At 67.7% G+C, this 115,343-nt stretch carries 92 protein-coding genes, 1 pseudogene and 1 riboswitch (2 of these 94 only partly in view); of the genes and pseudogenes, 55 read left to right on the top strand and 38 right to left on the bottom strand.

What is annotated here, in order from left to right:
* The 6 genes from F4558_RS15075 to F4558_RS15050 form a co-directional block, all read left to right on the top strand.
* Positions 1-619 carry the 3' portion of a PrgI family protein gene (locus F4558_RS15075; protein ID WP_167944815.1) on the top strand. Its footprint begins 314 nt before the window's first position, so the window shows 619 of its 933 coding nt (coding positions 315-933); its start codon lies beyond the left edge, outside the window; its stop codon occupies positions 617-619.
* The gene (locus tag F4558_RS15070) at positions 616-2,433 is read left to right on the top strand and encodes a VirB4 family type IV secretion system protein (protein ID WP_376767520.1); all 1,818 of its coding nucleotides are present in this window, start codon (positions 616-618) and stop codon (positions 2,431-2,433) included. The genes F4558_RS15075 and F4558_RS15070 overlap by 4 nt, the downstream gene beginning before the upstream one ends.
* Positions 2,430-4,922, top strand: coding sequence for a type IV secretory system conjugative DNA transfer family protein (locus F4558_RS15065; RefSeq protein ID WP_167944813.1), 2,493 nt, complete (start codon positions 2,430-2,432; stop codon positions 4,920-4,922). The genes F4558_RS15070 and F4558_RS15065 overlap by 4 nt, the downstream gene beginning before the upstream one ends.
* Positions 4,923-5,116: 194 nt before the next feature.
* The gene (locus tag F4558_RS15060; RefSeq protein ID WP_167944811.1) at positions 5,117-6,058 is read left to right on the top strand and encodes a replication-relaxation family protein; all 942 of its coding nucleotides are present in this window, start codon (positions 5,117-5,119) and stop codon (positions 6,056-6,058) included.
* Between the two features lie 75 nt (positions 6,059-6,133).
* Positions 6,134-6,814, top strand: coding sequence for a hypothetical protein (locus F4558_RS15055; protein WP_167944810.1), 681 nt, complete (start codon positions 6,134-6,136; stop codon positions 6,812-6,814).
* Between the two features lie 139 nt (positions 6,815-6,953).
* Positions 6,954-8,069: an EcsC family protein gene (locus F4558_RS15050; RefSeq protein ID WP_209273306.1), complete on the top strand. Its 1,116-nt coding sequence runs from the start codon at positions 6,954-6,956 to the stop codon at positions 8,067-8,069.
* 1,130 nt (positions 8,070-9,199) lie between these two features.
* Here the strand turns inward: F4558_RS15050 and F4558_RS15045 are convergent.
* Positions 9,200-12,499: a hypothetical protein gene (locus F4558_RS15045; protein WP_167944808.1), complete on the bottom strand. Its 3,300-nt coding sequence runs from the start codon at positions 12,497-12,499 to the stop codon at positions 9,200-9,202.
* On the bottom strand, positions 12,500-12,850 hold the full coding sequence (locus F4558_RS15040) for a hypothetical protein (RefSeq protein ID WP_167944806.1): 351 nt from the start codon (positions 12,848-12,850) through the stop codon (positions 12,500-12,502). It lies immediately after the preceding gene.
* An 887-nt stretch (positions 12,851-13,737) separates the two neighbouring features.
* Here F4558_RS15040 and F4558_RS15035 point away from each other — a divergent pair.
* The 15 genes from F4558_RS15035 to F4558_RS14965 all read left to right on the top strand — a co-directional run bounded on the left by F4558_RS15035 (position 13,738) and on the right by F4558_RS14965 (position 27,246).
* Positions 13,738-14,412, top strand: a complete 675-nt coding sequence (locus F4558_RS15035; RefSeq protein WP_167944804.1) for a hypothetical protein — start codon at positions 13,738-13,740, stop codon at positions 14,410-14,412.
* 225 nt (positions 14,413-14,637) lie between these two features.
* Positions 14,638-15,063: a hypothetical protein gene (locus F4558_RS15030; protein WP_167944802.1), complete on the top strand. Its 426-nt coding sequence runs from the start codon at positions 14,638-14,640 to the stop codon at positions 15,061-15,063.
* Between the two features lie 124 nt (positions 15,064-15,187).
* The gene (locus F4558_RS15025) at positions 15,188-16,228 is read left to right on the top strand and encodes a hypothetical protein (RefSeq protein ID WP_167944800.1); all 1,041 of its coding nucleotides are present in this window, start codon (positions 15,188-15,190) and stop codon (positions 16,226-16,228) included.
* A complete protein-coding gene (locus F4558_RS15020; RefSeq protein WP_167944799.1) occupies positions 16,225-16,794 on the top strand; it encodes a hypothetical protein in 570 nt (189 codons plus the stop codon). The genes F4558_RS15025 and F4558_RS15020 overlap by 4 nt, the downstream gene beginning before the upstream one ends.
* A gap of 90 nt (positions 16,795-16,884) precedes the next feature.
* The gene (locus tag F4558_RS15015) at positions 16,885-17,526 is read left to right on the top strand and encodes a hypothetical protein (RefSeq protein ID WP_167944797.1); all 642 of its coding nucleotides are present in this window, start codon (positions 16,885-16,887) and stop codon (positions 17,524-17,526) included.
* A 230-nt stretch (positions 17,527-17,756) separates the two neighbouring features.
* Entirely contained in the window at positions 17,757-18,905 is a 1,149-nt protein-coding gene (locus tag F4558_RS15010) for a GGDEF domain-containing protein (protein WP_167944795.1), read from the top strand.
* A gap of 188 nt (positions 18,906-19,093) precedes the next feature.
* Complete coding sequence (locus F4558_RS15005) at positions 19,094-19,255, top strand: hypothetical protein (protein ID WP_167944793.1); 162 nt, start codon at positions 19,094-19,096, stop codon at positions 19,253-19,255.
* Positions 19,256-19,573: 318 nt separating this feature from the next.
* Positions 19,574-20,518: a DNA-processing protein DprA gene (locus F4558_RS15000; RefSeq protein WP_167944792.1), complete on the top strand. Its 945-nt coding sequence runs from the start codon at positions 19,574-19,576 to the stop codon at positions 20,516-20,518.
* Positions 20,515-21,141 (top strand): hypothetical protein, encoded by a 627-nt coding sequence (locus F4558_RS14995; protein WP_167944791.1) that lies wholly within the window; start codon positions 20,515-20,517, stop codon positions 21,139-21,141. The genes F4558_RS15000 and F4558_RS14995 overlap by 4 nt, the downstream gene beginning before the upstream one ends.
* Positions 21,134-21,637, top strand: a complete 504-nt coding sequence (locus F4558_RS14990) for a hypothetical protein (protein WP_167944790.1) — start codon at positions 21,134-21,136, stop codon at positions 21,635-21,637. The genes F4558_RS14995 and F4558_RS14990 overlap by 8 nt, the downstream gene beginning before the upstream one ends.
* A 146-nt stretch (positions 21,638-21,783) precedes the next feature.
* Positions 21,784-22,284 carry a hypothetical protein gene (locus tag F4558_RS14985; protein ID WP_167944789.1) on the top strand — a complete coding sequence of 167 codons (501 nt, stop codon included), beginning with the start codon at positions 21,784-21,786 and terminating at the stop codon, positions 22,282-22,284.
* 254 nt (positions 22,285-22,538) lie between these two features.
* Positions 22,539-23,522 carry a DUF4192 domain-containing protein gene (locus tag F4558_RS14980; protein WP_167944788.1) on the top strand — a complete coding sequence of 328 codons (984 nt, stop codon included), beginning with the start codon at positions 22,539-22,541 and terminating at the stop codon, positions 23,520-23,522.
* Between the two features lie 29 nt (positions 23,523-23,551).
* On the top strand, positions 23,552-24,355 hold the full coding sequence (locus tag F4558_RS14975) for a hypothetical protein (protein ID WP_167944787.1): 804 nt from the start codon (positions 23,552-23,554) through the stop codon (positions 24,353-24,355).
* A 381-nt stretch (positions 24,356-24,736) separates the two neighbouring features.
* A complete protein-coding gene (locus F4558_RS14970) occupies positions 24,737-25,714 on the top strand; it encodes a DUF2637 domain-containing protein (RefSeq protein WP_167944786.1) in 978 nt (325 codons plus the stop codon).
* Between the two features lie 470 nt (positions 25,715-26,184).
* Entirely contained in the window at positions 26,185-27,246 is a 1,062-nt protein-coding gene (locus tag F4558_RS14965) for a M23 family metallopeptidase (protein ID WP_167944785.1), read from the top strand.
* A gap of 169 nt (positions 27,247-27,415) precedes the next feature.
* On the opposite strand, the gene F4558_RS14960 is transcribed toward F4558_RS14965, so the two are convergent.
* From F4558_RS14960 to F4558_RS14940, 5 genes and pseudogenes are all read right to left on the bottom strand, one after another.
* Positions 27,416-28,582, bottom strand: coding sequence for an outer membrane protein assembly factor BamB family protein (locus F4558_RS14960; protein WP_167944784.1), 1,167 nt, complete (start codon positions 28,580-28,582; stop codon positions 27,416-27,418).
* A 330-nt stretch (positions 28,583-28,912) separates the two neighbouring features.
* Positions 28,913-29,113, bottom strand: coding sequence for a hypothetical protein (locus tag F4558_RS14955; RefSeq protein WP_167944783.1), 201 nt, complete (start codon positions 29,111-29,113; stop codon positions 28,913-28,915).
* A gap of 97 nt (positions 29,114-29,210) precedes the next feature.
* On the bottom strand, positions 29,211-30,122 hold the full coding sequence (locus tag F4558_RS14950; RefSeq protein WP_167944782.1) for a 5'-methylthioadenosine/S-adenosylhomocysteine nucleosidase family protein: 912 nt from the start codon (positions 30,120-30,122) through the stop codon (positions 29,211-29,213).
* A gap of 563 nt (positions 30,123-30,685) precedes the next feature.
* A complete protein-coding gene (locus tag F4558_RS14945) occupies positions 30,686-31,399 on the bottom strand; it encodes an NUDIX domain-containing protein (RefSeq protein ID WP_167944781.1) in 714 nt (237 codons plus the stop codon).
* Between the two features lie 27 nt (positions 31,400-31,426).
* A pseudogene (locus tag F4558_RS14940) lies at positions 31,427-31,662 on the bottom strand (IS5/IS1182 family transposase); the annotation flags it as partial.
* Positions 31,663-31,898: 236 nt separating this feature from the next.
* Between F4558_RS14940 and F4558_RS14935 the strand changes: the two are divergent.
* Positions 31,899-32,741: a DUF8453 domain-containing protein gene (locus tag F4558_RS14935; protein ID WP_167944780.1), complete on the top strand. Its 843-nt coding sequence runs from the start codon at positions 31,899-31,901 to the stop codon at positions 32,739-32,741.
* Positions 32,742-33,132: 391 nt separating this feature from the next.
* Here the strand turns inward: F4558_RS14935 and F4558_RS14930 are convergent, their stop codons facing one another.
* The 12 genes from F4558_RS14930 to F4558_RS14875 all read right to left on the bottom strand — a co-directional run bounded on the left by F4558_RS14930 (position 33,133) and on the right by F4558_RS14875 (position 43,534).
* Positions 33,133-35,958, bottom strand: a complete 2,826-nt coding sequence (locus F4558_RS14930) for an AfsR/SARP family transcriptional regulator (RefSeq protein ID WP_167944779.1) — start codon at positions 35,956-35,958, stop codon at positions 33,133-33,135.
* A 20-nt stretch (positions 35,959-35,978) separates the two neighbouring features.
* Positions 35,979-36,407 carry a pilus assembly protein TadG-related protein gene (locus F4558_RS14925; protein ID WP_167944778.1) on the bottom strand — a complete coding sequence of 143 codons (429 nt, stop codon included), beginning with the start codon at positions 36,405-36,407 and terminating at the stop codon, positions 35,979-35,981.
* Positions 36,404-36,856 (bottom strand): hypothetical protein, encoded by a 453-nt coding sequence (locus tag F4558_RS14920; RefSeq protein ID WP_167944777.1) that lies wholly within the window; start codon positions 36,854-36,856, stop codon positions 36,404-36,406. The genes F4558_RS14925 and F4558_RS14920 overlap by 4 nt, the downstream gene beginning before the upstream one ends.
* A 26-nt stretch (positions 36,857-36,882) precedes the next feature.
* Positions 36,883-37,305, bottom strand: coding sequence for a TadE/TadG family type IV pilus assembly protein (locus F4558_RS14915; RefSeq protein WP_167944776.1), 423 nt, complete (start codon positions 37,303-37,305; stop codon positions 36,883-36,885).
* A gap of 11 nt (positions 37,306-37,316) precedes the next feature.
* Positions 37,317-37,511, bottom strand: a complete 195-nt coding sequence (locus F4558_RS14910; RefSeq protein ID WP_167944775.1) for a hypothetical protein — start codon at positions 37,509-37,511, stop codon at positions 37,317-37,319.
* Positions 37,512-37,548: 37 nt separating this feature from the next.
* Entirely contained in the window at positions 37,549-38,409 is an 861-nt protein-coding gene (locus F4558_RS14905; protein WP_167944774.1) for a type II secretion system F family protein, read from the bottom strand.
* Positions 38,406-39,275: a type II secretion system F family protein gene (locus tag F4558_RS14900; RefSeq protein WP_245241331.1), complete on the bottom strand. Its 870-nt coding sequence runs from the start codon at positions 39,273-39,275 to the stop codon at positions 38,406-38,408. Before F4558_RS14900 ends, F4558_RS14905 begins: the two co-directional genes overlap by 4 nt.
* Before the next feature lie 5 nt (positions 39,276-39,280).
* Positions 39,281-40,612, bottom strand: a complete 1,332-nt coding sequence (locus F4558_RS14895; RefSeq protein ID WP_167944773.1) for a TadA family conjugal transfer-associated ATPase — start codon at positions 40,610-40,612, stop codon at positions 39,281-39,283.
* Positions 40,609-41,139, bottom strand: a complete 531-nt coding sequence (locus F4558_RS14890; protein WP_167944772.1) for a hypothetical protein — start codon at positions 41,137-41,139, stop codon at positions 40,609-40,611. The genes F4558_RS14895 and F4558_RS14890 overlap by 4 nt, the downstream gene beginning before the upstream one ends.
* A gap of 335 nt (positions 41,140-41,474) precedes the next feature.
* The gene (locus F4558_RS14885; RefSeq protein WP_167944771.1) at positions 41,475-42,035 is read right to left on the bottom strand and encodes an SAF domain-containing protein; all 561 of its coding nucleotides are present in this window, start codon (positions 42,033-42,035) and stop codon (positions 41,475-41,477) included.
* A 102-nt stretch (positions 42,036-42,137) separates the two neighbouring features.
* Positions 42,138-42,347: a hypothetical protein gene (locus F4558_RS31670; protein WP_245241330.1), complete on the bottom strand. Its 210-nt coding sequence runs from the start codon at positions 42,345-42,347 to the stop codon at positions 42,138-42,140.
* Between the two features lie 656 nt (positions 42,348-43,003).
* The gene (locus F4558_RS14875) at positions 43,004-43,534 is read right to left on the bottom strand and encodes a hypothetical protein (RefSeq protein WP_312877341.1); all 531 of its coding nucleotides are present in this window, start codon (positions 43,532-43,534) and stop codon (positions 43,004-43,006) included.
* Positions 43,535-43,958: 424 nt separating this feature from the next.
* On the opposite strand from F4558_RS14875, the gene F4558_RS14870 reads away from it, so the two are divergent.
* Positions 43,959-44,282, top strand: a complete 324-nt coding sequence (locus tag F4558_RS14870) for a helix-turn-helix domain-containing protein (protein ID WP_167944769.1) — start codon at positions 43,959-43,961, stop codon at positions 44,280-44,282.
* A 249-nt stretch (positions 44,283-44,531) separates the two neighbouring features.
* Here the strand turns inward: F4558_RS14870 and F4558_RS14865 are convergent, their stop codons facing one another.
* From F4558_RS14865 to F4558_RS14840, 6 genes are all read right to left on the bottom strand, one after another.
* Positions 44,532-44,942: a hypothetical protein gene (locus F4558_RS14865; protein ID WP_167944768.1), complete on the bottom strand. Its 411-nt coding sequence runs from the start codon at positions 44,940-44,942 to the stop codon at positions 44,532-44,534.
* Positions 44,943-45,683: 741 nt separating this feature from the next.
* Positions 45,684-46,286 (bottom strand): N-acetyltransferase, encoded by a 603-nt coding sequence (locus F4558_RS14860; protein WP_167944766.1) that lies wholly within the window; start codon positions 46,284-46,286, stop codon positions 45,684-45,686.
* A 36-nt stretch (positions 46,287-46,322) separates the two neighbouring features.
* On the bottom strand, positions 46,323-46,970 hold the full coding sequence (locus F4558_RS14855) for a hypothetical protein (RefSeq protein ID WP_167944765.1): 648 nt from the start codon (positions 46,968-46,970) through the stop codon (positions 46,323-46,325).
* 352 nt (positions 46,971-47,322) lie between these two features.
* On the bottom strand, positions 47,323-48,000 hold the full coding sequence (locus tag F4558_RS14850; RefSeq protein WP_167944763.1) for a GOLPH3/VPS74 family protein: 678 nt from the start codon (positions 47,998-48,000) through the stop codon (positions 47,323-47,325).
* A gap of 10 nt (positions 48,001-48,010) precedes the next feature.
* The gene (locus tag F4558_RS14845) at positions 48,011-49,024 is read right to left on the bottom strand and encodes an acetamidase/formamidase family protein (protein WP_167944761.1); all 1,014 of its coding nucleotides are present in this window, start codon (positions 49,022-49,024) and stop codon (positions 48,011-48,013) included.
* Complete coding sequence (locus F4558_RS14840) at positions 49,021-50,427, bottom strand: APC family permease (RefSeq protein ID WP_167944759.1); 1,407 nt, start codon at positions 50,425-50,427, stop codon at positions 49,021-49,023. Before F4558_RS14840 ends, F4558_RS14845 begins: the two co-directional genes overlap by 4 nt.
* 267 nt (positions 50,428-50,694) lie before the next feature.
* Here F4558_RS14840 and F4558_RS14835 point away from each other — a divergent pair, with 267 nt between their 5' ends.
* The 10 genes from F4558_RS14835 (at position 50,695) to F4558_RS14790 (ending at position 58,030) form a co-directional block, all read left to right on the top strand.
* A complete protein-coding gene (locus F4558_RS14835; protein WP_167944758.1) occupies positions 50,695-51,927 on the top strand; it encodes a helix-turn-helix domain-containing protein in 1,233 nt (410 codons plus the stop codon).
* 3 nt (positions 51,928-51,930) lie between these two features.
* Positions 51,931-52,647, top strand: coding sequence for a creatininase family protein (locus F4558_RS14830; protein ID WP_167944756.1), 717 nt, complete (start codon positions 51,931-51,933; stop codon positions 52,645-52,647).
* Between the two features lie 274 nt (positions 52,648-52,921).
* Positions 52,922-53,356 carry an NUDIX hydrolase gene (locus tag F4558_RS14825; RefSeq protein ID WP_167944754.1) on the top strand — a complete coding sequence of 145 codons (435 nt, stop codon included), beginning with the start codon at positions 52,922-52,924 and terminating at the stop codon, positions 53,354-53,356.
* A 166-nt stretch (positions 53,357-53,522) separates the two neighbouring features.
* On the top strand, positions 53,523-54,131 hold the full coding sequence (folE, locus tag F4558_RS14820) for a GTP cyclohydrolase I (RefSeq protein WP_167944752.1): 609 nt from the start codon (positions 53,523-53,525) through the stop codon (positions 54,129-54,131).
* Positions 54,128-54,850 carry a 7-cyano-7-deazaguanine synthase QueC gene (queC, locus tag F4558_RS14815; protein WP_312877340.1) on the top strand — a complete coding sequence of 241 codons (723 nt, stop codon included), beginning with the start codon at positions 54,128-54,130 and terminating at the stop codon, positions 54,848-54,850. The genes folE and queC overlap by 4 nt, the downstream gene beginning before the upstream one ends.
* A complete protein-coding gene (locus F4558_RS14810; RefSeq protein WP_167944743.1) occupies positions 54,851-55,231 on the top strand; it encodes a 6-pyruvoyl trahydropterin synthase family protein in 381 nt (126 codons plus the stop codon). It begins immediately after the preceding gene.
* Positions 55,228-55,983, top strand: a complete 756-nt coding sequence (locus F4558_RS14805) for a 7-carboxy-7-deazaguanine synthase QueE (RefSeq protein ID WP_245241329.1) — start codon at positions 55,228-55,230, stop codon at positions 55,981-55,983. Before F4558_RS14810 ends, F4558_RS14805 begins: the two co-directional genes overlap by 4 nt.
* Before the next feature lie 178 nt (positions 55,984-56,161).
* Entirely contained in the window at positions 56,162-56,950 is a 789-nt protein-coding gene (locus F4558_RS14800) for a reverse transcriptase family protein (protein ID WP_167944742.1), read from the top strand.
* Positions 56,951-56,960: 10 nt separating this feature from the next.
* Entirely contained in the window at positions 56,961-57,548 is a 588-nt protein-coding gene (locus F4558_RS14795) for a formylglycine-generating enzyme family protein (protein ID WP_167944740.1), read from the top strand.
* Entirely contained in the window at positions 57,545-58,030 is a 486-nt protein-coding gene (locus tag F4558_RS14790) for a DUF6884 domain-containing protein (protein ID WP_167944739.1), read from the top strand. The genes F4558_RS14795 and F4558_RS14790 overlap by 4 nt, the downstream gene beginning before the upstream one ends.
* A 37-nt stretch (positions 58,031-58,067) precedes the next feature.
* On the opposite strand, the gene F4558_RS14785 is transcribed toward F4558_RS14790, so the two are convergent.
* A complete protein-coding gene (locus F4558_RS14785; RefSeq protein WP_312877276.1) occupies positions 58,068-59,159 on the bottom strand; it encodes an IS630 family transposase in 1,092 nt (363 codons plus the stop codon).
* 65 nt (positions 59,160-59,224) lie between these two features.
* On the opposite strand from F4558_RS14785, the gene F4558_RS14780 reads away from it, so the two are divergent.
* The 7 genes from F4558_RS14780 (at position 59,225) to F4558_RS14750 (ending at position 65,887) form a co-directional block, all read left to right on the top strand.
* Entirely contained in the window at positions 59,225-60,265 is a 1,041-nt protein-coding gene (locus F4558_RS14780) for a glycosyltransferase (RefSeq protein ID WP_167947486.1), read from the top strand.
* Positions 60,262-61,194: a radical SAM protein gene (locus tag F4558_RS14775; protein WP_167944737.1), complete on the top strand. Its 933-nt coding sequence runs from the start codon at positions 60,262-60,264 to the stop codon at positions 61,192-61,194. The genes F4558_RS14780 and F4558_RS14775 overlap by 4 nt, the downstream gene beginning before the upstream one ends.
* The gene (locus tag F4558_RS14770; RefSeq protein ID WP_167944735.1) at positions 61,191-61,778 is read left to right on the top strand and encodes a phosphoribosyltransferase; all 588 of its coding nucleotides are present in this window, start codon (positions 61,191-61,193) and stop codon (positions 61,776-61,778) included. Before F4558_RS14775 ends, F4558_RS14770 begins: the two co-directional genes overlap by 4 nt.
* Complete coding sequence (locus tag F4558_RS14765) at positions 61,775-62,872, top strand: glycosyltransferase family 4 protein (protein ID WP_167944733.1); 1,098 nt, start codon at positions 61,775-61,777, stop codon at positions 62,870-62,872. The genes F4558_RS14770 and F4558_RS14765 overlap by 4 nt, the downstream gene beginning before the upstream one ends.
* Positions 62,872-63,744: a 5'-3' exonuclease gene (locus tag F4558_RS31950; protein WP_167944731.1), complete on the top strand. Its 873-nt coding sequence runs from the start codon at positions 62,872-62,874 to the stop codon at positions 63,742-63,744. Before F4558_RS14765 ends, F4558_RS31950 begins: the two co-directional genes overlap by 1 nt.
* Complete coding sequence (locus F4558_RS14755; RefSeq protein ID WP_312877339.1) at positions 63,738-64,358, top strand: PIG-L deacetylase family protein; 621 nt, start codon at positions 63,738-63,740, stop codon at positions 64,356-64,358. Before F4558_RS31950 ends, F4558_RS14755 begins: the two co-directional genes overlap by 7 nt.
* A gap of 155 nt (positions 64,359-64,513) precedes the next feature.
* Entirely contained in the window at positions 64,514-65,887 is a 1,374-nt protein-coding gene (locus F4558_RS14750; RefSeq protein WP_167944729.1) for a helix-turn-helix domain-containing protein, read from the top strand.
* On the opposite strand, the gene F4558_RS14745 is transcribed toward F4558_RS14750, so the two are convergent.
* Positions 65,815-67,494 carry a S9 family peptidase gene (locus F4558_RS14745; RefSeq protein WP_312877338.1) on the bottom strand — a complete coding sequence of 560 codons (1,680 nt, stop codon included), beginning with the start codon at positions 67,492-67,494 and terminating at the stop codon, positions 65,815-65,817. The genes F4558_RS14750 and F4558_RS14745 overlap by 73 nt on opposite strands.
* Positions 67,495-68,046: 552 nt before the next feature.
* Here F4558_RS14745 and F4558_RS14740 point away from each other — a divergent pair.
* Entirely contained in the window at positions 68,047-68,766 is a 720-nt protein-coding gene (locus tag F4558_RS14740; protein WP_312877337.1) for a GIY-YIG nuclease family protein, read from the top strand.
* Here F4558_RS14740 and F4558_RS14735 read toward each other — a convergent pair.
* From F4558_RS14735 to F4558_RS14705, 7 genes are all read right to left on the bottom strand, one after another.
* A complete protein-coding gene (locus F4558_RS14735) occupies positions 68,726-69,703 on the bottom strand; it encodes a hypothetical protein (protein WP_167944727.1) in 978 nt (325 codons plus the stop codon). The two genes, F4558_RS14740 and F4558_RS14735, sit on opposite strands and share 41 nt — an antisense overlap.
* Before the next feature lie 174 nt (positions 69,704-69,877).
* Positions 69,878-70,480 (bottom strand): hypothetical protein, encoded by a 603-nt coding sequence (locus F4558_RS14730; protein ID WP_167944725.1) that lies wholly within the window; start codon positions 70,478-70,480, stop codon positions 69,878-69,880.
* Between the two features lie 29 nt (positions 70,481-70,509).
* A riboswitch (SAM riboswitch) is annotated at positions 70,510-70,630 on the bottom strand.
* 78 nt (positions 70,631-70,708) lie between these two features.
* Positions 70,709-72,283 (bottom strand): serine/threonine-protein kinase, encoded by a 1,575-nt coding sequence (locus F4558_RS14725; protein ID WP_167944723.1) that lies wholly within the window; start codon positions 72,281-72,283, stop codon positions 70,709-70,711.
* 117 nt (positions 72,284-72,400) lie between these two features.
* Positions 72,401-75,580, bottom strand: a complete 3,180-nt coding sequence (locus tag F4558_RS14720; RefSeq protein ID WP_167944721.1) for a type I restriction endonuclease subunit R — start codon at positions 75,578-75,580, stop codon at positions 72,401-72,403.
* A 6-nt stretch (positions 75,581-75,586) separates the two neighbouring features.
* Positions 75,587-76,780 carry a restriction endonuclease subunit S gene (locus F4558_RS14715; RefSeq protein ID WP_167944719.1) on the bottom strand — a complete coding sequence of 398 codons (1,194 nt, stop codon included), beginning with the start codon at positions 76,778-76,780 and terminating at the stop codon, positions 75,587-75,589.
* On the bottom strand, positions 76,777-78,825 hold the full coding sequence (locus F4558_RS14710) for a type I restriction-modification system subunit M (protein WP_167944717.1): 2,049 nt from the start codon (positions 78,823-78,825) through the stop codon (positions 76,777-76,779). The genes F4558_RS14715 and F4558_RS14710 overlap by 4 nt, the downstream gene beginning before the upstream one ends.
* Before the next feature lie 65 nt (positions 78,826-78,890).
* Entirely contained in the window at positions 78,891-81,011 is a 2,121-nt protein-coding gene (locus tag F4558_RS14705) for an N-6 DNA methylase (RefSeq protein WP_209273303.1), read from the bottom strand.
* 298 nt (positions 81,012-81,309) lie between these two features.
* Here F4558_RS14705 and F4558_RS14700 point away from each other — a divergent pair, with 298 nt between their 5' ends.
* The 4 genes from F4558_RS14700 to F4558_RS14685 all read left to right on the top strand — a co-directional run bounded on the left by F4558_RS14700 (position 81,310) and on the right by F4558_RS14685 (position 92,669).
* Positions 81,310-83,775: an AAA family ATPase gene (locus tag F4558_RS14700; protein WP_167944715.1), complete on the top strand. Its 2,466-nt coding sequence runs from the start codon at positions 81,310-81,312 to the stop codon at positions 83,773-83,775.
* Positions 83,772-84,176 (top strand): hypothetical protein, encoded by a 405-nt coding sequence (locus F4558_RS14695; protein ID WP_167944713.1) that lies wholly within the window; start codon positions 83,772-83,774, stop codon positions 84,174-84,176. Before F4558_RS14700 ends, F4558_RS14695 begins: the two co-directional genes overlap by 4 nt.
* 451 nt (positions 84,177-84,627) lie before the next feature.
* Positions 84,628-87,744, top strand: a complete 3,117-nt coding sequence (locus F4558_RS14690) for a hypothetical protein (protein WP_167944712.1) — start codon at positions 84,628-84,630, stop codon at positions 87,742-87,744.
* Positions 87,741-92,669 (top strand): DEAD/DEAH box helicase, encoded by a 4,929-nt coding sequence (locus F4558_RS14685; protein WP_167944711.1) that lies wholly within the window; start codon positions 87,741-87,743, stop codon positions 92,667-92,669. Before F4558_RS14690 ends, F4558_RS14685 begins: the two co-directional genes overlap by 4 nt.
* A gap of 260 nt (positions 92,670-92,929) precedes the next feature.
* On the opposite strand, the gene F4558_RS14680 is transcribed toward F4558_RS14685, so the two are convergent.
* A complete protein-coding gene (locus F4558_RS14680; protein ID WP_167944710.1) occupies positions 92,930-97,171 on the bottom strand; it encodes an ATP-binding response regulator in 4,242 nt (1,413 codons plus the stop codon).
* Between the two features lie 682 nt (positions 97,172-97,853).
* Between F4558_RS14680 and F4558_RS31295 the strand changes: the two genes are divergently transcribed.
* The 3 genes from F4558_RS31295 (at position 97,854) to F4558_RS14665 (ending at position 101,143) form a co-directional block, all read left to right on the top strand.
* Positions 97,854-98,336 (top strand): hypothetical protein, encoded by a 483-nt coding sequence (locus F4558_RS31295; RefSeq protein ID WP_209273302.1) that lies wholly within the window; start codon positions 97,854-97,856, stop codon positions 98,334-98,336.
* A gap of 264 nt (positions 98,337-98,600) precedes the next feature.
* Positions 98,601-98,876: a transposase gene (locus tag F4558_RS14670; RefSeq protein ID WP_167944708.1), complete on the top strand. Its 276-nt coding sequence runs from the start codon at positions 98,601-98,603 to the stop codon at positions 98,874-98,876.
* Positions 98,837-101,143, top strand: a complete 2,307-nt coding sequence (locus F4558_RS14665) for a vWA domain-containing protein (protein ID WP_167944706.1) — start codon at positions 98,837-98,839, stop codon at positions 101,141-101,143. The genes F4558_RS14670 and F4558_RS14665 overlap by 40 nt, the downstream gene beginning before the upstream one ends.
* A 354-nt stretch (positions 101,144-101,497) precedes the next feature.
* Here the strand turns inward: F4558_RS14665 and F4558_RS14660 are convergent, their stop codons facing one another.
* Positions 101,498-103,597 carry a DUF262 and DUF1524 domain-containing protein gene (locus F4558_RS14660; protein ID WP_167944705.1) on the bottom strand — a complete coding sequence of 700 codons (2,100 nt, stop codon included), beginning with the start codon at positions 103,595-103,597 and terminating at the stop codon, positions 101,498-101,500.
* 1,484 nt (positions 103,598-105,081) lie between these two features.
* On the opposite strand from F4558_RS14660, the gene F4558_RS14655 reads away from it, so the two are divergent.
* Positions 105,082-105,846 carry an AAA family ATPase gene (locus tag F4558_RS14655; protein WP_167944703.1) on the top strand — a complete coding sequence of 255 codons (765 nt, stop codon included), beginning with the start codon at positions 105,082-105,084 and terminating at the stop codon, positions 105,844-105,846.
* 526 nt (positions 105,847-106,372) lie between these two features.
* Here the strand turns inward: F4558_RS14655 and F4558_RS14650 are convergent.
* Positions 106,373-107,527, bottom strand: coding sequence for a reverse transcriptase family protein (locus F4558_RS14650; protein ID WP_167944701.1), 1,155 nt, complete (start codon positions 107,525-107,527; stop codon positions 106,373-106,375).
* Positions 107,528-107,718: 191 nt separating this feature from the next.
* The gene (locus F4558_RS14645; protein WP_167944699.1) at positions 107,719-108,948 is read right to left on the bottom strand and encodes a phosphoribosyltransferase-like protein; all 1,230 of its coding nucleotides are present in this window, start codon (positions 108,946-108,948) and stop codon (positions 107,719-107,721) included.
* A 411-nt stretch (positions 108,949-109,359) separates the two neighbouring features.
* Here F4558_RS14645 and F4558_RS31945 point away from each other — a divergent pair, with 411 nt between their 5' ends.
* The 6 genes from F4558_RS31945 to F4558_RS14620 form a co-directional block, all read left to right on the top strand.
* Positions 109,360-109,494 (top strand): hypothetical protein, encoded by a 135-nt coding sequence (locus F4558_RS31945; protein WP_280844890.1) that lies wholly within the window; start codon positions 109,360-109,362, stop codon positions 109,492-109,494.
* 410 nt (positions 109,495-109,904) lie between these two features.
* Complete coding sequence (locus tag F4558_RS14640) at positions 109,905-111,176, top strand: hypothetical protein (RefSeq protein WP_167944697.1); 1,272 nt, start codon at positions 109,905-109,907, stop codon at positions 111,174-111,176.
* 578 nt (positions 111,177-111,754) lie between these two features.
* Positions 111,755-112,456 carry a Crp/Fnr family transcriptional regulator gene (locus tag F4558_RS14635; RefSeq protein WP_167944695.1) on the top strand — a complete coding sequence of 234 codons (702 nt, stop codon included), beginning with the start codon at positions 111,755-111,757 and terminating at the stop codon, positions 112,454-112,456.
* A 35-nt stretch (positions 112,457-112,491) separates the two neighbouring features.
* On the top strand, positions 112,492-113,283 hold the full coding sequence (locus F4558_RS14630) for a hypothetical protein (protein WP_167944694.1): 792 nt from the start codon (positions 112,492-112,494) through the stop codon (positions 113,281-113,283).
* A gap of 23 nt (positions 113,284-113,306) precedes the next feature.
* Positions 113,307-115,316, top strand: coding sequence for a hypothetical protein (locus F4558_RS14625; RefSeq protein WP_167944692.1), 2,010 nt, complete (start codon positions 113,307-113,309; stop codon positions 115,314-115,316).
* Positions 115,313-115,343: the beginning of a hypothetical protein gene (locus tag F4558_RS14620; RefSeq protein WP_167944690.1), read on the top strand. 644 nt of this gene lie beyond the right edge of the window; the window shows 31 of its 675 coding nt (coding positions 1-31); the start codon lies at positions 115,313-115,315; the stop codon falls past the right edge of the window. Before F4558_RS14625 ends, F4558_RS14620 begins: the two co-directional genes overlap by 4 nt.

Below are 115,343 nucleotides of genomic sequence, written 5' to 3'. Positions count from 1 at the left end.
GGCGCCGCGGTGGGCGCCGGTCCCCAGCAGCGCCGAGGGTGAGCTGACCCCGCCGACGCCACTGCGCCTACCGGCGCGGTCGATCGCCACCAACGGGGTGGTCGACCTCGGCGGTACCAGCGCTGCGCTGGTCGCCGTGAGCACCGTCAACCTCGGACTCCGCACCCCAGCGGAGCAGGCCGCGCTGGTCGGCGCCTACGCGCGGTGGCTCAACAGCCTGACGGCCCCGGTGCAGATCGTGGTCTCCACCCAACGCGTCGACCTGGCCGGGCACGCGCAGCGCATCGCCGACGCCGCGGACCTGCTGCCCAACGCCGCGCTCGCCGACGCCGCTGCGGACTACGCCGAGTTCCTCCTCGACCTGGAGGACGAGCGGCAGCCGCTGTGGCGCACCGTCACCATCGTCCATACGGCTACCGGCACCCGCCGCGACCAGGACGTATTGCGCGCCGCCGAGCACACCGCTGGTGCCTTGCAGAGCCTGGGCGCCAGCACCCGCGTACTGGATGGCCCTGCCGTCTGCGCGGTGCTGGCCGCCGCTGTCGACCCCTACACCCTGCCCGTGCCCGGCGAACGGGCCCTACCTAACGAGCCCATCACCGCCGAGGAGCCGTCGTGAACCTGCTGCGACTGCTTCGTCCTCGTCGGCCTGCCCGCCCGGCGATACCGCCGACGGCGGAGGCCGACACCCTCGCCGCGCTGATCGGCCCGGCCAGCGTGGAGGTCACCCCTCGCTACCTCAAGATCGGTGAGGGGTACGCCTCGACGTTGATCGTCAACGGCTACCCGGCGGAGGTCGGGGCCGGTTGGCTGCTCCCACTGACCGGCTGGCCCGGTCGTGCCGACGTCGTCATTCACATCGAGCCGCTCGCCCCGCAGGTCGCCGCGTCCCGGTTGCGCCGCCAACGCGCCCGACTGGAATCCTCCCGGCGCGCCGACGCCCAACACGGACGCCTCGACGACCCCAGCACCGAGGCCGCCGCCGCGGACGCCGCCGAGCTCGCCGACCGGGTCGCCCGCGGCGCGAGCCGCCTGTTTCGGGTCGGCCACTACGTCACCGTGCACGCCCCCAACCTGGACGAGTTGACCGAGTCCGTCGCCCACGTACGGGCCACCGCCGCCTCGGTCATGCTCGACACCGTCCCGGCCACCTGGCGGCAACTGCCGGCCTGGACGTCGACCCTGCCGATGGGCGTAGACAGCATCGGCATGCGGCGGGTCTTCGACACCGATGCCCTCGCTGCAGCGATGCCCCTGGCCTCCGGGGATCTGCCCGCCCCGTTGCCAGGCGACCCGCCCAGCGCCTCCGGGGTGCTCTACGGGGTCAACACCGCCACCAACGGCATCATCTGGCACGACCGCTGGGCCGCCGACAACCACAACAGCGTCGTACTCGCCCGATCCGGCGCCGGTAAGTCGTACTTCATCAAGCTCGAAACGCTGCGCTCCCTCTATGACGGAGTGCAGGTCAACGTCATCGACCCCGAAGACGAATACCTGCGACTGGCCGAAGCGGTCGGTGGCACCGTCATCCAACTCGGCGCACCCGACGTCCGACTCAACCCGCTGGACGTCGCCGCCGATGACAACCGACCCGACGCCCGCAACCGGCGAGCCCTGTTCGTGCACACACTGATCAACGTCCTGCTCGGCGCCGGCGGCCACGACGGTGCGATGGCACCCACCGAGCGCGCCGCCCTCGACCGGGCGGTCAACGCCGCGTACCTTGCTGCCGGCATCACCAACGAACCGACCACCTGGGCCCGCCCGGCTCCGCTGCTGCGCGACGTCGCCGCGGCACTGGAGGGCGACGCCACACCGCCGGCGCTCACCCTTGCCGCCCGCCTCTCCCCGTGGACCACCGGCAGCTTCAACCACCTCTTCGACGGACCCACCACCACCGGCCCCACCGGGCACCTGGTGGTCTGGTCCACCCGACAGCTCGCCGATGAACTCCGCGCCCCCGGGATGCTCCTCGCCCTCGACGCGATCTGGCGCACAGTCGACGCCCCACCCGCCGACGGCCCGACCGCCGACCCACGCCGCCTCGTCATCGTCGACGAGGCCTGGACCCTGCTGCGCGACGGCGAAGGCGTCCGATTCCTCAACCGGCTGGCGAAGGCCGCCCGCAAGCGGCGAGCCGGGGTGTCCGTGGTGACACAGGACGCCGCTGACCTGCTGGGCTCCGAACTCGGGCAGGCCGTCGTCGCGAACTCGGCGACCCAGCTCCTCATGCGCCAGGCCCCGCAGGCCATCGCCGCCGTCGCCGACAGCTTCAACCTGACCGGGGGAGAGGCACGGATGTTGCTGTCAGCGCAACGCGGGGAGAGCCTCCTCCTCGCGGGCGCCAACCGGGTAGGCGCCCACGCCGTGTCCTCCCACCGGGAACACGATCTCTGCGTCACGGGCGACCTCGACGGGCAGACACCGTGACAGCGCTCGCCTCATCGACACCGCCGCCGTTGCCCTTCGTTCCTCCGCCGGTGCCGTCCAACCCGATCGCGGACGCCATCGTGAACGCTTTCCGGTGGGTGACCGACCGTCCGTGGCTCGCCATCGTCATCGCCGCCCTCGGGCTGGTCGTACTTATCGCGCGAGGACAACTGCACAGTTGGCGGCATCGGCGGCTACTGCGTCACGCCCACCAGGTCGTCATCACCCCACCACCGGACGTCGACCCAGACAGCGCCGCCCGCTGGTGGGCGACCTGCGCCGAGATCCTCCGCCCCGCCGGATGGCGACGCCTGATCCACGGCACCCCACACGTCGGTTTCGAATACCGATGGGCGGGCCGGCAGTTGACCATCAACATCTGGTTGCCCGGCACAGTGCCCACCGGACCCGTCCTCGCCGCCATCACCGGCGCCTGGCCGGGGGCCACCGCCGCCGTCACTGACGCCACCGCGCCGATACCCCTGGCGACCCTCGACGAGGGCGGCGCCCTGCTTCCCACCCTCGCGGCCTGGTACCCGATCGTCACCGACCACGACAGCGACCCCCTGCGACCGCTGATCTCCGCGCTGTCCGGGCTGCAGGATCCCGAGTACGCCTGCGTGCAGGTACTCACCCGCCCAGCCACACCCCGGCAGATCCGTCGGCTCCGCGCAGGGACCGGGGCCCTCCGCAGTGGCCAGCCCGCACGAGGGCTACTCGACCCCACAGCCTGGCTCCGCGGACTGCTCGAACTGATCGTGCCCGGGCCCGGCCGGGCCCCCGCGGCCACTCGGGCCGCCGCCACCCGGTCGGTACCGACAGATCCGGAACGCGATCGCGACGCCCGCGCTGCGGTCGACAAACTCGCAGCCGGGCAGCTGTGGGAGACCTCGATCCGCTACGGCGTCGCCCACACCAACCCCCGAAAGGTGGCAGAAGAGAATCTGCGGGCCCGACTGAAGACCCTCGCCCACGGCGTCGCTTCCGCCTACGGCGTCTACACCGCCCGCCAACGACTGCGCCGCGTCCGGCTCAAGCAGCCCGCCGCGGTGTTGTCCGCACGACCACTGCGCTCCGGGTACCTGCTGGGAGCCGGTGAGCTCGCCGCCGTCGCGGCCCTACCGACCGACCTGGCCGTGCCCGGCCTCCGACGCGCTCGCGCGAAGCCCATGCCAGCGCCGGTCGAGGTTCCCGCCGGCGGACGCGGCGTCAAACAACTCGGACACGCCGAGATCGGCGGTCACGCCGTCGGGCTACCCGTCGTCGATGCCCGCCAGCACCTGCACGTCCTCGGCTCCACCGGCGTCGGCAAATCGACCTTCCTGGTCAACATGATCCTCGACGACGTGGCCGCCCGCCGCGGCGTCGTGGTCATCGACCCCAAGGGAGACCTCGTCACCGATGTCCTGGACCGGCTGCCGGAGACCGTCGCCGACCGGGTCGTCCTCATCGACCCCGACCAGGACCAGGGCGGCTACTTCAACCCGCTCTCCGGAGACGACCACGACCTCGCCGTCGACAACGTCGTCTCCATTTTCAGCAAGATCTTCCAACGCCACTGGGGACCGCGCATCGACGACACCCTGCGGGTCGCCTGCCTCACCCTGATGCGAAAGGCGCACGCCACGCTCGCGCTGGTGCCACCCCTGCTCAACGACCGCCAGTTCCGGATGGCCTTCACCGACGGCCTCGACGACCCAGAAGGCCTGCTCGGCTACTGGAGTTGGTATGAGTCGATGCCGCCGCCGGTGCGAGCGCAGGTCATCGGACCCGTCATGGCCCGGCTGAGAGCATTCCTGCTGCGGGACTTCCCACGCCGAACCCTCGGCACGCCCCGCTCTTCATTCGACATGGGGCAACTGCTCGACAACGGCGGCATCCTGCTCGCCCGCCTCCCCAAAGGCCAACTCGGCGAGGACACCTCCCGACTGATGGGCTCCTTCGTGTTGGCCCGCGCCTGGCAAGCTGCCACCGCCCGCGCGAGACTGCCCGAAGACAAACGACGCGACTGCACGGTATTCGTCGACGAGTGCCACAACTTCCTGAACCTGCCCGGCTCGGTGGACGACATGCTCGCCGAAGCCCGCGGCTACCGCATGAGCCTGGTGCTGGCCCACCAGGACCTTGCTCAACTGCCACGACCCACCCAGCTCGCCCTGAGCGCGAACGCCCGCAACAAGATCACCTTCAACGTGGCGCCCGAGGATGCGCACCAGATGGCCCGGCACATGTTCCCCGAACTGTCCGAACACGATCTGAGCCATCTGGACGCCTACCAGGCAGCCGCGAGGCTGGTCATCGGCAATCGGGAGACCGCGGCGTTCACCCTGCACACCCGGCCACCCCGCCCCGTGGTCGGCGCCGCCACACACATCCGGGCCGCCTGTGCCGCTGCCAGCGGCAACGCGACAGACCCGACCGCCATCGAGCAGCTCGCCAAGCGCCTCGCCGGCAGCGATCGAGGCAAGACATCCCGTCGCAGCGACTGACGCCGGAACATGCCACTCCATACACCGGAGTGGGTTCGCAGCCTGGTCGGCGGTCCGGCCCGGACACGGTCGTTGCGAACAGCCCGCAATCCGTCGCTGCTGACCCAACAGCGCAGCTAGGAGACGTACATGAGTCATGATCAGCCGTCCCGACAGTCCCACCGGGGGGACATCCTCCGATCGGGGGGTGCCCCGTGACCCCCCGATCCCGATCCACCCTCCGTCGCTCCACGACCACGCTCTCCGACGTCTCGGCCCGCCTTCGCCCTCGCGATCGGGTGATCGCCTTCCTGCTCTCCGACCACACCTCCCTCACCACCGACCAGATCACCTCAGTCTTGTTCGACTCGCCGGTCACCTGCGCCCATCGCCTCTACACCCTGCGACGGCTCGACTTCATCGACCGTGTCCTGCGCTACCCCGGTCAACCCGCACAGGTCTACTGGGTACCCGGCCGGCTCTCCGCCCGCTTCGTGGCCCTCGCCCGCGGTAACACCCCGCCCACCCCGAAAGCCGTCGCACTCGCCGCGGACTCGGTGCTGTCCAACCGGATCCGGCAGCACACCATCGAGACCAACCAGTTCTTCATCGACCTCATTGCCCACGGGCGCCGTCATCCCGAGGCGAGGCTGACCCGCTGGTGGTCCGAGCAGCAGACAGCCGCCGCCTTCGGACAACGGGTACGCCCCGACGCACACGGCGTGTGGACCAACGGCCGCAGCAGCGTCGGCTTCTGGCTCGAGTACGACCGTGCCACCGAAGACCACCCGCGCCTACGCGACAAGCTGGACCCCTACCGGCGCCTACGGATGGACGGCGGACCCGGCCACATCCTGCTGTTCTCCCTGCCGAGCCGGGAACGCGAACGCAACTTCCACACCAAGCTCGCCGACGCCGCCCGTCACGATCACCGTGTCGCCGACGCCCTGGCCACACTCACCATCGCCACCTGCGCCCGGGACCGGATCAACGGACACAGCCCGGCCGGACCGGTATGGCGGCTCGTGGGCAACGGGGGACACCGGCTGAGCCTGGCCGACCTACCCACCAACGACGACGAACCTGGCCCGCTCAATCCCGGCCCACCACGTCCGGCCGAGGATCCGCTCCACGAGCTGCGCGGCGCAGCAGAGTGAACCGTCGTGGGCGTCGATACCTGGCAGCTCGGGACCTGCCGAGTCGCTGTCTGGCCGCCCCAGTAGGGTCACCCGGTGACCGCGTACGACATCGCCGCCAGACTGCCTTCCATCGACCGGCTGCGGCAGCGGTGTAAGGCATTGGCCGCGCTGGAATGCATCATCGACGGCGGGGCCGCGTACTACGCCTACACCCGAGCCTGGGGCCCGGATGAGGCGGCGCTGATGAGCAACGGCAGCGGCGACGAGTGGGCCGTCGTGTTCACCCCCGACGGCGTGTTCATCCGGGTCTTCGATCACGAGTCGGCGATGTCGCCCTACGGCGATCCAGACTACGAGCTGTGGCCGGGCCTGCTGGACGGGCTGCCCGTGGAGCTGCGTCCGCAGATCGAGGAGCCTGCTTTCTGCGACGAGGCCGGGCAGTTCATCGCTACTGCCGTGCTATGGCGGCTGGTCGGGGACGACCGCTGGCATGCTGGTGACGGCATCGTCTTCCCGCCACTTCGTGGACCTTACGACGACACCGGGCCGGACGGGTCCAGCATGCTCGAGATCCTGCTCGACGACATCGTCGATCGTTTTGCCGAGTTCGCCAGCGACTACTACGAGATCGAGGTGGATCGGGCGGCGGTCGAGCACGTTGTCGCCAACCGGCCGCTCACCGACAGCGTGTTGCAGGCGCTGAACCCTCAACTCACCGTTGCCGAACTGCGGCAAGACATCGCCACGATTGGCTACCCGATCGCCGCGGTGTAGCGGCAGTTAAGGCGTCCACCCGCCCTCGGTATCTAGGCGTCGGCGGGCGAACGCGAGCGTGTCGAATAATCAGCCGGATTCGCCAACGCTGCAGGCCCACGGGGCGCTGCGTGTAGCTCTTTGCCCCTAAAATCGCGGCATGGGAGACCCCTCGGACTACGAGCTCGACGCCTGGCGCCGCATCCAGAGGTTCAAAGGCCGCCCCCTGTCACGAGTGATGAGAAACGCGAACGAGCAGGTTGCCATCCGCGCTACGGAGATCGGTAAGCGTGCGACAAAGTACCTGGAGAACAACCCGGGAGCCCAGGCGGCCGTCTCGCGTGGACAGAAAATCGCCGCCAAGGGCGCTCATGCAGTCAGCACCGGAGCTCGTAAAGCTGCCAAGGCCCTCCCAGACGGCATCGTAGACTGGAGAGGCACTGCTCTTGGATCTATGCGACGAATGGTGGCACGAGCCTCGCGAGTGGGACTTTCCCCCAAGCGGGTGGTGGCGCTCCACCAGAAACGAGGGCACGATGTCGCATCTCTCTTCGATCTACGTCGCCTCGACCTTGAGCAGATCGACGCTGTCCGTGGACGAGGAGCCAGCCTGTACTACCCGGCTGCGGCGGCAGTCTCAGGGGCTGGTGCAGGGCTTGTAATCTCCGGGGGAGAGTTCGTTACCGCCGCTTCCGCTGGGGCCTCGGCGGCGCCCTCGGGGGCTGCAATCGCCGGGTCTCTCCTCGCCGACGCCGCGGCCGTTCTCGGACTCGCGTCTCGCGCCGTTGGTCATGTGTCCCTGCTTTACGGTTACGATCCCGAAGAGCCTAGCGAGAAATTCTTCGTGATGTCTGTCGTCAACGCCGGGACGGCGATGTCAGTTAGCGCGAAGACCGCCGCCATGGCCGACATCTCGCGGCTCACCCAAGCACTCGTCCGAGGAAAGACCTGGACCGTCCTGGACAAGTCCCTGGTCACTCAGGTCTACAAGCAAGTCGCGAAGGCAATCGGCAAACGCTATACCAAGCAGTCGCTAGGCAAGGTCGTACCCGCAGTCGGCATCGTCCTTGGCATGTCGTTCAATTGGGCCACTCTGGAGGCGATCGTTGACGCCGCCGACACCGCGTACCGGCGGCGTTTCCTCCTTGAGAAGTACCCGCACCTCACAGAGGACGAAGCGCCCGCAACGTTCCCTGACGTGGTCCCGGAGGACGCCGACGAGGTGATCAGCGTGCTCGGCGAAATCACCGAAGCGGGCGGACCTGACCTTCGCTGAACACAGAGAGTCTAGACCGGACTATGGTGCATGTCTTTGTTCGGAGGAGTTTGAGGACAACGGTCGTTAAGCTCATGCTCATGAATGCGTGCCGGCGTGTGGCCGTTGCCTGCCTGGCCTTGCTGGTCACATCGGGTTGTGGCTACTGGCGGTCCTCAACCGCAGCAGGTACCCCGACGACCTACACGTGTTGCGATGGCGAGGACGTCAATACGGTCTACCAGCCTGGCCAGGAGATGACGATTCACTGGATCGTCAGGCCGGGGACCGATCCCGCCGCAAAGCCGGCAGAGGTCGAGCTAACCGCGCGTCTGACTGGCCCGTACGGGAGTGCCAGCGAACTGAAGAGCGCTGGAGGGGGTAGGGCTCGGCCCGCTTTGGGAGAGGTGACGTTCGACGCCCAGCCGGTGCGGCCATCCGGTGCGGCGGGCGACCGACCGGTCAGCGTCATCCCAATCGCGGAGGACGCGCTGCCTGGCTATTACAACCTGATCTTTGCCGTCCATCAGGGTGGTGGAGGTGTGAGCGGAGCGAGCGTCGTCCGGGTGGCACCCAAAGCTTGAGCCTTTTAGATGTTCAGTCCGAATACGGCGTGGTTCTGTTCGGTGGCAGGTGCGCCGCAGGCCGATGCGAACGTAGCGCCTGCCGCGGCGGGTTACGTCGCCGCCGGATGCGCGTCGGTGGTCTTATCACCTGGCTGCTGTTGCTTTACCGCTACTTCGCGATGCAATAGAGTTGATGATCGAGCGGCCGGATCCGCCACGCCGTGTCGCGCTGACGGCAGGGTATCCGGGATGGCTGCTCGGTTTTGAGGTCGGCAGCGAGTCCCGAGTTGACCTAAGTCCTCATTGCGCTCAGGGCCTTCACCGGTCAGCTCCTGGACGGCACTACAACGGCAGAATCGGGCAGGTCAACCAACCCGGGCACGGGCTCCAGCGACTTTCGCAAAACGGCAACCCGCTCTGCGGGCCAATCCGTACTGTGCCGGGCTTGAGACCGTGACTGGCCGCACTGCTGTGACAGTTTTATACGCGGCGTGGTGTCGCTGCGGGAATGTGAACTCCGGGCCACACGCCATGCGGCGGTTGGCAGGCATTCCGTTAGGGTGGACGCCGGCCTACCGGATCGAATTACCGCTGTGCCCTGATTTCCACGTGTCTTGTTGTCTCCTGCAGTGCGGATTCCGCCATGTCCAGCGCCTCAGGATGAAGGCGGTGAAGAGCAACGACGCATCCTATCCACGAACCATGAAGCAACGCATGGGCCAGAAGGCGTTTGCCCGCGCGCTCGCTGCGAGACATGGCTGCGGTAGTGAAGGATTCGGTTATCAGGCCAGGGTTGGTGACCTGGCCAGCTGCCACGGCTGACCTCTCCAGATTCCCCGCCTCCGCCTCCGCGACCGCCAGGGCGGCCATGGCGCGGTTCCGCATCGCGGTGCCTTCCACAGCCGCGGCCACCCGCTCGGCGTCGGCGATCCTGCCGGCTCCGGCGAGGCCGACTACCACCGCCCCTCGCGCCTGCTCTTGGAGCGTCTGAGGGCTCACGTCGGCGACGATCGACAGCGCACGACCCAGGTCACCCGTGCGTGCTGCTGCCTCAGCCAAGGCGCGCCGGGCACGATTTAATGGCCCACGCGCCTGGATGGTGCTACAGAGCGCCTCGACACGAGCCAGTTGCCCCTGTGCCGCCGCAGCATTAGCCACCGCAGCGAGAACGGCGTCGTTGTTGCGGATGGTCTGCGCCAGGGCGGTCGCCTCGTCGAGTTCGCCCCGGATGGCCACCGCCTCGGCAATCACGATCATCGCCCGCCGCCGCTGAGTCTCGTTGGGTATGTCCATCGCCATCTTTACTGCGAGATCTGTTGCCCCGGCGGAAGCGGCCTCCTCAATGAGAGCAAGGCGTACCCGCCGAAAGTCGGGCACGTTCAGGGAGGGGTCTGCCAGGAAGTCGATGGGCCAGTGCATCACATGTGTGCCAGCCGCGTGGGCCACTGCGACGAAAGCCTTGCCCCGGTTGGCCGCCGACGTGATCGAGTTGGCGATCCTGGTCGCTGCGCGAAGATTTCCCCGCGCCGCCGAGATCAACGCCGCGCTAGCCTTCGTGCGATCTACCCGATCCGGGCCGAAGGCAAATCGAGATATTTTCTCGGATAGCTGCAGTAGTTCGAGGGCAAGCGCCTCTTCTCCCGTCGAGGCGGCGCTCCCAGCGAGCGCTACGAGGGACTCGCTCCGCAAGAACGACTCCTCCAGCGAGTCCGCGAACTTCCGCGCCTCCTCCAGACCGCCGATTTCTACGTAGGCGTCAGTGATAGCAGCGACAAGGCGGAGCCGTGTTTGGGCGTCAGCACGGGATTTGAGGAGCAGGCCTACGGCTTCGTCAAGGAGGATCCGTGCCCGGTCCGCAGAACCCAGCGCGAAAGCCGCATGCGCTGCAGAGACCATGGCCTCTGCTCTGGTGCTGGCCTTCTGCAGGTTGCGGGACCCCGTCTCCAAATCGTCGAGTAGCTTGTCAACTCGATCACGTTGTTGCTTCCGCATCAATGCCTTTAACAGAAGCATGCCGGCGCGGATCTTGGGCTCCCCTGCTGCCATCGATTCATGGGCAGCCAGAGCCCTGTCGAGGTAACCAGAGGCGTCGTCGGGACTATCTGCGTCGGCGGTCGCGATTAAGGCCGTTACCTTTTGGAACGGTGCCGTGATGAGGGGAATGAGCCGCTCGCAACGGGCGATGTCGGACGCCCGTGCAGCTTCCTGCACCACCATTCGGATTACACGACTGTGGCCGCTGGTGTCCGCAGCGTCCGACAGAGCAAGCCTTTCAGCGTCGTCGAGCCGACCGGTGGTTGCGAGCGCGAACACCACCGCACTCCGAGTCCAGTTGCGCCGTTGAGCGTCGGGAAAGGAGGCGGACGCCGCCGAGGCCTCCTTGAGCAGTGCCTCAGCTCGATCCACCTGGCCGCGGTGGTGCAGCTCTCCGCTGAGTAGGGCGAGCGCGAAGCATGCGGTTTCCGGCTGGATCATCGATCGGATCAGACGCTCTGCCCTGGAGAAGTTCCCGATCTTTGCCCAGGCAAGCGGTAGCTTGATCGTCATTGCACTGTTTCGGTCGAGCAGGTGATCCCGATGCACGGCGAGCTTCGTGGCCATGGGCAGGTTCTGTCCGTCGACGGTCGCGGCTCGCAACGCACTGTTGATCTGGCTAAGCGCGTCGACGTCGCTGCCGGACCGGTCGAGCATGCGATTGTAACGGTTCGGATCCGTAACTAGGTTGGTTGCCGCTGCCAGGTCCCCTTCAGCTAACAGTAGGCTGTGGTAGCCGAAAAGAAGGTAGTCGGGAACGGGTTCCGGCCAGCCCTTGTTAGCTTGGTCGCCGGCCCATTCGGCAAGCCGATTCCGATAGGGCCGTAGACCCGCGGCGCCCAGCGTCCGCCTTGCGGTCTCCTGTAGCTCCTCGTGGGCAAGGATGAATACATCAGGCGCAGGCACGTTCGGATAGTGGCTGTCTCGGCGCGAGAAGCTCCGCCCGCTGACAACGCTCAGCTGCCGTTCCACCTTCGCTTCCGGGAGCCCAGTCAACGACGACAGGTCGCGCGCAGTCAGGCCTCCCCCGGCCGCGACGAGTGTCCCGAGGAGGTCCCTCTCCTCGGGCGAGCCGAGCAGGAGACTGTCCAGCTCGCGCTCCATGTCGCCGCGGACGATCTGCGCGGCTGGCGATGGCTCGAGCACCCGCACCGTCGCTGGATTGCGTAGCGGATGGCGCCAGCCGACATCCGCTGGGGTCGGCGGGTTCGGCCTCCGCGACACGATGGCTTTCATGGTGGCGGGCAGCCGTTCCGGCAACAATGCTGCGATGCTGTGTGCCTCGGCGCCGACGGTTACACCTCGATCTTCGTCGAGGCCGTCCACAACCAGCACCAGCGACTCGCCGCGTTCCTGGCAGGCGTCGGCTGCGTCGTCGAGCAGACCCAAGAGATGCGCATCCTGGGTAGTGTCGTTGAGCAGCGGAGGTAGATCTTCGCCCAACAACGCCAGGAGCTGCTCCAAGACGTTCGCTACGAACGCGTTGCGGTTACTCTGCGCCGCATGACGAGCCGTTACAAAGAAGGAGACGATCCGGACCGACTCCGGCGGGTGCAGAACGAACCAGGACAGCAGGGCGGATTTCCCGGACCATGGTCCGGCCTCCCAGCACCAGTATTGACCCGCGGTGTCCGCACTGCGAGCGAACTCGGCCATCATCGCGATCTCTGCGTCCCGCCCGATGAGTGCGTCGGGCACGAACCGCTGGACCTGATGCCGATAGCGGGTCTTGACCGATGCTCCGGTCCGGAGGTTGACATCGCCGATGTGTACACCTGAATTCGCGTACCCGCGGTGCGCTGTTGCGGTGCCCGTGTCTGACAAGTCGATGGATGTAGCTGGCTTGGACATTTACAGACCCAAGTGCAGGCCGGTGTTGGAGTTTCCGTCCTTTGATTCGGCGTCGCCGCTGTTTCTGATCTTGACCGAGAGTGCCGCGGAGTCTGCCTTGCCTCTTACTCCTGTGTTGGCGTCGCCGGAGGAACTCGACGCATTCCCGCTGTTCTTGACGGTGTACTTGGAGGATGTCGCGGTGCCGCGAAGTGCCGCCCACACCGCGACACCAACGGCCGCGATGCCAGCCATAGCCGAGAGCGCAGAGGCGATCTTGCTCGCGTCATCCCATCGCGCCACGGAGAACCAGAACCCAAGGCCGGCGACCGCGAGGAGCGTGATCACCAAGATCCATCGACCCAGCTTCATCCAACAACGATGCCACAGTCCCGTGGGCGTGCGCGTCCATCGGCGCGTCGACATGCAATTGATTGGCGTACCCGGTTGTAGTCGCCCCGTGCTCCGGCAGCACAAGACGTCCGGCGGGAAGTCGCCGCATCGAACGGAGCCAAGCAGCACCGCGCGGCAACTCGGCCCGGATGGAGTGTGCGCTCGCCGCAGTCGGGACCGTTCGCGCCGCCGCTGCTGTCGACGGCGCGTGAGACCTTCAGCCGGCGATGACAGTCGCCCGGCGAGGGCTGCCATGAGGAGGTAGATCAACGCCTCATGAGTTCGGTAAGGCTGTTGTCATCGTCGCCTCACTCGAGGGGAACAGTCGTCCAGGCGGGTCACGGTCGTCCGCCAACACCAGGTAGCTGCGAAACCAACACCTTTGCCGCGGCACCCAACGACCTTGGCCCACCATGGATGTCGGTCGTCGAGCACCCAACACACCTGCTCAATAGTCGGCCGTCGAAGCGGTTTGCCATGATCGTTACCTGTTGGGTCGGCAGGATAGAGTGAACTCTCTTCTATAGCACTCCCCAACACTGCACCACCTCGGGCCCTGGCTCGCCACGGCAGGAGCCGCACCCGCCCACCCGCCATTTTGGCCGGTCGGCCGCGACACATCCTCCCCGGCACCCACGCCCACCCGCACCACCCAGGCACCACCGCGCCAGCCCTGCCGTACGGGCAGCATCGCCTCGACGCGCTCGCGTCATCACGCTCGGGATCCCCGCCCGCCGCAGCTTCCACCGGCGCCAGCCCCGCGATCCCCGCACCCGACCTCCCTGTCCGTCGACGCTGTCGCCTGCCCGCGCGCTCTCGCGCGATCGCACCTCGGTCGTGTCTCCGCACCCTGCCTGGAGGAGCCCATGCCCGCACGTCCTGCCGTGCACACCATCGTGGTCTGCCTGTCCACCGACGCAACACCCCAGTCCATGCCCGCCCTCGCGGCGACCCGCCTCGTTGCACAACAGCTCCGTCCCGCCGGCCCTGTTGGCCACTTCGCCGCCCATCACCGACTCACCCGACAACTGCTGCATCGCTACCAGGGCTACGCCGCCGGCGGCCCGGTCCGTCACCTTGACCTGGCCGGCATGCGTGCCCGCGCCGCCACCAGCGCTGTCTGGCTGTGGCACCGATGGCGAGACGTCGTTGACGGCACGCGCGACGCCCAACCGCTCTCGGCCTTCGTCGACCGCCACCGCGACGACCCGGCACGCTGGCCGCTCAGCCGCGCCCAACAGGCATACCTCGCCCAACCTCGGGTGCTCGCGATGACCACCTACAACGCCGCCTACCGGCAGCAACCTATTCCTACCGCGGACATCGAAGCCCTTCAAGCCGGCCTCAACAGCTACCGCACCCTCGCGGCACTCGCGGCCGTGCCCGGCGATGCCCTGGCCGCCGACGCCGCTAACTGGCTCACGCCCAGATCGGGCCGGCTGGCCGACCAGCTGGACTATCTGTACGCCGCCAACGACCACATCGACCGGCTGCGCCCGAACGAGCAACTGGTCGCCATGGCCGCTTGGCCCCTCGCCTAGAAACCGTCCAGCCTGCGGCGCAACCTCCCGGGCCGGGCGTACCAGCGACACCCACGACATGCCGCTATCGACTCGGACCGGTGCAGCGACGGGAGAGCCCACCCTGCCAACTGGCCCGGCTGACTTGCCAACCGCCGTACCTCGCGGCCGGACCAGGCATTCGCCTGACCGGCCGTTTTTCGTGCCCAGGGGTCACCGACCCCACGACAGCAGAGGAGAAGGAAGATGACCATCACCGCGATGCGGCCGCCGCTCGACATCCGTAAGTCGGCGCCCGCTCCGGCACAACAGGCCACCTACCTGATGGTCGGACCGTCCGGACGGCTGACCGTCCTGGAGGCCCCTGCCGATGGCGGCGGGGTTCGGCTCGGCCGACCCATCACCACCGGCGCCGCCTACCGAGTCCAGCTCGATGAATGCACCGTCATGTGGCTCGAGGACGACCAGCAGGGCAGGGGAGTCCCCAACTGGACGGCCACCCAGATGGCCCTCGAGACCACCGGCCGTCCATACCTCGGCCCGTGGGACGCGCCCTACCTGTGCGGGCCGGTCATCTTCACTGGCGCCGGTCGTGGCGCGGAACCGGTCGGGCTCACTGACCTGCAGTTCTCGCTGCTCGTGGACGCCCACGCCGCAACGGAGCTGTGGTGATGAGGTCGACGACGGCGCTCTTCGACGAGTTCACTGCGCGTCGGTCCGGCGATCTCTCACCACGACCTGGCGTCAGTCTGGCTGCCGACAGCCGCCTCGGCACCCCGGTCGGACGGGGGAGAGCATGAGGCGAAGCACCGTTGCGGACGCGGTCCGAGCATTCCAACGACTGCGTAGCGTCAACGCCGGAAGTCTGGTCGGGGTCGCCCTGGCGGACCGGTACCGCACCTCACCACCACTCAAGGTCGACACACTGCCACCGGCGCAGGCTGCGGTGCTGGGCGCCCCGATAAAGGCTCGGACCGCTGGGGTCACCGACGGGGAAACCCCTGCCTATCTGGTCTACTCCGGCGACCTTCCGGTGGCCTGGTGCACGGTCCGGGCCACCGTCGTCACGCCTGATCTCGTACTCGACGGAACACCGGCCCGGCACCAGCGGATGGCGGTGCAGGCGTTGTCCAGCCTTGCCCGATGGGTGCTGGTCGCGCTCGCCGATGCAAGGGCTGGGGATGAGGCCGCCGTCGTTCGGTCGGCGATGAGCCAGGAGGGGGCCGTCCGTATCGCGCCTGCCAACGACCTGACCTCGTCCGCAGCCGTCCTCCTCGACGGCGACCTCACCGCAGCTCGGGCCAGCATCGCGAAACTGCTTCCGGCCGAAGCCGCAGCGGAGGTGGTGGTCATCGACGCGCACGGGTTTGGCCGGTATGGCCGCGACTCACACCGACTGCCGCTGCCGGTGCTGTGCGCGATGCGCCGGATCGCCTCAACCCATCAGCTGCCGTTGGCTGCGGTCGGCGACTGGCTCGCGGCGAGTGGCGGCGTCGACGCGGACGTCCCCGCCGATGACCTGCCGGCGATTTTCGCTGCCGACTTCGTCGGCCTCTTCCCGCACCGCTCGGACTACGCCGAGAAGCACCTGGTCGAGCGCGGCTGGGCCACGGCGCTGGAACGCCTCGGAATGCCCGGGCGCTACATCGACCTCGAAGCCCTGGAGCGAGACCTCTTCGACAACGAGGTCCATGCCGTCGCCACCACCGTTGCGACCGGTGGGCAGGCCGTCGCCGTGTTCCGTCGTCCGGTCCTGTCCTGGCCTGAGACACCCACTTCCACCTCCACTCCTGTCCGTACACCAGCGCGGGCGTCAACGAAGGGAAGGCACCCATGACCGAAGCGTTCTCCGGGGACATCGGGCGGCTCAGCTGCACGGCCGCCCAGGCTTGGCGGGAGGTTACCGGCGAGCCGATGCCCGACGACCTGCTGACCGCATTCCTCGCCGCCGCCAGCAGCCCCGCCAGTGAACTACCCGCCGCCGCTTGCGAGCACGACCACACCAACGGCGATGACCGCAGCGTCTGTCATGCCCGGTTGATCGAGGATCTGCTTCAGGCCCGAGCAAGGGCCAACCGCGCACGCCACGAGGCAGCCGAGCACCGCACCAGCCTGCGCCGGCTGCAACTCGGCGTACGCACAGCTGGGCTCGGCACGCTCGACGAGAACCCCGACTTCGAGGAGAGCCTCAGCGAGGCGCTGGCCGACTGGGGTCTGCCGCCGATCCCCTCGGACCACGTGGTCACCCTTCGCGTGCCGATCACCATTTGCATCTCCGCAGTCGACGACGACGAGGCAGTCCGCCTGGCCGTCAGCGAACTCAGCGACGAGTTGCCCCGGCTGCCCCGCCGGCCGCTCTTCCGCGCTGACGAGGTGGAGGTCGTCTCCGTCACCAACGAGTGACCACGATCGTCGTCCCCGACCAACCGAACGATCCACGCCGTCCCAACAGGGGCGGCGTTCTTCGTCTCAGCCAGAGGAGGTAACACGATCATGACCGACACCGTCGAGCTGCTCGACGCCCAGAACCACGCAACCCCGGATGCTGCAGATCCGGAGAACGGGCCGGCCGCCAGCGACCTGACGATCCACACCGCCGTTACCGAGGAGATGCTCGTTGCGGCCTGGCAAGCCACGAATGGATCTGGTGACACACCGGCGTGGCTGAGCAGGGTCGCGACCCTGCTCGCCGCCGGCTACGGGCCGATGCCCGTCACGCCCACCGACGAGACGGCCCACCACCTACTCACTGCGGCGGTCGCCACCGCCAAGGCGACTGCGGAGGCCGCCGCGGCCGAGGCTATCGCCAGGCAACTCGCTCACGACGAGTTCAGCAATGACGTACGCCGTAGGGCGGCCTGTGCCGTCAATAACCGTGAGATCTGCCTGTCGGGCACGAACTACGCCCTGGAGCGGCTGGGGATCACCACTCTCCCCGTGGAATACAGCGTCGAGCTACTCGTCCCGGTCACCGTCCGGGTGCGCGCGACCGACGAGGAGGACGCCTACGACCGTGCCGCGGACGAGGTGCGCGACATGCTGTGTGGCGGAGACCTGGACTTCGACGAGTACGACCTGCGCCGCGAAGGTGCCCAGGTCAGCGACGAGGAAATCGACCTCGACGACCTGGACTGACAGCGGCGGCCGACATCCGGTCACGAGACTGCCCAATGCTGTCGCACCTGCACCGGCGGGCCGCAGGTGCGGGCATGCCGCGCGCGGCACCCTGAGCGGCGGCTCTTCCGAGCTGGCTCCCGTCAGGCAATAGGCCCATCAAGGGCCGGTACCCACCCCAAAGGCCCGGGGGCGGGCCTCGCCTACCACAGCGGCCCGCCCCCGGAGCTCCTCCATGAAGGAGCCCATACATGTCTAAATCCGATGCGCGATCCACCGACAGAGGTGATCTGCTTCGCACGACCGCCACGATCGTCATCGTCGCGATCCTCGCGACCGCGCCAGTTGCCTTCCTGACGTCCTACGGCCATCCCGCGGCGGGGGTACTTGTTGCCGTCATCGCCATGCAGAGCTGGATCCCTGTTGGCATCATCGCGAAGACCCGGCACATCCGGCAACAACGGAGACTCGCTGCGGCCCAAACCCGCGAGGAAGAACTGGAAGGTCGAGTTGCCGCCGGTGCCGCCCTTGAGGAGCAGCTGCGGCGAGAACTCCTAGCGGCCCAAACCGATCCGCTCACTGGACTACCCAACCGGACCCTCGCTGAGCGGGCCATCGCCGCCGCCAGTGCGGTGGCTGCACCGCTGACCATCGCCTTCGCCGACGCCGACGGCCTTCACACGGTCAACGCCAATGGCGGACACGCCGCAGGCGACCAATACCTGAAGGCCATCGCCGTCCGACTGCTCCACGCCGCCGCCTCCGTCAGCGCTGGGGCGCAGGTTTCTCGTACCGGAGGCGATGAATTCATGATCCTCGTGCCTCGCGCGGACGCCACGGCCCTGCGCGACGCGATCCGCGTGGCCCTTGTTAGACCAGTGATCGTCGCAGGACGGCGGATGCAACTTCGGGTCAGCGTCGGCATCGCCCTTAGCAGCGGTGGTAACGCCCGGTACGCCTTAGCCCAGGCCGACGCTGCCATGTTCACCGCCAAGCGTGCGGGCAACCAGACGCTCATCTACAACGCCAACCGTGACGGCGTGCCGGAGCTCGACGGCACCCGACCTCGGGTGCGCCGCCGGGATGTCGAACCCGACCGTGACACGGCGGCCCGGGCGACCGACGGCACTACCCCGACGACGAGGCTGGTCTGCTCGCTGGACGAGGCGGCCACCATCGCGAACGCCCTTTGGCTCGCCTACGACCGGTGGGCGGCCGTGCTCCAGGCCGAGCCGAACGATTCCGCGGCATCCACTGCACCGGTCGAGACGATCGACGTAACACCCACCGCCGAAGGACTCGACCGTACGGCTGCTTTCGCGGAAGCAGAGATGGCCAAGTACGCGGGACTGGCTCGGCGCATATCAGCGGCCATCGACGCCGCCAGCGAGCACTCGTGAACGGACAGGAGAGCCCGGCACTCCCATGTCTCCGAGTGCCAAGGGAGCCAGCTCCGGAGCTGGATCGCCGCCCGCCCCGTCAACGAACCGAACTACGGACCGTCCCGTTGCGGACGCAGGTGTCCGTGACCCCGACCTTCCCAGTCGCGTTTCGTCCGCAAGCGCGGCCAGCTGAGAGGAATTTGTTGATGCCCAAGCACGTCGCCCCCGAGACCAAGAGCGGCTTCCTGCGGCGTTGTCTGCGCCGTGGATTGCATCCCGCGGTCCACGTCCTTGCCCTGGTCAGCCTCCACGTCGTTGCCCTGGTCGTCATCTCCGCGACCGGTCTCGGCTCGCTCGGGGGCCACTGACACCGACCAGTTCGCGCAGGGCGACCGTGTCACTCGCGCCGATAGCCGTACAGGGGCGTCGCCGCCACACTCCCGCGACCGAGCGCCCTCGAAGGGCACCCGCTTCCGCAGGTTGAGCTCGCGCTGATTCGCCTGCCGCCTCTGACGATGCTGCGCACTTCGACCCAGACCTCCGCCGGCCGTACCCCGGCGATCCCGACATGACTGCGCCTGGGCGCGGCGAAGTGCCGCGCCCAGGCCCAACAACTTTCCCAAGGGACGCATTGCCTGGCGTCGCCAGCCCTGCATCCCCTGATTCGGAAGGAGACAGAAGCTGACATGAGCACCATCGACGACCCAAGAATCGCCCGCGCTGTCCTGGCCCGGCTGACCATTGTCGGTGACCGACTCGTCCACACGATGATTCACGATGAGGGCCCGGAAGCGGTCCTCCACCGGTTGATCGCCGGCCACCTCCCGCAGGCCGAGGCACGTTCCGCAGCTGCCGAACAGTTGGGTGCAGCCGGTCTGCGGCAGGTCGCCATCAGGATCGTTGTCGACACCGAACGGATCGGTGCTCGGATCGTCATCCCGCAGGACGCGGAGTGGCCCACGGCGCTGGAGGACCTGAACCAGCACGGCGACGCCACCGACGACGATGTCCGGCTGCCCGCCCCACCGCCGTGCCTGTGGGTTCGCGGCGCACAGCCCCTCGTAGAAACCCTGCACCGGTCTGTTGCGGTAGTCGGAGCCCGCGCGGCCACCAGTTACGGGCAGCATGTCGCCGCGGAACTTGGCCACGGTCTCGCCGAGAACGGGTGGACCATCTTCAACACCGGCGGGTACGGCGTCGACGCCGCAGCGCTTCGCGGCGCACTGACGGCTGGACAGCTGGCCGTCGCGATCAATCCCGCTGGACTCGACCGTCCCCATCCGCAGGGCAATTCAGCGCTGTTCGAGCGGCTCTCTCTCATCAGCGCCTGGCCGCCCGGCAGCGCGCCGTACCGAAGCCGCATCGCCGTCAACGGGGCCTACCTGGCGGCGATGACCGGCGGATGTGTGCTCGTGGAGGCCGCCCTCCGCAGCGGCGCCCGGGCCGTCCTGGCGCAGGCCGATGCCCTCGGCCGACCTGTGATGGCGGTGCCCGGTCCGGTGACCTCCGCCCTTTCCGTCGGCTGTCACGAGGCGCTGCGCGAGACGCCGCGGGTGCGTCTGGTCCGTGACGTCACCGACGTCGTCGGACACCTGGCCGAGCGACGCTCACCCGAGCGAACGACGACATGAACGCCTTCCCGAACTGGCTCGACCTGCTCGAGCTCGTCAGGGCAGCGGGTGAAATCAATGCTAGAAACGGCACCCCGCTGCCCACCGACGACGAACTGTGGGCGGCCGCCCGACGTAGCCAGAGTGTCGTGCTGCCGGAGCAGATCGACGACGGCCTGCTTGCCGAACTGCGCGACGCCTTCAACGACGGGCAGCAGCCCACCCGCTTCGACATGCAGGCCGTGGTCGTCGAGATCGTCAGACATGGCCATCACGCACACATCGACAACTCGGGTGGGAATACCGCCACCATCTACGCCGGAAGCCAACACACCGAACAGAACGGGGACGCCCGCTGGGCGGTCACCGCCGGCCCCGGCTGGTTCGCAAGACCCGATCATCGGGAGCCGGTCGCCGACACGAGCGAGTTCCATATTGGCCCGGACGACGGCGTCTGGACCATTGCGGTGCCGGACCACACCAGCCCGACGGAGGTCGCTGCCCTGATCATCGCGGCCATCGAGCAGGTCGCCGAAGGGCACGGACGCCTCAGCAATTTCCCACCCCTACCAGTCCACGTCCATGGCCACGATCAGTCGGATGCTGCGGAGGAGGAGCCAGCGCGGGGTCAGGTTCATGACTGACATCGTCTGCTCGCGGTGCCAGACCCTCAGCAGACTGCGGCGCCACGGCCTGCCGTGGTGTGAAGCCTGCGAAACGTACCTCGTCATCGATGCCGGGTCCGGCACGTGGGTCAGCTTCGCCGATCACGAACATCGTCGGTGCGCGGCGGAGAACGAGCGGGACATTGCCCACTCCGTCGACCTCGTTGACGAGCATCTGCCTGAGGCGCAACGGCTGGTCCCGGAGGGGTGGGCCGCCCGCCGCCACCAGACCGACGGTGCCCGGTGCGTCGTCGCCATCGATGCACCGGCTGTCAACGCCACCAGCTACCTGTCCCCACCCGACGGCAAATTCGGCTGGTACGTACGCGTCCACAACCGCGCCACCGGGGTCGACTTCCCGCTCTACATCGACGGCGGGGCGCGCGCAGCATCGTTCGACACGATCGAGGCTGCAGTCGTCGCCGCGGTTGAAGCGCTCCGCGTAGAGGGCGCCAAGGAAGCATGGCGTCGCTGACGGCCTGCAACAAGCAGTAGCAGGTGCCGTGAGCCGAACGCCCAGACCTACGGGGTACCTCGCACCCCCTCCACTGGCCCAAGCGAATGCCGCCCCGCTGTGCAATCGCAGGACCAGGCGCTGCGTCCCGGCCGTGGCTGCGGGCGGTGCCGGCCAGCACACAAAAGCCGACCTTGCAGCCCGGGATCGCCGCTCGCGGTCCCGGGCTGCTCGCTCTGAAGGGACCAACCTCGATGACTGACGACGCCTCTGGCCGTAACGAGGACTACCCGTACATCCGTGCCTGGGGCCGCATGCGCGGCTCTGCCCCCGACTACCTGGCCTATCTGCTCGACCTGGCCCGGGCACAGAACGCGCCCGCCGACGCTGTGGAGTTCCGACACCGCGACGGTCACTGGATCACTACCGACGAAATCTGGGCCGCCGACAGCCGCCGTCACCTGGGTCTGGATCCGATTCCGCCGATCGCGCCAGACCTCGATCTGGTCGTCGCGGAAATCGGCAATGCCATGCGCTGCTCACGCTGGATGACCGACCGCAACGGACTTCGAGAAATTCAGCGCCTGGACATGAACCGACTCCGGATGACCTTCGCCACCGGGTTCACCGGGGACCTGCACGTGGAGATCACCCCGCCCCGGCCGTGATTCCGCTCGCGCCGACGGCAGTGCGTCGGGGGCGTGCTCGCCTGGCTTCGTCCGGCGACAAGGCATCCCTCTGCGCGCAGCCGTCGACGCGCACCTCCATGCGTACCCGGACCGGGAACACACGCTCGCGCTCGGGCGCGCTCCCGGCGGAGCCATACGCGTCCGCCAACACCTGACCGAACTCGATCAGGCCGCGCAGTCCCACTCCAGTCCACCCGCTCTCGCGTGGTGGATCCGAATCGGAAGGAAACACAATGACCAGCCCCGACAACTCCATCCTGCCGGTGCGTTCGGCCGCAGAGATGCTCGCTGCCGTGCCGCACCTGGTCGGATTCCACCCGACAAACAGCATCGTCCTGATCGCGATCGCCGGGGCGAAGGTCGCCCTTGTCACCCGGGGAGATCTGCCCGCTGGACTGGACGACATCGCACAGGCGTTGCCGGCCCTCGACCAGGTCCAAGCGACCCACGTGGTGATCGCCGCCTACGGGCCGGAAGATCTCGCCACACCGGCGGTCGACGCTGCCCGTGCGGTACTCACCGTCGCCGGCCTGCAGGTTTACGACGCGCTACGCGTCACCGATGGCAGGTACTGGTCCTACCTGTGCGACAACCCGACGTGCTGCTCACCCGAGGGCACCCGCTACGACGCGGTCGCCAGCCCACTGTCGGTACGGGCCGTGGTATCCGGATCCAGTCCGTTCGCGGACCGCGCAAGCCTCGCGGCCTCCATCGCACCCGCAGGCGGTGCCCTCCGTGCCGCCATGACCGAAGCAACCGACCGCGCCCGCCGACGGCTGGCGGACCTACCGGCCAGTCTCAGCGCCATCGAGGCCGAAGGACAGGCAGCGTTGACGGAGGCGGCCAACCGGTACCGGAGCGGCCAGCAGTGCACGGATGACGAGGTCGCCTGGCTCACCACGCTACTCAGCACCATCACCGTGCGGGACCATGCCTGGCTGACCGCCAGCCGCGAGGAGTGGCACCTCGAACTGTGGCGGGACCTAACCCGGCGTGCCGACCCGGACCTGGTCGCGGCGCCAGCCAGCCTGCTGGCCTTCACCGCCTGGCTGCAGGGGAATGGTGCGCTGGCCGACATCGCGGCGCATCGCGCGCTGACCGCCGATCCGAACTACGGGATGGCACTGCTCGTCCTAGACGGGCTCCGCGCGGGCATCCCCCCATCCGTCCTTCAGGACTGGCAGACCTGGGTTGCCCAGCACACCGACCGCCCATGATCCGCCGCGATCAGGAGGGGAGCAGCACCGTGATCAACCCACCCACTGACTCGGCCGCCGCCACCGTGGTGCAGCAGGCCCGTTGGGGCGCCGAGGAGATCCTCGACCTGCTGTATGCCGGCTTCCAGCACTCCCGCACCGTCGCCCCCGACGTGGACGCTGTCCGCGTCGCCGCCGACCTCGTCGCCCAACAGATGGTCCTCGTCCGGCAAGCCGACACCGATCTGATCGCCGCGCTTCGCGGCGCACTCACCTTGGCCGATCACGAGATCCGCGACAGCAGCGCGGCCATCGAGGAACGCTACCGGCAGTTCGTCGACCTGGTTCGACGCTGGATCATCTTCGCGGTCAACACCGGAGCATTGACCGTTCCGGACGCGAACGACGCCCTGCGCTACCTGACCATGCCCCCGCCACTGCGGACCCACTTCGAAGCCACCGTCCACACCCCGCTTGCCATCGAGACGGACGCGGCCAGCAGCGACGAGGCCGTAACCGCCGCAGAGCGCCTCCTCCGCGTCGAACTTCGTTGCCTACGGGACGCATCCGTCCACCCGACCAAACAGTGGCAGCTGCGGCTGCGCGCGCCCGGCGAGACGCCGCCGACCAGCAACGTCAGCGGAGAGCGAGGTTCCCACTATCGGATCGTCTTCGTGGTGCCACTCGTCGTCGAAGTCAAGGCCCTCGACCCACGAGGCGCCATCTCCGTCGCGGTCGACGTCGTAGCGAACGACCTGGACCGCCTCGAGGTCGCACGCGCCCACATCGACAAGATCCGCGGGGTCGACGTGGTGCCCGTCCACCACCGCGAGTACGACTTAAGCACCGACTGACGACCGCGTTCTCCACGCCCGCACCCGGGGTGACGCACCACCAGGTGCGCCCCTGGGCGCCGGATCACACCGATGTGCGGTGCCGGCGCCCTGGAGGCGCCGGCACCGCCCTTCTGGAAGGCGCAACCTGATGCGATTGAACACCCGAACGCGTGGCCAACTCGTCACCATCGCGCCCGGCCTGCTTACCTCCGCGACCCCGTATGGACAGGCCGCCGGTACAACTTCGGGCCGCCAGGAGGACAGCGGCCCCGCGGTGGACGTCGTCGCTTGGACGATCGCCCGACAGGGGTATGTCACGACACTCGACACTTCACGCAGCCTCACCCGACCGACCCGTGACATCGGGGCCGCACCGTCGCGACGACGGGCGGGTCGCTGATGGACATCCGACTCGTCCTCGTGGGCATCGCCGTCGCCATCGCCGTCACGGCAATCGACGTCGTACTTCGGCGAACCGCCCGCCCGGTCGGACCGGGACGGTCCCTGACTGACCTCGTCATCACCACTGCAGCCACCCTGACCACCCTCGGACTGGCGGGTGTCGCCGGTGCGGTCAGCTACGACCACCTCCGCGAACTCGCCGAATCGCGCGGGGAGCACGGCTGGAAGGCACACGCCTTCCCGCTGACGGTCGACGGCATCGAGGTCGTCGCCACCTTGGCGATCCTCGCCGACCGGCGGGCCGGCCGCCCCTCGGGCGCGTTCCCGTGGATCGCCCTCGCCGCCGGCGGTGTCGTCAGCCTCGGTGCGAACATCCTCATCGCTGAGGACGACGTCATCGCCCGGATCATCGCCGGCTGGCCCGCTGTCGCGCTCATCGCCGCGATCAAAATGCTGTCGCGGATGCTCGAACACCCCGTTGACGACTCGTTGCGACGTGATGACACGGCTGAGCCGCAGGCGAGCGGCGAGCGACACCACACCGAGCCCGAGATCGCAGGGCGAGCGCCGGACGACGACAACCGGCCGGACGACGTTTCGCGACACGCTCCCGACGTGTCGCGGGATGACCCTGACGTGTCGCGGCCCGACGGCGATGACCACGGGCCCGGCGAAGACCTCGAGCAGCCGTGGCCGATCGACCTGATCCGCCGCATCCCCGTGAATGCCGACCGCTACCGTCGTTGGCAGGCCGTCTGGGCGGACATGAAGGACGGCGAGACCGACCTCCGTGCCCTCGGGCAGCGACACGACTTCGATGTGCGCTCAGTCCAGGCGATCCGGCGCGCCGGCCAGGTCGGCATGCTCGACCACCCCGTCCCGATCGCCCGCCGGCTGGCCGAACTGGCCTCCCACAACGGGAGCCACGACAGTTCGCCCGAAGCGTCAGCGGCACCCTCGACCCCTGGGTCCTGAGTCTCAAGAAGCGCTGGCTCCGCATGTCGGTCCCGGCCGGTACCCCTCTGTCCCGGTTGTGGGGCGTCTGCCTCACTTCTGCAGAGGGGCAGAGGGAGCCGGCGCGGGGCCACACCTTGGACGGACTCATTTCTCGAGGTCGAAGGGCGACCCGCCTGGTCCCCGCGCCCATGGACTCCCGCCGAGGCCTGATCCGCCGAACCAATCCTGCTCAGCCTGCCCGGGATCTGCGTCCGGCCTGTCCCCCGCTGTCGATGCCCGCCCGATCGAACCCGATTTGTACCTCCTGGTGCCGCATATGCGGCCCTATTTGCGTTTGTAGACCTGCTCGTCGCAGCGCCAGACCCCTTCGACTCACCGGACGCGCCGGGTCAGCCCCTTGGCGCGCGGCGACTGCTCACCAGTGGAGGAAACATGACCATCAAGACACGTCTCCGCACCACCAGGCGACCTGAGCGCTGGAGCCGGCGGTGAGTCGTCGAATGCTCGCCACCCTGCTCGCTGCCGTCGTCACGGTGGTATTCGTCTGCCTCGCGGGCACCAGCCTCCTGCTGGGAGGCTCTGCTGCCGGCTGCGGCTCTGGTGCGGCACCCGGCCGAACGCTCGCCCCAGCGCCGCCCGGTGGGTGGCCCGCTGTCGGCCAATGGGATCGCAATCAGGTAGCCAACGCTGCCGTCATCGCCGCCGCCGGAACCAGCAAGGGCGTGCCCAGTCGGGGGTGGGTGATCGCCGTCGCCACCGCGATGCAGGAATCGACGCTACGCAACCTTCCCGGCGGCGACCGGGATTCCGTCGGACTGTTCCAGCAACGACCCAGCCAAGGATGGGGAACCGTCGCGCAACTCCTCGACCCCACCTACGCCGCCGGTAGGTTCTACGCCAAGTTGTTGACGATCCCCGGCTGGCAGACCATGCCGCTTACCGAGGCAGCCCAACGTGTGCAGGTCAGTGCCTATCCCGACGCGTACGCCAAGTGGGAGCCGGAAGCGACTCAGCTCGTCGGCACGATCACCAGCGGCGAGAGTTCACTGCCAACTGGGCGGCTGGCCAGCTGCGGCGCCAGCGGGCCCTGGACCCAGCCAGTCCTCGCGCCTGTCGGCTCGGGCTTTCGTACCGCTGGCCGGCCCGGTCACGACGGCGTGGACCTCAGCGCACCACGCGGTACCGTCATTCGAGCCGCATCCGCGGGCATCGTCAGCCGGGTACGCTGCAACGCCATCGACAACCGCGACGGCAGCAACTGGGGCTGCGATCGTGACGGGGACCCGGGCCTTACCAGCGGCTGCGGCTGGTACGTAGACATCGATCACGACGGCGGGATCATCACCCGGTACTGCCACATGGACAAACCACCGCGGGTCGAGGTCGGCGACCACGTCGTGGTCGGCCAGCCCATCGGTGTCGTCGGCTCGACCGGCCATTCGTCAGGGCCGCACCTGCACTTCGAGGTCCACGTCAACGGTGATACCAGTGCGGAAGCGGCCATAGATCCGGTTCCATTCATGATGAACCTAGGCGCATCGTTGGGATAGCTGGGTCTGTTCTGCAGCGCCTCGGCCTCAAACTGGGCCACAGAACAGTGTGGGCCGCTGGCAAGGCGCCTCACCGCCGATCCTCGAGGCACCTGCCATGCGGGCTGTCGGCTCGAGCGAATTGGCCTGGCTGGGTGGTGCCGCCGCCGTTACAGCGGGGATCCCACTGTCAAGGACTCATGAGTTGCACAACGTCCATCTCGTCGCGGCCAACGCCGGTGAGGCCGGGCGCGACGATGTCAGGACAGCTGCTAGCTCCGTCCTGATATGACAGCTGTTTGCCAGTAGCCGCGTCCAGGGTCGCGAACTGTCCGTTTACCCGGATCAGGATCTGGCGAGCCGTTAGGAGGCAGGTCGACAGGCCGGCTATCTTCTGCGACCACACAACCTTGCCCGTCCTCACATCGACGGCCATGTACTCTACGCTGTCGTTGGCTGCTCCGGTCCGAGCCCGGTTGACTAGGACGATTGACGAGTTGATCGCATGGATGGAGTCGGTGAAGTACTTCGGAGTCTTGAGGGCCCATAGCGGCTGAGCGGATGGGAGCCGGTATGCCTTGATCGCGTCCGGCACTCCCTTGGATGAATTTCCCACGAGGCTAACGATGGTCGTACCGTCGGGCGTCGACAACGTACGCTGCCCCGATGAACCGGTGTACGACGAACCAGTACTTGCCATGCTTCCGGTTCGGGCGAGGTCAAGCGTGCCGAGCTCGGAGTTCCCGGCCTTGAAGGTGCCGAGTATTTTCCACTCGCCCGGGATAGTCATATTCACCGTGTTCGGCTTACCGTCGTAGACCGTGTGGTCGGTTCCCACAGTGACGTAGTTGCCGATCGTGCCGAGCAAGTCGTCGCGTGGGTACAGCTGACCATTGCGGAGGTCGATGGCGAACCTTTGGGGCGGCCACAGCATGACGCCCCAACTGCCGTCCAGCGTGGTCGAGACGCCCTGCAGGTTTCCGTCGTACGCCTGGCATGACAGCGACTCCGGCGACGGTTCCACTGGCGTGGCAGACCATACCTGCGCTCCCGACGTGGCGTCCCAGGCGTTCATTTCGAGCGAGTGGGTCGCCTGGGTGATACCGGCGGCAGGAACCGTCTTGATGAGCAGGGTAATGATCAGCCGTCGGCCGTGGGTGATGACATCCGCAGCGCCGCATTCGCCGGTGAAGGAGCCGGGAGAGAGCTTGCCCATCGGTGTGCCGTCTACATCGTGCGCCTGAAGCGTCGACATGTCGTTGCCGCCTTGGAGCACACTGCTGACGACGTCGAATCCGCGCCCTTGCACGTTCGCGATCACGTTCAGTCGGCCAGGCCCGTTCACGTGGGCCAGCACGGTCCCAGGCGGTGGCGCTGCGGCCGACGGCGCGGGCAGCGACGTACTGGTGGCCGGTGCAGGCGCACCGGAGGCGGGAGCGCTTCCCGTGTTCGCGGGGGGTTCCGGCTCGGTCGCCGGTGAGCTGCCACAGCCGGCCAGTGCAAGAGTAATGCTGAGGACTGCGGCCCGCGACGAGACTCTTGACAGCAAGCGCGCTTCCGGACCCGTATGGGCACCCGTTGCTAACGCATCCATTGGCGTCCTCCTTGATGAGGGGTGGAAGGCATCCGTTCGGCTTCACGGACCGCTCGGCCCGTCTTGCATTGATCGCCAATCGGGTCGGGCAGATCAGACGCGCCGCCGCAACCACCGGCGAACTATGCCCGCAGTGGCGAGCAGAAGCGCCAAGAAGATCACGGCACGCCATGTGTCGCCTGCGGTGTTCTCGCCCGTGTACGTCAGCATTCCAAAGAAGAAGTACACGACGTCGGCCGCCAGGATCACAAGAAGCGCCTTCGTGTCCATGCCGGAGCGGTGCTTTCGTGGCACCGTGTTAATGATCTGGGGCCCGGTGCCCTGATTGGCATACACGGTCCCACGTCGCCGGGGCGAATTCTTCTGCACATAACTCGTTTGACCGTCCCGTTCAGTGCCTTTGGACGGATCCATGCCGCTCCTCAGAACGTGCCTCAGGATGAATGATCTGGTTGCCGATGCCCTGGTTCGCGTAGACGGTCCCGCCCGCCGGGCTGTTTTTCTGGACGAACAGATTTGCTGACGGCTGGCTGTCCACCCCGACTAGGCGAGTCCGGTCGGGTTCGATGCCGGCGTCGAGAACCTCGAAGGCGAACGCAGCGGCATTGCGAGCCGCGGGAATCTGCCAGCGCGCGTCGTTCCCGGCTGTCTTGTCGCTCAGCAAGTCGGATATCCCGCGCACAACCAGGGCGGAAACGCCCTCGTTGACGTAGGCCCCACGAAGAAAACCATGGCTCTCCATGTCGACCGCCAGTGCGTCCCCGCAGTAAGCGGTGAGGAGCCGTGCGGTACTCGATCGATCATTCGCAACCACCTTGCCGCCGGCGGCGATCGGCTTCACGAACGCCGCTGGACGGTGCGCGGGCGGTCGAGGCAGGATCCGTTCCTGCCACCGGGCTCGGCGAACAACGGCCTGCGCGCGCTGCACCAGGCCGAAGGATGGAGCGGAAGTCTTGACGCGCGGCAGGTAGAGGTGCTCCTCGTCCTTGCCGGACTCGTAGTCGTACACCGCGTCGGCCACGACGACATCGCCGTGCCGGACATCCTTTCGGCCGCCCGCGATACCGACGAACATTGCCACGTCGGGAGAGAAGGTCGTCACGGCGCGATCGAGCAGAATGCCTGCCGTTGCGTTGCCAGGACCAGCCTGTGCTACTGCGACATGCCACAACGCTTTTCCCTGGAACACGCCGGTGTCGAAGACCATGCCACGTTCCCAGCGCTCGGTGGTCGGCTGCGTCAGATGCTCGACAACAGCGGCGTGCTCCAGATCCAATGCGGTTAGGAAAACCACCGTCGGCATTGATCACTTCTCCAGTCTCAACACGGACTGATTCCGCAGTCCTGGAAGTTCTTCCTAAGCTGTGGCGAACGTGCCGTGAGCGGTGACGAACGTGCCGCACGCCAGCCTCTTCTGCGACGTATCGTTGCGTTGGCATCGACAACGTCGCCATCGGTCGACCGCTGTCAACTCACGGGACAGTAAGCCTGTTGCGGACTACTGAGCAGCCACTATCATCAGGCAGTCGGTTGTCCCAATTCAGACGTTGGGTGGTTTTCGGCTCCGGACGGCTTGCTGTCGTGTGCAGCCCGTCGAGGCCGTTCGGCAGCACGCTGAGATCTGGAGGTGAGTTTCCCAGGCCCTAGTTGACGGCGTGCGAGCAATGGCAGTCCGCTTGGTGCTCGCGTCGGTACAACAAGGCGTCCGCCAATAGACGAATGTGCACACGCGACCTATAGAAATGATCGATTGCGTACCACGTGGACTCCGCAAGGCGATCCGGCAGCAAGGGTTACTTCACGACCGCACAGGGTCGATCGCGCCCACCACGCTACGGCGATAACGAGTTATTGTCAATATGACATCTACGGGTGGATCGGCGGACCCAGGTCGGCTCGAAGCATCGCTGGATGGAGCCTGGTGGCCGGTCCTCGTCGGTACAGGGCGGCAGGTCGGCCTGTACCGACGAGACGCTTCTCGCCGGTCGCAACCACAAACCCCTCGGTCTTGATCACTTTCCGGCTGAAGTTGCGCGGATCGAGCTGGCCGCCCCAGACCGCCTCGTAGACGCCACGAAGCTGGCCGATCGTGAACGGCTCAGCGCAGAATGCGGCAGCAAGAGTCGTGTGCTCCAGCTGTATCCGGGCACGCTCGATCGCCACCTGCAGGATTTCGTCGTGGTCGAATGCCAGGTGGCCGTCTTCCTCAAGGCTGTCCAACGGCCTCCAACGTGCACCACTCGCATCGGATCCGGCAATCGGCATCGGTAGATTCGGCGCTATCGCGAGATACGGCACACTGACCACCCGTCCGCGCGGATCGCGGTCAGGGGCACCAGCCACCGGCAGTTGTTCGAGGTGCAGGCCCGACGCGTTGAGGCCGGTCTCTTCGCGCAGTTCGCGATGAGCGGCAGCTAGAGGGTCCTCTGTCCCGCGCAGGAATCCACCCGGCAAGGCCGGTCGGCCGGCGAACGGAGGGTTTCCTCGCTCGATGATGAGAATCTGCAGCTGATCCTCACGGACGGTAAGGATGACGAGGTCCACAGCGAGCCGCAGCACCGCATGATCACGTGTCCCCATGCTCAGAGCGTAGTCAATGAGCCCCTTTCATCCTGCGTAGCGGTTGGCTTCAACGTGGCGCAGGACGGGGACGGCTGCACGATCGCGGTGGCGCGGCGCCGGCAGCAGCGCAGCTCGGTCTGGATCTTCCAGGTCTTAAGCGTGGCGACGGCTGGTTCGCCGCGAGTGCGGATTCTCGCGCGCGCCCGGTTGACTGCCTTCTGCCGGCGTGACAGCTTCGGATGGAAGCGGCGCCGCTTGAACGGGGTGCCCCCCGCTGCCCTGAGGGCGCCGACTGAATGCGTGTGGGTCGTCTTCTCAGCGAGACCGCAGCAACGATGAGAGGCGAGGCGGCCGCGGTCGGCAGCCTTCCGCACAGGTGCAGCACCAGCCACATAAGTAAAGCCGCCGACCATGCGGGCCACCCCGGTTCAGCCATCACGGCCACGCTCAGTGCCTGATCATCGGTGGGTCGCACCGCCTTCAAGTGCGTGGCGACGCCTGCCTACAGTGTCGGAACATGGATGTGTTCGTCGACCTACTCGGCTGGTTCAACACCGAGCGTACAACCGCCGTAGTCGCTGTCCTCGCCTTGGCTGGCATCGCCTACTCGGCACAGTCCGCCTCAGCAGCTAGAAAGCAAGCCAAGAGCGCCAAAGACCAGGCAGAGCGCGCAGAAGAGCAAGTTGAGCTCGGAAAGCAACAGGTCGACTTGTTGATGCGGCAGGTCAGGCAGGCGGAGGCTGTCGAAGCAGCAACTCAGCAGGCCAGGCGGGAGTCGCTTCAGCCCAACGTCCTCGTCGACATCGCTCCCGGCGCCAACGACCCCGGCGTGTTCGTCTTGTCGATCTCGAACATCGGCGCTTCGGTTGCAAGGAACGTCCGTGTCAAGGCGCTGGATGAGATGGTTCGGTCTGATGGATTGAAGCTGCATGAGCTGACGGTCTTCACCGAGCCGATCTCCGTGATGCCGCCAGGACAGACGCGTCAATTTTTCTACGACGTCAGCTTTCAACCGTTCAAGGGAAATTCTCCGGTGCGGTGCCGCTTCGAGGTTGACTGTGACGGGCCGTTCGGGCCGGTCGAGACCGCCAGTTACGACCTGGACCTGACGCCGTACCAGGGTGGTTGGGCCGCCCCGACCACACTCTATTCGGTAATTCAGCAAATTAGGAAAGCAGTGTCATCGCTCGACTCAATCGGCCAAGCCATCCGAGACGACGGTGGCGTTGCACGAGACAAAATTGAATGCAAGATCGTTCAGTCGACGCAGTTGGAGGATGCTGCGACGACTTGGCGGCCGGCTGACGAGGGTCGAAGCGAAACTCGATCGAACGCAATGGACGACAAAGAGGCGGGTTAATCTTTCAGGTACGCCTGGGCATGGCATGTTCGCGCAGGAAGCCGTGCCGTTCATCTTGATCGGACGCGCTCATTCGCCGCCGAGCTTCCGCGCTGGCCAACGCGGCAGCACCGGGCACCGCCTACTGTGGTGTCTCCGCCCGATAAACCGTCTGTCATGACGGGCAACGTCGAGATCCACATTCCGCTTACATCGACTCGGGATGTTGCGCCCGGCATCCATCCGTTCCCTGGGTCGACCAGGTCGAGGACTTTCTTGGCGAGTTGGAGGACGAAGGCGCGGTCGAGGTCTACGACGAGGGGAGAAGAGTGCGGCGACGTCTAAATGGGACGAAGGATCGGCCTTTCGGTGTCCTGACTTGACGCATAGTCGGTCTCGACCTGGCGGACTCTCAGTCTGACTGTCCGTCGGTTTGCGGTAGGGACTTGTGGAGCAGTCGACGCGCGAGTCGATGGGTTTCGTCGGAGACGTCCTCGTCGATGTCCTGAAGCGCTGAGGTAAGTGCTGCCAGTCGCGCGTTGATGGCTGCGGTGTCGTCGACGACGGCATGGGCGTTCATGGCGAGGCGAGCGACCTCCTCGTTGATCGGGTCGATGTCGCAGGCAGCGTCGAGAAGGGTCCGGGCTCGACCGGGGTCGGTGTCGGCGAGCAGAACCGCGAGTCGGGCGTGGATGTTGACGCCGACCTGCCTGCATCTGTGCTGCGGTCCGTCCATCCATTCGAAGCTGTCGTCGTAGAGCAGGCCGTTCCAGTTGCTGACTGCGTCGTCGAGCGCCGCGCGCTGGGCGTCCCGGTCGGTTGTCGCGCCGGCGCGGCTGACGGCGTCGAGGACGCGCCACCAGTCGACGTCGAGCAGGGCCGGGTCGAGGTAGTAGCGCCCACCGGGGTTGACGACCGGTTTGAAGGTATCGCTTACCGCGCTGGGGTCGAGTCCGGTGGCGTGGGTCAGCCGATTGCGGAGGTTGGCGACGTTGGTGGAAAGGCGGTCGCGGGCTCGCCGCGGGGTGGCATCCGGTGTCATCGCTACCTCGATGTCGACGATGTCCGCACCTTGACGGTGAACGGCGAGGTAGGTGAGGAGTTCGTAGCTGGCTCGTCGGACGCCGGGGACGGGGTTTCCGTCGGCGCCGAAGATGATCGGTCGGCCGAGGACCTGGACGCGTACCCGTGACTGCCGCTTCCCGCTCGCCCGGTGAGGTTCGGCGGGTGGGGTAGGCCTGACTGGCGGTGTTGGGCTCGCGGTGGTCTGTACCGTGGATGTGTCTTCGCCACTGCTCGTGGAGCCCGGCCCTTCGGGCGTCGGGTCGCTGGGCGGGGGAGCGGGCGGCTCTCCGGTGTGAGCCTCGCGAATGACGGTGAGCAGCTGCAGAGTGGTGTCGGCGTCTAGGACCGACAGCTTGGGGGTCTGTCCCGGCTCGTTGCTGGTGGTAGTGCCGTCGCTCGCAACAGTGAGGGTGGTGCCGCGCGGCCACTGGCCGGCGATGACTGCGCTGATGGACAGGGGATGGCCCAGGTGTAGCGCGGTGGATAGCCGAGCCCGGATCGCGGTGTCGGGGATGTCGGCTATCAGTGTGATCGGCGGAAGGGGATCGTGGTGCGGGTCGGCGTCGTGGAGCGCGGCGACATCGATGACGTCGGCGTCGGTGACGGCACGTGTGCGGTGGATGATCTGTTCTTCGACGTAGGTCAGGGCATGGTCGAGTCCGGCGGTGACTCGCAGCCGAGGTAAGGCACCGACCAGATCGGTGATCGCGGTGCCGCCGAGCAGGTCGGCGAGAACCGTCGCAGGGATTACCACCTGTCCGCGGGCGTCTGGGTCGTGAACACCGCCGGAGGAGAGCGTCGCCACGAGCATCGCGCGGACGGCATCGGCTCCACCTGGTCCGGTGAGGCCGAGGCCTCCGCGTGGGTGGTCGGGTAGTCCGGCCAGTTGCGGTCCGGACGGCCCGATCGGTGCCAGCGGCGGCCGTTCGGCGCCTGCGAGATCACGGACTGTGGGTTGTGGCGGCGGGGGTGCCAATAGTTCCGGTGCCTGCTCACGGACGGCCCGGCGTAGCCGGCTGACCACGGCCGGCAGGGGCTGCAGGGTGGGATCGTTCGACGGGTCGATATCGGCGATGGGGTTGTAGCGGGTGCGTCGGCGTAGCCACACGATCGACGAGGCGGCGGCCAGTGCGGCGGCCAGTCCGATGCTCACCCATCCACCCGGTACGCCCACGCCGCGATCCTCACCGGGCGGCCGAACGGCATCGCTCTGGTCAGGCGTCGCCGGGCTGGCGCTGCTTGGGGTCGAGGCCGGACCCGACGACGCCGGCATGCCCGGTGCCGGCTCGACCACACCGTCCGGATCCTCAGCGGTTGAGGAGGACGGTGTCGACATGGGTGGGGCTGTCGACGTGGCCGGGCCGGGTGACGCGGGCACCGGGCCGGCACCCGGCGGTCGGGCGGGATTAGCGGATGCCGGCCCGGTGGCTGGTGGCGGGACAGCGTCGGCTGGCATCCGTAGGTCCCAGCCGGGTTGGATCAGGCGGGGGGCTCGCAACGTGCCGCCGACCTCGAAATGTCGGCCGCGGTTGAGCTGCCAGATCTCGGGCCAACGGTTGCCGTCGTCGAGGCACTTCTCGGCGATGACCCAGAGGCTCTCGTTGCGTTGGACGACGTACACGTAGCTGTTGCCTTTGATGCGAACGTGGTGTTCGCCAGCGCAGAGGATCGGCGGTTGCTGCTCGATGCCGACCTTGGCTGGGCCCGTCGCAGCGTTGCCGACAAGCACCACCGGGGTGGCGTGCGCCGCGGCCGGCACGACCGCGGGCAATGGCGGAGGAGTCGCCGTAGCCGGCGCGACGGTGGCGGTGGCGACGACCCCGGCAGTGAGTCCGGAGAGCAGCCAACCTGCCAGAGTCTGTACGGACGTAAAGCCGCGCAGCCTCGGCATGGGCAGGCCGCGAATTCCGGCGATCGCCTCGGCGAGGAGGCTGGCGGTGAACACGGCCCAGAGCAGCCACAGGGCGATGGCCAGCAGGTTGACCGCCATCGTGTCGGTGAAGCCGGCGGTGAGCCATGCCTGCCAGCCGGCGGTGTCGCGCGGGACGGCGCGGGGGAGGGGCCAACCGATGTGGGCGGCGAGACCGTAGGGGATGCCGACGGTGATGGAGAGCAGCGCGGTGGCGCTGGCGAGGCGGGTGAGGAGCCGGCCGAGCGCCGCGGTGACGTTCATGGCACCCCCTTCACGGTGGTCTAGCTGGTCACGGGTTCGGCGCGTTCGGTGGTCGAGACGGTGACGGTGGTGATCCCGACGGCGGCGAGTAGCGGCGTGGGCCCGGTCTTGGTGACGGTGACCGTGACCAACGTCGTGGTGGCGGAGACGGTGCCGGTCGCTCCGACCTGGGCGAGGTACTCGGTCGCCGCGGCTTCGGCCAGGACCGGGTCGAGTTGTACGGTGCCGGCCGTGCGGAGCAGGAGTAGATCGATCCGGTCTGCTCCGGCCCGCGCGGCCTGTTGGGCGACGTGGCGAGCGTCGACGCGCATCGTCATCGCGGCGCCGCCGTCGATGATCAGTGCGGCTGCGAGCATGCCGACGAGGAACATTCCGGCTGCCCAGCCGGTGCCCGAGCCGCGGTCTTCGCGCAGCTGGCGGCGAACCGCCTCCAACCTTGGGCGGCTCACGGGACGACCTCCGAGTAGGTGTCCAGTGGGGCCCTGGCGGTCGCGGTCGTGTCGGCGCCGCCCGGGCCGCTGACGCCGATCAGGTCATCGGTGGAGACGTGGCACGTGATGGTGACGGTGACCGACCCGCCGCGGCCGAAGTCGTCGAGACCCGTGACAACGGTCAACGGGGTGCATCCGCGGGCCCGGCCGGCGAGGTCGGCGCGGGCGGCTTCCTCGGCTGCCGACTGGGCAGCAGTGGCGGTGCGCTGCTGGGATGCGGCGCGGACAGCGGACGCGGCGGCGGCGTGTACGTCGAGGCGAGTGGCCGACAACCGCCATGCGCCGACGATCAGCATTGCCACGATCACCATGACCGGCAGGACGAGCCCGACGACCTCGACGGACACCGAGCCGCAGTCCCCGGTCAGACTCCGTCGAGGAGGTCGTGCTCGACTGTGCTTCGTCATCGACGCCTCGCTCCTTCCGCCTGGTCTCAGCTCACGGGTGGAACATCTTCGGTGGGTGCCTGGACTTGGACCTCGATGGGCACGGTGAGCCCTGGCACGGGAACGACACGGTTCGCCGTGCCGGTGATCGTGACGGTTGTGGTGACCGGCCCACGCTCCACGGTGATCTGGATGTCGTCGATGCCGGCCGGGTTGGTCTCGGCCAGGACTTCAGCGGCTTCGCTGCGGCCGGATTCGGCCGTCGCCCCGTAGACCCGCGCCGCCTGAAGTGCCTCCTTAGCGGCGTGCCGAGCCGACTGATCGGCCAACGACCAGACGGCGGCTTGCACGATCACGGTCAGAGCGAGCAGGAAGATGACGGTGTAGCCGACGGTCTCGGTCGTGACTGAGCCGCGGTCGCCGCGAGGTCTGCTGCGGAGGTGCTGCCTGATCCTGCTCGGACTCCCCATGATCGTGACGGTCAGAAACCGATGGTGATGACCAGGGAGTTCCAGTACTGCGTCACGGTGTCCCGGAAGAGCATGCCGATTCCGCCGACGACAACGATGAAGATGGCGATCCACATGATCGTGTCGACGGTTTCGGCTCCGTGCTCGGGATTCTCACGGATGGCCCTGAGCCCGTAGGCAAAGTTGGCGCGTAGACGGCGGATCATGGTGAACAACTCCTTCGAGCTCCATACGAATGCGGTTTCAGAGGCCGGTGCGGATGGCCGCGATGGCCGGGTACAGCAGGAACAGGCCGTAGCCGACGGCGATGAGCATGACGGGTAGCGACATCCGGACCCCGGCCGAGCGAGCGGCGGATTCCATTGCGGCGGTTGTGCGAGCGCGCATCCCCGAGGCCCGAGCAGCGAGGGAAGCGCGGACCCGGGCCCCTTCAGCCCCGGCCAACTGCATCGTTGCGGCCAACTCGGCCAACTCGTTCACTCCGGTGTCGAGGCCCAATTGGCCAAGGGGCCGCCACGGGGGCTGCCGGGTCAGCCGGGCCGTGCGCAGCGCGGCGCGCAGCTGGTCGGCGGCCCAGCCGGTGCAGACGCTTGCGGCATCGTCGAGGGCCTGTTCGACGCCGGCGCCACCGGCCAGGCTGATGGTGACCAGGTCGAGCATCACCGACAAGGTGTGGCGCAGCTGGGCACGCCGCCTCTCCGCCAGGGCGCGGGCCCGGGTGACCGCCCATCGGTAGCCGATCAGTCCGCCCAGGCCGGCGAGCCACAGCGGCACCAACCCGCCGACACCCCACAACGCAGCCAGGACGGGCAACGCCAGTACCCCCAGCCCGATGGCCGCAGCCTGCTCGGCAAGGAACGTGGGGACATCTTTCTGCAGCACTGCCAGATCGGTCCGGGTGCGGGCGGTGGGCAGGCCCAGGCGTACGAGGGGCGCCCCCAGCACCTGATAGCGGCGTTGCCGGGCGGTCATCGGCGGCCGGGCCGGACGACGTAGGCCGTCGAGCACGTCGACCAGGGCGGGTCGGTTGGGACGCAATCCCAGCAGGACCAGCGCAAGGCCGGTTCCGGTGCCGGCCCCCAGCAGCAGCGCGTCGCGGATCACCTCATCACCACCTGGGGGTGGGGGTTGGCGCCGGCCAGCACCCGCTCGTCACGGTCGATCCGGGACATCCGGCTGAGCCAGATGAACCCGACGGCGAACATCGCACCCACGATGGCGAGTACGACCTGCCCGGCCAGAGTGTCGTAGGGAGCGAGGAACGTGCGGTTGAGCAATACCTGTCCGACGGCCATGACCAGGGTGATCGCGATGATGATCCGCACCGACGTGCGGGTGGTCGCCCACTCGGTCTGGATGCGCATGCGTGCTGCAGCCTGCTCCCGTGCGGTTGCCGCGAGCGCGCCGAGCTGCTCGGCGAGGTTGCGAGCCTGCCTGGTGGCCGCCAGCAGCAACGACGCCACGACCATGTCGCCGGTCGGATGATCGAGATCAGCGGCGAACGCGCGCAGCGCGACCGGCAGGCGGACCCCAGCGTCGATCGCCTCCGCCAGCGCGATGACCTGCGGTCGGATCGCCGCTGGCGCGGTGCCGGCCGTCGCGGCGATCGCCTCTTCCAGCCCAGCCGCCGCGGCCAGCGTGTCGCGCAAGCTTTCCGTCCAGCCCGCGATCGCCTCCAACTGTTCTTGCTCACGCTGATGAACCCGGTTCCCGACCAGCACGGTGGGAAGGCTCCACGCTGCCAGCCCAGCCAAGATCGCGCCGACCAGCCAGCCGGTTACCAGCCCCGAGAACACCGCCGCGATGATCACCGTTACGGCCCGCAGGGGAGTTACGGCCGCACCAGCTCGTCGTAGCAAACCCTCCATCGGTGCAGGGCTGTCACGGTCGCACCGCCGGGCTCCGTCAACGATCAGCCACAGGCCAAGGCCGCCGAGTAGTCCGACAAGCAGCACGACCGGCATGGCCATCCGTGTCACCACCCGTCACGGTCGAGGACAGCAGGATCCAGGCCAACATCGACGAGCCGGTCCATGGTTTCGTCCCGCAGCCTCGTCGCCGGTACCGCCTGGCGGCCAGGACCGGGCCGGTATACCTCGTTGGACATGATCTGGTCCCCGTCGGTGCCGACGATCTCGCGGACGGAGGAGACCACTCGAAGGCCATTGGGAGTGCGGTCCAAGTGCACGACCACGTGCACTGCCTCACCCAGCAGCGACGTCGCGGCACTTCGCGGATAGGACGCCGGCGGTTCCATCGCATAGGTGGTCATCCGCAGCAGCGCCTGCGAACTCGACGAGGCATGCACCGTCGCCATCGACCCGTCCACCCCGATCGACATCGCCTTGGCCATCTGCACGACCTCAGCCCCGCGAACCTCGCCGAGGATGACCCGATCCGGCGTCAACCGCAGCGCGGCGCGGACGCACTGATCCAGGCTGAACTCGCCCACGCCCTCGATGTTCGCCTGCCGTGCTTGCATCGAAACCATGTCCGGGTGGACCTGCGGGTCCAGCGACAGCTCGCGGGAGTCCTCGATCACGATCAGGCGTTCCTGCGCGGGAATCGCGGAGGCGAGGGCTCGCAGGAATGTGGTCTTTCCCGCGGCGGGGCCGCCGCTGATGACGATGTTCCGACGGGCCAACACCAGGCCGGTGAACAGATCCGCCATCGTCGGTGTCAGCTCGCCCATCCCCACCAGGTCGTCCAGGCTCACCTTCACCATCGGGTGCCGGCGGATCGACACCGCGACGCGGTCGCTGATGACCTGCATCGCGTGCAGACGCGCTCCGCCAGGCAGCTGCATGGCGAGTTCGGGGGCGTCCGGGTCGAATCGGCGCTCATGGGCTCCGAGCCGAGCGCCCATGTCGCGCAACTGCTCGATCAGTTCGGCATCGGAGTTTGCGACTGCGGCCACCTGGGCGCGGCGGCCGTCGCGGTATTGCACCTGCACGTTGTCGCAGCCGTTGATGTTGACGGTCTCGATCGCCTCGTCGTCGAGGAGCGGTTGCAGCCCGCCGGCGCCAAGGAAGGAATTGCGCAACGCTTGTCGAATCCGATGTTCAGCGGCCTCGCTCAGCGGGGGTTGCCCATGGTGCAACGCCTCGCGCGCGCACTCGTCCAGGGCGTTGGATATCAACAGGTCAACGTCGCCCGTGCTGTCTGCTCCGCCGACGGCCGACACCTGTAGCCGGACGGCGACCGTGGCTCGTAACGCATCGAGAACCTCTCGCTCAGCACTGGTCAGCGCGTGGGCGCCCCCCACGCCCATGCTGCTGTTCCCCGGAGCGGAATGCCGAGCGTTCATCGGCCGCTCACCCCGGCGTGCTCCGTCACCTGCGCGACGGACGTCTCGGTACTGGCGTGCCGATCGAGGTCCAGTGCAAGGCCACGACAGGCCCGCAGCAGTGGCAACCGCGTCCAGCCCGTCGACTGCCAACCGCGCCGCGGCACCATGCGTCCGGCCAGAATCCCGGCGCCTCGACGGTCGTTCGGGACGGTCGCGGCCAGCGGCAGCCCAAGGCTGCCGGCCACCTCCACTGCCGGCCACCCGTCGCCGCCTACGGTCACCAGCTGTACGTCCCGGACCAATCCGGTCAGCTGCTCGACGTGCTCGCGTCCCTGGCTGAGGTCTCTACCCTTTGCTGATGGGATTGGTCGGCCCGTCGGGCCGTTCAGTCGCACATCCGCAACCCGAACCTCATCTTGTACGGGCCTCAGCACCACCAGCAGGACGTCCACTGCCGATAGCAGCGCGGACGCCGGCGAAGCCGGCTCCCACCGGCCCACGTCGAGCACCACCGCCGACCGGCCAGCGGCCAGCACTCGCAGCATCCGAGGTCCCCGCACAGCTAACGCCCGCAGGCTCGCCGCCGCGGCGCCAGGCTCCGCCAGGACCACATCCACCCCGGCCGGCAACGGTTGCACCCACCGAGACGGATCCGTTCGGACGTCGGCCCCGGCCCGGGCATCAGCGGCCATCGACGCCAGCCCTGGCTCCCGCCCGCCATCGTGGTAGGTGCGACCGAACCGCGCCATCAGGTCGCCGCCCGCAGGGTCCGCCTCCACGACTACGGCGCCAGGTTCGGGCCAACGCAGTGCCAGCCCCAGGGCGAGCGTCGTCGCGCCCGGCGAGCCCTTCGCGCTCGTCACCCCGATCAACACGGTGCTCAGCCGCCCGAGCCCTGCAGAATCAGCGATACGTCTCCCGAAGCGACGCTGACCTGCAGTGCCGCGTCTGACGACAGCAGGAGCGACACGGCCGTCAGCCCGGCAGCGTCCGGAACCTCGATCGCTGACACCGACGCGGACGCCCTTACCGGCTGCACAGCTGCGGTTCCGTTGCCCGTCGGAGGCACGACCAGAACGGTCACCCGCGAACCCACGGTCATCCCGGCCGGTGCCTTGCCCGCCTTGACGCCGACGGCGACGACTGATTGGCCCACCGGCGGAAACGCCGAGCCACCCATCTGGCCGGGCGACAAGAGGCTCCCGGCCACCAGTGGCACCGCCGCCGTCCGACCGACGACCGTCTCGCGCTGCGATTCGCCGACCACCTGCACGGCATCGCCGGGCACGATCCGCACGACCTTCAGGTCTGGGTCCCGGATCGTCTGGCCTGCCCTCACGTCGCGGGCCAGCGCAAGGACCGGAGTTGCCGGATCGGTCCGCAACGCGGTGCCGGCGAACAGCAGTGAGCACGCGATTGCGAGAACCAGCCCCAGCACCACGTTGCGCGGTGAACGTCGGCGCACCCCAACGGGCGGAGGTGTGGACGACGGTCGCCCGTTCGCCGCCGTGGCCGGTGCTCTCGTCAATGACACTGCCATCGGTCAGCCCGCCCCGTTGAGCGCGGACGAGCGCTGCACCCGAAGCGGCACCGTGGCGGTTGTCGTTACTGGTTCGACCGACCCCGACGTGCCGCCGCCGACCCAGCCGATCTCCCAGGTCACCGTCGCCCGCACCTCGTACACGCCGCCCGGTTGGCCACTCGACGGGGCCTTGTAGGTGTGGCTGCAACTCGACGCTGCTGCCGGATCCATGCCCGCGCTCCACGGAATTCCCGCGCCCGAGCAGGTGAAGGACGCACCGTCACCAGTCGACCACCGCACCTGGGCCGGAGAGGCTGTCGCCGTCACGCTCAGGCCGGGCACCGAAGCCGTCGCTGACCGTGCCCGATAAGAAGGGCCGTCCAGCCACAGCCACGTCGGCACGTTCAGCAGCTGAGCCGCCGGCGGCGCGGGATTGGCCCGGATCGTCGGCGCAGGCAGATTCAGCCGGGAAATCGCAGACCGCGCCAAGACCGCCGGATCCGGCGACTGTGCATCTGCGATCCACACGGGCAGCTTCGCCGAAGCCCCGCCATCGTTGACGCAGTGGCGTGAGTACCACGCTCCGGGCTGAGCGGCGCCAGACGGCGGTCCGTCCCGGCCAATCAAGATGTAACGGCAACCGTCCGCACCCCCGTGCCCACCACCGGAGCCGCCGCCGGTGTTCGGCCCGCCGTTGTGTTCGTCCCCAGAGTTCCCGTCGCCGGTCGAGGGCGGTGTACCTACCTCGACCGAACACTCAGGCACGTCAGGGGTTATGCCGCAGTCCACCGGTTTCCACTTGTCAGCCTGGGCGGGAGACGCAACCACCAGCAGAACCAGGCAGAAGGCTGCGGGTATGACACCGGCAGCGGGCCGGAGCCGGAGCCTCAGCACGAGCCGACCCCCTGTACCCCAAAGGACGTCACCTTCCAGCTCTCGCCGACCATGCTCACGGTGGCGTTGACCAGTCGGCGCCCGCCGGGTGAGTCGGTAAACGGAGTGCCATTCGGAGTCGCTCTCACCCTGGTCGCGCCGGAGGTATCCGCGCAGTCTCGGACTTTTGCCTGCGTCGGCGCGGCCGCGGGCGTGAGGGACTGGATCGACGGATTCACAACGACTTCGCCCTGTCCGACCAGCCCTTCGCGACGATCGGATTCCAGGCCGCTTCTCAAGACCTTCAGCGCATCGCCGGCCGCGAATTTTGCCAGCTCCGGATGGTCCGGGTTGGACGTCAGCCCGGCGTCGTCGTAGGCGGCCCACATGCTGCGGTACGCACCCAGCGCAAGATCCTCCGGCGTAACCGGTTCGGCGGGAGAGGTGGAGTGGTCGCCGGACGTCGGCGCTGGTGAGCCAGTCTTGTCACCGTCACCACGTGTGCAACCTGCCCCAATTCCCATCAGGCCGATGAGCGCGAGCACGGCCACCACCCTCCCCCTACGGTGTGCCACCAGTTGCCTCCATCACGGTCAACATGTTCTGTCCTATCCCAGGATCAGAGCCTGCCGCTACGGCACGTGAGTGCGCTACAACCGCGCGCGCCAATCGTGCGTCCAGATCGTGCGCACCGCTGGTAGGGCCATATCGCGCCACCGCGACGGACTGCTCAGCTCCGCGCGGGGCGCTGATCAGAGCGGGGCCTCGGCAACCACTGCTTGTTACGGATGGATTTCGTTTTCACCCAAAGCGGCTCTAACCGGCGGCTCTTTGTCAGGTCGATAAACGAGAGGCCTTGACACCGCTGCGACTACTCGGTGAAGTGAGTCCTTCGCGCAGTGTCAGATGCACGACAGCTGACGTCTCAGGCCAGGCGTTGGGCACCTGTGCGGGGGGAGACGATGAACTGTGGCATTGATCCACTTTCGGATCTTGGAGCAGGTTTTCGGGCACAGCTGGTGGGCTTCGATCTTGCTGACGCTCGCTGATCGGCAGCTTCGATACACCGAACTCGCTGCAGCCCTCGTCGAGCGCTGGGGGGCGAGGCCCGGCGACGGCCACCTGTCGAAGGCCCTCAAGCAGATGCGCCAAGCCGGCCTCGTTGACCAGATCGACGACGGACGCGGGTACCTGACCTGGACGCTGACAGCTGAGGCGCACGACAGGGCCGAGATGCTGGTGATGATCGAGAAGGCCCTCGAAGAAGGTCACATCAACGTCGAGAGGAGCTGATACGGACACGTCGTCCGTCTGATCTATCCGGCTCGATCCTCCGCCGGCCCGAGCAGGAGGTCCACGGCAGCTACCGTCACCATCGAAGACTCACCGGACGGCTCACAAAGTACAGCGTCGCAGGTTCGAAGCCAGCTCGCCGTTGCTTCGGCCTCCGTAGCTATGGCATCACTGAGAGTGCCCCGCGTGCAGTTCGGCGTAGGGTTGGCGTTGGTCGGGGCGGCTCCGAGATTCGGGCTTGTCAGGCCGTCAGGCATGCGCCGAGGCGCGCCAGAGGCGAAGTGCTCGGTAGCGAAGCGGCTGGGAAAGTTCGTTCGAGTCCTTCATGTCGGCCAGTACGTCGAGCAGATCCCGGGTCGGCCAGCCGGCGTCCAACCAATCGAGTGCCAGCGCCGGCCAGTGCTCCCCCCAAGCGGTGAGCGCGAACCGCACGAGAGCGGGAAGGGGGGTGTCGGCAACCGGTACGTCAGACATCACCGCACTGATGTCGCTCGGGGTGCGCTCCAGCAGTGGCAACAGCCACGCCGGCCGGTCCCCGGCCGGGTAGACCAACCCGTCGGCAGCGCCCTGGATTAGCCAAGTGCCGACACCATCCCGTGCGAGGAGCAGGCCGTTGTTGATCCTCAGCGTCGGATGGGAACGATCGTCGGCAGCGCCCATGCCGAACAGCCTGTCACGCCTGATAAGGCGCGGCATCCGGTTGTGGCTGCGGCAGTGGGGAGCAGGTCGAAAGAGCCAAGGGCTATCGGTCGCTGGGCTGGGCGTCGGCGTTAGCCGAGGCCGCCGGGGCTTGTAGTCGTAATCCGTTGCCGAACGATGTTCAGCACGTTCATCTCAACCTGGCGGCAGCAGCCGAGACACGAGCCCGGAATCGGGGAGCAGGTAGGGAGCAGGAGGGGTGCACTGAACGGCTTCCAACTGCACCGATCGGCACATAGCTGCACCCACCCCTAGCTGCGCCTGCTCGTTCCTGCAGGTCAGAGTTGGTGCAGCGTCCTGTCTCACTGCGGGGTGCTCCGCGGTTCTACACGTCAGTCGACAGCATTCTATGTTCCCTGACCGAGGGGTGCGCAGGTCGCGGCGGTAAGGAGCTGCTGGGAGGCCTGACCTTGCAAGTGGAGCGGATTGGGCGCACGTTGGCGAAGAGGTCCCTGCGCCGGAAGTGCTCATCGACATTGCACAGAACTGAGGGCCCTGACCTGCGGCGATGCGGACGAGCGGTGCGGCGTGACCTCCCAGAGGTGATCGAAGAGGTCAACCCTCACTACTCCCGCTTGGCCAGCCAGAGCGGTCAATGGGGCGCTGATCTATCGTCCTACCTCTCGCTGCCTCGTCCACTGGTCGAAGGGTTACATGGGGCTCAGAGAGTGGATGGACGACCGCTATCGGCCGGAGCTGGGTTTAGGTGGCCGGGCGTCGCGTGGCGGGGTTGCGGCGCATGGGGCAGATGGCCGGGCCTTCGGGCAGGTTGATGGTCGGTTGTGGCGTGTAGCCATGACGGATGTGCATGCTCTGGGCGTCGGCAGTGGTGCTGGTCCAGGACAGCAGGTTCACGTGGTCGAGCCGGCTGCAGTGGTGGTTGAGCAAAGCCGTGGCGTGTCCGGAGCCTCTGGCTATGGGTTGTGCGGCGAGAAAAGCGAGGTGGTAATGGGGTTCGGTGGGTCGCTGCTTGGCGAGCAGGCGGTCGAGTAGGTCGAATCGGTCGGCGTGGGCGCCTGCGGCGTCGTCCAGGCGGGTGGGGTAGTTCGCTGGGGGCGGGATCGGCCGGTATCGGTGGAAGCCGACGGTCGCGGCGGTGGCGTCGTCGGTGAGGTAGATGTCGCCGTAAAACATGGCGTGTTCGATCCAGATGTCGAGGACGTCGGTGAGGATGCGGCGCCGTGGCCCTGGATCGGGAATTAGCCATGTTGCGAGAGGGCTGAGTTGGAGGGCGTCGGCGATGAGTGCGGCGACGTGGTCTTTGTCTGCCCAGCGGGCGGCGCGGATGCGCGGGACGGTGTCCATATGGCGGGCTTTCCCGTGAGTTGGTCGTCAGTGGGGTCAGGAGTTGTCGCTGCTGGATGCATGGGTGTGGACGAGGAATAGGTGGTAGTCGTCGACCAAGGGGCGGGTTCGGTCGCTCGCGGGTGGTGGCGTGAGTGCGGCTCGTTCGTAGGCGAGTAGTTCGCCGGTGGTGGGGTTGAGGATCAGCAGGAAGCGGATGCCGTCAGAAGTGGCGCTGACGCCTACGCCGGTTCGGCCCGCCCTGTCGGTCACCGAGCCGTGGTACGCAACGCCCGGGGTGTCGCGCAGGACGGTCATAACCGTGGTGCGGGCGGCTTGGTTGGGAGTACGCCAGCCGAGCAGGCTGACGAGGCCGCGAATGACGGCGGTGGGTCCGAGGAATCGGGGCTGGGTGGCATCGATGTGCGCGTTGAGCGCCGCCGGGTCGGTGGCGATCGGTCCGATGGGCCCGTCCAACTCGCCGGGGTGGTAGGTGCTGTCGTCGGTGGGCTGGTTGGCGCCGGGGTAGCGGCTGCGGATGACGCGTCCGGAGGCGTCGTCGGCGCGCCAGCGTTGCTCTTCGAACAGCACGATCCTCGTGGTGGCTCTGTTGCCGGCGATCGTGGTGTCCGTGGCCCACTGGAGTAGGTGGATGTAGGCGAACCGGCCCGGGCTGGCGTCGCAGCCGGACGGCCCAACCGTCACCGCTTTCAGAGCCTGCTGCGCCGGAGTCGACTCCGGCAGATGCGTCGGCGATGGGTCGAGTTTCTGCTGTGCGCGTGCCTTGAGCTGCGCCGCAGTCAGGGCGGCGGGCGACGGACACGGTGCCACGGCTGGGAGAGACACGGTGGCGCTGGAAGGCGAGGGTGCGGATTGGGCCGGCCCAGCGGTGCCCGTCCAGATCGGAATGGCCGTGGCGGTAGCGAGCAGGCCGAGCGCGCAGACGGCGGCAGTGACCTTTACGGCTCGCCGGCCCACCGGGTGGGGCTTGTCGGTCGGAGGTCGCAGGGGGGCAGGTTGTTCACGGTGAGCTTTCTTGAGGTGAGGTGAATTGGGGCTAGCGGTAGGCGGCGGTGGCGAGGTCACCGACGGCGGCGTCCACGGCGGCGGTGATGTCGCGGACCGACTGGTAGTGCTGCCCGGCGATGGCCTTCAGACGAGCGGCCAGGGCTGGGGTGTCGTCGTCGAGGTAGAGGTGGCTGGTGAGGCCGAGGTCGGCGACGAGGCCGGCGAGGGCGGCGGTGTGGTTGTCGGGTTGTTCGCGGCCGGCGGCGAGGTAGCGCAGGCGGGAGCGGGCGATGATGGCCCATTTGGTGTCGGTCGCGAGATAGGTGTCGGTGCGCATGAGGCCGCCGAGGCGCCGTCGGGTGTGGTGTCGCAGGATTCCGCCGGCGACGAGGCCGGCGCGGGTGCGGTCGTACAGGTCGTCCGAGAACCCGCGCAGCCACCCCCGCAGTAGCGGGTGGGTGTGGCGGATGGTGGCGGTCGCGGCGTCGGCGATCAGGTCCCCGACCGGCCGGTCGATGTGCGGGTGTATCCGTGGGTGGTTGGCCGGGCGGGTGTCGTCGTTCGGGTCGAGGGTCACCCGCCCGGCCAGGTACAGGTCGATCAGGACCGCGCCCGCGAGCCCGAGGGCGAGGGTCTGCCGGTGCACGTGGGGGTGTCCGGTGTCATCGTCGTGGCCGAGGAGGAACAGGTCATCGCGCAGCGGCAGGCGCGGGATCGACGCGGTCATCGCTGGGCTCCTACCGCAGTCCGGCGGTGAGCCGCCGCAGCCGCTCGTGCGTCCCGCCGTAGGCGGGTCCGGGGGCCGGGAGCAGGGTTTTGTCGATGGCGGCGAGGACGGTGTAGTTGGGGTCGCACACGTTGCCGATCGGCGCCCGTCCCGCCTGCGACACGAGTTGGTAGGCGTCCAGGGTTTCCAGGCCGGTCAGGGCGCTGGCCCAGCCGACGAGGTCGTGCTGGGCGATGCGGTAGGCATCCTCCAGGGGCCTCGCGCACCCGATGGTCAGGATGTCCCGGTCGGTCTCCAACCGCGGCCACCGTGTGGTGACGCCTTTGATGACGTCGATGGCGAGGGTGGTGGTCGTGGCGATTTCCACGCCGACGCCGCATGCCTCGCCCTCGCCTTGGCGGGCGTGTCCGTCGCCGAGGGCCAGCATTGCCCCGTGGACGTTCACGCCGAGGTAGAGGGTGGTGCCGGCGCGCAGATTTGGGGTGTCGAGGTTCCCGCCGTGGGTGTCGGGGACGAGTGTGGAGCGGGCTTCGAACGCGCCGGGGGCGACGCCGATCGTTCCGATCATCGGGTCCAGTGGCAGGTCCATGCTGTGGTCGCTGCGCGTTGCCTGATACCGGATGGTCCCGGCCCGCCGGTCGATGCCGTACACCCACACCCGCTCCTGAAGCGGCGGCTGCAGCGTGGCGGTGTGGGAGGTGGAGGTCAGCGCCCCAAAGTGCGGGAACGTCGACGACACACCCCAGTCCCGCGCGGGGACGATAGAGGCGAGGTGGACGGCGAGGGTGTCGCCGGGCTCGGCGTCCTCGACGAAGAACGGCCCGGACACCGGGTTGAGGTACGGCATGCGGCACACGTGCGACGGCAGGTCCGCCGGACCCCGGACGAGACCACCGAAGCAGTCCTCCGTCGCAACGGTGAACACGTCGCCGCCGCGTACGTGCGCCACTGGCATCCGGCCGCCGAAGGTGTAGGCCAGCTCGTCCCGAGCCGGCCGGTAGGTGAACGTGTCCATGCCGGTCACACCCGCTCCACGTGACGCGCCTGCGGCTGCGCGGGCGCCAACCCCGACAGGGCAGGTCGGCCGCCGGACAGGTACAGGCCAGCCAGAACGACCATCCCGAGGGCGAGCCAGGCCAGGCCGAGGCGTTGGGCGGCGATGTTGGCGTTGACGACCACCCACACCAAGATGGCGAAGCCGATAGCGGGCATGACCAGGTGCGCCCACCAGTTCCCGCTGCGCTCCCGGATGAGGTGATGCACCACGACCGAGACGTGCAGGACCAGGAACGCGACCATCGCCCCGAAGTTGATCAGCGACGACAGCAGGGTGATCCCGTCGGAGCGGGTCGCCATGTACAGGCCCAGCGCCAGGGACACCCCGCCGGTGAGCAGCGTCGCGTTGATCGGCACGTTGCGCCGGATCGACACCTTCGCCAGGAACGCCGGCAACTGCCGGTCCCGGGCCATCGCGTACAGCAGCCGAGACGTCGCGACCTGCGCGACCATCGAGTTCGGCAACCCCCACGCAATCGCCGTCGCCACCGCGCACACCGTCGCCAACCAACCCCCACCGGCCACGGCCGCGGCGTCGTAGAAGGCAGTGCCGGTTGGATCACCCTCGGCGAGAAGCACGCCGGGGTCGGGGACGAGCATCGCAGCCAGCCACGTCTGCGCAATGAACAGCACCCCCGCCAGAACCAGGACGGCCGCCATCGCGCGGCCGATCTGACGGGAGCCGCCCTTGGTCTCCTCCGCCAGCATGGAGATGCCGTCGAAGCCGAGGAAGGACAGCACCGCGAGCGACACCGCCCCCGCCACCACCGACCAGGTGAACGTGTCGGAGTTGTAGAAGGCGTCCCAGCTGAACCGGCCCCTGCCCGAGGCGAGTGCCCAGCCGGCGACGGTCAGGAACACCGTCAAGACGATCAGCTCGCCGACGAGCATCACCCGGGTGACGGCCGCCGTCATGCGGATGCCCACCGAGTTGACGATCGTGTTCACTGCGACGAACCCGAGCAGCCACAGCCACACCGGGACCGCCGGGACCGTGGCGTGCATCGCCACCGACGCCACCAGATACAGCAGCCCCGGCACGAGGACGTAGTCGAGGAGGATCACCCAGCCGGCCAGGAACCCAACCGGCGGGCTAATGCCGCGCCCTGCGTAGTTGTAGACGCTGCCTGACATCGGGAACGCCTTCACCATCTGCGCGTACGAGAACGCCGTGAACACCAACGCCATCGCGCCGATCACGTACGCCAGAGCGACCATTCCACCGGAGCCGGCGTACACACTGCCGAAGATCGCCATCGGCGCGATCGGCACCATGTACACCAGCCCGTAGGCCAACAGGTCTCGGAACCTCAGTTGGCGGCTCAACTCCTGCCGATATCCGTAACGCGACAGGTCATTCTGGAGACTCATTAGACTCCTCAGGTATTTGAGTTTTGGTTTGCGGCTGGTCCGTCAGCCATGACAACTACTCGTCGCCCGAAAACCGCTGCTGATGATTTGCCTGGCATGCCGGGGGTATTTCAACGACGAGAATTGCGTACCGAGCCAGATGAGTCGATAGCGATGATGCGGACAGGCGGTGTTGTCCGCATGCGACTGTCCGCGTAGCGTTCGAGCACGTACGGTGAGGCCCGTCCGACTGCGGCAGCGGCGGGCAAACGGCATCCAGGAGTACCGGTGGCGCAGGTTCCGCGACGACTGACCCCGCATCGATCAGTGCTGCACGGGTATGGCGCCGCGCTGCGACAGTGGCGCGAGTGCCGCGGGCTGTCCCAGCGCGCTCTAGGCAGGCTGGTGCACGTCAGCGGGGACCTCATCGGCAAGGTGGAAAAGGCCGAACGTTGGCCGTCCGCCCGCCTCGTCGAGTCGTGCGAGGCCGCACTGCAGACGGGTGGCGAGCTGGTCGCTTTCCTGTCGGACCTTGAACGTGAGCGTCGACTGACCGGCGTCGGCTACCGCCTCGCCGGCGGTGCGGACGGCCAGCTCGGGGTCGTCATGAATCATTCCGAGGAGACTGACCTGCTCCGCTCGTGGCACGAGCAGCTCGCCAGTCTCGCCACAGCCGGAAACCGCACCGGATATGCGGGGATGGCGTCCACCGCCCATGCGCAGATCAGTGCCGCAGCCACCATCGGGCGACGGAGCAGCTCAGCCGACCGTCGAAACGTGCTCATCGCCCAGGCCATGTGGGCCGAGTTCCTAAGTTGGATCGACGAGCAGAGCGACGCCGCCGAGGCGGACGCATGGCTGCGACGCGCCCAGCAGCACGCCGTCGAAGCCAACGCGCCGGCGCTGGCAAGCTACGTCCTGATGAGGCAGAGCCAACGCGCTCTCGAGAGATTCGACCCGCGTCAAGCCGCTGCCTTGGCGCAGCAGGCTCTGGACGAGGTCCGGTTACCGGGCCGCATTCGCGCTCTGCTGCTGGTTCGTCAGGCTCAGGCCTTCGCGATGGGCGGCGACCAAAACTCCTGCGTTGCCAGCATCGACGAGGCGCACAGAGTCGCCGGCAGCGCCGACTGGGACTCGGAACTGCCGATCGATGTTGGCGTCCACTGCAACCCGGTGTACGTGACTGCCCATGAAGCGCAGTGCCGTCTACTGCTCGGCCAGCCGGCGGCGGCAGCCGATCTCTACGAGCAGCTTCTTCAGGACTGGCCAAGTCAGTGGCGTGTCGACGAGGCCCTCTGGCGATCGGCCCTGTCCACCGCCTACGTCAACAGTGGCAACGTCGAACGCGCCGCGACCGAGGCCACCAACGCCCTGACCTTGGCCGCTGGTACCTCCTCAGGGCGGGCCCTGCGCTGGTTGAACCCCACGGCGGTTGCCCTTCGACAGCAGCCAGGCGTTCCTGAGGCGGTGGCCTTCGTGCTCGCCTATCGGCAGGCGACTCTCGAAGCGTGTAACCATTAGCCCGTGGACCTGATCACCACGGCAACGAGCACCGACGAGTCCGAGCGGGCGGCGTCCGTCGCGGTCCTCCCAGTCGGGAGTTTCGAACAGCACGGCGCCCACCTGCCGTTGCTGACGGACACCATCGTGGCATGCGCGATTGCGAAGGCGATTGCTGAGCGCTACGACCTCTTTCTGCTACCGCCCGTGACGATCTCCTGCTCCCACGAGCACGCGGCGTGGCGTGGAACGGTCAGTATCAGCGCCACCACCCTCGCCGCCGTAGTCGTCGACATCGCCACCTCCCTGCGTGAATCGGGCATCGATCAGCTCGCCGTGATCAACGGACACGGCGGGAACTATGCGCTTGCCAACGTCGTTCAGGAAGCCAACGTCGCCGGGCCGCGGATGACTCTGTTCCCCGCTCGGGCCGACTGGGACGAGGCTCGACTGGCCGCCGGCCTGCACAGCACCGCCCACCAGGACATGCACGCTGGCGAGATTGAGGTTTCACTCCTCCTGCACGTCGCGCCGGAGGTCGTGCGTGATGGCTTCCAGCATGCCGACCACGTCGCGGACGACCGACGTCACCTCCTCACGCGGGGCATGGGGGGCTACACCGCCAGTGGCGTCATCGGTCTGCCGTCTCACGCCACCGCCGCCAAGGGCAAAGCCGTACTCGAGGACCTTGTCCGCTCCTTCGCCGATCACTACGGCCTCCTGCCGGGGCCGACGGCATGATCAGGAATTGACGCTGGCGGTCCGGGCGCTGCGTTTCCGGGTCGGTGATCGGGCGACGGCTGGCATCGTCATTCCGATCGAGGCCGTCATGCGGACAAGTGCTGTTGTCCGCATCCGGGTCACATCAATGGTGACGTCGATGGCTGTCTAATGGTCGACGGAAGGCGCTGACGACAGACAGATCCATCGTCGTTCGAGCGGGCAGATGGTGCCCCGCATCAGCGCTGTGGGGCGCGGACCGATATCGAGGTTCGACGTCGAGCGAAAGGTCGTCATGCCCGAAAAGGTCGTCACACACAAGGCGCTCTGCTACATCGTGCGGAATAGGCAGCTGCTCGTCTTCCGGCACACGAATTACAGCTACGAAGAGGTGGGCATCCAGGTGCCGGGCGGCACCATCCGCCCCGGTGAGGCCTTAGAGGATGCCGCGCTGCGCGAAGCCCGCGAGGAGACCGGGCTCACGGACCTCAAGGTCGTCCGCAAGCTGGGTGAGTCCGAGTACGACATCAGCCCGCTGCGGTTCGAGATCCAGCACCGACACATCTTCCTCCTGGAGCTCTTCGAGCCCACACCCCTGCGTTGGTCGAGCCAGGAAGACCACGACGGCACCCAGCTGCCGACCCGGTTCGAGTGCTTCTGGGTGCCGTTGACGGCGGGGCACATCCTGCAATCCGGCCAGGGCGCCCTCCTGGGCCGGATCTTCGACTGACGGATCTACCTCGGCGCTCGGAGTGCCTGCCGACTCCGAGTAGGACGCCGTGATCGCTGCCTCGATTCAAAGAGCGTCAGCTTCGAGCCGGCGCAACACGCCTCGAATGTGAACCCGTCTGGACTCCGCAGCGCTGGGGCGCTCGGACCTTCACAAAGGAGTTGGCATGACGGTGATCGAAACACGACCCTCTGCGCCCGTTCAGATGGCGAGGGCAGACGTCGCCGCTGCGGTAGCCGCCGCTGAGCAGATGCTGGCCGCGCTCGGCGTCGACACACAGGTTGAGCACCTCCGGCGCACCGCGGAACGGATGGTGCTGTCGTACGGCGAGGTCCTGACGCCGGCGCCGTTCGAGGCAACGGACTTCGCCAACGACGCGAGGCATCAGGGCTTCGTGATCGTGCGGGACGTGGCGTTCGCCGCGATCTGCGCCCATCATCTGCTGCCGTTCGTCGGCTCGGCGACCGTGGGATATCTCCCGGGTGCGCGGTTGTTGGGGCTGTCGAAGCTGACGCGGCTGGTTGAGCACGCCACGCGAGGGTTGCAGGTCCAGGAGAACGTCACGCAACAGATCGCCGACGGACTGCAACAGGTTGTCCCGGATAACGGCGGCATGGGGGTGATCGTCGAGGCGGAGCACCTGTGCATGACGCTGCGGGGGGCGAAGGCACGCGGCGCCTCGACGGTGACCTCGGCGTGGCGCGGCGCGCTGGAACGCGATGTCTCGGTGCGGTCGGAGTTCCTCAGCCTGGCCGGGCGGGGGTGGCGGCCGTGACCGCTGCCGTGTTGCCGCTGGTCACTCCGGTGCCCGGGCACGTCGTCGTCATCGTCTCCGGTGGCATGGACAGCACCGTGTTGGCGTATGCCCTGCAGCAGGGCGGGTCGACGGTGACGCTGTTGTCCTGCGACTACGGGCAGCGGCACCGCCGTGAGTTGGACTATGCGGCACGGACCGCCGAGGCCTTGCACGTGCCTCACGTGGTGGTCGACCTGACCGGCATCGTCGGTGTGCTGACGGGCTCGGCTCTCACCGACGCCCAGGTCGATGTGCCGGACGGGCACTACACCGATGCTTCGATGCGCGCCACGGTCGTACCGAACCGTAACGCGATCATGCTCGATGTGGCCGTGGCCCGCGCGGTCTCCGCTGGTGCGGACGCGGTGGCATTCGGTGCCCACGCCGGTGACCACCCGATCTACCCGGACTGCCGACCAGCCTTCCTTGCCGCGTACGAGTCGACTGTCCGGCTGGCGAATGAGGGCTTCCTGCCCGCTGGCTTTCGGGTCGTCGCGCCGTTCATCGACTGCTCGAAGGCCGACATCGCCCGGCTCGGGGACACCATCGGCGTGCGGTTCGCCGACACCTGGTCCTGCTACAAGGGCGGCGAGCGGCATTGCGGGACCTGCGGTACGTGCGTCGAGCGGCGCGAGGCGTTCGCGATGGCGGGCGTGACGGACCCGACCGAGTACGCCACCACCAAAGGGGTGATCTAGGTGTTCCGCATCGGCAAGCAGTTCCGGTTCGAGGCCGCGCACTCGCTGCCCGACCTCCCCGAAGGCCACCAGTGCGCGCGCGTCCATGGCCACAGCTACCGCGTCGAGGTGCACCTCGTCTCTGACGGCGAGCTGACCCGACCCGGGTTCGTCGTGGACTTCGCCGAACTCGGCCCGTTCAGCGCGCATGTCCGCGACCACTTCGACCACCGCGACCTCAACACCGTGCTGGACGCACCACCGACGAGCGAGCACCTCGCCGCCTACTTCTACCAGTGGTGCCACGACCATCTGCGACTACCGGAACCGGTTCGGGTGGAGAAGGTCCGGGTGTCGGAAACAGCGTCCACGTTCGCCGAGTACGGGCCAGACCTGCCATGACAGCCCCGTCCATGCCCGCCGTACCGCCATTTCCAGCCGGCTCGCCTGCGGTGCCGGCGCGGCCGTTGCTGGTCGCGGAGACATTCGGCCCGACCCTGCAGGGCGAAGGACCGAGCACCGGCCAGCAGGCGTTGTTCCTACGGCTGTCGCGGTGCAACCTCTCCTGCCCACGCTGCGACACCCCATACACGTGGGATACCTCCCGCTTCGATCTCCGCGCGCACACGGCCGACCGCCCGGCCGAGGAGATCATTCGGTGGGTGTTGACACAGCAGACACGGCTGCTGGTCATCACCGGCGGCGAGCCGCTGTTGCAGCAGGACCGGCTGCTGCCCGTGGTGGACGCGGTCACCGCTGCGGGGCGACGGGTAGAGATCGAAACCAACGGCACGGTCGTTCCCCTGCCGGCACTCGTCGCATCGATAGGCGCGTTCAACGTGTCTCCGAAGCTTTCTGGCTTCGCCGGACCGAGGGACGGTCGGCGGCGGATCAACCCGGACGCGCTGTCGGCACTGGCCGGCTCGGGCCGGGCCGTGTTCAAGTTCGTGGCCACCTCCGCAGCGGAGTTTGACGAGATCGCCCGGATTCAGGAGCAGTTCGGGCTGGACCCGGTCTGGGTGATGCCCGAAGGCACCACCAGTGATGTGGTCCTAGCCGGAATGCGGGACCTCGCGGACGCGGTCCTAGCCAGAGGTTGGCACCTGAGCAGCCGCCTGCACGTGTTGCTGTGGGAGGACACCCGTGGCCGCTGAATCACCGGACTCACGCAGGTCAGATGGGCTTGGACGGGGCCGTCGTTCCCGCCGTGACGGGCCGCGCGTGTGGGGGAGCGGCCCTGCGATCGTCGGCGGCGGGATCGTTCCTGCCGTCCAAGCGAACCCCACGATAGCCCAACCGGCCCCACCTGTGCAGTCCCCGGCGCACTCCCTCATGCCGTACCTGGTGGACCTGCCGCACCTGGTGGCGGCGGCTCGGCTGTGCATGCGCCGTGCCGGCGCATCGGGTGCTGACGGCCTTACCTGGGCCGGCTACCGCAGCGGGCTACGACCGCGTCTCGGTGAGCTGTCCGACCGGCTGCGGACAGGGACGTGGGAGCCGGGCCCGTTACGGCACGTGGAGATCACCTCCTACACGGGCAAGGTCTTCCCGGCGGTGATCCCAACGGTGGAGGACCGCATCGTGCACCGGGCGATGCGTCGCGCAGTCGAGCCGATCATCGAGCACCAGGTCCTGGCGGACTGGGTATCGGCGTACCGGCCGCGCCGCAACCGGATCACCGCCCTGCGCCAGGCCGAGCAACACCTGGCGGCGGGCCGGCAGTGGGTCGCCGTTGTCGACGTGGCCGGGGCCTCGGCAGGCGGCAGCACCGATCAGTTCGTGAACTGGCTCGCCGTCCACGTGGCCGACGGCTCGTTCCTGCGGCTGTTCCGCCGCGTCGTCGAGGCGCTGCCGACGCCACTGGTCCCGGGCAGTGGCCTGTGGCCGGTGCTGTTTCACCTGCGCCTGTCACAGGTCGACGCCATGCTCACCGGCTGGCCTGTCGTGCGGTTCGCGGACAACTACCTGATCTTCGCGGCGGACGAGGCCGGTGCGGTCGCCGCGTTCGACGCCCTCACCGCCGCCCTCGCCAGCTGGCAGATGCAGCCGCACCCGCGCAAGAGCCGCGTCCGGCCACCGCACCAGGCCAACGCCGAAGACCTCTTCCTCATCGACGGATAGGAGCCGACCGATGACCATCACGCACACCGGACCGCTCGTACGCCCCCGTAGCGTCCGCTGGATACCCGTCCCTGCTGGTACCTGCCTCTACGGCGACGCCCGCAAACCCCGTCCCGTGCCTGACCTCCTCGTCGCGGAGACGCCACTGACCGCCGCCCATTGCGGTGCCGGCGACACCGACCTGCCGATCACCGGCATCAGCCACGGCGACGCCGTCGGCCTCGCCGCCGAAGCAGGCGGGCGGCTGCCCACATCGGTGGAGTGGGAATGGATCGCCGCCGGACCGAGTCGCCGCCTCTACCCGTGGGGCGACGAACCGTGGACCCCCGACCGCGCCCTACTCACGGGGGCCGGACAGTCCCCACGTGCAGCCCAGCCGGTCGGCCGGTACCCATCAGGCGCCACGCCGCAGGGCGTGCTGGATCTGGCAGGCAACGTCTGGGAATGGACCGCCAGCACCGCGATGGGCCTGGGAAAGATCATCCGAGGCGGCTCGTACGCCTCCCCGCCGCTGTATGCCCACACCACCTTCCTCAACGCTGCTCCCGTCGAACGCCGTAGCCCCGGCATCTCCGTCAGGCCGGTGCGCACCCCATGAACCTCCCACGCCTGCGACTCGCCCATACCGCCCACGCCGAGCGGGCAGAGCTGGTCATCGTCGGCTGCTCGGCGGAGAAGACGCCCACGACCACGCCGCTGCCTGCCCTCGACCTCTACGACGGTGGTTGTGTGCCGCACCTGCGTGCCCGGCTCGGTCACCGGCCGCACCAGCGCAGCCGGGTCCGATTCCTGTCTGCCGAGCACGGCCTCGTCACCGCCGACACCCACCTGCACACCTACGACCGGCCCCTCGACCCGGCCCGCGCCGTCGCGCTGCGCCCGCGCGTCAGGGCTCAGCTGCAAGCCGATCTGCTCACCGACCGCACCCCCGACGACATCCTCGTCATAGCCGAACCGCTCTACCTGGTGCTCCTCGCCGAACTCCTCGCCGATCCCCACCGGCCGCGTATCCACTGGATCCCTGACCACGACGCCGGTTGGCCCGAGGCAGCCAAGGTCCTCGACGCGTGGGGGTGGTGACCGTGCCTACCACCCTCAGCGAGGTACTAGTGCCTCGTCATGCGGCCTTGAACGGGTAATCGGGATGGCGGATCTTGGAGTTGATCGCGTATCCGGTTTTGGGTTGGGCGTGTTGGTTGCGCCAGCGGATGTAGGCGCCGATGGCGGTGTCTTGCTCGGCGTGGGTGCGGTGGTCGGTGCCGTTGAGGGCGAAGTAGCGTACGGCGGCGAATTCGGCCTCGATCCAGTTCAGCCAGGAGGCGTAGGTCGGTAGGAACACCAGGTCGATCTGGTTGGCGGTGCACCAGGCGCGGACCTCGGGGTGCTTGTGTGGGGAGAAGTTGTCCAGGATCAGGTAGAGCCGGTCATCGGGCCACCGGGCGCGCAGTGTCTTGAGGAAGCTGAGGAATTCCCGCCATCGTTTCCGGTCGCGGATGCGGTAGTGCAGCTTGCCGGTGGTCAGGTCCAGGGCGGCGATCATGTGTCGTACGCCCTGGTCGCGGGTGTAGGTGGCCCGCAGTCGCACCGGGTGTGCGACGGGCCGCCAGGCCCGTCCGGGTCGGGGTTGCAGGTTCAGCGGCCCGAACTCGTCGACGGACAACACCCGACCATCTGCTGGTGGGTGGTCGTAGAGGTCCAGGATCCGGCGCATCTTCGTGGTGAAGTCGGGGTCGGTGCTGGCCTTCCACGTCTTGGTGGCCTGCCACGTCACGCCGCGTTCGTGCAGGATCCGGCGGACGGTCTCGACGCTGATGGTCGTGACGTGGCCGGCGGCGATGAGGTAGTCGCGCAGCTTGGTCAGGGACCAGCAGGAGAAGGGTCGGCCGAGGAAACGGGGGTCGCACCGGGCGATGACGCAGATCCAGTCGCGGGTCTGCTCATCGATCCGTCTCGGTGCGCCCCCGCTCCATTTTGGGTCCAGGGCGTCGAACCCCCGATCGTTGAACGCGTGGATCACGTCGCGGACGTAGTCCTCGCTGGCCTTGAGCAGATGAGCGATGTCCGGGGCCGGCTGTCCCTGGGCGGACATCAGCACCACGATCGCCCGCCGCAGCTTCACCGGGTCCTTCGCCGTCCGAGTGATCCGCTGCAACCGTTGACCCTCGACCATCGACACCTGCCGGACGAACACCTCCGGGCGCCTACCCACGCCACCACCTCCCAGACCAGAAACGATGGGAGACAGCCTGCCCGACACATCCTCAGAACCAACGGATTACACGATCAACGTTCAAAGACGAGGCACTAGCCGTCACCGCCAACGATTACCGCCACATCACCGCGACGTTCACCCGCCGCACCGGCCTGGACTGGCATGCCCCGACTCCGCCGCAGCTCGGAGCCGGCACCCGACTCAGCGTCGTCATTCCGGCCTGCGACACCGCCCATAGTCTGGCGCCGGTTCTCGACGCGCTCGCTGAGCAGCACACTGCGGCGACCGTCGAGGTGATCGCGGTCGACGACGCGTCCACCGATGCCACCACCGAGCTGCTCGCCGCGCACCCGCGCGTCGACCGGGCCGTCCGCCTTCACGCCCGCTCGGGCGCGGGAGCGGCCCGCAACGTCGGAGTCCACCTCGCCACCGGCGACACGATCGTGTTCCTCGACGCCGACATGGTCCTGCGAGACCACGTTCTGGCCGACGTCGCCGCCCGCGCCCGGCATCACACCGTCCTCGTCGGCTTCCGGAACAACATCCCCTACCTGGCCGACGCCAACGGCTACCCGGTCGTGCCGCCCGGTGAGCCTGACCTCGACGCGGACCATCGAGTGCGGTGGACCCCACCGGCAAATGTGTCGATGTTCTACACCGGCCAGGTCTACCCGACGCCGTTCGTCGGCAGGCCACTACAGGGCACCCGCGATTTCATCGACCTCGGCAACGGTCGCACCTACTACGACTGGGACCTGCCCCGCATGGCTGTGACCGCCCTCGTCGCGGTGCCTCGCCGGGTGGTGCTGGACGTCGGCGGCTTTCACCCCGCTTTCGGTGCCGAGGGCTGGGGCGCCGAAGACACCTACTTCGGTGCGGCCCTCATCGGCCACGGCTGCTTCGTCATCCCGCTGCGGCAAGCCCGAGGTTGGCACATCGATCCACCCGATCCCGCTGCTGCTTGGAAGGCCAAGCTCGCCGGTGTCGCACCCCGAATCGCCCTCTACCGGCAGCTTTGCGCGCAGCCGAAGCCCACTGGCCGCGCTGCGGACCTGGCCGAGCGCGCCGGCAATCTGCTGCGGAAGGCAGAGACCCTGCGATGATGCGAACCTTCGCCGCCCACGGCGACCTCATCCACGATCCCGCATCAGGGATGACACACCGCGCTCCCACCCCTATCGGGAGCGGCCGAGTCACCCTCGCCCAGGCAACGGTGACCGGCTGGCCACCCGTTGCGCCCGGTGACCTCGGGCGGTCTACCCCGGACAGCATCTGCTGGTCGCCGATCGTTCGATGCAACCTGCACTGCCCGCAATGCCTCGACGACACCTCAGTGAAAGAGGCGGACACCACCGAACGGCACCGGGTTGCCCACGTCCTCGCCGATGCCGACGTCCTCGGAGTCGATATCTCCGGCGGCGAACCGCTGCTACTGCGAGACCTGCCCAGGCTGCTGGACATCGTTCGAGGCGGGCGCCGCAGCGCCGTCTCCATCACCACCAACGGCTGGCACCTGGCGCGACGCGCCGCCGAGCTGGCCGGGCACACCGACGCCATCCGGGTCAGCCTCGACGGCCCCGACTCGGACCGCCACGACGCCATCCGAGGACCGCTCAGCTTCGCCAGAGCCATCGAAGGCATCCAGACCGCGGTCGCGCTGCGCATCCCCGTACAGATCCAGACCGTGCTCATGCGCCGCACCGCCGGCTACCTGCAAGAGATGGTGGACCTCGCCGCCGGACTCGGGGCCTGCGGGTTCAGCGCCCTGCAGATGCTGCCCATCGGCGCCGGCACCGCTCTGCCCGACGAACTGCTCAGCGACGACGAAGCCCTGACCCTGTTCACCGCACTGGACGTCCCCGAGCGGCTCAACATGCGGCTGCGTAACCGCGACGTCGCCGGCAACTTCACCGTCATCCGCGCCGACGGCCGAGTCTGGCGCAACGACAGCACCGCCCTCAACATCGGCGGCCTGCACCCCCTTCGCAGCGCCACCGACCTCGCCCTCAGCGCTCGGGAAGGCACCCCATGAACATCTCGCCGGCGCACCAACCACCTGCCCGCCCGCGCACGTTCCGCCACCAAAGGATCCTCCGCATCCAGCTTGACGCATACGACCGGGCGATCGAGGTGCTGGCCGACACCGTCCGGCAGCGGAACTGGTCCATCACCGCCACAATCGGCATCGCCAACGGCGGCCTCGCCCCAGCACGGGGCATCAGCGAACTCCTGCATGTCCCGAGCTTCCACGTCGACGCCAAGCACAACCCAACCGGCGCCACCTACACCGAAGCGACCGGCACCGTCACCTACGACCTCGCCCCTCTCACCACCCGACCGGCCGCGGGCAGCCTGGGGGGCACTGTTCTCGTCGTTGATGACATCTGCGGCACGGGTGCCACCTTCGCCACGCTGCTGCCCGAACTCGGCGTGCACCTCGGCCCTGACGTAGCCCTGCGCACCGTGGCGTTGTGCCGCAACGCTGGAAGTGTCTTCGACCCGGATCTGTGGATCTGGACTGTCGACGACTGGGTCTGGTTCCCCTGGGAACCAACACTCGCCGCCGAAACAACGGTCGCGGACCTGCCTATCCCGAGCCGGGTACGGACCGCATGACCATCGCGTTCGTTCTCGCCTCCTGGCGGCCCGACGTCCCGGCCGGGATGGAACGTGCGGTCATCGCGCACGCCGTCGGCCTCCAGCAGATCAACGCTGAATCCGTCATCGTGACCGCCGACCCGGCGGCGCCACCGACCTACCGCAACGTACCCATCGAGCGGCTGCGCAGCCTCGACGTACAGTTCCCCTGCGATGACGCCACCCTGCGCGCGGCGATCGACGCATCCGCCACCGCCATCGGCGAGGAGCTCGAGCGGCTGTTCCGGCGACGTCAGGTACGCGCCGTCGTCTACGTCGACGCCCTGTGGGGACTCGGCCGGATCATGCCGACCCACCCCGGCATCCGCACCATCCTCGCCGCACACGTCATCGGCCACGACATGGACCTCCAAGCAGCACTGGCCCGTCGCCCTGATGCCATCATCGCGCCCTCGGCCACGGTGCTGACCGAGGCGGCAGTCCGCGGCTACGACAGCAGCAGTTGGAGCGTGGTGCCGAACGCCTTGCTCACCGTGCCCGAACCCCGACCTGGCAGTTACCGCGAGCATCTCCGGGCCAGCGGTCCCGTTCGGGCCCTTGCCCGGCTCGGACCGGAAAAAGGTGTCGCTGAACTGCTCGAACCGATCAACGTCCTCGACCGGCCCATCGAGGTTGCGCTCGCCGACGCACCATTCGAGGTGGCCGTTGGCAGCCAGGAACAGGTACGCCGCAGGTGCCGCGCCCTGGTCGCAGAGACACCCGGCGTGACCCTGCTGCCCGGCCTCGCCTGGCACGAGGTCCCGTCCTGGCTCGCCGACGCCAGCGTCGTCATCGTCCCGTCCCGGGCCGAAACGTTCGGCCTCGTCGCGTTGGAAGCCATGGCCGTCAGCACTCCGGTCGTTGCCTACGACGTCGGGAACCTGCCCCACCTGATCGGCGACGGTGGCGTCATCGTGTCGCACCGGTCCCGTCCCGACAGCCTGTGGCGCGCCGCCCAGCACCTGCTGGCCGACCCGATAAACTACGCCGCAGCATCACGGGCCGCGTACTACCGCTCGCGGGACTATTGGCCCGCCCTTGTCGCTAACCAACTCTTGAAGGTGGTGAGCTGATGGGCGGCTCTGTCCTGCCATCCGCACCCGAACCCTGTCCGCTCCTGCTCGTCGACGGACACAACCTGCTCTGGGGCGCCACGTTCGGCTTCCCCGCCGAAATCCGCTCCCGTGACAAGACACGTCTACTCACCGGCGTATTCGCGTTCTTCGCCCTGCTCCGCGTCGCCATCCGCGAAGACCTCACCGATCAACCCGAGGTCATCGTCGTGTTCGACGGCCAGTACGGCGGCAGCGACCGCAAAGAAGTCGACCCCACCTACAAGGCCCAACGGCCCACCGATGCGGCCGCACTGGCCCCGATCCAGTTCCTCCCGGACGTCAAGCGCGGCCTCGACCAGCACGGCATCGTCTGGACCGAACTCGACCACGCCGAAGCCGACGATGTCATCGCCACACTCGTCCGCATTACCCCGCCGCCCCGCGAGATTGTGATCATGTCTCGCGACCGCGACTACTACCAGCTCGTCACCGACCGCGTCCGTGTCCTCAACACCAAGATGCACCCCGGCAAGCGTTACATCGGCCCCGCCGACGTCTTCGCCCGCCACCAGGTCACACCCGCCCAATGGGCAGACTTTCGCGCGCTCACCGGCGACCCCGCCGACAACATCCCCGGCATCCATGGCATCGGCGCCAAGACTGCCGCCACCCTCCTCGCCGACGGCCTCATCCTCGACGACCTGGCAACCTCCGGCCGCCTGGACACCGGACGGGGCCGCCTCGTCCGGGAACAGCTCGGCCTGGCCGGCAAATGGCGGGACATGATCCGCCTCAACCACGAGCTGGACGTTCCCGTCATTCCCGCCGGCCAGCGGAGTCAACTCCTGCCCGCACCGGCGGAGATCGTTGAGGGACTGGGCCTGTGGTGACGCCCGAGTCCATCCTGCTCACCCTCATGGCGCATCCGGACGACGCCGAACTCTGGGCGGGCGGAACCATCGCCCGCCAGGTCCGCCACGGAGGCACGGCCGTCATCGCCGTTCCCCACCACGATGCAGTCCGCGACGCCGAGGCCACAGTCGGCGCACGCCTGCTCGGGGCTGATCTCTACCTCATGGACCAGCTCTCTGTCTCGACCGTCGCCAACGTGCTGAGGGAAGTCCGCCCCGACGTACTGATCACCCACCCGACGAACGACATCCACCCCGAACACCGCCGATGCGCCGAGGCGGTCCTCAGCGCCCTGCCCGACGTCGTCATCACTACCGGGCACCCAACGCGGGTCTACCACTGCGACGGCTACAACAACCTCGACCAGCACGGCCGCCCAATCGACCTGCCGATCATCGTCGACGTCGGTGACCAATGGCCCACCAAGCTCGACGCCCTTCGGTCCCACACATCCCAGCCGATCCTCGATCACTTCGGGCCGATGGCCGAGGCGCTCGGGAAGCTGCACGGCAGGCGAATCAACGCCGCGTACGCGGAGGCGTTCCGCGCAGTGCCAATACTCGGCCGCTTACCAGCGGCCACCGGGCTTTGACTGCGCGATTCTTCGCTCAACGCCCACGACCAGCCTCTTTAGGCAATGGCCGCGCCCCTTGCCGGTGACAAATCGTAGTAGCATCAGCGTTCGTCGACCTCTGCCGCCTCTGCACCTGGATGCAGTAGCTGCGACGCACTCGAAGGGGATGCGCCATGGGGCAGACGCCGCGGGCATTGGAGGCGTTCGCGTCGCAGCGCCACTTCTTCGGCGCCGAGCTCCGTCGCCTGCGCGAAGCGGCGCAGTGCTCGCAGGCGAAGCTCGGGGCGATGATCTGCTTCAGCGCGGACCTGGTGCGCCGGGTGGAAACAGCGGACCGGTTCCCATCCCGCAAGTTCGCTGAGGCGTGCGACGCGGCACTCTCGGCTGGCGGCGCTCTCAGGCGGATGTGGCCGCTGATCGAGGAAGAGCGTCGCAGGACCCGAACGATTCCAGAAACGGCGAGCGCTTCTGCGGCCGGCACCTCGGACCACACGAGGATTGGCGAACACGCCGAGTTGGTCAGGCGGGTACCTCTTCAGCCCGGCGTCCTCGATCGCGCCGCATTGGAATGGTTGACCGCTGAAGTCGGCTCGCTGACGCAGAGGTCCGACGCTCCGGCCCGTTCGGGATGGGTGTCAGAAGAAGATCTCCAGGCTGCGGAGACCTCGCTGGCGATGTTTCGCGAGCTGGACCACACCTTCGGGGCCGGCCGAGTCCACGCCCAGGTGCAGCACTACATCGAGGGCGAACTCAACCAGCTGCTGGCGGCCTCGCCCGCGAGCGAGGCCGTCCGTGTCCACCTGCAAGGGCTCGCGGCGGGATTCTTTGAGCTGTGCGGGTACCAGGCGGTCGACACCGGCGCCTACGGTCTGGCTCAACGCCGCTATCTACGCGCCCTCCGGCTGGCCCAGTCCGCCGGTGACCGCGTGTACGGCGGATATCTGCTCGCGGTCAACATCGCTCATCTGTCCCTGCATTGCAACCACCCCGAGCCTGCGCTGCGGATGGCGCTCGCGGCGTTGACGGGCAGCGAGAGTCACGCCACCCCGGCCGTGCGGGCCGCGTTGCACGCGGTGGCCGCCCGCGCCCAGGCCCGCCTCGGGCGCGAGGCGGCGTGCGCCGCCCACCTCGGCGTCGCGGAACGGCAGCTTGCGCGTAGCCGGGCGGGCGAGGAGCCGCCGTGGATTCGTTACTTCACTGTCGCCTACCTGGCCGACGAACTCGCCCACTGCTTTCACGATCTCGGCCAGCCCCGGCTGGCGCAACGGCACCTCGGCACAGCCCTCGCCGGGCTTCGTCCGTCGCACGTGCGCCGGCTCGCGATCGACACCGCGCTCCTCGCTTCGTCATTGGCAACGGCCGGGCGGATCGACGAAGCCTGTGCCACAGCGCGCACTGCGGTCGACCACGCCGCCGCGACCCTGTCCCACCGCTGCGTGCAACGCATCGTCGACGTCCAGGTCGACCTCGATCCCTACCGAGGCGAGCCGGAAGTACAGGAACTCGGCGAGTACGTGCGGCACCGGCTACCGTCCGCGGTGGTATAGCCGTCAGCCGGACGCCACTGCGGCATCGCCGAGCGGTAGTGGGCAAGCTCTGCTTCCAACGCCCGGGCAGCATGAGCCGAGGTGGCGACGTAATGCCCAACACCGTCGAGCAGCATCAGCTCGTGCGGCACGCCCCGATCTTGCAATTCGTCGGCGAGTTCCCGCACGTCGTCGGCGGTCGCTACGTCGTCGGCGGTGCCATGGATCATCAGGACCGGTCGGCGGATGTCCTCTGCACGAACTCGCCCGGCGCCACCCCGCAGCCGGGCCGCGTGTGCGCGCTGGAATCGAGGCACGGTTTCCGCCCAACGCTCGGGATCGACGATCGCTGACACGGCGGTTGCCGCAGCGAACGGACCGTCCTGTGTCATCCCATGTAACGCGGTATATCCGCCGGCACTGGCTCCACGGATGAACACCGCCCCCGGGACCGCCCGGCTCTCGGTCAGCAGGTGCTCGGCGACGGCGCGGCAGTCCACCACGTCGTCGATGCCCCAACGGCCGTAGAGGGCCTGCCGAAATGCCCGCCCGTACCCGGTGCTTCCCGTGTAGTCGACGTCGACGACGGCGAACCCGCGGCTGGTGAAGAACTGCGCCTGCCAGTCCAGCCGTACCAGGCTGGAAGCCGTCGGACCCGGGTGCGCCCGTACGATGACGGGCGCACACCAGTCCGGGGCCGCCCCGGTTGGCGGATATACCAGCGCCACCACCTCCCGGCTGCCTTCAACCGGGATGCGCAGCTCCACCGGCGTCGACACCGCTAGCTCGTCAAGCCCCGGATGCTCGGCCCGAGCCAACACCTCGACACGCGGCTCGTCGCCCAGGTGCACCAGCGCCACCTGCGGGGCCACCTCCGGTGACGATCCCACCAAGGCCACCGACGCGCCGCCGACCGCGAGGTACGGCTTGATCGACGTGTAGGGCAGCTTCACCGGCGTGACCGCTCCCGCTCGATCAACGACGGCCAGGTGGTGGCGGGGCCCTTCCTGCACCACCATCACAATTCGGCCATCAGTCAGGAAGTCGTAAGAGACGTAGCCCAGCTCCCACGGCTCGGCCGCGCACTCGGCCGCCACCGGAGCCACCGGCTCGACCGATTCTCCATCCCAGCGATAGAGGTTCCACCAGCCGCTGCGATCCGACGCGAAGTACAGGGCGGCGTCCGGCCCCCACCGCGGCTCCACCACGGACTCCGTCGGCCCGCCTGCGAGCTTCACCGGATCGCCGAGCAACCCGTCGGCACCGTAGGGTGCCACCCACAGCTCGCTCGCGTCCCACGGCATGTCCCGCTCACTCCACCGCAACCAGGCCAGCATTCCCGGCCGGGGTCGCGGAGCCCCGAAGAAGCCCGAAGTCTCCGCAAGCACCCGCATCACCGGGGCGCCGACGAACGAAACCGCCACCAGGGCGTCACCGTCGTCGGTCTCCCGTACAGCGAGCAGCTCGCCGTTGCCGATCGTCAGGTCACCGAACGACGACGAGTCCTCCACCATCAGGCGGACGTGGCCTTCGGTTACCCGGTAGAGGCCGTTCGCGCCGGCGCACCACACCTCGTCGCTGCTCGGGGCGTACGTACCACCGCCGTAGGCGTGCACACTGCTGGTCACGGCGAAACGCGATGGAGTTACGTCGGCCACGCCGTCGTCTGCCGACCACCGCACAAGGGTCGGGCCGCTCCCGGAGCTCGGACGGGACTCCAGCCAGTACAGCGCATCCCCGACCTTGCGTAGCTGGTCGAAGCCGATTGACGCGCGAACGGCGCTGGCCGCAGAGACGGCATCAGATTCTGGTGCCAACTCCACGGACTCCTCCTCGGGCGACGCCGCCAGCGATCCGTCGTGATGATTCATGGCGGTGAAACAGGATGCCATTGTCACCTACTTCCGGCCCGGCGGGCCGGACGCGGGCCAGCACGTGGGCGACCGCCCGAGTCTCCTCGCGGGTAGGGCCGGAGACCACGCAGAGGGTCATCTTGCCCGCTCCGCTCTCTCGGCCTGTAGTCGCGTGTTCCTTCGCAGGCGGGCGGCCTTCCGCACGGGCTCCGGCTCGGCGGCCAGCGAGTCGTGTTGGATACTCTTCCCGCTCATTCCGGCCGCTGCTGAGGTGGCCGGGATCGCCGCATCCGACGGCGCATGAAGCTACGGGAGGAGGAGGCGGTCGTGGCATCTCCAGTTCGAGACCATCGCGTGCAGGTCGTGCAGAAGTGGGGCTTCGGGATGGCCCCCGTCAAGCCCGAGGTCCAGCAGAAACGACGTCAGTCGGTAGCGGCCGTGCTGAGCTACCTGCAGAACGGCCCGATTGAGTCCAGCCCGTCACTGCTGGAGGCCCTGTCGGAAGTCAAGGGGCTCTACTCGCGCTGTCACAAGCAGGACCAGTGGGACTGGTTCACCGTGTGGCAACAGCTGGGCCGCCCTGGACGTAAGCGCTGCCTACAAGCTGGTGATGCGTTCGGTCGCCTACGGAGCGCGATCAGGGATGGCGACGATGCAACCGTTGCGAAGCAGCTCACGCTCCTGATTGACGCGGACGTGCAGGTCCATCTGGCCGGACTCGTCGGGGAACAGCCGCGTGAACCGCGAGGAGCTGGCTACATCTACGTGCTGTCGACTCGCGAGCAGCCTCGGATGCTGAAGATTGGCTACACCGAGCGGACCGTTGAGGAGCGGGTGAGGGAGATCAATCGGGCGACCGGCGTCGTTATCCCGTATGGCGTGCGCGCTTTGTGGGTGGTCGCGGATGCTCCGTCGGTGGAGGCCGAGCTGCACGATCGATTGGCGCCCTATCGGGTGCGCAAGGACCGCGAGTTCTTCGACCTCGATTACCGCGACGCGTCCGCCCTCATCCAGGGCTACATAGATGGTCTCCGACGCGAGGAGTAACGTGGTCGTCCCTGGCGAGCAGCTGATGGAAGGCCACACGTTCCTCCCTTAGATCAACGGGCCGGCCCGCCAACTCAGCCAGGAGTTCCGGTAGGCGCCACGTCGTCAGGTGTGCATAGCGGGCGTTGTAAACGCCGACGGCTTCGATGGCGAACTCGTCAGCGAAGTCCAGCAGTACGTAGCCGAGCAGCTGCATGATGGTCGGCGCTTCCAATGAGGACCGCCGCGTCCCGGCGCGGCGCTTGCTGCCGAGGCCCGTCTTGAGGTCGAGCAGCAGACCTGCGGCGATCAGATCGGCGTCGGCGTTCATCAACGATGACCCGGCGAAGGTCGGCCCGAGGGCCCACGCGCCATGCCGCGCCGACAGGGACGGCAGGAGGCTCCGCTCGGCGAAGGCGCGCAATGCCTGGAGCTCGTCGAGGGCCGCGGGTGGAGCGAGATCAAGTAGCTTCCCGGCGGTGATGGACCTTGGGGCCAGGGCCATCAACGGGGATCCGGGTGTGGAACCGACCCGGTACAGGTCGGTGAGGAGCGCCAGCGCCCAGCACGCCCGGGCAACGAGTTGATGGTCGGCTTCGCTGCCTGCGGCCGGCCCGGTGAACCGGGAGGTCCCCACGCTGTCGCCGCTTCGGGAGTAATCCAGCGTGCGCGCCAGTTCGTCGACCGCGTGCCGGAGTGGGGGAGTGCGCGCGCCGAGCAGTGCCAAGCGCAGATCCGGTCTGGGATGCAGCATGAAGCGCACCATCCAGTCGAAGGCCGAGCCGATGGTGCCAGGGTTTGCCTGACTCCCAGGCACGACAAGGGAGCCCACGGATTCCCGATACCGTGCCTGCAGGTCCTGCCAGCGGCCGAACCGCTCCTGAATGAACAACCTCGCTGGCGAGGCTCTGTTGCTCAATGCCACGGTCAGCGCCGGCCAACCACTGATGATGGTCATGCTTCGACCACCGGGCACCGACTTCGCTGCCCGCCACTGTCCATCATGGCCGGATGCTATCGAACGGCGCGGCATCCGAGCTGCCCGTTATCACCGGACCGTCGATGGGCGATGACCAGCCGGCTGCTGTTGGCGAGATCGGTTACCACCAACAGCAGCCGGCTGGACTGGCGATCAACGAGCGGTGGCCAAGAATTCGTTCTGCGCCTGCCGGAGGCTGCTGAGGTCGTGGGGGACGGGCATGACGCCGTAGCGGTCGAAAGCGTCGACGCTTGCTCCGAGCGACGGCGACCACCGTCGCTGCCACTCGACCAGCGGCACACTTGGGCCGACTGGGCGTAGTGGCTCGGCGAGCCGGTCGAACTCCACCTGCTGCCACTCGCGCAGCTCGTTACCACGCCGCGCGGAAGTCACCAGCGAGGCAGCGACCTCGGTGTTCGCGGCCGTCGGCGGCTGAACCACGTCGCCGTTCATGAGCGAGTGCCGGCCCAGCGGCAGTGCAGCACGGTGGCCGTACCATTCGCCGACGAGCTGCGAGACGTGTCGGCAGGTTTCGCAGGCCAGCCACGACCACCGGGTTCGGGTGATCACCGTGTCCCGGACGCACAACACACACAGGTCGAGGTCACCAGGGATGTCCTGGCCCTGCCACTGCTGCTCCCACTCCGGCGTACGGGGCTGGCACCGGCACCGCTGCTCGCGCGGGGCACCGTCGCGAAGGTGCCCGCAGGTCAGGCAGACCGCGAAGGCGGCCAGGTCCAGCTCGTTGAACGGCACGGTGAACTCGCTCTCCCGGTGCCATGAGGCACCCGCTCTTGCCGTGCCGCAGCTTGCGGTCGACCTGGTCTTCCCCCGGAGGCACCGTGCGCGGGTGGCGCGGTTGCCGGGTCAGCAAGCCGGGAGGCTTGACGCTGACCACTCTTGACGCCCAGGAAGCATAGAGATCATCGAGGCCGGGAGCAATCCCGCGGGGGGAGACCTGAGCCAACGGTGGTGGCGGAACTATCAGTCGGCGGCGAGTCTGAGCCGGGCAAGCAGGTCGGCCACTTCCCGGGTCAGCTCATGGTCTGGGCCGTAGACGACGCAGAGGTCGTCGTGCAGCGGTTGGAGCTCGTCTGCGGCCTCGGCGGCCTTGTCTTCGGAGACCAGCAGTATGCCGATGTTGAAACGTAGGTCGAGAGCGGTGGGGGAGACGTCGCCGGAGGCGGCGCGTACGTGCGTCAGCACCTGCCGGAACTGGCGCAGGGCTGTGGTGGCCTGGCCGAGTTCCGCCCGGCAATGGGCTGCCTGCCGCAGGCATTCCAACGCGTCCTCGCTGGTGGGGCCAGCGGTACGGGTGTATGCGGCGGCGAGGGCGTCGAACTCCGGCAGCGCGCGCCGGAAGTCCCCGCCGATGATGAGAATGGCCGCTCGCCGTGATCGCAGACCCAGCACCCGTGGACTTTCAGCACCGAGCGCCTCGCTGGCGGGTCCGATCACACCCTCGAGCACCTCGGCAGCCTGGGCGAACCGCTCGTCGTCCAGCAGCTCGTCGGATTGGGCAACGGCAGCCTTGATCGCGTCTCGAACCTCGGTCCGCAGGATCGCCGCCGGATCGGCGCTCGACGTGCCACTGCGCGGCGCCGGGACCACGGGAGCGGGTGCGGGTCGGCGGCGGGGCGCATTGGGTCGGCGGTACACCAGCGTCGGGTCGGGCATCGTGCTGCTCGCGCGCTCGGAGGCGGGCGGTGCCGATCCAGGTAGGGGCAGGAAGGGCAGCAGCCGCTCGTAGACGTCGTAGGCGTCCGCCGGCCGGTCCTCTGGGGCCTTGGCCAGCAGATCGAGGACCAGCTCCTCGATCGCTGCGGGCACGTCGTGGCGGAGCGTCCGTAGAGGTGGTGGCGGCTCGGTGACGTGCTGGTGCCACAGTTCGAAGTCGCTGCCGCCGGCGAAGACCCGCTGCCCGGCGAGGAGTTCGTGCAGCACGCAGCCCAGGGCGTACAGGTCGCTTTGCGGCGTGATCTGTGCGTTCTGGATCTGCTCGGGCGGCATGTAGTGGTGAGTGCCGAGGGCGCTGCCGGTTGCGGTGAGGCGGGTGACGTCGGTGCGCAGGATGGCGGCGATGCCGAAGTCGAGGAGCTTGATCGCCCCATCCGCGGTGACCAGGACGTTGTCGGGTTTGAGGTCGCGGTGCACGACGGGGATGGCGTGGGCGTGGGAGAGGACGGTGCAGATCTGCGCGGCGATAGCGGCGGCCCAGGTAACCGGCAGCGGATGCTGTGGGTCGATAAAGGCCCGCAGGGCGGTGCCACGGACGAACTCCATCACCAGGTAGAGCCGGTCGTAGGAGCGGTCGAGGACCGCGTCGTACACCTGGGGCACGCCGTGGTGTTGGATGCGTGCGGTGACGCGGGCCTCGCGGCGGAATCGCTTGGCGAACTCTTCCGCCTGCTGCGGGGTTTGCACGGCCTCGACGCGGATGAGTTTGATGGCGACCTCGCGGTCGAGGACGCTGTCGTAGCCGCGCCAGACGTGCCCCATGCCGCCGGAGCCGATCTCCTCGACCCGCTCGTATCGACCGGCGATCGGCTCTGCCCGCACCGTTGCCTCCACCCCTGCGACTGTCCCAGTCAGATGGTCAGTGTTGCGGTCGAACCGATCATCGTCCAGGGTTGCCGCCGCGGCGTGTCACGTTGGCGCCGCGACGGCGTCAGTGGGTCAGGCCACCTCGTCGTCGACGACTCCCTCCTGCCGGCGGATCAGCCGCCAGGCGGCGCTGCGGGCGCTGCGGTTGAGCGAGCTGCGGAAGTTCTGCTGCGGGTCGAAGTACTTACGCCCCAGGTCGGCGGTGCTGTCGAAGTGATCCATCATCTTGTCCTCGAAGACCGGGTCAAAGACGTGGCCGAAGTTCTCCTCGTCGTTGGCGACGGCGGCCAGCCGCACCTTCGGGTCGGCTAGCGCCTCGTTGAAGGGCTTGATGACATCCTGCTCGGTGAACTCGGTCCCGTACTTCTGGTTGAACCGGTCGATGAGCTCCGACAGCAGCGACTTCTCCGACTCCTTCGCACCGCCGGATCCGTCGCCGAAGCCCTTCATGTCGGCCGGCCCCTCGGGGACGAGGCTGACATCGTGCTCACCGGTCTTCTCCACTCGAAGATGGCTGAGGTCGATCTCGCCGACGTCCACGCCGCCGTCCTCACCACGGGGCAGCCGATTGAGGAGGTGCCGCCCATAGAGGTAGAGGCGCTCAAGCTCAGCGTCGATGTACGTGACGATGCCGGAGAGGAAGCTGTACTTGCGGACGTAGTCGTTCAGGTCGGCCCGGAGTGCCTCAGCCGTCTCCTGGTCGTCTTCCTCGTCGCCGTTGAGTAGGTCGGCGAAGCGGGTCACCGCAGGATCGAGATGTCGGTACAGCTCGGCGTGGAGCTTCTCCCACTTCGCCGTGTTACCTGCGGCCTGCCGCTGGGCAGCCAGGTAAGCCGCCGCGAACGCCTGCATCTCCTCGTCGACGAGAACCGGCGCGGACATTACCCTGCTCTGCGCGGTGTAGAGCAGGTTGGGGTCCGAGGGCAGGGTGGCAGCTTCCTCGAAGTACGGGCGGAAGGACTCCTTGATGTCCTCGGCGTCGTTGACGAAGTCCAGCACCGCCAGGTCGGACTGGCTTTTGCGGTCGGCGGTGCGGTTGAGCCGGGACAGGGTCTGCACGGCGGCGATGCCGGTCAGCGTCTTGTTGACGTACATCGTGGTGAGCAGCGGCTGGTCGAAGCCGGTCTGGTACTTCTCCGCGACCACCAGGATCCGGTACTCGGGCTGGCCGGCTCCGCCGGCCTGGGCGGCCTTGTCGTCGGCACGTGTGTAGGCGAACGCCTTCGGCAGGGCGGTTTCGGGCAGCCCGCCGTTTTCCTTCGCCTCAGTGATCTCCTCACCGTCGTAGGTGAGGGTGCCGGAGAACGCCACCAGGACCCCCGGGTCGGCGTAGCCCAGGTCGCCGATGTACTTCTTTATCGACCGGGCCATCTGTACGGCCTGCGGCCTGCCTGCGGTGACCACCATCGCCTTCGCCCGTCCGCCAAGCCTTCCGGCAGTGTGCGTGCGGAAGTGCTCGACGATCACCTGCGCGTGCTGGGCGACGGTCGAGTCGTGGGTGAGCGCGTACCGTGCCAGCAGCGGGTTCGCCTTGGCCGCGTCGACCTTCCGCTCGTCGCGGTTGCCATTGACGAGCTTCCAGTAGGTGTTGTAGGTGACGTAGTTGCGCAGCGGATCGAGGATGAACTTCTCCTCGATAGCCTGCCGCATCGAGTAGGTGTGGAACGGGTGGTACTTCCCGTCCTCGCCGAGCGTGCCGAAACCTTCGAGGGTCTTGTGCTTCGGGGTGGCGGTGAACGCGAAGTAAGAGAGGTTCGCCGCCCGCTGTCGCTTGCGCGCGTTGGCCTTGAGCTGAGCCTCGACATCCGGTGTGGCCGGCGCGCTGGTCGCGCCCGGGTCGTCGGAGTCGGCATCGAGGCCCAGGTCGCGCAGCACCGCCCGGACCGAGGCGGCCGCATCGCCGGACTGGGACGAGTGCGCCTCGTCGACGACGATCGCGAACCGCCGGCCCTGGATCTCGGTCGGATTCTGCTTGAGGTACTCCTCAAGCGCCGGGAACGTGTGCAGCGTGACGGTGACGATCTTCCCCGTCTCGCGCCCGAGGGCCCTCGCGAGCTGCTCGGACTTCGACCCATGGTTCTCGTCGATCTTCACCACCAGGCCAGCGGTCTGCTCAAAGCTGCCGACCGTCGCGCGGAGCTGGGCGTCGAGGTTCCGGCGGTCGGTGATGATGATGACCTTGTCGAAGACGGGCGAGCCAGGCTGCAGGCCGGCTCGTACCGCGTCCGGGTCCAGCTCGGCCACGTCACCGTTTGCGTGCAGGGACGACAGGCGGTGGCTGAGCCAGGCAATGGTGTTCGACTTCCCCGACCCAGCCGAGGCCATGATCAAGTAGTTGTGCCCGGCCCCGTGCCGCGCCGCGTGCGCTGTCAGCCTCTTCACGGCATGCCACTGGTGGTAGCGAGGAAAGATCAACGACTTTCGAGTGCGCCCATCCGCACCCTTCTCCTTGTGCAGGTGAACGAAGCGCTCCAGCAGGTCGAGCCAGTTGTCCCGCTGCCAGATCTCCTCCCACAGGTAGGAGGTGGCGTACTTCCCGTACTCCGTGGCCGGCGGGTTACCCTCGCCGCCCGGCCGACCCGGGCCCTCCGAACCGGTGTTGAACGGCAGGAACCGGGTCGGCTTGCCGCGCAGCTGGGTGGAGACGAAGACCAGGTCCGGGTCAACGGCGAAATTGGCGATCACGCGGCGAGAGAAGATCAGCTCGGTCGGGTCGCGTTCGGTCCGGTACTGCTCCTTGGCGTGCTCGACCCCTGAGCCGGTCAGAGGGTTCTTGAGCTCCGCCGTGGCCACTGGGATGCCGTTGAGGAACAGAGCCAGGTCCAGCCGGTTGCCCCGGTCGGCCTGCTTGGTGGCGTACGCCAACTCCCGTACGACGGTGAGCCGGTTACGTCGGTAGTCGGCGAGGATCTCGTCCGACTCCACGAACGACGGCTTGAAGTAGGCGACCCGGATGCGTACCCCGTGGTCTTTCACGCCCTTGCGCAGCACGTCGAGCAGCCCGTCGGTGGCGATCGCCTGGTCGAGGCGCTTGACGAACCCGCGCTGCGTGGCGTCCCGGTCGCCGCCGTATGAGGTGACCAGGTCCTCCCACTCGGCGGCCTGAGTGGCCCCGATGAAGGTGAAGAGCTGGTGGGTGTCCAGACCAAGATCGGGGCGGTAGTCGGCGGTGTCGCCGCGCTCCCACCCACCGGCGAGGAGGGAAGCGACGATCGCGTCACCGAAAGCAGACTCGTGGTGAATGGGGCTCATGGCGCGTCAGTCCTCGATTCCTCGTCCGCTGGCGGTGGAGATGTCGATCTGGCCGGCAATAGCGGCGGTGATCAGAGCTGCCCGCCGTTCGCTGAGCAACTGCTCTCTAGCGCGAAGAAGCTTCAACTTGGTTCGTGTTTCCTCCTCGAGCTCGTGCAGCTCTGCGACGATCTGATCCTGTTCTGGGCGGTCGGGAGCAGGGATTCGGAGCTGTCTGATGAGGTCCTGGCTTAGGTTCGGCTGCCCTGCCCCAAGCGCCAGTCCAACAATTCCCTGCTTGTGTCCGCGGAACCAGTAAGAAGCATAGTCCTCGGAGATCGGTCCGATGGGAATCAAAGCGCAGCATGCCTGATTCAAGCAGGCATCGATTCGGAGAATTCCGACCTTCCCTTTGGTTGAGCCCTGTCCGTACAACGCCACCACAAGCGATCCCGCCGGATGGATCTTTAGGCTGGAAAAGTCCGACAGCGCTTCGGTGGTTACCGACTTTTCGGTTCTTATTATTTCGCCGTCATTAAGGTCTGCGCTATTTACCCAAGGGTGTGGGCCGTCGAAGTATTCGGATCGATCCGAGGTGGGCGTCGTGCCGCTTCCTGTTCTGAAGGCGTGGCTGATTTTCAAGAGTTGCCACCGTTCATTCATCTCAGGCATCCACGCGATCCCGGTTTTCCGGCGAGCGCCGGATCCAATCGATGTCGCCAATCGAACGGACTCGTTAAGGCGTTCGACCAGGGCTGCAATCTGTCGCCTCGTCCTTGACTGCATCGCATCAATGAGAGCGGTTTCGGTGTCGAGATAATCGGCGATTCGGCGCTGCTCCTGGGGGGGTGCCGCCGGAATTAGGGCGGCGTAAGCGGATTCGCGAGATAGGCCAGGCACTCCGACGTCTTGAGAAACTCCACGCAGGTCCACAGCTTGGAGCGCGTAGTATAGCCATCTCAGGTGGGCCGAAGTGCAACTCCCGTCAATGTAGTAGGCCGTGTCGATGGCGAACCCGTCGATTGAAGCCCAGTGAATCGACCCGTAGCTACCTTTGCGGCCGACAACAATTCCGGGGGCCCGGAAGTTGGCGCGGTGGTGTGTGCCAGAGATGCCGCCGGAACCCATGACGGGGTACTCGCCGTCGACGCGCTGATCTGCCGCCAGAGACTCGCCATACTGTAGCCGCGCAATACGTTTAAGCGGCAACAACTTCGTCACGCCGTCACCTCGCCGAGGAGGGCCTGGATCTCGGCCTCGAGCGCTTTTAGCTCGGCGTCGATCTCAGCGAGCGAACGAGGTGGCTTGTAGACGTAGAAGTGGCGGGTGAAGGGGATCTCGTACCCGATCTTGGTTTTCTCGTGGTCGATCCAGGCGTCCGGGGCGTGCGGAAGCACCTCGCGGCGCAGGTACTCCTCGACGTCCTCGTCGAGCGGCACGTTCTCGTAGTCGCGCAGCTCGGAGTCGGGCTCGGGGCTGCCCTTGACGAGCTGCACCTCGCCCTCGGGGTCGCGTACCCCGACGATGTCCCGCATCGCCTTCTGGAAGGCGGTGCCAGAAGGCCAGAGCACGCCGGCCTCGGCCATCGCCTTCCGCAGTGCGTCCCACGCCGCCCGTTTCGTCGCCCAGACCTGCCCGGTCAGCGGCTTCAGCGCGGTGGCCAGTGCGTCGGCGTCTGACACCTTCTGGATCGGCTTCGAGACGGCCAGTGCGGTCAGCGTCTCCTCGGTGACCTCGAAGCGGAGCTTGAGCGGGCGCTCGACGGTGATCCTGCGGTAGCCGAAGTCCTCGTTGGCGAAGACCTTCACCTTGCCGTGCTGCGGGTGCTCGGGGTCCTTGGCGGCGTCGAGCGCCTCCGCGTAGAGCCGGGTGATCTGCTTGATCTGGTCGGGGGTGACGAGCTTGCGCTTGTCGCCTAGGGACTTGCGCATTTTGGCGAACTGGTCACGGGCGTCGAGCAGGACGACCTTGCCGCGGTGGCCCTTGGCCTTGCGGTTGGTCAGGATCCAGAAATACGTGGAGATGCCGGTGTTGTAGTAGAGCTGATCCGGCAGGGCGACGATGCCCTCCAGCCAGTCGTTCTCCAGGATCCACTGCCGAATCCGGGACTCGCCGGACTCGGCTGCCCCGCTGAAGAGTGGGGAGCCGTTGAAGACGATGGCGACGCGGCTGCCGCCCTTGCCCTCGGCGGTGACTGGTTTCATTTTTGAAATCATGTGCTGGAGGAAGAGCAGCGAGCCGTCGTTGATCCGGGGTAGCCCGGCGCCGAACCGGCCGCTTTCCCCGAGCGTCTCGTACTCGGTCTCGACCTCGTCCTTGACCTTCTTCCAATCCACCCCGAAGGGTGGATTGACCAGCAGGTAGTCGAAGTGGGCGCCGCGGTGGCCGTCGTCGCTGAACGAGTTGCCGAACTTGATGTTCTCTGGGTCCTGGCCCTTGATCATCATGTCGGATCGGCAGATCGCCCACGACTCCGGGTTGAGCTCCTGGCCGAAGACGGTGACGGTCGCGGACGGGTTGTGCTTGGTGATGTGCTCCTCGGCTGCCGAGAGCATGCCGCCGGTGCCGCAGGCCGGGTCCATCACCGTACGGGAGGTGCCTGGGATGCTCAGTGCATCGTCGTCGGGAGCGATGAGTAGGTTGACCATCAGCTCGATGACCTCGCGCGGGGTGAAGTGGTCACCGGCGGGTCCGTTGGACTGCTCGGCGAAGCGCCGGATCAGCTCCTCGAAGACGTACCCCATCTGATGGTTGGAAACGTTGACCAAGGGCTGGCCGTCCTCGTCGGTGAGGATCTCGCCGGTCTTCTTGTCGCGCTGGTAGGGGTGCAGGTCGAGGTCGGCGAAGCGTCCGACCACTCGGTAGAGCAGGCCAGCGTTGTCCAGTCGCCGGACTTGCTGGGGGAACTCGTAGCGCTCCATCACCTCCTGCGCGTTCTCGGAGAAAGCACCGACGTACGCGATCAGGTGCTTCGCGGCCTGAGCGGAGTCGTTGGCGATCGACTTCAACGTGTAGCCGCTCACGTTGTAGAAGCTGCGCCCCGAGGCTCGGCGCAGGAACCGGCCGACGTCGACGTTCTGATCCTTGAGCCGGTCGTACTCCGCCCGGACCTTGTCGCGGTTGGAATCGAGGACGCACTCCAGGCGGCGCAGCACGATGAACGGCAGGATGACCTTGCCATAGTCGGACGGCTTGTAGTCGCCGCGGAGGAGGTCGGCGACCGACCAGGCGTGATTCGCCAGCTCGGTGTGCTTGCTGCTGTTCAACGGGGTCCTTTCGAAGGGCAGGTGCTGGGGTGGCTGGGGGAGTCGGGTCAGGTTCAGGATGGCGTCTACTCGGCGCCGGGTGGTTGCAGCGCGCCGCCGGCGAGCCCCGCCGCAAGGGTGCGGGCCGTCTCGTCGGCGAGGCGGCTGGCGATGTCGGCCGCCGTGCGCAGGGCGTTCAGTTGGCGGAATGCCTTGCCGTAGCGCCGCTGCTCGGCGAGGGGCAGCAGCGGCACCCGCAGGCGGCGCGGGTCGAGGCGGATCACGGTGCTGCCGGACGACGCGGCGCTGAGATTCTCCTCGGCGGCCAGGAATCCGGCCAGGAACCACGGGTCGAGACGGGCGGGATCAGGTCGCAGGAGATGAAGGTGCCGACCAAGGTGGAGGCCGGCGTCACGGGCGTCCGCGACCCGGGCGATGCCAGCGCCGTTCGGCAGCAGTTCCGGAAGGATGACGTCACCATCTCGGATTTCGATCTCGGTGCCCGAGATGCCGTCCTCGGCGGGTCCGGAAGCGGGGCTGTGTGACATTACGTCTCGGGGGGTCAGGGTGGACGGCGCGGACGGGTCTGTTGCGACGGGTGTTGAGCTGCGAATCGCCGCCGGTACCCGCAGGAGCTCCAGCGCGCCGCCGCGTAGGAGGTCGGCGATGCTGGCGGTGCGCCAGGACAGGGGAGCGGCGCCGACGGGCGGCCAGGCCTCGCCGCCGCTCAAAGTGATCAACCCCGTGGCTGCCCGCCGTAGCCTGGCACGCAGTTCGTGGCCGATCGCGGCGAGCTCGTCTGGCATCGCCGGCACCGGGGTGGTCCGGACGTGACGGGCGGGCGTGAGGTCGACCGTCTCGTCGAGCAGGTCGATGATGGGAACGGCTTGAGCCACGCCCGGAACGGGATCGAAGTTGTCTGGATGCCGGTCGTAGTCGTTCCACGCCTTGAGCACGTCGTCACGCAGCGCGGGCCAGTCCACCGTCTGGCGTCTGATTGGTGGCTGATCAGGCCGGGCGGCGTCGGGGGTGGCGGTGTCCACCATGAGGATGTTCAACGGCAACGTGGCCTGCGGGTGCTGGCGTTCGATTACCCACAGGTGAAGGCCGACGTGTAGAGGTTGTGCGACCCCGGGCGGTAGGGCGATGACGGCCCGAAGCACGCCAGCGCGAAGGATCTCGGCTCTGAGCCGGCGGCCCGAACCGCGCTCGGCGGCGGCTGGCGGCATGAGGAGAACAGCGCGTCCACCCTCTGCCAAGTGCGCGAAGCAGTGCTGGAGCCAGGCGAGCTCCGACTCGCTCTTCGCCGGCAGGCCGAACTCCCACCGTGAGTCGTACGCCAACTCTTCGTGACCCCACTCGCGGTCGCCGTAGGGCGGGGCGCAGAGCACGGCCTCGGCGGTCAGGGCCGGGAACGCGTCGGCACGGATGCTGTCGCCGGCACGCACGCTCACCTGAGTGGTGGTCTCCGCGGGCTGAAGGGCGAGGCGCACGGCGGCCTGCGCGGCCTGCGCGGGGACGATGTCTTGGCCGTACAGGTCCCGTGCCCCGCGGGCTGCGGCCGCGAGAAGAAGGCCACCGGCACCGCAGGCGGGGTCAATGACGGACGTCGGGTACGGCTCGCCCGGTTCCGCGAGCAGGTCGGCCATCAACGTGGCCACCGGCGCGGGGGTGTCGTACATGCCGCCGGCGCTGGTGGCGTCGAGGTCGCCTTCCGCGAGCACGTCTGCGGCCCGCAATGCTCCCTCGTCCGCGACGCAGTGCAGCAGCGCCCGCAGCAGCGGTGCCTCGTCCGCGTCGTATGTCATGCCGGCCGCACCGGGTATCTCGGCGAGGAGTGGCCGGATCGCCTGCTGCGCCCGTTCGGGCAGTTGGCTGTCGGGGAGGTCGCCGAATTGCTTCAGGTCGCTGCCCGCCATCCGGGCTGCGGCCAGGACCAGCGGTAGCAGTCTGGTCGGCGTGCCGCTGCCGGCCTGAGTGGCGCGGATGGCGGTGCGCAGGTCGTCGGCGGGTGAGGTGGCCGGGAGCTGACCTCGCGCGGCAAGCCAGCCCTGGACCGCGTCCAGGTCGTAGGCCGGGCTGCTGTCCGTGCCGCCTGTTGGGGCCGGGAAGTCTGAGTGACGGCGACGCCAGTTGCTGACGGTGGCGCGCGTGACCCCGGCCAGCCGGGAGATCTCGGCGGCGGTCACCTGGGCGTGTCTGGGCATCGGTGTCCTGTCATTTCATGCATCGTCCTGCTCGTGGATCACTCTACACGACCCCTGGGGCGTGTAAACGGTTTGACACAGCTTTCAGTGCCGAGTGTGCTAGTGTCGTTTTCAGTGAGCGGGTCGAGGTTTACCTCGGCTGCCGCCGATGCTTCCTGTCCGGGTGTCGACGCCCGGGCGCACCACCCTCATGTCCGGCCCAGCCCTTCCGGCCGGTCAGATTCCTCATGCCGACGCAGCGAGTTGCCCCGCCTTCCGGCGCGGCCACTCGCCCCCCTCCCATGAGAGGAGGCACCACATGAGCACCGACCCTCAAGCCGACACCGTTGACCAGCTCATCCTCGACCACCTCGACCACTCCGACCTGACCGAGACCGCCAAGGACCTCGTCATCGCCGCCCTGCTCGGCGGCGACGAGCTCGCCTCGGTGCTCGGCGGCGCGACACCGCGCCGACCGACACCCCCATCGCCCGACACCGAAACCCCGGAACCGATCGGGACCTACCTCGCCAGCATCGAGGTGACCGGGTTCCGCGGCATCGGACCCACCGCCACGCTCAACCTCGTACCCGGACCGGGACTGACCATCGTGACCGGTCGCAACGGCTCGGGTAAGTCCAGCTTCGCCGAGGCCGCCGAGTTCGCCATGACCGGTGAGAACAAGCGGTGGGCCGGCCGCAGCTCGGTCTGGCAGGAGGGCTGGCGCAACTTGCACGCCACCGAAAGCCCTCGCATCCACGTACGACTCGGGGTCGAAGGCCACCGCAATGGTGCCACCGTCGAATGCGACTGGGAGCCCGAGGCAGGGCTCAACGATGGCAAGACGTTCCTGCAGATCGCTGGTAAGCCCCGGCAGTCGGTTGCCGACCTCGGATGGGCGCAGCCGTTGGAGCTGTACCGGCCGTTCCTCTCCTACGCCGAACTCGGTGGGCTGCTCAGCGGCCGCCCCAGCGAGATGCACGACTCGCTGCACCGCATCCTCGGCCTCGGTCGCCTTGTCGAGATTGAGACCATGCTCAAGACCGCGCGTAAGGAGATGGACGACCAGCGAAAGCTGGCCGGCACCCAGTTGCCGCAGCTGCGGACCGCGCTCGCCGCCCACCCCGACCCGCGCGCCCGCCGCGCCGAGCAGGCGCTCAGCGGCAAGGCCGCCGCCCTCGACGTGCTTGCGGCATTGGCCGCCGCTGACGAGCCGACCAGTGACACGACCCTCGTGCCGCTGCGCCAGCTCGACGTACTCGGCCTTCCCGAACGAGACGCCCTGGTACGCGAGCTGGAGCGACTCCGGGGGGCGTTGCAACAGATTGACGACTTGGCCGGCACGCCGGTGGAGGAAGCTCGGGCGCTCGCCAAGCTGCTGAGCGACGCCCTGCGCCATCACCACAGCCACCCGGGCCAGCCCTGTCCAGTGTGCGGGGGTCGCACCCTGGACGAGGCGTGGGCCGAGCAGGCTCAAGCGCAGCTGCGACGACTCACCGAGCGGGCCGAGCGCCTCGACGAAGCCCACGAGATCGAGCGGGGTTCGCGCCGTACGTTGCGAACCTGGCTGCCCCAGTTGCCGTCCGTACTCGCCGTCGACCTCACCGCCGAGGGGGTGGACACCGGCGACGCCCGGGTCGGATGGCAGCACTGGGACGAGCTGGTTGGGTCGGTCGACTCGCACAAGGTCGCCGAGGCGGCGCTCGCCGCCTTCGACGCGCTCACCACCGTCCTGCAGCCGGTCAAGGCGGCAGCACGGCAGGCGCTCGAACGCCGGCAGGCCGCCTGGCAGCCGCTCGCCGACCAGATCCGCGCCTGGATCGACGCCGAGCAGGCGAGCCGTCAGTCCGTCCAGATGTTCACGGCGCTGAAGGCCTCGGTCACCTGGCTGCAAAAGGTTGGCGGGAGCATCCGCAACGACAAGCTCGCACCGGTGGCCGCGGAAGCGACCGAGATCTGGAACACGCTGCGGCAGGAGAGCAACGTCGACCTCGGCGCGATCCAACTCGCCGGCACCGGCACCAACCGGCGGGTGGACCTGAAGGTAAACGTCGACGGAGTACCCGGGGCGGCGCTGGGGGTGATGAGCCAGGGCGAACTGCACTCGCTCGCCCTGGCGCTCTTCCTACCGCGTGCCACGATGCCGGAGAGCCCGTTCCGGTTCCTCGTCATCGACGACCCGGTGCAGTCCATGGACCCGGCCAAGGTGTACGGGCTGGCCAAGGTCCTGGACCAGGTGGCGAAGCAGCGGCAGGTCATCGTGTTCACCCACGATGACCGCCTTCCGGCCGCAGTGCGACACCTGCAGCTCGACGCCCGGATCCGCATCGTTAGCAGGCTGGCGCAGTCCCAGGTCACCGTCACCGGTGACGCGCACGGCGACCCCGCCCGGCGTTACCTCGACGACGCGGCGGCCATCGTTCGCGACGACGACATGGCCGACGAGGTCCGCCGCCCGGTCGTCTGCAACCTGATCCGCGACGCCCTCGAATTCACCTGTCACGAGCGGATCCGTACCCGTGACTTCCGGGCCGGGCTGCCGATCGCGGAGACCGAGGCGGCGATCAGCGAGGCGCATGGCCTGCGACCGACCCTCGCGCTGACGCTCCTGTCGGATCACCGGCGGGCCGGCAAAGAGTTGAACCAGCCGCTGGAGCGGCTGCACCCCGCAGCCCGACGGGTGGTCGCCTTCGCCAACCGTGGTGCCCACGGCGGGAGCTCCGGCGACCTTGCCGGGCTCGTGTCCGACGCACGTGCGGTCGTGGGGAGGCTGAGTCAGCCGTGAGCCCACACACGTATCTGAGCGCTGCCAGTGCGCTGCTGTTGCACCCGCCGTCCAGCATGCGCCGCTGCTGGCAACGGGGATCCGCCTGCCTGACCCGCCTCGCCCTCGAACAAGGGCTGCGGCACTACTGGGATCGGGTCGCCCCCTCCGTCGTCGACCGCCCCATGCGCAACCAACTGCTCGTTCTGCCCACCTTCGCCGGTGCCGAGGCAGCCTCGACGGCGCGCACCGCCTGGCACGGCCTGTCGCGCGCGATGCACCACCACACCTATGAACTCGCACCCACGGTCGCAGAGCTCCGCGGCTGGCACCAGGACGTCACCGCACTGCTACCCCAACTCGAGCTGGCGGGCCCCGCCGACCCGAAGGCGTCCCGGCCTGACGCGCCTGCCATCCAGTGATCCGAGTGCCGGGCCGGCCACCTGCCCGCCAGGTGACCGGCCCGCCAGTCGGGCGAAGTCAACGCCGCCACTTCTCACTCCCCTGAGTGGGGCGGCGTCCTATCTGACCTGTCCACCGGTGCCGCCGACCGGTTCCACCTCAGTGACCGATCGGGCAGGGCGGACGCTGAGGCGCTGGTTTGGTCTTGAAGACGCCTTGGCTTGCTTGCATAGTCGCCCTACCGCGCTGACCACCCCAATCCACAAGAGGGAGACCGTGTCACACGCATCCGAGATACTTCGGCTCCGGGAAGACGAGTGGGCGCCAGCCCTGCGCGCGGTGTCGCTGGTCGCCGAGATTGATGCACCGGAGGACCACGCCAAAGAGGCCATCCGCGCCCTGGGACGAGTCTTTTGGCTCAGTGCCCCCCTCGACCGACAGCGGCTGCTCACCCGTCATTACCCCGCGTGCTTGGTCGTCGGACTGGCCGGGCTCGGTGCCGTCGGGTACGAGCACGGCGACTACTGGAGCGCCGTCCACAACGAGGCGCCGGGCCAGATCGACCAAACGTTCTGGGGGAGGGCCTTCCGCCTGAACCTCGACCACTTCCGGCTGGCCCGGTTCCCTGGTCTGCCGCAGGTCTACGTCGGTGAGATCCTCATGCATGCCGGGGTCCCCGCGTACTGCCTCGGTGACCTTTTGAATCTCCTCCTGCACCGCCAGGCCCGCGAGCCCGGACTCACTGGCGAGAGCTTTCTCGCCTGGGCGCTCGCGCCCGGCCGGGAGTCGCGCCTGAACGGGACCGACAAGCCGGTGCAGCGGTTCATCCAACGCGGCGAGGACTACGCCGCGGACCTTGTCGACCGCTGCCTCGACCTGTTGGAACGGCTGCGGCAGCCGGGGTTCACCGCCGACGGACTCGGACTCTCCCCACACGTGATCGAAAGAGCTCAGGCGCTCGCGGAGGCGGAGCAGCTCGACTGGACAGGCAGCTCGGAGCGCGGCGGGTCGGCCGCGCAGGCGGCGCCGCAGCGACCTCACCTGGAGTTGGAGCCGTTCGGCCGAGGCCTGATGGTGTGGCTGCCGCCGGTCCATGACGCACCGGACGGTCGCGTCATGTGGCAGTTGCGCTTCGACGGCGAGGTCGAATCGGTCGTCAGCCAGTCCCGCTGGCCTGGCACCAGCGAGACGGCACCCGCAACGGTGGTAGCCATCGCACGCCCCGCACGTCAGGTGACTGTCGAGTTGGCCGGCTACGACCAGGAGTACGAGCTGGACGTTGTTGACCCGCGGGATCCCCTGTTGGTCTTCACCGAGGACGGCCGACGGGTGCCGGCAACCACCGGCCTTCCGCCCGAGCCGGTCTGGTTGCTGTACCCGCAAGAGAGCGACGGCGGTGGGCCGCTCGAGCTGCAGGTGGATGGCGACTTGGTCGACACGTACGACGTGCCGGCCCCGTATGGCTGGCTCGGCTGGACGCTGCGTCGCGCCGACCTTCGTCAGGTGTCGCAGCTGCGGCTTGGCGGCGGAGTACCGCGCCGGGTCAAGGGTGCCCGCCGCGCCCAACTGCAACTCGCTCAGCCATTGCCCGGAGTGAGCAGCCTCGCCGGCGGACCAGTCATCGCGACGGCCCCACGGCTGACCCTGCCGACCGAGCCCGGCGTGAGCACCGACTGGTCGATCCGGATCCGTCGACCCGGCTCCGGTCAGCTCCTGCACACCGAGAGCCTCTCTTCCAACCACGACACGACGGTCGACCCGTGGCGGGACCTTGCCCGCCCATTGGTCGGCGCCTACGAGATCACCGTTCGAGGTCCGCTCGGCCGCGGCCTCGCCCGCACGCTGGAGTTCGCCGAAGGGCTGTCCGTCATCTCCCACCCCGCCTGGCGAGAGATCACGGCGGACGGGCTGGAACCGGCCACCGTAGGAGCCCAGGCCACCCTGCCCGACCTGTCGGTAACGCCCCCAATGACCCACCTAGGCCCCGCCGACACCGCTGTCGAACTGCAGCTCCACAGCCCGGGCGGCGCGACCACCGTACGGGTCACGCCCGCCCACATGGCGCTCCAACGGCTGGGAGCCGGCAGCCGTGGCGAATGGTCGCTGCAGCCACTGCGCCTGGACACCGAGACCATCGGCGAGGGTGAACTGCTGGTGCGGCTGCCGCGGGCGGCGGACGCACGGCTGATCGTCCGGTCCGGGGGCCGTGAGCTGCAAACCGTTCCGTCCGGAGACACCTACGGGCAGCCGATGGCCCGGTTTGGGCTCGCGGCCATCGCCGACACGGTCGGCGCCCACGGGCTCGCCCAGCTCGACGTCCGCTTTGACGGGCAGGACTTCCCGGCAGCGCGCTGCGTGCCTCGACGCCTCGCCAGCGCGGTGCACCTCGAGGACGACCGGCTGGTGCTGGTCGACGGCGTGCGGGCCGAGGGGCTGACGGCCGCGCTGTACCAGGTGTACGCGCCGTGGGAACCGCCGTACCTCGCGCGCCTCAGCGAGGACCTGGTCAGCGACCCGCTCCCCACGCGGGTCACCACGGCGGGGCCCCTCGTGGCGCTGCTGCGCATCGAGGATCCCTGGTTGCCGTCGGACTGGCCGGAGTGGCCCGGCCGCGACAACGCCTTCGACCTCGCCGAGCTGAAGTGGCAGCCGACCGGCCAGGACCCGGCGGGTGAGGCAGTGTCGGCGTACCTGGCCGGAGCAGCTGCCCTGCCCGACCTACCGGACATCGCGCCGCTGCTGTTCGACATTTACCCGCGCGCGGACGACCTCCGTACGCGAGGTGTCACGGCCAACATCCGGGGCGCCGCGGCGCTCCTGCGCCCGCATCCCGCCGCCGCGCTGGCCGCGCTCACCAAACACCGCGCCTCGGCTGACCAGGTGGTCGCGCCCCTGGTGCACTCCGGTCTGATCGCCCTGCCTCCCGACAGGTACGTCAGTGCGACCGACGAGGCGCGGCTCTGGACGGCGAGCCCGCTGGCCGCAATGCTCGCCTCGGCCCACCGGCTGCCTGACATCGCATCGCACGCCGACCTGGGCGAACAGATCGCCGCGGCGTGCGGGGAGGTGGCAACGCACCTGCTCGCCGGCGGTCCCGATCCGTACGAGACGGTCGGCAGGTTCGACCAGTCGGCCGAGGTGTTCGCGTTGCTCCCGGCTGCGGAACGCGACCGGGTGTGGCGGGCGATGCGCGTCGTTCCCGGCGGCCTGCTCGACGCCGACGAACGGATGGTTGCGGCCCGCCACCTGTTCGAGGTACGGGTGCGGCCCGGCCTGGGACGGCTCTCCAGCAACGCGGAGGGGCTACTGCGCGCCCTGCAAAAGCCCTTGGTCGATTGCGGTGGGCCGCAGGCGGCGGCCGCGCTGCAGGCCCGCAACCCGACTCGAGGGTGGCTCGCTCTCCCCGCGCTGTCGCTGGCGTTCGCCTTCGTGGCGCGGCTGGCCGCCCGAGGGCACGCGGCCCCGGCCGGGCTGCTGCCACGAATCCTTCCCCTACACGCGACCCTCGCCCGCAGCGCACCCCGCCTCGTCGCCATCGACCTTCTCCTCGCGGAGTTCCTCCTGACCGGAGCCGGAGCAGCCGAATGATCCTCGACCCCCTCGCCACCAGCGACGCGATCGTCTCCACCTACCGGCGCTATCTACGTTCCCTCGTGGAGCCGAAGGATCCCCGGCTCGCGACCGCGCTCGAAACTGCGATCGGCGACGCGATCAACCAGGAAATCACCAAGGGACCACTGCTCGAGGCGACCCCGCCCTACGTCACCAGCGCCACACCCCGTCAGCTCATCGACGCGGGCGTGCTCGACCCCGGCATCGCCAGCCTGGGCGCCGGGCTGGCCATGGACCGTCCGCTCTACCAACACCAGGAGCGGGCGATCCGGAAGGCAACCGCAGGGCGCAACATCGTCGTCGCCACCGGCACCGGATCCGGCAAGACCGAGAGCTTCCTCATCCCCATCCTGAGCCGACTGATGGCCGAACGGGCGGCGGGCACCCTCGGACCCGGCGTGCGGGCGCTGCTGCTGTACCCGATGAACGCGCTGGCCAACGATCAGATGAAGCGGCTGCGGGGCCTGCTGGCCGAGGCACCGGACATCACCTTCGGCCGGTACACGGGCGAGACCCGCCGCAGTCGCCGGGAGGCCGCGGAGGTCTTCGAGCAGCAGAACCCTGGCGAGCAGCCGCTGCCCAACGAACTGCTCAGCCGGGAGGAGATGCAGCAGCGACCGCCGCACCTCCTGCTGACCAACTACGCCATGCTCGAATACCTGCTGCTGCGGCCCTTGGACATGGACCTCTTCGAGGGTGAGCACGCCGGGCACTGGCAGTTCATTGTCGTCGACGAGGCGCACGTCTACGACGGGGCTCGCGGGGCCGAACTGGCGATGCTGCTGCGCCGACTCGCCGACCGGGTGGATTCGGGCCGGCCGGTGCAGTGCATCGCGACGAGCGCAACCGTCGGTAGCGACATGTCCGCCGTGGTCGACTTCGCTGCCTCCCTCTTCCCCGTCCCCTTCGAGTACGACCCCGCCGATGACGCGAGGCAGGACGTCATCACCGCCGACAGGGTCCAGCTGCCACCCGGGCCCGAGTGGGGACCCCTGCCCGCCACGGCGTACGAGAAGCTGCTCAACGCGCCGGAACCCGCTGGCGCCGTCGTGGCCCTCGCCCGCGAGCACGGGTACACCGGGGACGACCCCGCCGAGGCGCTGGCGTACGAGCAGCGCGTTCGCCGGCTCAAGGCGCTACTCGCCCACGGGCCGATACCGCTGCACGAGGTCGCCCAGGCACTGTTCCCCGGTAGCGGCGCGTCCGAGACCGCGTCGATGGTCGCCCTGGCCAACAGCGTGCACGACAAGGACGGCACCCCGGTGCTCTCCGCCCGCTACCACCTCTTCGCCCGCGCGACGGAAGGAGCTTTCGCCTGCCTCGGAGCCAACGGCCCGCACGTCAGTCTGACCCGGCACGAGCGCTGCGGACGGTGCGGCGACGCCGCCTTCGAATTCGGCACCTGCCGCCGCTGCGGCACCGTCTACCTCATGGGCACGCTGGAGCGGGTCGGCACCTTCACCGTGTTCCGGTCCCGCCGCTCCCGCGACGAGCAGCAGGTGTGGATGGCGCTGGTCGACGAAGTGGCAACCGACGAGGACGAGGAGATGTTCAGCGGCGCTGCCCAAGCGGCCGGCGAACTGGGCGCGCTGTGCACCCGGTGCGGGGTGTTCCAGATCGGTAAGGCGACCAACTGCCCGCGCTGCCCAGACGGCGCCATGCGGGCCGTACGTTTCCTACGGCAGCGCAGCGACGAGCTCACGGCATGCCTCTCGTGCGGCGGGCGCGGAGCCGGCCTGATCCGGCTCTTCGCCAGCGGCAACGAAGCCTCCGCCTCGGTCCTGGCGACCGCCCTCTATCAGAAGCTGCCCGTGGCCTCCGACCCCATCCAGCGAGGCCTACGAGGCGGCGGACGCAAGCTGCTGCTGTTCAGCGACAGCCGGCAGTCTGCGGCGTACTTCGCGCCGTACCTCGAAGACTCCTACGAACGGGTGCAGCGCCGGCGACTGCTCCACGAGGGTGCCGTCGCCGCTGCCGCCGCCGACGACGAGGTCCGCCTCACCGACGTCGTTTACCACACCTCCCGAGTAGCCGACCGGTACGGCATCTTCGAACGGAAGCAGAGCCGACAGGCCCGGGAGAGGCAAGTCGCCCTCTGGGCACAGATCGAGGCCGTCGGCGTCGACGAACGCAACTCCCTGGAAGGCAGAGGACTCATCGCCTGGGACATGTCCCGCGACCCCGCCTGGCTACCGCCCCAGCCGCTGCTCGCCCTCGGCCTCAGCGACGAGGAGGTCTGGGCGTTGCTCGCCGAGTTGATCCGATCGATTCGGCTCCAGGGCGCCGTCGGTGCCCTCGACGGCGTGGACCCCCGCGACGAGGCGTTCCAGCCGCGGCTCGGCCCGATCTACGTACGCGGCACCGGCTCCGACGCACGCCGCAAGGTGCTCAGCTGGCTGCCGACCAGGGGGACCAACCGGCGGGCCGACTTCGTGACCCGCGTGCTGGCTCGGCTCGACCGGCAGGCGGACCCGATCCAGGTGCTGGAGGGTGTGTGGCGCCTGCTGACCAAGGGGCCACAGGCCGAGTGGCTGATCGCCGGCACCGAGCCCGGCATCGGACAGGTCCACCAGCTCGACTCCGCCCTGATCACCTGCACGCCTACGGCCGGCGGCCTGAGCATGTGGCAGTGCAGCAGGTGCCGCAAGCTCACCCCGTTCAACGTGCGCGCCACCTGCCCCACCATCGCCTGCACCGGTGACCTCGAATCCTGGACGTCCCCTGCGGCGGACATCGACCCGGACCACTACCGCAATGTCTACCGCGACATGAACCCGGTGCCGCTACGCGTACTCGAACACACCGCCCAGTGGACCAGCGAACGAGCCGCCGAAATCCAGCAGCAGTTCGTCCGCGGCGAAGTCAACGCTCTCTCCTGCTCCACCACGTTCGAACTCGGCGTCGACGTCGGTGAGCTGCAAGCCGTCATGCTGCGCAACATGCCTCCGACCACCGCGAACTACGTCCAGCGAGCCGGTCGGGCCGGCCGCCGAACCGATTCAGCCGCGCTCGTGCTCACCTATGCCCAGCGCCGCTCGCATGACCTCTCCCGTTTCGCCGAGCCCGACCGGATGATCGCCGGGGAGGTCCGGGCGCCGTACGTGCCCCTGACCAACGTGCGCATCGATCGGCGGCATGCCCACTCCGTCGCGCTCGCTGCGTTCTTCCGGCAGCAATTTCGGTTTCACGGCACCATCTGGCGTACGGCAGGGGAGTTCTTCCTGCCAGGTGACAACGGGATCGCCCCGGTCACGTTGGTCCGCGACTTCCTTACACCGGTGCCGCCGCAGGTCACCGACTCGCTGCGGCAAGTGCTGCCGGCCGAGGTGCGCGACATCATCGGCGTCGACTCCGAAGAATGGGTCGAGCACCTGGTTGACCTGCTGGAGTCGGTCCGGGCCGAGCTGCAGCAGGATGTCGACACGTACGAGCAGAAGCGGCAGGAGGCCTTCGCTGCCCGGCAGGACGACAAGGCCGCGCGGTACGGCCGCGTGATGAACACGATCACTCGCCGCGAACTGCTCGGGTTGCTCGCCAACCGAAACGTCCTGCCAAAGTACGGATTTCCCGTCGACACCGTCGAGCTGCGGCTGGCCTTCGCGGACGCCCCCATCGCCAAGCAACTAGAGCTTTCCCGAGACCTCTCGTCGGCCATCTACGAGTACGCACCCGGTGCGGAGGTCGTCGCCGGGGGATTGGTCTGGCAGTCGGCCGGCCTGTACCGGCTGCCCGGGCGCGACCTTGAGCGACGCTACTACGCGGTGTGCGACGGATGCGGCCACTACCGCGACTCGATCGACCGCCTCGACCAGGAGTGCCCGGCCTGCGGCTCGGCCCTCGTCGGCGTACCCCGTCAGTACGCCATTCCCGTCTTCGGGTTCGTCGCGGCACGCGGTACCGGCCGGCGACCCACCAGTGCGCCGCGACGGGCCTGGCACGGCGCAACCCACGTCGTTTCGCCCGGCGCCGAGCTCTACGCGGACAAGTTGGACCTCGCCGGAGGCGCGATCACCATCCGGGCCGGTGCCCGGGGCGAGCTGGTGGCAATCAGCGACGGCGCGATGGGACGCGGCTTCCTCGTCTGCGCGACCTGTGGCTTCGCCAACCGGGCTATCGACGGTCGGGTTGACCACCAGAGTCCACTCAGCGGCCGCGAGTGCCGTGGCCGCATGGAGAACCTGTCGCTGGCCCACAAATATCAGACGGACGTCCTCGACCTGAGCTTCGACGGTGCGGTCGTGATCGGAGTCGAGGACAACGCCTGGCGATCGGTCGCGTACGCGCTAGTCGAGGGTGCAGTGCGCGCGCTCGAGATCTCCCGCGACGACATCGACGCGACGGTCTACCGAACCGAAGCTGGCCGCAGCGTGATCATGCTCTACGACACCGTGCCCGGAGGAGCCGGCCACGTCCGGCGCATCGCTGAGCGACTGCGGGACGTACTCGACCAGGCCCTGCAGCGGGTCCGCGACTGTGAATGCGGCCCGGAGACCAGCTGCTACCGCTGCCTGCGGGTGTTCCGCAACGAGCGCTACCACGAGCAGCTACGTCGCGGCGTGGCCGCGGACGTGCTCAGCCGTCTCCTCGGCAAGCACGACCAGGCGCCCGTCGGAGCGCTGCGGGTATCGCTCTCGGACGTCGGGCCCGCGCTTGGCGCGACTCGCCGATTCCTGGTGACGGAGGCGCCCGGCGAGGTCTTCGAGCCGGTCACCTCCGGGCAACTCGACCTGTACGAAGGCCGTGTCGTCCTCGCCCGCCGTGATGGCGACGCCGCGGTGGGGCGGCTCTGGCTCCGACGCGATGCCGACGGTGTGGTCGGGGCGGGCCTGCAGCCGATAGCCGGAGCGCCGTTGGATAATGGTGCAGACGATCTCATGTTGCTCGGCGTTGCTGTCTGGTGACGTCGAGCTGGCCTCGGTTTCGCATACCCATTCCTGGTCACCGGCATGGGCCGTGAGTCCTGCGGAGCATGATGACTTCGGTAGTCGACAGGTGCGTTTGGAGAGGCGGTCGAGTTCGAGCCGGCGTCGGGCAGCTGTCAGCCGTATGGTTGGCGGACCGCCTGGTTGACCCCTTCCTTTGGGCGGTGTCTGGTGTGGTCGTGACTGCCAGTCCTGATCGCGGCGCTCCCGTCGGGGGCTCGGTTTCGATTCGGGGTACCCTATCGGGCCGTCGACCGACGGATCAGTTGGTCGGTGTCCTCGTCAGCTTCCGTCTCCCATTTCTCGCCGTCACCGAAGGGTTGGTAGGCCAGCTTCGTAGGCCGGCCCCGGGACCCCGGGGTGACACCGTCGATGACCGAGACCTGCCACTCGCCCCGGCCCTTGCCGGGTCGGGCCGTCATCCACGGGCCGATCGGGATCCAGGAGTCCACGCCAGCCCGGTATAGGCCGACCGAGTTCTCCTCGGGGGAAGTGCTGCTGGTCAACTTGGCACTTGGCAGAACCGGACCAGTGCCGGTCATCCGGAACGTGGAAACCACATATCGTTTTGAATTGAGTCGCAGGGCATCGGCGATCATCACGGTGCGGCCCGGGATGTGACGCAGGGCTGCGGCGAATTGCTCCAACAGCGGGTCGACCTCGTCGAGCATGCGGGTCACCTCTTTGTTGGGGCGCTCAGAGCGGTGGCTGACCACGTTGCGGCCGGTCTTCACGACGGCGAGCGCGTCCAGGTCGAGACTGCGGATGACCTGTCCCGCATACGAGTCCTGCGTTAGCCGCGTGCCGAGCGCCTTCAGCAGATCAACCCACTTACCCAGCATCATGTGTGGCGCCAGCACCGGCCGAGGCACCCGCGCCTCTGGGTCGTCGTTTAGAAGCTCGCCGAGCCCGACCGCGCCGATGAACCGGAGGGTGTCTTCCACGGCCGCATGGCCGGCGCGTAGTCGCAGGTTGGCCACCGTCTCCGACTCGTAGCGCTGCAAACCGAGCGCCACCGGCAGTGGTAAATCCTGCAGATCACGGCGGCTTTTCCGGCTTAGATCAGCCAGAACCTCCTCGACAATGACGACCAGTTCCTCGGCGGCGTCCGCCTTGGTCACGTACTTGACGGCGCCCGCGTTGATAGCCACTCTCGCCTGGTCAAAGCCTCCCTCGCCGGAAAGCACTACCACCGGCACCCGGTGACCCTCCTCCCGGATGCGCCTTAGCAGCCATAACCCACCCCAGGTATCGGGCGGCATCTGTAGGTCGGAAATCACGACGTCGTAATGTCCGGTACCAAGCCTGGTCAGTGCGCTCTCGCCGTCGTGAGCGATCTCGATCTGGGCGGCAATCGGCTCGAGGTGTCCGGCCATCGTACGGGCGACGTTCTCTTGGTCGTCCACGAGCAACACCCGGACTTTGCGTCGGGGACCCGCCCCCACCAGTGGCACTGGGGTCGGGGTGGGCTTGCGGTCGGGCGCGTCGGAATCTGTCACGTCCTCGCATGGCAGGTCGATGATCCAGCGCTGGCCGTCCGCCCCGGGGTCATCGGAGATCGTTGCGCCCAGCCGGCGTAGGTCCATGCGTACCAGCCACAACCCCATGCCCGAGCCATGCACCTTGGTGCTCGTCACAGTCTCGTCCCGCCAGAACCTCTCGCGAATCTCGTCGGACAGCCCAGGGCCGTCGTCGTGCACGACGAGGAACAGATGGCCTGGCTCGGTGTACCAGTCGACGATGATCCGGCCGCCGTTCGGCATCGCCTCGACAGCGTTCTTGATGAGGTTGTCCAGAACTCCCCGCAGCAGCGACGGCGAGAGGGTGACCTCACAATGGCCGGACTCGGCGGGCGCGATCAGGCGTATGTTCTCCATCTCTTTGATTTCCAGGACCTTGGCGGCGCAGTACTCATCGATCCAGCGGCCGAACTGGACCGCCTCTTCGTCGGCATCCGCCAGCGCGCGGTTGGTGTGGTCCAGATGGTCGGCCAGGCGGACTGCGGCCTCGTGGTGCCGGGCGGCATCGGCGAGCCGGTGTAAGCGCGTCACCCGGTCGCGGGCCAGCGCCGCCTTCTGCGCGACGTCTTCCATGCCGATCAACTCGTTCTTGAGCCGGTGCAGCACGTTCGCCAAGATCTCGAAGCCGTTCTGGTCCTGGGGGCCGTGAAATGCGAGCCGGCCGGCCGCCGTGAAGGATCGGTCGGCAGGGTCGGGGGAGTAGGGGGCGCTCAGTGTCTGCGTGCCCGCTCCGGCGGAGACTCCAAGCTCCGGCGCCATCTCCGCGAGCAGGTCGATCAGGGTGCGGACGCGGTCGGCCGTGCCCGTGGCCGTGCTGGTGCATTCAACCCGGACCCCGCCGGGAAGCCGTCGGAAGCGGACCGTTTTGGCGGACTGGGCAGGCATTTCCCGGAGCAATTCACCGATGGCGGCGGCGTCGACGGCGAAGAGGAGTGACGTCGAATCGGGGCCTGAGACCGGCCAGGAGTTGGCGAGCTCGTCTACCGCCTTCTGTTCTCTGGCGGCGCCGGCCCGTAATGCGCCGGCTACCGCCAAAAGGAGGTGCCAGTGGGGTGCCTTCCGAACTACGACGCTGCCTTCCGGGTCGATAGCCCGCACCCAGGTCGCCAGATCCCTCAACGCCTGCTCCAGCTTCGGCCGCGGCCGTGCCTTCACAGCGTTGCCGTAGGCGGTCACCAGATGGTCGAAGAGGTCGTCGTCCAGCGGGCCGGTCAGCGAGTCAACCTCCTCCGCCCACGCGAGGAAGTCGTCGGGCTCGTCACCCGAGGTGGCCAGCAGACCCAGCCCTAGAACCCCGTCCTCGATACAACGCCGGAGATCGCGGCCGCGCAGTACCGGCAGACGCCGAGCCAGGCACTGCAGGAGCAGCATGCTCTCTTCCCGCTCTGCGGTTGTCCCGACGGCGGCCCGGAATTCCGGTCCCAGGGTGAAGAGTTGGTACAACCGCTCTGCGGCCAGTCGGGTGCTCTCCTTCTTCCCCCGCGTTGGAGGGCCGGTCCGCACGAGTTCAAGCTCGCCGATACGGACGGTAAGGGTGGCCGTGGAACGGGAATCGTGCGCAGGCCCGGCGGAGGTAGAGGTAGAGGATGCCTCGCCACCGAAGGTCGCACAAAGGCGCTCCAGCCGGCTCAACTCGTCGAGCCCCTGCGCAAGGGTCTCCCGAAGTATCCAGCCTCGCAGCGTCGCCGGCAGGCCGGCTTCGCCGAACTGCCACGCGACCGAGACGATCGCTTGGAAGACATCAGCCTTCATGCGGGGCTTGCAGTCGGCCTCACCCTGACCGCGGAGCACGGCCGATTCCGGCACGAGCCTGTCGAACATGTCGACGTAACAGCGCTCTGGCAGCGAATGGATCGCCGCCTCCTCGGCTTCGGGTTTGAGCGTGCGGGAGAGCAGGTCGCGGGTGAACTCCGCCGCCGACACCGCCCTGATGGCGTACGACCCGTGGTTGGCCAGTAGTTCGTAGTCGTTCTGTCTGGCCTGGCGGACCAACGACTGGTTCTCGTAAGCCCATGACTTGTGGGTGAGAGCTTGCTGCAAATAAGCCCGGCGATCCTGAGTGATCTGGAGCGTGGTAGCGAGTTCGGCGACTGTGCGGTTTGGTGGGCCCTGCCCCGGTGGGTAGTGAAGGGGCGCCTCCGTGAGCCGCGAGACCGAGCGTCCGCCGAGGCGCGTAACGACCTCACGGTAGAGGCCAGCGTTGCGTAGGTAGTCCTGGACTGCCAGATCCTTCGCGCCGGCTCGCTTCGCGGACTCACCGCGACCCCGCCGTCCCCGGTCGTCAACGATCTCCCAGATGAAGGTCCGCTGATGATCCGGGCCCGTTGGATGGTCCTGGACACTGAGCTGCTGAACCGGGACGGAGCGAGTCAGTTCAGCCCACCAATTGACGCCGTCCATGAGCACCTGCTGAAGTGCCTGCTCGTAGACCTCTGCCACCAGCCGCTTGACGGTGGCGTAACCGCCGAGGAGCACCACCACACCAAGGACCTGGTGGTTGACGTCCTCAGCCAGGCGCGACGTACTCCGCCGGTTCGGCTCCTCACCCTTGCCCAGGTTCATTGAATCGACGACGGTCAGGTTGTCGGCGACACGCCGGGCGACGCGTCCGGGCATGTGCGCTATGAGCTGATTCTGTTTGCTGACCTTGTCTGGACGGGTGCGCTCCACGACCAGGTCGGCCACCGCGAGCGCCAGATGGGTGGAGCCCACCTTGCCCAGTACCGCCAGCGCGGCGGGTGAGATCGGCACCCGGCCAACTTCGTACAAGAACGTTGAGTGACACGCCGCGAGCCGCAACCAGCGCAACCGCAGCGGGTCGTCGCCGACCCGCCAACCCTGCTTGCCGAGTTCGGCGACTAACGAGTCACTGAGCGGCACATCATCCGCCCCCAGGGCCGGGTCGGGAAGAGAGACGAGGGCGGGTCGGGACATGCCGGCGGTGTCCTCCAGGTAGCGCAAGGGTCGGGCAACTTTACCCCTTCTCCTTCGGCCGACCCGTTCCGCGATCTTGCGGCCCCGTTGACCACTGCCCGGACGGCGTAGGCCCGAGGTGCCTTAAGGCTTCCGGACGGTGAAGAGCTTCTCCTGCCGGCTCCGCTGAGAATCGACCACGTGGTTCCGGCTGACAGCGAGGTGGGTCGGAGGGTGGACGATCGGCGACGTGTGCTCCGCTCGTGTCAGCGGCTCACTGTCAGGCCAAGCTCTGCCTGATGTGGGATCCAGGAAGGTCATCGAGTTTGATCTCCGCCGAGGAATTGCGCTAGGGCCAGCAATAGCGCGACAGTGCCGCCGAAGCCGCCGCCGCCAGCGATGATCGCTAGGGGCACCGGCATCCCGCCGGCGACTGACAACAAGCCGGTGGCGGAGCCGACGGGTATCGCGGCGAGCAGGATGATGGCGGTCCAGATGGCGCGCGACGGGTTGGGAGGCCCGGACCGCTGTGTGGACGGCGTAGAGGTGACTGGAACTGCCTGAGTCGGCCGGGGCGAGGTTGTTTTACTCGACACATGGCCAACGTTTACCGAGCTCAAGCGATGGGGCAACGTTGGTAGACGCGTTTCAGCCCCCGTATCGCGTCCGAGCGGCTGACCAGCGAGAACTCAAGATTTCCCAGTCAGGAAAAACCTGACAACATCAGAGCATGGCGCGGACGTACAGAAATACCTTGAAGGCGCACGCGTATGCGCTGTCCTGCCTCGGCGGAGCGTTGACCGATCTTGCTCACGAGCACCGAGTCGCTGCGAGTGCGATGGAGCGGCAGCCGTCGCAGGGCACACCGGGAGACAGCGATTTCGCCGACTGGATTGCGGCCGCAGCCGAAATTTCGGCTGCGGCCGAGCGGCTACTTGAGTTGGAGGTCGAGTTGGCCCGCCACCATGGCATGACCTGGGAACAGGTTGCCGATGCCCTCGGGGTGAGTCGCCAGTCCGCCTGGGAACGGTTCCGCACCCACTCGCGTTGGGATCGTACCCACCGGCTTTCGCGGCTGCGGCGTGTACGCGGTGCCGCGATGTTCCGGCGGATGGCGCTCGGCCAGAGCGAGGAGTTCGTAGCCGTCCTGCGACAGATGATGCGGGCCGGTCACGCCTCATCCGAGCGCCGGCCGCCCTATGACGATCGGTGACGCCGGAACTTCGGGCATCGGCAATTGAGCACCGCGGCAGTCGGTACTCGGTCTTGCGGATGATGTCGGAGGTCGACGCCCAGGGGCATCATTGGACATCGGTCCTCAAGCCACCGCCTGGGCACACGTCACCGCTGCGTTGGTGGCCGGGCTCACCGCCCTGCGGGAGCAGATCAGCGTGCTGGAGGAGCAGATTGAGATCCAGTTGCTGCAGCATCCCGACGCGGCAGTGTTCACGTCCCTGCCCGGGCGGGGATCGTCCGCGTGGCCCGCCTTCTGGCTGAGATCGGCGCCGCCTGCGGCCGCTTCCCGACGCCGGAGGCACTTACCTGCCTGGCCGGGGCCGCGCCCTCGACCAGGCAGTCCGGGAAGGTGAGAATCGTCGGCTTCCGCTGGGCCGTCGACAAACAACTCGGTGGAGCAGTGATCGACTTCGCCGGCGACTTTCGGGCGGTGAAACGGCGTAGCCGGACGACCGCCGGTCGTGAAGGATGTTCGTCATGGCGGACGTCGTTCCACGCCGCGATCTTGCGACGCTGATCGTTGACGGACTCGAGATCGGCACCGGGAAGCAGGATTCGGGAGCAATTGGTGAGATCTTTGGCGCCTTCGGCATCGACCTCGACGCGATCGCGCGGCCGTTACGGGGAAAGGCCGACGAGAAGCGGCTGATCCGCCGCGACGCCGCCAGGCAGCTCGCCGAGTCGGCACCGTCGCTGTCCGCCCTCGTTAGCGAGCTTCTGCGATGCGGTGGCCGGTACACGGCCATGGTCCGCGACATCTACGCGCGGCTGGCGAAGCACGCCGTCACGACCGGGGGACCGCGAACGTTCAGGATTTCGCGCGACGGCTTGGACGTAGCCGGGGTGACCATTAGTGAGGCCTTCATCGAACGGATCCGGTCGTTGGAGCGGACGGTTCGCGCCGTAGAGACCGGCACGATCGACGAGGATGCAGTCCGGTCGTTTGTCCTGTGGGACGGCGGCGGCCTCTACGGAACCTGGCCGGTTGATTCCGCGGACGGTTTCCGGCTGCCCGACGCGCTGCTGCACCTGGCGTGGCTCCGGCCTGCGTTGCAGGCGCGTGCGGAACACGAACCTGCTTGGTCCGGGCCACTGGCCGTCATCGGGGCGGCGGAGAATGCCGGCAAGGCGCTCGTCGCGGCCGGTGAGCGGCTGGTCCGCGCTCACCTGGCGAACCTCGACCGCGCACCCGTCTTCCGCCTGACCGACGTCGACCCGCAGCTTCACGAGTGGCCACAACAGGTCGCGACCGCCGAACCCGCGGGGCGTCCCGGGCAGCGTGTTCTCGTTGCCACGGCCACGCCGGAGCATCTGCACGGCGTCAACGAACCGAGCGACATCGGGCTGGACGAGCACCTCGATGCCGTTGTTCTGCCCGGCAGCGGTCGTGGGCGACAATCAAACTTGGAGGAACTGGCCGGCTTCATCGCCATGTGGCGCCTTGGTCACTGGCCCACCGCCAGGCGCGCGGACCTGGAACTCCGGCTGTTCGCGACGCCCGACACGCTCGCCACGTGGCTTAACCAGCTGCGGACCGCCTGCGACGAGGCCAGCGAATGGTTGCAACGGCGGGTCTTCCGCAAGACCGGCTCGATGAGCGTCGAGGTCCTCCACCGGGCCGTCCAGGAGTACCTCAACCTGCCACTGTGGCAAAACCGGAGCTTGCTGTACGAGGTTTGGGTGCTGTGCGCCACGCTCGATGCGGCCGAGCACGCCGGCTGGATCGTCGAGCTGCCGGGACTGCTTCAGGACGGCGACGTATGGCGCCTGTCCGAGGGCCGAACAGATCGCCCCGTCGGCATGCTGCGGCATGGCGCGACGCCGGCCGCGCATTTGGAGGTGTGGCGAGAACCTGCCCGCGTGGCCGGCGGCGTGGAGTTGACGCCTGACGTCGCCGTTTCGACCCCCGGCGACCACCGGCGCGACCTTCTCGTCGTCGAAGCGAAAGACCAGTACGAGATGCGGCTCGGCCGGGTCCGTCCCCTGTCGGACGGCATGCCGGACCCGAATGACAAGACGCCGATCGGCGTGGCGCTACGATACGCCAACGGCCTTCGACCGAGGGCTACGTGGGTGTGCAACCACTGTGACATCAAGCCCCGGCAGCAGCCGGAGGTGAATCGCGGTGATTTCTGGACCCGGATGCATCTGGCCGGCCAGTTCCGGCCGGGCAATGTGCCGCCGGAGTTCGGTGCGTCGGTCAGTTGGGCGCTGTCACTGGGCGCCGCCGAGCACCGGGTGGCCGCGCCGCCTGAACCGCGCGGACTCGTGCTAGTGATCGATGTGACAGCCAGCATGCACACGTACCTGACCTCGGCGCTGGCGCGGCTCGGAGCCGCCGAGTGGTCGTCGTTCGACCAGATCCGAGCCGTGCTGTACAGCGATCACGGCTACCCCGAGCCCTTCCTGGTTCGCAAGTTCGGGCCCGCCCCGACGATGGCGGCGTTGCTTGAGGCCGTGGCGGTGGCGCCATCCGGCCACGGCGGCGACGTGGAGGAGGCGCTGGAGGACGCGATGCAGCGGTGCCGGGAGTTGGTCGACGATCTGGGACCTCAGGTCATCCTCGTCCTTACGGACGCACCCGCCCACACGGTCGATCGGTGCCCGTACGGGATCGACGTCCAGGTCGAGACCCACGCGCTGCTGCGGGCCGGGTGCCGCGTGTATGTGGCGAGCGATCATCAGCCAGCGCGCGATGCGACGTGGGCAGCGTTCGCCGGCCATCCTGGATTCCGAAAGGCGCCGCTGAGTGAGTTCATCGGCCGCGAGGGAGCCCGCGGCTGACCGCAGATGAAACGGACGCGCATCAGCTTGCCGCGCCGAGGATTTCAAGCAGGGCCGTGGGTGTAGGCGGGGGCAAGCGCCGCGAAGTGGCCGCCCGCTGACCACGTGCCAGTGGGCGTCCGGGATGGCGGCGGCCACCACCTGTTGGCGAGTGGCCAGGGGTCGCTTGCGCCAACCAGGACGAGGGCTGGCGCGTTGAGCCCCTGCTTCGCGAGCTCGTAGGCTTTCGCGCCTCGCACAACACATCGGCCCACAGCCGAGCGAACTCTGCGACTGGGGACCCACCTATCCGACGAGGGGAAACCCTGCCCTTCTCAGCAGCAGCCCCTCAGGCCAACTAGCTGACCGAACCGCTCACTCCGCGATCTGGTACTCGTAGGCCTGACGCACCAGGCCCATGATGTAGGTGAAGTCGCTGCTCTCGTCGAGGCCGGCCTCGACGTTGCCGTTGCCCCAGTGGCCCCGTCCGGTGACGTCCCAAGCGAGGTCACGCTCGTCGTGGAGGGACTCGAACGGCAGGTTGAGGCTGAGCCTGAGCCTGGCGACCTGCGGGACGACGTCGACGAAGTTGGTCTCCACCTTGTAGGCCACATACAGCTTGAGGAACTGCTCGGTTACGGTGGGATCGAGCGCCAGTACCTCGGACCGGAACTTATCGAATAGCGCCCGACGAGCCGGCGGGAGCAGGTTCGGGTGGTCCTCGATGGAGAACGCCGTCTCGGCACGCGGCTGCTGGAACTCCGCCATTACTTGGGGGGGCAGCTCGGGCATCTGCCAGATGTCGAGCGCGGCATCAGCCAGGCGTGCTGCGCGGGACTGGATCGTGTCTGCGTTCCAGGTGTCGAGCTGGCCGAGCCCTTGGTTCAGCCGCAGAGGGCTGTGCTTAAATCCCCCATTCATGTCGCGCTTGACCGTGAAGGGATGGTCGCTGTACTCGGAGTTGTATCCGGTGAGGGTCAGGTTGCCGAGGGTGTGCAGGTAGCGGGCCTGGATCTCGCCCCAGTTGTCGCCGAGGGCGTCACGCCACTCTTGTGAGAGCTTCTCGTTCTGCGGCAGGATGTGCTCGATCGTGTAGTCCTCGATCGTCACGACCTCCTTGCGGTTGTGGTTCTCCAGGCGCCGCAGGAAGTAGGAGCGGCGTTTGAAGTGGTAGAGGTCCGCGGTCTTCAGGGCTTCGGCGAACTCGGGGTCGGTGGGGAAGGCGCGGTAGCTCTTCATCGACAGGAAGCGCGCCTTCACACTGTCGAGGTAGCGCTCCTTCCGTAGCGCCTTGCCGAACGTGGCGAATGTCGTGTTGAGCGAGTTGGTGGGGACGCGGCAGACGGCCCGACGGAAGATGTAGGACGTCAACAGGTCGACGATTTCGGCCACCTCTCCGGTGGTGAGGGTGCCGAGTTCATAGTCGGTGTAGACCTCAAGCAGGAGCGGATAGACCACGTCGGCCTTGATCTCGCGGAGGTCCTGGAAGGCAGCGGCGAGGCGCTTGTCCTTTTCCTGCCCGAGCGCCACCGCGCAGTACCGGCCGGAGTAGTCCCGGAGCTGACTGAGCAAGGGCTCCACCGAGCCGGTATCGCTGGTTGCCGCCCGAGCGTAGGCCTTGAACGCCTCGTAAATGTCGGCGAGTCGGGGGATTTCGCCGGTCACTACCGTGAGGTAGTGGCGGACGAAGTCGTCGAATTGGGCTTCGTAGGCGGCCTGGCCGAAGTCGCTCTCCATGGGGCGCCAGTACTGGGCGTAGAACCGCTCCTGGGTGGACGGCTCGAGGCCCATCAGCACGAAGTTGCGGATTAGGTCGGCCTGGGAGAGCTTGCGGCCGGTGGAGTTCATGGACTCGAAGATCAGTTGCGGGTTGTCTTGGGAGCGGTCTAGCCGGATGTCCACGACGACCAGCTTGGCCAGACCCCGACAGATGGCTCCGTAGTCGGTTCCCTGAGATCCCAGTCGGCCTTGAAAGTAGGCATGGTTGCTCTCGATGCGCTCAGAGCGGTGCTTGGGGAGCTGGGCACCACCGACGATGGCCTTGAGGGTGTCGCGGTCGGTCTGCGACAGCAGCAGCTTGAAGTAGCGATCACCTTCCTCGTCGTTGTTGACGAGGTACCGGTTGCGCAGCTTCTTCGGCGAGAACCCGTCGAGTGGCTCACGGTTCTGCTCGGGAAGCCGGCCGAGGGCCTCGGCGAGCGCGGCGACCAGCAGCGTGACCGTGGTCAGGCGCTGCTGGCCGTCGATGACGAGGTTCGGCTCCTGCGAGGTGAGGTTCGACAGGCCCTTCTCGACGTGCACGATCGAGCCGATGAAGTGGGCGTTGAGGTTGTCGTCGGTTCCCGCCCTGACGATGTCATCCCACAGTTGTGCGCACTCCGACTGCGCCCAAGAGTAGGTGCGCTGGTAGATGGGGATGACGAACTGGCTGCCCTTGGCGAGCAGGTCCAGCAACTTGGTTTCCGATGCCTTCACTGCGGCTCCTCTCCCGAGGTTGGTGTGCTGTCTGGAGTCAGGGGATCCGGGATGCCTCCGGCTGTCGCGTCGATGCCTCCGCCCGCCGGCGATTTCGATGCGAACCCGTCCAGGAGCGTGCTGGCGCAGGCGCGCTTCGTTAGGCAAAGCCAGCCGCCAGTCGCATGCCTGCCCGCCGGTGACGTAGGCGACCTCGGGGGTATCCAAAGTGTCTGCGGAGACTACATCGAGAGCATCCAAGATCGTTTGTAACGAACGACCTGGACACCCTCGCGGCAGCCCCTACGCGAAAAAACGATCTACTGGAGGAGTACCCGAGCTGGCGCCGCAGCGGCCCGCCGTGGGAATCACGCCGAAGCTGCTGGAGATTTACCGGCTCGGCATCGCCACCGGCAACGCCACCTTCGAAACGAACCTTGTTGGTCAGTACCGCCGGGAAGTCGGTCAGCTCGGCAACCAACCACCTGGGAACGGTTCACCGCCTCCCGCCTGCCCGAGCACCGCTTCGTCGCTCTCGACGCCGACGCGACCGAGCTCGGCTGGACCGCGTGCAGCCCGGCCTCCGGCCGCTACGTCTATGCCGGCGTCGTCGAGCGCTCCGTCTACGTTCACCCCGACAGCGGCGGCAAGGCATCGGCCGCCCCTACTCAACGTGCCGATCACCGCCACGGAGAGCGCTGAGATATGGACCGTCCAATCCGAAATCTTCCCGAGAACACGCCCAACCTCGCCCCTGCATGCCGCCTGCGGCTTCCGCACCGTCGGAACCCGCAAACGCGTCGACAAACACCACGGCACCTGGCGCTCCAAGCTGCGCGGCCACGGCACGCCCACACCCGTCACCAAGTCCTAGCGAACGGGTGGCTGTGGGATGACCGCCACCCGGTCTTCGCGAGGCACGAATGGTCGGGAGTGACCGCCACCGACACCGGGTGACCTGCCATGGCAGGTAATCATGCGCCGCGTCGACATCGAGCACACCATCCGCGTGCTGGCCCGCGCGGCCACTGGCGACCTCCGCCGGCCTCGGGGACGCAAGCGGGCGAGCCCGGCAGTGCCTGACCGTCCCCGTCGTGTCCGAAAGTGTCGGTGATATGTGTCAGCATGCTTCGGTGACGACCGGCCGTGCTGATTTTTCCCCGAAGGTCCGTCGACTATTAGCCGAGCGGGCTGGCTACCGCTGTTCAAAGCCAGACTGCCGGAGTTCCACGATAGGGCCCGGGCCTAGCCCGGACGACGTGGCCCGGATAGGCATGGCGTGTCATATCTACGCCGCTGCTGAAGGCGGGCCGCGGGGGACTGGTGGGCTGACATTCAAGCAGCGACAGGAAGTTGGCAACGGGATCTGGTTGTGTGCGCACCATGGCCGGCTCGTCGACACTAATCAAGGCGACGGGTACCCTGCAGCCTTGCTGCATACATGGTGTCGAGTACACGAGGCGTACCTTCGGGCCGAAATGCGCGGCGCAACTATATCAACCGGGTTGATCACTGAGATCACGATACGCAAGGGTCCGGCGGCGCTGAAGGCCCGGACCATCGAGTTGTCGGTGCTGAACTTGGTGCAGGGTCACAACGACAGCGGAAAGAGCGTGTTGCTCGAACTGCTGGCGAGTGCCACGCAATATGGCCGCGCCAGAAGTCGTAATTGGATGGGCGACCTGGCAGCGGAGATTCGCTGGTTTGACCCCCAGCCACACACGTTGAAGATAAAGGCCCATGACGGCAGGCTGCGGTTCGATTTGGATGCCCGACATGGGGCGATCGTGACGGAGCCCTATCGCACAGTCGTTCCACGTTATCCTGACTGCGGCAGAGGAACAATTCTAGACTTAGCCGCTGCACTATCCATCGACGTGAGCACTTTCATCGACATCTTGGCGGAGGTTCCGAGCCGGGTCCGCGGTGAGGTGCAGGACGTGGAGATCGTCGGAGGTCGGCCGATTGTGCGCCTGGCTTCCTTGCGTCAGCCAATAAAGAGCGACGACTCCCCGTGTGCCTCGCAGGCTTTAGATATCCTCTTAGAGGTGGCGATCGCGATGGCGCAGATACATGCCGAGGAGGGTCCAACGCTGCTGTTGGTCGATGAGCTGCTTGACTCTTTTCACCCGAGCCGCGCTTTTCGGATGTTCGAGCTGCTTGCCAAGCGTACAACGGGATTCCAGGCGGTCGTCGTCACCCATCTCACGCTGCCAAGCGAGATCGAGAGGGACTGGTCCAATCAGTTCCTGGTTAGAGCGAGTTCCTGACGCCTCTGTAGGACTTCGTGTCGGTGCTCCGCTACCTCCGGTCAATGCGGGCGTGCATCGACAGCCCCGGATGTTCTTTCGGTGGGGTCGGAACACCCGGGAGAACCGCCTCACCATTCTCGATTTCTGCCGCCGGCTCGCCCGTCTGGGACGAGCCGGCCACCAAGTCCGCCGCGTCACATGAGCTTTGGCGCTCGTTCGGCCGATGGCGGCCTGGGAGGGTGCTGCCGCCGCAGCGGCGTAGTGTCTGGCGAGTCTGTGGCTTTTGGGGCATGACGGCGACCACAGTGACTGCCCTCCGGCCGGTGGCGTGCCCGAGCTCGTGGAACCGACAGGCCGACGGGTGGACGTCGGGCGTCGGGCATCGGCCGCCGTGAGCGTAGAAAACGGCGCGATCCGAATTCGTCGTACGCGCGATCGTGGGCCGCCTATGCATTGTCCTTGCAGGGCAGCCTTTCACATTTCACTCCGGTGCACCCGATCCACTTACTAAGCAGGCGAGGCAGCTCCAGTGCGATGCTGCGTTTCACCTATTGAATGTGAAGTCGAGCCAGTTGTTTGCGCGAAGCGCGGCTTGCCACCGTTTGCTCATATGCCGCGCCCACCCCGGTTCCACGTCGGTCGCGAACGCCAGTAGCCCGGAGACGTGCCGGACAAATCCGTCGAGCGAGCTGAACCGCCGGTGCAAGACGTGCGTCGCGAGGCCGAACTTTTCAACTCCGCGCACGTTTTCGGCGATCCGACTCCGCATGCTGCGACTAAGTCTCACGTCGTCGCGGTCTACCAGCAAGCCGAGCACAAGCTTGCGACCGCCCGGAGGAACGACTCGGGTCTTTTTTTGGTGCAGGGAAAAACCTTCGCTCCGCAGTTCCGAACCCACCTTACGGATCAATTGGGCTGCCCGGCTGCGGTCGAACTCCTCGATCGAGGAAAACGTCAGGTCGTCAGCATATCGCGTGTATACCATCCGCTCGCGATGCGCGAGTGCTGAGAACGTAACGTCCAACTCGTGGAAAATCGCGTTGGCCAGTGCGCCGCTGGTGGGCGCACCTTGAGGCACGAAGCCGAGCACAGGCTGATTGTAGGATTGGATGACGCGATCCCGCACGTCGCCCCCGAAATGACGTACATCGACGTGGCTAGCATGCGCAGCAGACCGGGTGCACAGCCGAGCCAGTTCGAGTGACACGAGTCGGACGTACCCCGCCTCATGAAACAGCGAGAAGACTTGACGTTCATTGATGGTCTCGAAGAAATTTCTAATATCGAGCTTGATCAGCCATCGCGCCCCAGCGTGTCGCATCGCGCAGGCACGGATCGACGAGCCGGCCTGATACGCGTAGCTGTCCGTGTGCACTGGGATTCGGCTCGCGATGCGGTGCAGGATCCAGCGTTGCACCCTCATTAGTGGTGGGTCCGGAACAGAAATCGGACGCATTTTTCGTCCGTTGCGGCGCTCGATAACGAGATCAGCGTAGGGGTCGAACGTCCGGGAGACGATTCCGCGCAGGTAGTTGTAAGAAACGCCGGTGCGCACTGCAAGGTGGTTGAGCGTGAGAACCGCGGCGAGCCCGTTGGCCTCGACTGCATAAGCCTGGGCAAGCGCTGCGTCGAGCAGTGCCTCGGGCTTGCCCTCCGCGCGTCCGTCTCGCCGGTAGAGGTGAGGGGAGCCGATAGTCATCTACCTTTGAATTCCTTCCCATCGCGGCAGCGGGGTCGCGAAGACGCGCCGAGGCATCGAGGATGCAGCGTCTTCGCGACCGCACGCGAACGTGGGATTGAACGGAGCGCGTGAGAAACTCACGGCCCGCTCTCGCACCGCGGACTCGCCGCGGCCGTGGTCGACCCGACGGGCCGACCTGGATCTAGATGTCACACGGCTCCCCTCAGGGTCACAGGATAGTAGGGCCCCTCCTCACCGCTTGCAGGCGCTTCCGCGGGCGACGTGGGGCGGTTTCGAGCGCGTCGCAACTCGGCGCGTCCCTCGTTGGTCAGTCGACCGGCGGGGTCAAGCAGTCTCAGCTCCTGGCAGGCTTCCAGCGTTCGCTGCGCGGCTTCGAGGCTGAGACCAAGCAGGCTCCCGAGCGCCATCGGATCGCGATGTCCACTTTCGATGGCGCCGAGCACCAGGAGCAGAATCCGCACGGTCGTGTTCGCTTGCGCGTCTAGGGCATCACCAAGGCGCTCCTGCCTAATGATGGTGCAGATGCGCTTCGGATCAGTTTCCAGCCGGTAGTCGTCGAGTTCCGTCTGTAGCTGCGGAGACATGACGCGATTGCTGAACAAGGAAGACCAGTTACGAACCCGGGGGCACTTCGTCTGCCAGAGAATGTTGGGAAGGTTGTTGGGTACAGTGTGGTGCAACGTCAGCAGGCCGCATGTCTCACGATATCCGAGGGCGAAATCGGGCGTGTGGGCGTATCTCCGGCACAACGCCTTAACCGCTTCGCGCTCGCGCTCCGTCCACGGCGCGGTGTCGAAGCCAAGTCCTCGTTCCAGATACCGCACGCTTGCGACGAACCGGGAATCCTCCAGGCGCTGCTGAGCCTGCGCCGAGGCCGCGAGCAGGAGGATGTGAATGCGCAGCAGGCCATATGAGTGCCAGCTCCTGACTGTGGGATGGCGCATCCAGGCGTTCACGTAACTGACGATCTGATTACCGGTGCCGCTGTAGTCGTCCACTAAAAGAAGCGATCGCACCCTGTGCTGCCGCAACCTGTCCAGCGAGTTGTAAGACGCGGCTCGGCGAAACTGCGGTCGCCTGCCGACGACATCACGGATGATGTTGCCGACCACCCCTTCGCTGCCGGGGACTGCGGTGAATGGGTGGTCCAGTGGCAGAAGGCTGCTGGCGCGATCGTCCGCTTGGGACCGTTCGGCGGTGCTCGGGTCGCTCGGCAGTTCACGCACCGGGTAGACACCAACAGGCCCTCGTAACTCGCCGATTGCAGCATCTAGGGCTTCCGACAAGGTGATCCGGAAGCGCGCAGAGGAGATCACCCGAAGACTGTCGATCAACAACCTGGCGGCCTGGCGTTCATCGAGGCTGAAGTTTGCGAGCCACCGACGCCCTCGGCTCGTCTCGCTAGGGCGCAGGGTCACCGGTCCACCCTAGCAATGCGATCAGACTTGGGTGATCGGGAATTCTGCCAGTTCAGTGACAGGATTCCCGACCCCCGGGCGCGCCTGCTCGGCCCCGACATGTGCAAGCCGGAACCCGCCTCGAACCATCAAAACCGTGACGACCTTCCGACTCCTGCGCCAGACGAATTGCTTCTCGCGATTCGCTCTGGTCACCGGCGAGGTCGCACCGTCGGGCCGGTCCGACGTAGAGGTGACCGCCGTCGCGGTCGACGAATACCGGCGGAAGCTGAGTCGCGCTTTCGGTGGGCTCTGCCTGGACTCCTCGCGGCGGCGAGGGTAACCGTGACCGACATTGTCATCACCCAAGTCGACACAGCGGGGGCGACGTCTGATCCTCGGCCACGACGGTGACGCGTCCTCGCTGGTCTCGTGCTGCGGTTTGAGAACCGCGACCTAATCATCGGCACGCTCGGCGACGAGTGGGTTCTCGCCGTCGGCTCGGTGCCGGCGGCCGCCGCTCCCAACTCGGCTGTGCAGACCTTCGTGCACGGCGGCCGCCGGTAGCGATTACCTCTTCATCCCCCAGCGATTCAGGCTACGCATGCCGATCTTGAGCGGGTCACCGCCGGTGCCAGCCCAGTACTGGCGGGTTCTGGCCATCTCGCCCGTAGTCGGTGCGCCAGCATGCCATCGCCCAGACCACGATAGAGACCATCCGCTCCGCCGTACTAGGGAGGGCTTCCGACGTTGGGCCGCGCTACGAGACCAAGTTGCTGAATTCGGTGACGAGACGTCGCATGTCCTCGCCGGCGTCAAGGGCCACCATGACGTGCCTCCCACGCTCTCGGGTCGTAGCCCCGAGGGCCGAGCAGGCGCTGGAAGGTCGTTAGCTCTTTCATCCGAGTATGGGATGCCGTTTGCGCCTGCGGCGGTGGACGCTGTCCTGTTGCCATGAAGGGATGACGGGAGTAGACGTGTTCGCTGAGTTGACGAAGCCGGATGAGCGGACGCTGCGCTTCACCTCGATGGGGTTGAGCCTCGACGGGCTTCTACATGAGGATGACGCGCTTGCCTTTCAGCGCTCCCAGATCGCCGGCGCGGTGCTGACCGATGCCGTGCCTGCCGATCTTCGGGCGAGCTTCGAGCGGTTGCGTGACCAGCACAGCTTGGGTGTCGTCGACTACGAGCAGTTCACTGTCGTTGCTGACGCTGCCATCGGCCTCTACGAGCCCGCTCTACGTGCTCGATTTGTCGAGTTCTACCACGGCCGAGTGATCCCGTTCACCGACGAAGAGGGCCGACCGCAGCCGTTGACCAGCGCCAACTACAACGACATCGCGAAGCATTTGCACAGACGTAGGCTTCGCCTGCCCGCTGGTAGCGGGGCGCCGAGGCGCTTCGCTGGCATGCTCACCGACCTGTTGACATGGGCACGCGAACACGAGCTCTTGCGGGGACAGCGCGCCCGACAGGGCGAACAGGTGGTCGTCAAGATACGCAACCACCTCGCCCACGCGCGACCACATCACATCCACACCCCGGTCGAGGCGACACTCGAGCTGCGGGACCTTGCCGAGTTCATCAATCAGCTATGGGGCGTCCCGACCCCCGACGGCAGGTGTTACCCGGCACCAGTGCGACGCGAGACGCTCGCGGTTGGCTGGAACCCGACCACCGGGGTCCAGGAGTTCACGCGGGCGGAGAACCTCACCGCAGACGAGGATCCCACCATCCGGTGGATCCTATACCGCGGGGTGCCCGACGGCTACGAGGCCGAGCGCTTCGACTCCCGATACGTCACCACCCGTGTCCCGACGCAATACCTGTGGGGTCCGGGCTCCGCCGGCGACGCGTTCGCCTGGCTGGCCACCCACCAGCCGGCCGGCGACGAGATCGACCCAGTCGACGGGCTCTATCTCCTGCGTCATCATGGCAACCGCCTGTACCTGCCCCAGACTCCCGAGGTCTTCGCCGCGACACCCGTGGAGCAGCAAGCTGGTCGGTGGCACCTGCTGCGCGCGGACGTCGGCAACGACGCCTTCGCCTGCGTACGCGCCCGTGTCACCCCGAACGAAACCCACAACACTTGCCGCTGCCCAGTGGAACGGCTCGCGCAAGGGACCTGGAAGACGGTGCACGCGAAACTGCGCACCCTCCAGCTCGTCGCCCTCGTGCCCCATCTCCCTGCCGATGTTCGAGCGCCATCGCCGATGGCCTGGCCCCGCGAAGTGGAGATACCGGCCTGAATCGGCGACTGACGGGGGTGGTATCACTCGAAACGCGAGCCACCGGCGGCCAGGGACCGGCGAACCACCTGAAGGTAGCAGTGGCGCCGCGCGCCGTAGGCGGCACCGGACGGACGGCTTGGCTAACATGGATTCGGTACGTCGTGCGTGGCCTGGGTCGGGCGTGTCCGTTCGAGTCGGCTTGATCGCGATGTGTGTGGCGATGTGTGGAACTCTTACGCAGTCACTCCTGGGACAACCGGATGAGTTCAGGTCTCAAAGGTCAGGGAAGTGCACCGGGAGGAGGCGGGGACGCATGGCTCGTGTTGTGCAAGTTCTTCGGGGTTTTGCCGAGACCGCTACCACCATCGGCATCGCGGTGACGGGAGGGTTCCTGGCCCAGACCAGGCACGACGAGCCCGCTGGAGCACTCGGCCATTAGCCGCAGACAGGGGCTATCGGCCGTTGGATGCGCTTTTCACCAAGACCCTGCTCAGTGAGGCGAAGCGGCGAAGGGTGGCGGTGCGGGACCGAGCCAAGCCCGGCAACGCTGTTGATCCGTCGCCACCCTTCGCGATCGTCGGCGATACATTCTGTGCATGCGTGACTACGGTGCATCCGGACTCGTCGCTCATCTCCCGCAAGACGAGTGGCATCGAGTGCAGGGCACCGGGATCCCCGTGCGCTTCGAGCCCCGCGACGTGCTTCTGCGTCAGGGTGATACCACCCAGCACGTGCACGTGGTCCTCGCCGGCTGCGTCAAAATTGTGCGGTCGGAGAGCGACGGTAGCCGCGCGATCCTGACGCTGCGGGCCGCTGGCGATGTCGTCGGCGACCTGGCCGCCGTCGACTTGCAACCCCGGTCGGCCACGGTCACCGCCCTCACCAGTACGGTCACGCGGCTGCTGACTGGCCCGCAGTTTCGGCGTTTCCTGACCCGGCCCGCGTTCGCGGCGGGCTTCGCCGCCTACACGGTGGGCCGGCTGCGCACCTCGGATGCGCAGCGTGTGGCGCTGGCGGTGCTGCCTGTGCGGGAGCGGCTGGCCCGGGCGCTGATCCAGCTCGACCGTGAGAGCCGGCGTGCCGACGGGCAGCCCTTGATCCGGCTGTCTCAGGCGGAACTCGCGGAACTGGTCGGCACCTCGCGCAACGCGGTCGTTGCCGAGCTCACCGCCCTGCGTGAGGCAGGCATCGTCGCTACCGGGCGGCGGGAGATCACCATCGTGGATCCGGTGGCGCTGAGCTGTCGGTCACAGGGTTTCCGCCCAGAACTGGGCAGAGAACCGCGCGTATCCGGCTGACGCTGAGGGGGTCCCGTTCTCGAGGAAGGACTCCCGTGAAACACATCCCGTTCGCACGTTCGATCGACCTACCACCGTACCGGGCGATTCTGGCAGTGGACGCCAAGGGCTTTACCGCCGAACCGGGCAGCGCCCAAGAGGCGATCAGCAAGAATCTGCTCGACCTTGTGGGTGACGCCCTGACCGGCGCCGGGCTGGGGGCAGAGTGGGATCGTCCGGCGTTCCTCGGCCCTACCGGTGATGGCTTCGCCGTCGGGCTCCCGCCGCGTGTCCTGCCCTACCTGGTGGACCCGTTCCCGCGCCTACTGCAGGAACGCCTGGCGGAACACAACCGACAGGCCCACGATCGCCTTCAGCTGAGGGTCAGCCTGCACGTTGGGCCGCTACCGGCCGACCCGGAAAATCCGAATTGGACCGGCAACGGTGACTCACGCAACGACACGCACCGCCTGCTCGACTCCGTGCCGGTGAAGGCGGTGCTCGCCGCAGCCAGTCCGCGCGTAACGTTCGTGGCCTGCATCTTTTCCGATCGAGTTTTCGAGGATGTCATAGCCGCTGGGTACGCCGGGATGGAACCCGACCGCTGCCTCCCGGTAACGGCGACGGTCGACGGCAAGGCGTTTAGCCGACAGGCGTGGCTCTACATCCCGGAGGTCTCCGGGAACCTCCTCGGCGTGATGCCGGCCGAACCGCTGGCCGCGCCGCCGTCGAGGCCGATGGCAGGGAAGCGCCCAGGGCCTCGGATCTCCGGGCCGAGGGTGAAGCGGAACGATGGTCAGGTCGCCACCACGGTCGAGAGCATGACGCAGCACCGGGGCGGTGAGTGATGACTACCGACTCGATTGAGCCGATGGATCCGGACATCGACGAGTCCTACGCCGACGACCTCGACGACGGCCCCTACATCGAAGAGAACAGCGGTCAGGCGGCCTCGCGCGTCGAGGGCGATATGGTGCAGAACGTCCACAACTGGCTCGGACGCTACAAGGCCGCCCGGGAGCTGTCCGACGCCTTCGTTCAGGAGGCGATTGGGACCTTCGTAGAGCGCTTTTACGGCCCGGGCGGACTGCCCAGGGAAGCTGCCGCCGGAATCCTGCGGGAGCGGCGCCACGTTCTGCTGGTGGCCGAACCCGGCACCGGTCGGCGGACCGCCGCGGTCGGGCTGCTCGGCGGCGTTCCCTCGCCCCGGCGGGAGATCCCGACCGACGACGATCAGCAGCGGCTCCTGCCCGTCGACGAGGTGCCTTGGTCGTCGTACGGCCCATCCGCCTACCTGCTCACGGTGCCGCCCGGAAGCCGCAACGGCCGCTTGCGTGAGCTTCTCATCGCCTACCGAGAGGCGGTAGAAAAGGGGGACTCCTACCTCGTCGTCCTGGTCGACCGCAAGAGCCTCGAAAGGCCCGAGGACGTTCCGGGCTTCACCGTCCTCACGGTCACCGCTCCTGAACGCGAGAAACTGCTGAGCCAACTCCTGGACGACCAGCGAGCCCGCCTGGACGTGGACACACTGCTCAGGACTCCGCCGATACCGGCGATGCTAGAGGGTGCCACTCCGGCCCAGATCGCGAGGCTGTCCCACAGGATCAGGGCCGCGGTCGGGAATCCCCAGGAGCCGCTGGCCGAGATCGCCGGCAAGTCGGTCCAGGCCTACCAGAACTGGGACGAAGAACTGGCCACCTGGTTCGAAGACAACGTCGATGCGCGGACCAGGCTCTTCCTCATTGCCCTTGCCTTCCTACAGGGGGGACAGGCCACCAACGTCCTTCACGCCATGGAGAAACTCGCCGAGAAGCTGTCAGAACCAGCGAACGTGCGCGGCGGCATCGGCGCCCCGGGGATCCGCCAGCTCGCCAAGAACGTCAACGCCCGGATCGACGAGGAGCACCGGATCGTCTTCACCTTGCCGTCCTACGACGTCGCGATCCTGCGGTATGTGCATGGCGACCAGTCCAAGGCCTTCCGTACGCGCCTCTGGAGCTGGGCGTCCGACCTGCCGATGCGCCGTGGAGGATCCCCGAACGTCCGTGTCGCCGGGCAGGTGGCCTCAGCCATGCTCGCCGTGACCCTGGCGCTTCCCGGGGCAGACGCGCCCGAAGTGCGTACCTTGACCGAGCGGTGGTGGGGGTACCAGACACTGCGACCGCTGGTTGTCGACCTTATGACGGCGGTCGCGCTGAGCCCTGAGGCTGGGGCGGCGATGCGCGGTCGGCTCAATCAGTGGGCCGTCCAGTCGGGAAGCGTGACGCTGCTCTGCGCGGTCGCGGCAGTGTGCGGCGGGGAGTTGGCAGACGCGTATCCGCAGGCGGTGTTGACCCGCCTGAACAACCTGGCCGGGCGGGGCATCGATGATGTCACTGACGGGGTTGTGGATGCTGTGCGGTCGCTCTGGGGCCGACCGCTGCACCGGCAGGCGACGTTGCGCCGGGTCGTCGACTGGACGGCCGCGCAGGACCGGCGGCACGACGTCGGGCTGCGAGCCTTGGCGGCGATTTCGGAAACTCGGGACCGGGTCGCCTTCCTCCTCGCCGAGCTGTCTGGCGACGCAGAACTGCGAGCTGGGCTGGTACACGCCTTCACGCTCCTCTTCACGGGCGAAGGGCCGCAAGGCGAATTCCGTGAGGCGCTCTTCCGCTGGCTGGATGCGGCGATCGAGGATCCTGCCTACGAGGACCTCATCACCGATCTGATGGTCCGCGCCGGCGGGATCGGCCAGGGTGCCAGCAGCCGTTTCGCCCGCATGTCCGACCTGCTGTACGACTGGCAGCCACTCGCCCGCGACGCCGAGGCGCCGGCCGCCCGCGAAGCGCGTGATCGGCTCAACGAGCGGCTCCACCGAGCGAACCCACTGGTCGCTCCATGAGCGAGAACTGGCTTGACCGCCTGGCGA

Source organism: Micromonospora profundi, from assembly GCF_011927785.1.
GTDB lineage: Bacteria > Actinomycetota > Actinomycetes > Mycobacteriales > Micromonosporaceae > Micromonospora > Micromonospora profundi.
The sequence above is the reverse complement of the archived record's forward strand: the minus strand, read 5'-3'. Positions and strand labels throughout refer to the sequence as shown.

Excerpts from the sequence above, each read along its gene's own strand:
- F4558_RS15050 (WP_209273306.1), top strand. The coding sequence starts at position 6,954 with ATGGGAGACCCCTCGGACTACGAGCTCGACGCCTGGCGCCGCATCCAG.
- F4558_RS15045 (WP_167944808.1), bottom strand. The coding sequence starts at position 12,499 with ATGTCCAAGCCAGCTACATCCATCGACTTGTCAGACACGGGCACCGCA.
- F4558_RS15040 (WP_167944806.1), bottom strand. The coding sequence starts at position 12,850 with ATGAAGCTGGGTCGATGGATCTTGGTGATCACGCTCCTCGCGGTCGCC.
- F4558_RS15035 (WP_167944804.1), top strand. The coding sequence starts at position 13,738 with ATGCCCGCACGTCCTGCCGTGCACACCATCGTGGTCTGCCTGTCCACC.
- F4558_RS15030 (WP_167944802.1), top strand. The coding sequence starts at position 14,638 with ATGACCATCACCGCGATGCGGCCGCCGCTCGACATCCGTAAGTCGGCG.
- F4558_RS15025 (WP_167944800.1), top strand. The coding sequence starts at position 15,188 with ATGAGGCGAAGCACCGTTGCGGACGCGGTCCGAGCATTCCAACGACTG.
- F4558_RS15020 (WP_167944799.1), top strand. The coding sequence starts at position 16,225 with ATGACCGAAGCGTTCTCCGGGGACATCGGGCGGCTCAGCTGCACGGCC.
- F4558_RS15015 (WP_167944797.1), top strand. The coding sequence starts at position 16,885 with ATGACCGACACCGTCGAGCTGCTCGACGCCCAGAACCACGCAACCCCG.
- F4558_RS15010 (WP_167944795.1), top strand. The coding sequence starts at position 17,757 with ATGTCTAAATCCGATGCGCGATCCACCGACAGAGGTGATCTGCTTCGC.
- F4558_RS15005 (WP_167944793.1), top strand. The coding sequence starts at position 19,094 with ATGCCCAAGCACGTCGCCCCCGAGACCAAGAGCGGCTTCCTGCGGCGT.
- F4558_RS15000 (WP_167944792.1), top strand. The coding sequence starts at position 19,574 with ATGAGCACCATCGACGACCCAAGAATCGCCCGCGCTGTCCTGGCCCGG.
- F4558_RS14995 (WP_167944791.1), top strand. The coding sequence starts at position 20,515 with ATGAACGCCTTCCCGAACTGGCTCGACCTGCTCGAGCTCGTCAGGGCA.
- F4558_RS14990 (WP_167944790.1), top strand. The coding sequence starts at position 21,134 with ATGACTGACATCGTCTGCTCGCGGTGCCAGACCCTCAGCAGACTGCGG.
- F4558_RS14980 (WP_167944788.1), top strand. The coding sequence starts at position 22,539 with ATGACCAGCCCCGACAACTCCATCCTGCCGGTGCGTTCGGCCGCAGAG.
- F4558_RS14970 (WP_167944786.1), top strand. The coding sequence starts at position 24,737 with ATGGACATCCGACTCGTCCTCGTGGGCATCGCCGTCGCCATCGCCGTC.
- F4558_RS14950 (WP_167944782.1), bottom strand. The coding sequence starts at position 30,122 with ATGCCGACGGTGGTTTTCCTAACCGCATTGGATCTGGAGCACGCCGCT.
- F4558_RS14945 (WP_167944781.1), bottom strand. The coding sequence starts at position 31,399 with ATGGGGACACGTGATCATGCGGTGCTGCGGCTCGCTGTGGACCTCGTC.
- F4558_RS14935 (WP_167944780.1), top strand. The coding sequence starts at position 31,899 with ATGGATGTGTTCGTCGACCTACTCGGCTGGTTCAACACCGAGCGTACA.
- F4558_RS14930 (WP_167944779.1), bottom strand. The coding sequence starts at position 35,958 with ATGAACGTCACCGCGGCGCTCGGCCGGCTCCTCACCCGCCTCGCCAGC.
- F4558_RS14920 (WP_167944777.1), bottom strand. The coding sequence starts at position 36,856 with ATGACGAAGCACAGTCGAGCACGACCTCCTCGACGGAGTCTGACCGGG.
- F4558_RS14915 (WP_167944776.1), bottom strand. The coding sequence starts at position 37,305 with ATGGGGAGTCCGAGCAGGATCAGGCAGCACCTCCGCAGCAGACCTCGC.
- F4558_RS14910 (WP_167944775.1), bottom strand. The coding sequence starts at position 37,511 with ATGATCCGCCGTCTACGCGCCAACTTTGCCTACGGGCTCAGGGCCATC.
- F4558_RS14900 (WP_245241331.1), bottom strand. The coding sequence starts at position 39,275 with ATGGCCATGCCGGTCGTGCTGCTTGTCGGACTACTCGGCGGCCTTGGC.
- F4558_RS14895 (WP_167944773.1), bottom strand. The coding sequence starts at position 40,612 with ATGAACGCTCGGCATTCCGCTCCGGGGAACAGCAGCATGGGCGTGGGG.
- F4558_RS14890 (WP_167944772.1), bottom strand. The coding sequence starts at position 41,139 with ATGCTGCGAGTGCTGGCCGCTGGCCGGTCGGCGGTGGTGCTCGACGTG.
- F4558_RS31670 (WP_245241330.1), bottom strand. The coding sequence starts at position 42,347 with ATGGATCCGGCAGCAGCGTCGAGTTGCAGCCACACCTACAAGGCCCCG.
- F4558_RS14865 (WP_167944768.1), bottom strand. The coding sequence starts at position 44,942 with ATGGGCGCTGCCGACGATCGTTCCCATCCGACGCTGAGGATCAACAAC.
- F4558_RS14860 (WP_167944766.1), bottom strand. The coding sequence starts at position 46,286 with ATGGACACCGTCCCGCGCATCCGCGCCGCCCGCTGGGCAGACAAAGAC.
- F4558_RS14850 (WP_167944763.1), bottom strand. The coding sequence starts at position 48,000 with ATGACCGCGTCGATCCCGCGCCTGCCGCTGCGCGATGACCTGTTCCTC.
- F4558_RS14840 (WP_167944759.1), bottom strand. The coding sequence starts at position 50,427 with ATGAGTCTCCAGAATGACCTGTCGCGTTACGGATATCGGCAGGAGTTG.
- F4558_RS14825 (WP_167944754.1), top strand. The coding sequence starts at position 52,922 with ATGCCCGAAAAGGTCGTCACACACAAGGCGCTCTGCTACATCGTGCGG.
- folE (WP_167944752.1), top strand. The coding sequence starts at position 53,523 with ATGACGGTGATCGAAACACGACCCTCTGCGCCCGTTCAGATGGCGAGG.
- F4558_RS14805 (WP_245241329.1), top strand. The coding sequence starts at position 55,228 with ATGACAGCCCCGTCCATGCCCGCCGTACCGCCATTTCCAGCCGGCTCG.
- F4558_RS14800 (WP_167944742.1), top strand. The coding sequence starts at position 56,162 with ATGCCGTACCTGGTGGACCTGCCGCACCTGGTGGCGGCGGCTCGGCTG.
- F4558_RS14795 (WP_167944740.1), top strand. The coding sequence starts at position 56,961 with ATGACCATCACGCACACCGGACCGCTCGTACGCCCCCGTAGCGTCCGC.
- F4558_RS14790 (WP_167944739.1), top strand. The coding sequence starts at position 57,545 with ATGAACCTCCCACGCCTGCGACTCGCCCATACCGCCCACGCCGAGCGG.
- F4558_RS14775 (WP_167944737.1), top strand. The coding sequence starts at position 60,262 with ATGATGCGAACCTTCGCCGCCCACGGCGACCTCATCCACGATCCCGCA.
- F4558_RS14770 (WP_167944735.1), top strand. The coding sequence starts at position 61,191 with ATGAACATCTCGCCGGCGCACCAACCACCTGCCCGCCCGCGCACGTTC.
- F4558_RS14765 (WP_167944733.1), top strand. The coding sequence starts at position 61,775 with ATGACCATCGCGTTCGTTCTCGCCTCCTGGCGGCCCGACGTCCCGGCC.
- F4558_RS31950 (WP_167944731.1), top strand. The coding sequence starts at position 62,872 with ATGGGCGGCTCTGTCCTGCCATCCGCACCCGAACCCTGTCCGCTCCTG.
- F4558_RS14750 (WP_167944729.1), top strand. The coding sequence starts at position 64,514 with ATGGGGCAGACGCCGCGGGCATTGGAGGCGTTCGCGTCGCAGCGCCAC.
- F4558_RS14735 (WP_167944727.1), bottom strand. The coding sequence starts at position 69,703 with ATGACCATCATCAGTGGTTGGCCGGCGCTGACCGTGGCATTGAGCAAC.
- F4558_RS14720 (WP_167944721.1), bottom strand. The coding sequence starts at position 75,580 with ATGAGCCCCATTCACCACGAGTCTGCTTTCGGTGACGCGATCGTCGCT.
- F4558_RS14705 (WP_209273303.1), bottom strand. The coding sequence starts at position 81,011 with ATGCCCAGACACGCCCAGGTGACCGCCGCCGAGATCTCCCGGCTGGCC.
- F4558_RS14700 (WP_167944715.1), top strand. The coding sequence starts at position 81,310 with ATGAGCACCGACCCTCAAGCCGACACCGTTGACCAGCTCATCCTCGAC.
- F4558_RS14685 (WP_167944711.1), top strand. The coding sequence starts at position 87,741 with ATGATCCTCGACCCCCTCGCCACCAGCGACGCGATCGTCTCCACCTAC.
- F4558_RS31295 (WP_209273302.1), top strand. The coding sequence starts at position 97,854 with ATGGCGCGGACGTACAGAAATACCTTGAAGGCGCACGCGTATGCGCTG.
- F4558_RS14665 (WP_167944706.1), top strand. The coding sequence starts at position 98,837 with ATGGCGGACGTCGTTCCACGCCGCGATCTTGCGACGCTGATCGTTGAC.
- F4558_RS14650 (WP_167944701.1), bottom strand. The coding sequence starts at position 107,527 with ATGACTATCGGCTCCCCTCACCTCTACCGGCGAGACGGACGCGCGGAG.
- F4558_RS14635 (WP_167944695.1), top strand. The coding sequence starts at position 111,755 with ATGCGTGACTACGGTGCATCCGGACTCGTCGCTCATCTCCCGCAAGAC.
- F4558_RS14625 (WP_167944692.1), top strand. The coding sequence starts at position 113,307 with ATGGATCCGGACATCGACGAGTCCTACGCCGACGACCTCGACGACGGC.